The sequence below is a fragment of the Pseudomonas fulva NBRC 16637 = DSM 17717 genome, from assembly GCF_000730565.1.
In the GTDB taxonomy this organism is placed as follows: domain Bacteria; phylum Pseudomonadota; class Gammaproteobacteria; order Pseudomonadales; family Pseudomonadaceae; genus Aquipseudomonas; species Aquipseudomonas fulva.
In genome coordinates, this window is record NZ_BBIQ01000005.1 from 112006 (window position 1) to 225073 (window position 113068).

Consider the following 113068-nt stretch of genomic DNA (forward strand, 5'->3'; position numbering starts at 1 on the left):
TCTCGGTGTTCATCGCTACCCTGAGCACCCTGTTCGGCATTCTGCTGCCCATTGTCTTCGACCTGCCTGTACCGTCCGGCGCCGCGATCATTCTGGTCGCTGGCCTCTGCTTCGCCCTGGCCGCCCTGGCCCGCGCGCTCGTCCCACGTCTGCAAGGAAACCCGGCATGAACCTCAAACGCCTGTGTCTGGCCGTCGCCCTTACCAGCCTGCCGTCCCTGGCCTCGGCCACCCAGGTGCTGACCACCCTGCCGGTGACCCACAGCCTGGCCAACACCTTGCTCGAAGGCACTTCGGTTGAGCTCAAACGCGCTGCGCCGGCGAATTTGCCCGCCAGCCGCCAGCCGTCATATTTCAGTGGTCGTGGCGAAGCCAGCCTGCACAAGGCGGCCCAGCAGGCTGACGCTGTGATCGGCGTGCGTTCGATCTGGCGAGACGATCCGCTTTATCCGGTGGCGCGGCGCAGCAATATCCGCATCGTGGAAATCGACGCCGCTCGCCCCGTCGATGGTGCATTGCCAGGCATCGCCGTGACGGGGGCTGATGCCTACGCCGGCTACCCATGGCTCAGCCCCACCAACCTGGGCCGCATGGCCGATGTCGTGGCCAATGATCTGGAGCGGCTGTCACCTGCGGACAAGGCACGCATAAAAACCAACCTTGCCGGCTTCAAGCAGCAAGTGTTGGCGCTGGCCGCCGATAGCCAGACGCGTCTGGCCAAGGTGGAAAACCTGACCACCGTCAGCCTTTCGGAGCGGCTGGGTTACTTGGCCAGCGGATTGAACCTGGACCTGGTGGACCAGCCGCTGCCCACCGAGTGGGATGCCGCTGCGCTCAAAGCCTTGGCCGACAACCTCAAAAACCAGGACGTGGCCCTGGTCCTGGATCATCGGCAACCAGAGGCCGCCGTGGCGCAGGTCATCAAAGACAGCGGCGCGAAGCTGGTTGTCGTGCAGAGCGATACCGACGACACGCTGGCAGGCTTGAAGAGCAGCGTTGATCTGATCGTCGAGGCATTAGGCCAAGGCTGAAGGGGTAGCGCAGTACCTGTGTGGAGCATAAGGGCCGAATAAGAAGAGCAGACCCGCACTTACTCAACGACTCATACACTGCTCATAGCGCCCATCCACCCGCTCGGCAAACCAGGCAGTGGTCAGCTTGCGGGTGATCTTCGGGCTCTTGAGCTCGATGCCCGGCAGCACGGCCCGCGGCAATGCACGGCCGGCCCTGGCATCGGCCAGGGCAAACACCTCCCGGTACAGCCGAGTCTCTTCGAAATCCAGTTCGGTGCCCTGCTCCAGCTGACTGCGAATCTGCGGGTTGCGCAGGCCCAACTGCCGACCCAGCTGACGTGCTGCCCTTTCTGTGGTGCCGGGCATGATCGACCCAGGCGCAATCAGGTCACCGTCCAGCGCCAGATCTATCCCGGTGACCTGGCTGAGCGCCGCCTGAAACGCCGCATTACGGCTGGCGTACCAGCCAGCGTTGAAGTCAGCGAACCGATAGAGCTGACGCTCGTAGTTGGCGGGATAGCCCAATAGATGCGCAATCCCGAAATACAGGCCACCGCGGCGCGTGAACACTTCCTGGCGCACGCTACCCTCGCGTGCGTAGGGATAGGCTTGCGCGTGTTTCTCGGCAAAGTCGATGCTCACCTGCATCGGGCCGCCGGTATGTACCGGGTTGAGCCCCCCCAGCAAGGTACGGCCCAATGGCACCCGCGCGATCACCTCATCATACAGTTCGCTCAATTGCTTCTCGGTGCGCACTGCCTGCAAGCGCTGTGCGTAGGTCTTGCCATTGCCAGACGGGGTTTGCAGCGCGCCGTCGACCAGCATTCTAGGCACATGCACACGGGCAGCCCGCCGATTGATTTCCTCGCGCGCGATACGGCCCAGCTGGGGCACCTGGGGGTCGGCGTTGAAGGTGGACTCCTGCTCGGTCACAGCCAGTACCGCGCACAGGTTTCGCTTTGAAGGCTCGATACCTTGGGCCTGGAACGCCTTCTGGATATCAGCGGCCCAGCCGGCCCGGTCGCCAGCCTTGGCGGGCAACAACCGCATCAGCTCGGCGTGCACCTGCGCAGGGTCGGCTTGGGGTACGGACGCTCGGCGCCCCGTACACCCTTGCAATACGGCCAGGGCCAGAACGGCTGCGGCCAGCATGCGCCCGTTCAGAGGTGGGCTCCTGCCAACGGGCGCGCAGAGAGATCGATCAGCATGGTCTGTCCTGGAGGTTCAAAGCCCCTAGCCTCGCCGACCCTGGGCGAGACGTCAATCAACCCGTCAGGCGCAGCGGTTCCAGGGCGCTGGTCAATGCCGCCAGCACGCCTGGCTCGTGGTCATGGATGAAGAAGTGACCGCCAGGGAACACCTGCAGCGAAAACGAGCCCTGGGTTTCGTGCTGCCAGGCCCGTAGCTGCTCGTCGCTGGCCCGATCATCTTCGCCACCCAGTACGTGCAACGGGCAGCGAAGCGCGGGCCGCTGGCGATACGCGTAGGTCCCGCACAGCAGAAAGTCAGCGCGCAGGATCGGCAGTGTCAGGCTCATCAGTTCATCATTGGCAAGCACCTGCTCTGGCGTGCCTTGCAGCTCACGCAATTCATCGATCAGCTCGGTGTCGGACTTCGGCTCGCGCCAGTGCCTGCCGTCATAGTCTTCCCGGCGGGTAGGCGCAGCAGTGCCGCAGGCGAACAGCGCCAGCGGTGGCTGGCAACCAAGCGCCTGCAGTTCATGGGCCAGTTCGAAGGCCAGCAGCGCGCCCAGGCTGTGGCCGAGCAAGGCATAAGGCGTACTGGTCGTCAGGCGCTGCTCCTGGGCCAGCTGTCGGGCCAGCGCCTGCATGTCGGTGTGCAACGCCTCGGCCATGCGTGCGCCGCGGCCTGGCAATTCCACTGGCCTAACCTGCAACCACGCCGGTAGCGCGCGGCGCCACCGGCTGTACACCATCGCACTGGCCCCCGAATACGGCAGGCACAGGAGATTGATCACCGTCACTGTGCGCCAGCTTCAGCCATTTTCTGACGCAGGCTGAGCGGACGCATGTCGGTCCACACCTCATCGATGTAGGCCAGGCAGTCCTTTTTCAGCCCTGCTTTGCCCACCGCCCGCCAGCCCTCGGGGATCGCCTTGTATTCCGGCCAGATCGAATACTGTTCTTCGTGGTTGACCACGACCTGGAACTGGATGTCTTCACGGTCGAAAACTGAAGTCATGTTGCCTGCCTCCTTGAGTGGGATTGCCACTGCGCGCGCGGCGCAGGGGAACTTTCAAGTAGACGTGCAGGGTGTGGAAAAAATTAGGCGACCAGGCAATGCCGAGCCGGCCTGGGGATGTGGGGCCGGTTCGGTCAGGTGTCGCGCAACAGGTCGTGGGTGTCGAGCAGGCGGAAGGCAACCTGCGGATTTCGTTCGAGCCCCTTGCGTATGGCCGCCGGTATGGCCTGGCGCGTCTTGCGGCACAACCCAGGCTGATCGTCCAGCTCGATGACGATCCCGCGCATGGTGCGCACTTCATGATGGCCCGGTGCGATATGCAGCCGGATGCCCAGGTTGTCATATAGCCGACGTTGCAGACGATAGAGATCCTCGATGTCCTGAAGGTTCTCCAGGCGTTCGAGCAGGCGCTTTTCTTCCTGCCGGGTCAGCAGCAGGATGCGCCGAGCAGGCTCGCACTCGGTGGCCAGCTGATCGCGACCGCAGATGCACGCACCGGGCGGGCAAGGTTGGCGCAATGGTACAGAGTTGGTCATTGCCCAAGCATAGCCAGGATTGCGGCACCCGTGCTACGCCCGGTGGTGTCATGGCGCGACGCCCTCGACGATGATCACCTCGGCGCACGCCGCACCTTGGCGCAGGCCGCAGGCTTGCTGGTAAAGGTCGGATCGATAGCAGGCCACGGCCTGGTCATAGGAGTCGAACTCGATCACCACGCTGCGTTGGGGCGTAGGCCGCCCTTCCAAGGCCTCACTGCGCCCTCCCCTGGCCAGAAAGCGCCCACCGTAGGCCTGGAAGGCTGCCGGGGCACGCTGAGTGTACTGCTGGTATTGAACCGGGTCGGTCACATCCACATGGGCAATCCAATAGGCCTTCATCCGCTTGTCTCCTGCGTGGGGGCTTTTGTGTATGATGGTATACCATAAACAATAACTCTCAGCACGAGCACTCGACATGCCTTTCAACAGCATCGATGAAATTCTCCAGGATTATCGGCAAGGCAAGATGGTCTTGTTGGTGGACGACGAAGATCGTGAGAACGAAGGCGACCTGCTGATCGCCGCCGAATACTGCGACGCACAGGCCATCAACTTCATGGCCAAGCAAGCCCGTGGCCTGATCTGCCTGACGCTGACGGATGAGCACTGCCAGCGCCTGGGCCTGGAACAGATGGTTCCGGCCAATGGCAGCATGTTCAGCACCGCCTTCACCGTCTCGATCGAGGCCGCGACCGGCGTCACCACGGGCATCTCCGCCGCCGATCGCGCACGCACCGTGGCAGCTGCCATGGCCGCCGATGCGCGCCCGGAAGACCTGGTGCAGCCTGGGCATATTTTCCCGTTGCGCGCCCGCGAAGGCGGTGTTCTCACCCGCGCAGGGCACACCGAGGCCGGCTGTGACCTGGCTCGCCTGGCAGGCTTGAGCCCGGCGTCGGTCATCGTCGAGGTGCTCAACGACGACGGCACCATGGCCCGTCGGCCCGAGCTTGAAGCCTTCGCGGCCCGCCACGGCATCAAGATCGGCACCATTGCCGACCTCATCCACTACCGGCTGAGTACCGAGCAGACCGTCAAGCGCATCGGGGAGCGTGAGCTGCCCACGGTGCATGGCACCTTCCGCCTGGTCACCTATGAGGACCGTGTCGACGGCGGCGTGCACATGGCCATGGTCATGGGCCAACTGCGCCGTGAGACGCCTACGCTGGTGAGGGTGCACGTGATCGATCCGCTGCGCGACCTGGTCGGCGCCGAGTGGGCGGGCCCGGCCAACTGGACGTTGTGGGCGGCACTGCAGAAAGTGGCTGAGGAAGGCGCAGGCGTGGTCGTGATCCTGGCCAACCATGAGTCCTCCCAGGCGCTGCTCGAACGTGTGCCGCAATTGACCCAACCCCGGCGCCCCTACCGGCGCGGGCAGTCGAAGGTGTATTCGGAGGTCGGCACTGGTGCGCAAATACTTCAAGACTTGGGCGTGGGCAAGCTTCGTCATTTGGGTCCGCCCTTGAAGTATGCAGGCTTGGCGGGCTACGAGCTGGAAGTGGTGCAGAGCGTACCGTTCGAGCCAATGGCTGGCTGATCGCGCAGCCTGCATGGCCATCGACCAAATGATGGCCGGTAGCCTGCTGCTACTTGCGAAAAGTTTGGAATACCATAATATGACATTCCGTAGACCTTGAATTTGTCTACCGCTGCTCCCCGAATACTGTTGGCGGGCGCACCACAAGCCCTGCCTCGAATAACAAAAAGCAACGAGGGCGTAATCATGCTGTTGAGCAAACGTGTAACCGCAGTGCTGTCGGCCAGCCTCCTGACATTGGCCTGCCAGGCCACTCAGGCGGCTGAGAGCCTGAATTTCGTAAGCTGGGGCGGAACGACCCAGGATGCTCAGAAACAAGCGTGGGCAACCCCGTTCAGCAAGGCTACCGGCATCAAGGTGGTGCAAGACGGCCCGACCGACTACGGCAAGCTCAAGGCCATGGTCGAAAGCGGCAACGTGCAGTGGGACGTGGTCGACGTCGAGGCTGACTTTGCCCTGCGTGCTGCCAGCGAAGGCCTGCTCGAACCTCTGGACTTTTCCCAGATCCAGCGCGACAAGATTGACCCGCGCTTCGTTTCCGATCATGGCGTGGGTTCGTTCTTCTTCTCCTTCGTGCTCGGCTACAACGAAGGCAAGCTCGGTGCCAGCAAGCCAACCGACTGGACCGCGCTGTTCGACACCAAGACCTATCCCGGCAAGCGCGCCCTCTACAAATGGCCAAGCCCAGGTGTGCTGGAACTGGCGCTGCTGGCCGATGGCGTAGCACCGGACAAGCTCTACCCGCTGGACCTGGATCGCGCCTTCAAGAAGCTCGACACCATCAAGCAGGACATCGTCTGGTGGGGCGGCGGTGCGCAGTCGCAACAGCTGCTGGCCTCCGGTGAAGCCTCCCTCGGCCAGTTCTGGAATGGCCGCGTCTACGCCCTGCAACAAGACGGCGCGCCTGTAGGGGTGAGCTGGAAACAGAACCTGGTCATGGCCGATTTCCTGGTCGTACCCAAAGGCGCGAAGAACAAGGATGCGGCCATGAAGTTCCTGGCCAATGCCAGCAGCGCCGAAGGCCAGGCCGAGTTTGCAAACAAGACGGCCTACGCCCCGGTCAATACCGACAGCCTCGCCAAGCTGGACAAGGACCTGGCCCCGAACCTGCCGACTGCCTATGCGCGGGATCAGGTTACCCTGGACTTTGCCTACTGGGCCAAGAACGGCCAGGCCATTGCCGCCCGCTGGAATGAGTGGCTGGTCAAATGAAAGTCGCGATCAATGCCCTGCATAACGCCCAAGGTGCCCCTTCGGGCACCGGTGCTCCAGGGGCCGGGCCACGGCGCGCCTCCCTGAGCCAGCGCTGGAAGGGCAGCCGCAACCTGCTGCCAGCCCTGCTGTTCCTGGGCCTGTTTTTCTTCGCACCGTTGGTTGGCCTGTTACTGCGCGGCGTGCTCGAGCCCACGCCTGGCCTTGGCAACTATGAACAGCTGTTCGCCAACTCGGCCTATGCCCGGGTGTTGTTCAACACCTTTTCGGTGGCCGGGCTGGTAACGCTGATCAGCGTACTGCTGGGCTTTCCGCTGGCCTGGGCGATCACGCTGGTGCCCAAGGGCTGGGGCCGGTGGCTGCTGAACATCGTACTGCTGTCGATGTGGACCAGCTTGCTCGCACGCACTTACTCCTGGCTGGTGCTGCTTCAAAGCTCGGGGGTCATCAACAAAATGCTGATGGCCATGGGCATCATCGATAGCCCACTTGAGATGGTGCACAACCTCACAGGCGTGGTGATCGGCATGAGCTACATCATGATCCCGTTCATCGTGCTGCCGCTGCAGGCAACCATGCATGCCATCGACCCGATGGTGCTGCAGGCAGGCTCGGTGTGCGGTGCCAGCCCGTGGACCAATTTCTGGAAAGTGTTTCTGCCGCTGTGCCGGTCGGGGCTGTTCTCCGGGGCGTTGATGGTGTTCGTCATGTCGCTGGGGTACTACGTCACCCCGGCGCTACTGGGCGGGGCGCAGAACATGATGCTGCCTGAATTCATCATCCAGCAGGTGCAGTCGTTCCTCAATTGGGGCCTGGCCAGCGCGGCAGCCGCCTTGCTGGTGGTCATCACCCTGGTGCTGTTCTACCTGTACCTGAAGCTGCAGCCGGAATCCCCGGTTGGCACTGCGAGGTAAACCACATGCTCTTGTCTCCCAACGCCATGGGCCGGCCGCTTCGCACCGGCCTGTACTTGACCACCGGCGTGATTGCTGCCTTCCTGCTGCTGCCGGTGGTCTTCATCGTGCTACTGTCGTTCGGCTCATCCCAATGGCTGGTGTTTCCGCCGCCGGGCTGGACGTTCAAATGGTACGGGCAGTTTTTCTCCAACCCTGAGTGGATGGACGCGGCCCTGGCCAGCCTAAAGGTCGCCGTGCTCACCACCGTTGCGGCAGTGCTGCTGGGCCTGCCCACGGCCTTTGCCTTGGTACGGGGGCGCTTCCCGGGGCGCGAACTGCTGTACGGTTTGTTCACCATGCCCATGATCGTGCCCCTGGTGATCATCGCCGTGGCGGTATACGCCTTGTTCCTCAAGCTGGGCTACACCGGGACTTTGTTCGCCTTCGTGGTGAGCCACGTGATCGTCGCCCTGCCCTTCACCATCATCTCCATCATCAATTCCCTGAAGCTGTTTGACCAGTCAATCGAAGACGCCGCCGTCATCTGCGGCGCCTCGCGCCTGCAGGCCATCTTCAAGGTGACTTTCCCGGCCATCCGGCCTGGGATGATCGCCGGCGGGTTGTTCGCGTTTCTGGTGTCCTGGGACGAAGTGGTGCTGAGCGTGATGATGGCCAGCCCCGACCTGCAGACACTGCCGGTAAAGATGTGGACCACCCTGCGCCAGGACCTCAGCCCGGTAATCGCCGTGGCATCGACCTTGCTGATCGGTCTGTCGCTGCTTGTGATGTTCCTTGCCGCCGCCCTGCGCCGGCGTGCCGAAACCAACGCCTGAGCGCGCGGAGATTAACCCATGAGTGCAGTGATCCAAGACAACGCGCGTGGCAAGGCCCTGGTCAGCCTGCGCGGCCTGAACAAGCATTACGGCGACTTCACCGCCGTGGACAACCTGGACCTGGACATTCAGGAAGGCGAATTTCTGACCTTCCTGGGTTCCAGCGGCTCCGGCAAGTCCACCACCCTTTCGATGCTGGCTGGCTTCGAGACGCCCAGCAGCGGCCAGATACTCGTGGAGGGCCAATCGCTGGTCAACGTGCCGCCGCACAAGCGCGACATCGGCATGGTGTTCCAGCGCTATTCTCTGTTTCCGCACCTGAACGTGCGCGACAACATCGGCTTCCCCCTGGCCATTCGCAAGCTGGGTGCGGCTGAAACACGCAAGCGTGTCGATGCCATGCTCAAGCTGGTGCAACTGGAGCCCTTCGCGCACCGCAAGCCCTCGCAGATGTCTGGCGGGCAACAGCAACGCGTGGCCATCGCCAGGGCGCTGGTCTACGAGCCGCGCATCCTGCTGATGGACGAGCCGCTGGGTGCCCTGGACAAGAAGCTGCGTGAAGACCTGCAGGACGAATTACGCCAACTGCACCGGCGTCTTGGCATTACCATCGTCTACGTCACCCATGACCAGGAAGAGGCCATGCGCCTGTCCCAGCGCATCGCGATCTTCAGCCATGGCAAAATCGTGGGCCTTGGCAGTGGCTACGACTTGTATCAGAACCCGCCCAACGCGTTTGTCGCCTCGTTCCTGGGCAACTCCAACTTCCTGCGGATCAAGGCCAATGGCAACGGCGCCGGTAGCTTCGAAGGCCAGAGCGTGGCCATCCGCCTGACCCCAGGCCTGAGCCAGGACCAGGATGCCCTAATCATGGTGCGACCCGAGAAGGCCCTGACCCTGACTGCTCAGCAAGCTGCCGAGCAACCTCTGCCTGCGGGCTGGAATGAAGTCAGCGCCACGGTCGGCGAGGTGTTGTTCCTGGGTGAAAGCCAAACCTGTCATGTGGTCACAGCAGGCGGTACATCGTTGACGGTCAAGGCGCTTTCGGCGGCAGGCATGCCGATGCAGCCAGGCGACACCGTCAAGGTACGCTGGGCCGTGGCCGATGCGTGTATCTATACCCAATGGGCAGAAAGTGACCTGAGCAAATCGGCCGGCGCTCACTGAGCCGAGGAGCTGACGCCACGTATCAGGCCGTGCGCTAATGCCTGCGCACGGCCGCCTTGTCATCACACTATCACGTCACTGTCTTACGCTCAGGCCATTCCCACCGTAAAGGTCCAATCGGCATGGCCCGCCTGTTCGCCCTCCTGTTGACCATGCTACCGGTGATGGCCTGGGCCGAGTCCGTGCCTCTGCGCATCCAGGGCTCCAACACGCTTGGCAGCGCCCTGTTACCGGCATTGGTACTGGCGCAACTGCGTGCTGAGCTCGCCACCCAGGTGCAGGTTCACCGCGGTCAGTCTGACAATGAGTCAGTGATCACGGCGACCCGCGCCGACGGCGTAGCCGTTCGGGTCGACATCGCGGCACATGGTACGAACACGGGCTTTTCTGCCTTGGCTCGTAACGAGGCCGACCTGGTCGCCGCCTCACGTCCGATCAATGACAGCGAAGCGCGGCAATTGCAGGCATTTGGTGACCTGCAGGCCCCTGCCGCCGAACATGTGATCGGATTGGACGGTGTCGCCATCCTCGTCAATCCTGCCAACCCGTTGCATGAGTTGTCCCTGGATCAAATTGCGCAGGTTTTCAGCGGGCAGATACAGCGCTGGGAGCAACTGGGAGTGGCCGGTGGCGACATCCATCTGTACGCCAGGGACGAACGCTCCGGGACGTTCGAAACGTTCAAAGCACGGGTACTGGCGCCTGGGCAGGTCAACCTGGCGCGGACAGCCACGCGTTTCGAAGCCGGCGATCGTCTGGCCGCCCAGGTAGCGGGTGATCGCCAGGCAATCGGATTCTCCGGCCTTTCGACCACACACGGGACGAAGGTGCTGGCAGTGGCCGAAGGCACCGCTGCGGCGCAGCTGCCCGAACGCGCCTTGGTGGCCAGCGAGAACTACCCCCTGTCACGTCGCCTGTTCCTGTATCTGCCCACTCCCTCAAGCCCTCAAGCCACCGCATTGATCGACTTCATCCAGAGCCCTGCTGGGCAGGCCATCGTGGCCGAACAAGGCTTTGTGTCACAACAGGTCGTGGCCCAGCGGGTGGTGCCTGTTCCGGACATGCCCGCCCGGTATCGCGACCTCGTAGAGCACGCCCAGCGGCTGAGCGTGAATTTGCGCTTTCAACCGGGCAGTGCCGCCCTGGACAGCAAGGCCATCCAGGATGTGCAGCGGATCATCGATTACCTGAACCAGGCCAGCAAGCAGCAGCGCAAGGCTGTGCTGGTCGGCTTCGGCGACCCCAAGGACACACCGGGACGCGCGGCCCTGCTCTCGCGCCTGCGCGGCGAGGCGGTACGCCAGGCGCTGGCGCGCGGGGGTATCGAGGTGCTGGAGGTGGCGGGGTTAGGTGACCAGATGCCGGTGGCCGGTAACGAGCTGGAGCAAGGCCGATTGCGCAACCGTCGCGTCGAGGTCTGGGTCTATTGAGGCTTGCAGTACTGCACCAAGACCTGAGCCGTCAGCGCATCGAAAGCCCTTCGCAAAAAAATGTAACAGCTGCCCATTCGGCGTGCCCCACAAATGGATCTACGCTCAAGCTTAAGTGATACCGGGCCCCTCTGACGGTTGCCAGCCGCCATGTCGGATCACTGTTGCCACGCAACGTCGACCGACCAGGAGGGGCTCATGACAGCTCTGCACACCTTTCTCACCACACCTTTTCTTGGCACCAGCGCTTGGCTATGGCTGATCTTCGTCGCCATCGTCGTCGGCTTGCTGGTGCTCGACCTGGGCGTGCTGCATCGCCATGACCGTGAAATCGAAATGCGCGAAAGCCTGCTGCTGTATTCGGGCTATTTTGGCGTTGGCGTGCTGTTCGGCGTTGGGGTTTGGTACTACCTGGGCGCGCAGCCGGCGCTGGAGTTCTACACGGGGTTTCTTGTCGAGCAGTCGTTGTCGATGGACAATGTCTTCGTCATGGCGATGATCTTCAGCTACTTCGCCGTTCCCAGGCGGTACCAACACCGCGTGTTGTTCTGGGGCATTCTCGGTGTGGTGGTGTTGCGCGCCATCATGATCGGCGTAGGTGCGGCCCTGGTGCAGAACTTTGCCTGGGTACTTTATATCTTCGGCGCTTTCCTGCTTTTTACCGGCGTGAAGATGGCGCTGTCCAAGGAAGACAGCCAACCGGACCTGGCCAACAATCCGATTCTGAAGTTTGTGCGGCGGCACATGCGCGTGACCGATCAGATCCACGGCTCGAAGTTTTTCGTGCACATCACGCCCAGCGGGGGCAGCCATGCTGTGCGCCACGCTACGCCGCTGTTCCTTGCGCTGGTTTTGATTGAACTGGCCGACCTCGTCTTTGCGGTAGACAGTGTTCCGGCAATATTCGCCATTACTCAGGACCCTTTCATCGTCTACACATCCAATATCTTTGCCATCTTGGGCCTGCGTTCGCTTTACTTTGCCTTGTCGGCACTGATGCACCGTTTCGTGTACCTGAAATATGCGTTGGCGCTCGTGCTGATCTTCATCGGTTGCAAGATCTTCTACCACGGCTTGATTGGCAAGGTGCCCGCCCTCTTGTCGTTGGGTGTCACGTTCGGACTGCTGCTGGGCGGTGTGCTGGTGTCGCTGATAAAAACCCGTGGTCAGGGCAAGGCTGCGATTACTGAGTCGGATCAAGCGACTGGAACCACTGGGCATAAGGAGTATTGACCGCCAGGCGCCGGTTGAAGTCCGGGCTCCCGTCGGCCCACCAGACAGGGCCCCGCTCACCCAGCGCCACCTTTGCCGTCTGAACCTGGGCACGGGCGCGGGTTAACTGGTCGGGATCGTTGTCGGCTTTTGCGTCCTTTACAGCTCTGCGGGCGTCCATCAGGGCATGCACCCAGTGCTGACGCTCAGCCTCGGACAGGGAGGGGTCGGTACAGCGCCACAACCGCCCCCGGACAACGAAATAGCGGCCGTCCGGGGTCGTGGGGTAACGCTGGGCAGGCATTACTTGGCCAGCCAGTTTTCCACTTCATCTGCGCCGTGTTCTGCCTTCCATGCCTTGAGCTTGGTGTGATTGCCACCTTTGGTCTCGATGACTTCACCGGTGTGAGGGTTCTTGTACTGCTTGACTTGCCGAGCACGACGCGGCGCTTTCTGGGACGCAGCAGGCGCAGCGGGACGTTGACCGTTTTTCGGATCGAGCAGGTTGACGATGTCGCGCAAACTGTATTCGTACTTGGCCAGCAGATTTCGCAGTTTGGTTTCAAACTCGATTTCTTTCTGCAGCTCAGGGCTACCTTTCATGGCTTCCAGCTCTGCAAGTTGGGCAGCCAATTTCTGTTCCAGTTGTCGAAACTCTGCAAGACGAGACATGGGGACGTTTCCTTTTCAGTACGACGGGCAATAAAACTTCAGTAACTTGTTAGTGCAGTCGAACATACGCTTGGTTCAACCCGCTTGACTAACTAGACCGCATTACCGTCTGTCCGTCAAAGAAAATGTTAGTGCCCTGCAAGCGGTCTGTTGCGCACACCCAGCGGAGACTGAATCATGCCCAACCCGTTCCCCAGCCTTCTTGGCTTGTGTATCGCCAGCGCCCTGCTCGCCGGTTGCTCAGGTGCCAAAACCGCATCACCCGTACACACACCCGGCGCCCCAATAAAACCCGGGACGCAATGGCTTGAAAAAGGCGCGGCGCTGTTACAGTCCAAACCACCCATTGAGGCACTCAATGCCTACCTGGACGGCTTTCACTTCTATAACGGCCATCCGGATATTCAAATGGAAGCGCATCATTACTGTGCGATCCTCAACGAAGACGTCATTCAGTGCGTGATCTACGATGGCAGCACGGCCACGGCCAAGATCATGGGCGTGGAGTACATCATCGATCAGAAGTTGTTCGCCCGTTTACCCGACAAGGAAAAAGCCCTGTGGCACAGCCACGGTTACGAAGTGTCCTCCGGCCAGTTGGTGGCGCCCGGTATACCTGCGCCTGCCGAGCATGCCTTGATGAAACGCCTGGCCACCACCTACGGCAAGACGTGGCATACCTGGCATACCGACCAGGACAAGTCCCTGCCGATGGGCGTGCCCCAACTGATGATGGGCTTTACGGCAGACGGTCAGGCAGACCCTGCAATGGTCGAGCAGCGCAATCGTCGCCTGGGCATCGATACCACCCAGACGCGCAAGCAGCGCGCTGACATCGACATTCCGACGCCTGACACCGGCGCCGACAGTTGGCAGAAAGGCGTCGTCATTCAGTTGGATGACCCTACGGGCGCGCATCTGCACAAACCTGCCACCACTACGCCTGCCGATACCAACAGCCGTTCGGCCCGCTGAGCCTGGCGGGGTGACCACAGCAATCAGCGTTGGGCCGCTGAACCCGACGCAGGCAGGTGCTTGCCGATCTCGTACTTGCCGATCGCAGCCCGGTGTACTTCATCGGGCCCGTCGGCCAGGCGCAGCGTGCGCTGCATGGCGTACATGTAGGCCAACGGAAAGTCAGCGCTGACCCCCGCGCCACCGTGCAACTGGATCGCCCGATCGATCACGCGCAGCGCCACGTTCGGTGCTACCACCTTGATCTGGGCGATTTCGCTGCGGGCCACCTTGTTGCCCACCGTGTCCATCATGTAGGCCGCTTTGAGCGTGAGCAGTCGTGCCATGTCGATGTCCATGCGCGAATCGGCAATCTTGTCGACATTGCCGCCCAGGCGCGCCAGTGGCTGACCGAACGCAGTCCGGCCAACCGCGCGCTTGCACATCAGTTCAAGGGCCCGTTCGGCCATGCCAATGGATCGCATGCAATGGTGAATGCGCCCAGGCCCCAGTCGGCCCTGGGCGATCTCGAACCCCCTGCCTTCTCCAAGCAGCACGTTCTCCAATGGCACCCGCACATTTTCGAACACCACCTCGGCATGGCCATGGGGGGCGTCGTCGTAGCCAAACACCGGCAAAGGCCTGAGCACCCTCACACCGGGGGTATCCATCGGCACCAGAACCATCGAATGTTGTTGATGCCGCGGGCCGTTCGGGTTGGACAGGCCCATGAAGATCAACACCTTGCACCGTGGGTCACAGGCGCCGGAGGTCCACCACTTGCGGCCATTGATGACCCATTGGTCCCCTTCGCGCACTGCTGTGGCCGCCATATTGGTGGCATCTGAGGACGCCACATCGGGCTCGGTCATGGCGAATGCCGAGCGGATCTCGCCCCGCAGCAAAGGCTCCAGCCACTGCTGCTTCTGCGCGGCCGTGCCGTAGCGCACCAGCACTTCCATGTTTCCCGTGTCCGGTGCCGAGCAGTTGAACGGCTCCGGGCCCAGCAATGAACGGCCCATGATCTCTGCCAGTGGGGCGTACTCCAGGTTGGTCAGCCCTGCACCGTATTCGGATTCAGGCAGAAAAAGGTTCCACAAGCCCTCCTCGCGCGCTTTGGTCTTCAACGACTCCATGATGGCGGTAGGCTGCCAACGATCGCCTTCGGCCACCTGGCGGTCGAATACGGACTCGGCAGGATAGACGTAGGTATCCATGAATGCAGTCACGCGCTCGCGCAGCGCTTGCACCTTGGGCGAATAGGCGAAATCCATTGGCGGGTTCCTTCGGGTCGAATGACATGAAGCAAGCCTAGGGCAGGCATGGGTCATCCACCTAGTCTATTTTCGGCGTGTATTAACATTCATAACCGATATATGATCAGCCGATAATTCCAAGAACGAGCGGCGCTCATGAACCTCAGCAAGGTCGATCTCAACCTGTTCATCGTCTTCGATGCGATCTACACCGAAGCTAACCTCACCCGTGCCGGGCAGATCGTCGGCATCACCCAGCCTGCCGTGTCCAATGCATTGTCCAGGCTGCGGGAGACCTTCAACGATCCGCTGTTCGTGCGCACCGCCCAGGGCATGGTGCCGACACCCATGGCGCAAAACATCATCGGCTCGGTCCGCAGCGCCCTGGCGTTGCTGCGCACCTCAGTGCAGGAAAGCCGAACGTTCAATCCCCTGCAAGCGAGCAAGACCTTTCGCATCAGCATGACCGACCTGACCGAGGCCGTGATCCTGCCGCCGCTGTTCCAGCGTCTGCGTCGCCTGGCACCTGGGGTGCTGATCGAGAGTTTCCTGTGCAAGCGTCGAGAAACGACCAAGGAGCTCGCCGCGGGACGACTGGACTTCGCCATCGATGCCCCTCTCAACACCGACCCTCAAGTGCGGCACATCAAGTTGATGCAGGACCGCTACGTCTGCGCCCTGCGCCAAGGCCACCCGCAGGCCGACAAGGCATTGAGCCTGGACGCGTACCTTGGCATGACCCACATCCACATTTCCAGCCGCCGCAACGGGCTGGGTTACGTGGACCTTGCGCTGGGCAAGATGGGCGTACAGCGCAAGGTTGCCCTGCGCTCACAGCATTACCTGATGGCCTCGCAAGTCTTGCAGCAAACCGACATGGTGATGACCGTGCCAGAGCGTTTCGCCCGCCGTCATCAGCTGTGCTACAAGCCCCTGCCTGTGGAGGTGCCTGCGTTGGAGACGCACCTGTACTGGCATGAAAGCACTGATCAGGACCCCGCGAACCGCTGGATGCGCGAGCAGATCACAGAGTTGTGCGAGCGAGTAGTCAGCGAAGAGGAACGGTCTCTGAGCGGTGCGTGAGGTAAACCGTCTGAGGGTCGTGAAGGATGGGAACATTTTTTCCGTTATGCCTGAGCGGGAGAAAGCTTTTGCAAAATGGTCTTAAAAAGCCCTGATTTAGAGCAAAAGTCTCTTCACAGCGCAGTTAATCTTGTTCAGGCACCCTCGTTCTCTTGCCAATGGACCTGCTCATGACTGACGCCCCGCTCTACTTCGATTACGCTGCCACCACCCCGGTCGACGATCGAGTGATCGAGACCATGCTTGCGTGCCTGGGTCGGCATGCCCATTTCGGCAACCCGGCCTCGAGCGGGCATGTCTACGGCAAGGCAGCGCGTGATGCAGTCGAACTGGCCCGTGAGCAGGTGGCCGAACGCGTGGGGGCGTCGCCGGCGTCGCTGGTATGGACATCCGGGGCGACCGAGTCCAACAACCTGGCGCTCAAAGGGATCGCACAGGGACTGGGCCAGCCTGGGCATCTGCTTACCAGTCAGCTAGAGCACAAGGCCGTTCTGGACACAGCGGCCGAACTGGAGCGCCAGGGCTGGACAGTGACGCGACTGCAACCGGACCGATCAGGCCTGATCCATCCCGCCATGGTTCAGGACGCGCTGCGCGCCGACACGCGCCTGGTGTCGCTGATGGCGGTGAACAATGAACTGGGAACGGTGACCGACATCGCTGCCATCGGCGAGCGGGTGCGGGCGCACGGCGCCCTGTTGCACGTGGATGCCGCCCAGGCGGTTGGCAAGCTCGACATCGACCTGGCCGGCCTGCCCGTTGACCTGATGTCCTTCTCAGCCCACAAGGTGTATGGCCCCAAGGGCATCGGTGCGCTGTTCGTCGGCCCCCGGGCCCGCGCCGGCATGCGTGCGCAGCTGCATGGCGGTGGTCACGAGCAAGGCTTGCGCTCCGGCACCCTGGCGACGCATCAGATCGCGGGCATGGGCAGCGCGTTTGCCCTGGCGGGTCAACCGGGCGACGGCGAGTACCAGCGCCTGGCACAGTTGGCCACGCGCCTGCGCGAGGGTCTATTGGCACTGCCCGGCATTACGCTCAACGGCTGCGCAACCCAGCGCGTGCCGCACACCTTGAACCTGTGTATCGAGCAGGCGGGGTTCAACAACGCGGCGCTTGCCACGCAACTGGCGCTGTCGACCACCTCGGCCTGCAATTCGGCGAACAATGCGGCATCCCACGTCTTGCTGGCCCTGGGGCTGGACGAGCGCCGTGCCCGTAACAGCATTCGCCTGAGCATCGGCAGGTTCACCACAGAGGCAGAGGTAGACAAGGCCATTGCGGTAATGGCCTCGGCATTGAAGACGGCCAGCGCTGCACTGTGGTGAATCACGCCAGCCGGGCATGCCTTTACAGGAAGGTGAATACCTGGGAGGCCGGGAGCCGCGATTTGCTCAACCCGGCATTGAAGTCGGTTTCACTGCGATAGCCCAGGCTCAGCAGCACTACGCTGGTGAAGCCTTGTTCGCGCAACCCCAGCTCGGCATCCAGGCGCTGGCTATCGAAACCTTCGATGGGGGTAGCGTCCAGGCCCAAGGCAGCCGCGCCCAGCAAGGCGGTACCCAGGGCAAGATAGGTTTGCTTTTCCATCCAATGCTGCAGGTCCTTGCGCTCGTAACGGTGCAGGTCGGCGTAGTGGCGTCGGCTCTTGTCCTGAGCTGCCCTGGCCTGCTCATCCCGAAAACGCCCGTCGAGTGCTTCCTGGGCGAGCACTGCCTCCAGGTGCACCTGGGTCATGTCGGTACGCGCGCAGAAAACGATGACATGGGAGGCATCGCGCAATTTGGGCGAGTTGTAGGCGTAGTCGGTGTCGGTACTTGTGGTCAGGCGGGCTTTGGCAGTGTCGCTCTGGGCGACGACGAAATGCCAGGGCTGGGAATTCACCGACGATGGGCTGTAGCGCAATTGCTCAAGTAAGGCATCGACCGTGGCTTGGGGAATTTGACGCGATGCATCATAGGCTTTGGTGGTGTAGCGGCGCTTGGCCAGCGAGACGGTATCCATGGGCAATTCCGATCGTCGAGAGGAAAGAAGTGCCCATGGTATCTTTCCTGCCACAAATAAAAACCGGCACAATCGAGCAACACTTTCACCCACGGAGTGACAATGCTGCGCCTTGCCGACCTCGAACTGTTCGTACGCAGTAGCGCACTGGGCAGCTTCACCGCAGCTGCCCTAGAAGCGAACCTGTTACCCGGCCAGGTGGCAGCGGCCATCAAGCGGCTGGAGCGTGACCTGGACGTACGCTTGTTCGTTCGTACCACCCGCAGCCTGCGCCTGACTGCTGAGGGCGAGCGCTACCTGCCGACCGCCGTGAACGTGCTGGAAAGCCTACGCCGCGGGCATGACGATTTGCATGGCAATGCCACCGCCCTGCGCGGCACCTTGCAGGTTTCAGCGCCCTCGGACCTGGGCCGCAACATGCTGTTGCCATGGCTCAGCGCGTTTCGCCGGGAACACCCGGCCCTGCACCTGCGCTTCATGCTGTCCGACCAGATTGCCGACCTGAGCCGTGATCCGGTGGACGTCGCCGTGCGTTACGGCCTGAATCAGGACGCCAACTACATTGCCCTCCCCCTGGCCGACTGGAACCAGCGCGTGCTGGTCGCCTCGCCCGATTACCTGGCCCGCCACGGCCGACCCCAGACACCCGAAGCACTGCACACTCATGCCTGCTTGTTGTACATGCAGCACGGACGGGTGTACGACAAGTGGCAACTCGGCCAACGCACGGTGCACGTGCAAGGGCCACTGGTCAGTGATGATGCCGATGTGATTCGCCGCCTGGCGGTACTTGGCGAGGGAATCGTCTACAAGTCGTGGCTGGATGTCAGCGACGACCTGGCCTGTGGCAGACTGGAAATCGTCCTGCCTCAATGGCCGGGCGAGCCGACGCCGGTCACGCTGGTATGTCCGCACCGCAAGCAGCTCACGCCCGCCGTCACGCAACTGCACCAGTGGCTGCGCCAGCGGTTCGACGCACTGCAGCCGGCAGCCAGGCTCGGCAGTTGCACAAATCTTCCAGACACCTGGAACCGGGGGCATTAGGCTCGTGATACAGCCCCCGCATCAGCGTGCACACAGCGAGCTCCCATGAGTAACTGGATCGACCTCAAGCAGGACGCCGAGACCGGCATCGAGTCGATCCGCGCGCATTTCGTCGGTCATGCCTACGACCCCCATTGGCACGACAGCTACCTGGTCGGTGTGACCGAGCAAGGGGTCCAGCAATTCAATTGCCGTCGGGTCAGGCACCGCAGCGTGCCGGGTCAGGTCTTCATGCTTGAGCCTGGGGACCTGCACGATGGGCTTGCGCCCACTGAAGACGGTTTTACCTACTCTACGCTCTACCTGGAGCCGGACTGGCTGGAGCAGCAGTTGCGCCTGCTGTTCGAACACGCGCCCCGTGATGCCTTGCCCAGTTTCGCCGACACGCTGACTCAGGACCTGCAGCTCGCCCAAACCACCGCTTTTGCCTTCAATGCACTGCATGCAAACGAGCTACTCATCGTCAGGCAGTCGGCCACCGACGCCCTGCTCGCCTGCCTCACACGCCACCTGCACTGGCGCAAGCGGGTCGACCCGGACCCGCGCCTGCCGCTCACGGCGCAACGGGCCCGCGATTATCTGCATGACAACCTCGCACGGGATGTGGGCCTCCAGGAGCTGGCAACAGCCTGTGGTATCGACCGCTATCGCTTGACGAGAGCCTTCAAGGCGGCATTCGGGCTTGCCCCGCATGCGTACCTGATCCAGCTGCGTCTGGCCAGGGCCCGGCGTTTGCTCGCCAGCGGGGCCAGCCCTGCAGACGTAGCCGTCACCTTGGGCTTTGCCGATCAAAGCCACCTGGGCCGCTGGTTTCGGCGGGCCTATCGACTCACGCCGGCACACTACCGCAAACGCTGCTCAATCCTTCCAGACTGACGCGATGCAAACGGCGAGCATGGTGGCTGATCTCAAGGAGCCCCTGCACATGACGCATTCTTTCCTGCCATTTATGGCATTTGCCCTGGTTGCCAGCATCAGCCCGGGCCCGACCAATCTGCTCATCCTTGCCCAAGGTGCGCGTCACGGCCTGCGCAGCACACTGGTACCCATCCTGGCGGCCTGCCTGGCCGCTGCGGCCACCGTATTGCTGGTTGGCATGGGGCTGGGCCAATGGTTGATGCGTCACCCCCAAGCCCAGCATCTGATGATGTGGGGCGGGGTGTTGTGGTTGAGCTGGCTGGCCTGGCAACTGCTGCGCAGCGCCGGCGACACCGGCGCAGCAGCCCAGGTGCGGGCGTTTACGGCAGTGGACGCGGCAACGTTGCAGGTAATCAACCCCAAAGTGTGGCTGATGGCCGTGGCCGTGATCGGCGTGTTTGCCGCGCCCGGCCTGGCGGTGTGGCAACTGGCGCTGCTGTTTCTGGTGATCGCCCTGCCGTGCATGACGCTGTGGGCGGTGCTGGGCGCAGGCAGTGCGGCCTGGCTGCAAACGCCACGCCGCATGCGCTTATTCAACCGAGCCCTGGGCGGGCTGCTCTTGCTCTCAGCGTGGGCTGCGGTACTGAGCTGAGCAGCCTTGCTGGCCTGTAAGCCACACTCAATGCGTCAGCGCGTCGCGAAAGCGGCGGGTACTGCCGACTGCCAGCAACAAGCCGACCACTGCCACGCTGCCGCCGACCAGGCCGATATTGGCCACGCCCAGGTAGCTGCTGACGATACTGCCCAGCAACGCCCCCCCGCCGATGCCAATGTTGTAGATGCCGGAGAACAACGCCATGGCCACATCCGTGGCGTCGGAAGCCAGCTTCAACGTGCGTGACTGCAACGACAGGCTGAAGCTCAAGATCGCCACACCCCAGCACATGCTCAGCACAGCAAATGCATTGAAGCTGCCGGACAAGGGCAAGAGCAGCAGCAAGCAAACTGCCAGCATGCCGATCGAACCCACCAGAAAACCCTGGGGGAAACGGTCGCTGTAGCGGCTGAACAGGAACGAGCCGACCACGCCAGCGCCGCCAAACAACAGCAGGACCAACGTGGTGCGTTCACCGCTGATCTGCGCGACATGCAAGGCGAACGGCTCGATATAGCTGTAGGCGGTGAACTGCGCGGTGATCACCAGCGTCACCAGCAGGTAGGTGATGACCAGCGCAGGCCGCTTGAACAGTATCGGCAAGCTGCGCAACGACCCAGAGTTTTGGCTCGGCAACAACGGCAGCGATTTCATCAGGCACAGCATGGTCGCCAGCGCCACGCCGGCGATGCTCAGGAAGGTGACGCGCCATCCCAGCGCCTCGCCCACCACGCGCCCCAGGGGGATGCCGAGCACCATCGCCAGCGTCGTGCCGGTGGCCAACAGGCCCAGCGCCTTGGCCTGTTGCCCAGGCGGGGCGACGCGCACCGCCAGCGAGGCAGTGATCGCCCAGAACACGGCGTGCGCCAGGGCTATGCCGATGCGGCTGAGCAGCAGCATCGCAAAACTCTGCGACAGCCACGACAGCAGGTGGCTGACGATGAACACCAGAAACACGAACAGCAGCAGGCGCCGCCGCTCGATGTTGCGGGTCATCAGCATCATCGGCAGTGATGCCAGTGCCACGACCCAGGCGTAGATGGTCAGCATCAGCCCCACTTGCGCAGTGGTCATGTCGAAGCTGCGGCCAATGTCGCTGAGCAGCGCCACCGGCACGAACTCGGTGGTGTTGAAGATGAAGGCGGCCAACGCCAGGGCGATGACGCTCAGCCAGCTGCCGCCGCCTACAGTGGGTGGCAAATGGTCAGGTAGGGGTCCGTTCATGGCGTGAAACCGGTTCTCCACAGGCAAGGCAAGACCACGCACGTCCAGCCCCGGCAAGGAGCGGTATGAGCGTGTGTCTTATTAAAATTGGGGACGCAGGCATGGTACGCGTCATGCTTGGGCCTCACAACCGCCGTACCGAAGGAGTACCATGCGCAATCTCGGATACTGGCGCACATCAAGGAGTTCCACCCACTCATGGACAAGCAGCATCCCCAGCAGCAATGGCAGCAGGCCGTTATCACCTACGCCCAGGCCGTCAACGACTATGTCGCACAAGGCCGTGCGCACGGCTGGGACCAGCTCGAAGAACCCCGGCACCCTGCCACCGAGCACTTGCTGGACGCCTGGCGCGCCGCCTTGCGCACGGTCAATCAGCCGGCTGTCGAGGAGCACCAGCGCCAGGCGTTTCGCCAGGCCTGGCCGCCAGCCCATGCGCCCTTGTTGCCCCTGCTCGATACGCACGGCCAGGGTATCGCCACGTTACTGCTGCTCGACGACGGCAGCCTGCTCGCACGGATCGGCATGCCTCACGAGAAAGGCCAAGTGGTGCGTATCGATGGTTACAGCGTGACACCCATCATCGGCGTCGAACATTTCGGCCGGTGCCCGGCTCGGCGCTTCTTCGCCCTGGCCAATGCCGAGGGTGTGCGCGTGACCGATGGATGGGGCGGCCCACAGGTGCGGCGGCTGGCCTGGCCTACCGGTTTGGAGGGGTTGCCCAAGGGCTATCCGTTCGAGCCTTTCGACCTGCCCCCCGTTGCGACTGCCTTGATACCGTTCCCCGACGGGCAACAGGTGCTGCTGGTTAGCGACGAGGGCATTTTCGTGCTATCCGAGCAGGGCGCGAGCCGGCTGCTGCCACGCCAGGAGCAGGTCGAGCAGGCGCTGGCAGAGGGCACGGACCCCGATGACATCATCCTTGGCCTGAGCATGGCCCACGGCGCTGTTTCGCCTGACGGCAAGCGGGTCGTCGTGGGCGAGCAAGCCAACCGACACCAGGTGCTGGACCATCGGTTACGGCCTTTTGCCAGTATCGGGCCGGCCAGCGAATACCCGCACTACGCCCTGTTCAACCGCGCCGGGGACCAGTTGCTGCTCAATGCCTGTCACTTCTACAGCGGCGCGTCGCTGGCCGTCAGGGTGAGCGACCTGGAAGGCCTGGACACCGATTACTACAGCCAGGACCCCCGCACGCCGGTGGTGCAGGAAGGCGCCCGGGTCTATGCAGGCGTGGCGCGCCAGGACGAGTACATCGTCGGTGATGCCTATGGTTATCTAAGGGCGTTCGGGGAAGACGGTAGCGAACGCTGGCAGCACTATCTGGGTTCGACCATCAGCGCGATGGACATCAGCGAGGATGGTAGAACCCTCGTCGCTGCAAGCCATGCGGGGTTCATCTCGGTGATCGCGCTCGACAGTGGCCGACCCGATTGGCAGATCGGCACAGGCCCGCATGGTGAGGTCCGGCGCTGGCTGTTCTGGAAAGGTGGGGAGAAGCCGCTGGCCTGGTAGGGCCAGCAACAGGACCTGCACCGGTTGCCCCGGTGCAGGTCAATGGCTGATCAGGCCTTGAGGGTCGCCATGTCGATCACAAAGCGGTACTTCACGTCGCCTGCGATCATGCGCTCATACGCCTCGTTGATGTGGCGGATGTCCAGCATCTCGATGTCGCAGCGAATGTCGTGCTTGGCACAGAAGTCCAGCACCTCCTGGGTTTCTGCGATACCGCCGATCAACGAGCCGGCCAGCACGCGGCGCTTCATGACCAGGTTGGCAGCATGCAGCGCAGGCTCGATCGGTTCGATCAGCCCGACGAGGATGTGCACGCCGTCGAACGTCAGGGTTTCCAGGTAGGGATTGAGGTCGTGCTGGACAGGGATGGTGTCGAGCAGGAAGTCGAAGCGACCGGCAGCGGCTTTCATCTGCTCGGCGTCGGTGGACACGATCACATGGTCTGCTCCCTGGCGACGCGCCTCAGCGGCCTTGGCCTCGGACCGGGTGAACAGCGTGACTTCGGCACCCAGCGCCTTGGCTAGCTTGATGCCCATGTGCCCCAGGCCACCCATGCCAAGAATGCCCACCTTGTGGCCTGGGCCTACACCGTGGTGCTTGAGCGGTGAATAGGTGGTGATACCGGCGCACAGGATAGGAGCGGCGCTAGGCAGGTCCATGCCTTCGGGGATGCGTACCACGAAATGCTCGCTGACCACGATGCTGCTGGAGTAGCCACCCATGGTGTTGCTGCCATCGACGCGATCGGGCGTGGCGTAGGTCATGGTCGGGCCTTCGAGGCAGTATTGCTCGAGGTCCTTGGCGCAGGCCGCGCACTGACGGCAGGAATCCACCATGCAGCCGACACCGACCAGGTCACCGACCTTGTGGCCGGTGACCTGGGCGCCTACTGCCGTCACGCGGCCGACGATCTCGTGGCCGGGCATCAAGGGATAGACCGCAATGCCCCATTCGTTGCGGGCCTGGTGGATGTCCGAGTGGCACACCCCGCAATACAGGATGTCGATGGCCACGTCATCCGGGCGCGGGCTGCGGCGCTCGAAGGTCATGGGTGCCAGCGGGCTGGTGGGGGTTTGGGCGGCGTAACCGATAGCGGTATACATGGAGACCTCGCGGTTAAGTGAAACGGTTCATGTGAAGCATTTTGTTCCTAGAGAGGGACATTGCCCACCGCAGATTCTCCGGAAGCCTTGCCTGATTCTCCGAAGCTGCTGGTGAAGACCACGCGCGGCGGGCATAATTCGACTCCCCATGCTGTCCGATTCTCTGCCCCGGTGCTCCATGCAACTGACCCGTCACGTAGACGCCAATGCCCCGCTTTGCACGCTCATACGTCGCCTGGCACTACGCCCAGGGTTCGTGTCCACCCACCTGCCCCAGGTACAAGTGCTGAGCTGGGACCACTACGTGGCCAGCAGCCCGCAGATCTACGAGCCGAGCCTGATGATCCTGGCCCAGGGCAGCAAGCTGGCCCGCCTGGGGCCCCGCACGCTCGAGTACGGCGCCGGGCATTACCTAGTGCAGGCGCTGTCGGTCCCTTTCATGTGCGAGACCTTCGCCACGCCCGATGTGCCCTTGCTGGGCGTGGCAGTCGCGATCGACCGCGCCACGCTGAGCGAACTGGTGCAGAGCACCGGCCTTGCCACGGATGGCCCGGTACAGGCTCAGACGCCCCAGTCGATGACCTCGGCCGCCCTGGACGCGCCCATGCGCGAGCGGGTCGAGCGATTGCTGGAGTGCCTGCAAGACCCTGTGGACGCCAAGGTGCTGGGGCCGGCCCGGGTACGCGAAGTGCTGTACGCCGCTTTGCGTGGCCCACAGGCCGGGGTACTGAGAGCGTTGGTCGAGCAGCAGGGCCATTTCGCTCGCATTGGTGCTGCATTAGCCCACCTGCGCGAGCACTACAGCGAGCCCCTGAGCGTCGAGGCTCTGGCTGGGCGAGCGAACATGAGCGTCTCCACCTTCCACGAGCATTTCAAACGCTGCACGGACATGGCGCCTATGCAGTACCTCAAGCGCCTGAGGCTGCTGAAGGCACAGCAGATGCTGATCGGCGAAGGAATGGGCGTGGCACAGGTCGCCCATCGGGTGGGCTACCAGAGCACGTCGCAGTTCAGCCGCGAGTACAAACGCCAGTTCGAACGCAGCCCCGGCGAAGAATTGCCCTATCAGAGCCTACCGGTGTGAGCCCGGCGGGCTCAAGAATGCGCCCCCATCCCCTAGTGCCCAGCGCGCCAGTGCCTGGTAAGCGCCCTTTCGGGACTCGTAAAGTACACATTCCCGGGCGCTGACAAAGAACTCCGGTGGCGAGCTGGCTTCAGGGGGCTGCCCGTGAAACTCGCGAGACAGCGTCAAGTGCGGGCGAAAGCTGCGGTCTGCCACGGCGATCCCCAGGGGCAGCAGCGCCTGTTGCAGCCCATAGACCAGTTGAAGAAGCGCCGCAGGCGTATGCTGCGCCTCAAGCACCAAGGCACCGGCCTTCTGCCACACCTGCAAGCGATCGAGCACCAGCCTCGGCGCCTTGTCGGGCAGCACCAATTGGTCGACGGCAGCGCACACAGACGGCACCTGAGCCGCGTCGACATTGCCCAAGAAGGCCAGGGTGACATGGAAGTTGGCGGCTGGCACCGGCTTGCCGCTGCGCAGCGCCAGGCTGCGCCGCCACTGGGAGACATCGCGGCGCTGGGCATCACTGACCGGCAGGGCGAAAAACAGCCGCTTGAAGGGGCTGGCGCTGGAGCGTGTGTCCTGAACCATAAGATCTCCTGAAGGTGAAACCAGGGTCGCGGACTGTGCAACGCGACACCGAATCGGCCGGACAGTTTCGTAACAATCAGTACAAACTGCTGCGACGATTGTTTATGCTGGCGGGCTTATGCCATGCGCATGGCCATTTTTCGACAAGTAAACGTCCATGAAAATTGCACTCGTTCTGCTCTTCGTCTTCTCGATCGCCTACGTTCACCTGCGCGGTCGGGTACGTCACAAGCTGACTCGCCAGCTGGGTGACCATTCCAGTTTCCTGGCCCCGGTCAACAGTTTCCTTTACTTGTTCTCGAAACATCCAGCCAAGCCCTACCTGCCGGTTGAAGCCTTCCCCGAGCTACAACCGCTGCAGGAACACTGGCAGGAGATCCGTGAGGAAGCCCAGCGTTTACTCCAGGTGGGTGAAATCAAGAAGTCCGATAATTACGACGATGTTGGCTTCAACTCGTTCTTCAAAACCGGCTGGAAGCGGTTTTACCTCAAGTGGTACGGCGAGAGTCATCCGTCGGCCATGACCCTGTGCCCACGCACCACACAACTGCTGCAAGGCATCGGCACCGTCAAGGCCGCCATGTTCGCCACCCTGCCCCCTGGGGCCAAGCTGGTTCGGCACCGCGATCCCTATGCTGGCTCCTACCGCTATCACCTGGGCCTGGACACTCCCAACGACGACGGCTGCTACATCGACGTCGATGGCGAGAAATATTCGTGGCGCGATGGCCAGGGCGTGGTGTTCGACGAAACCTACATCCACTATGCGGCTAACACCACCGAGCACAATCGCATCATTCTGTTCTGCGATGTGGAGCGCCCCCTCAAGTACCGCTGGGCCACGGCGTTCAATCGCTGGTTCAGCCGCAACGTCATGGCCGCTGCCGCTGCACCCAACGATGCGGGGGACAAGACCGGCGCCATCAATCGCCTGTTCACCCGTATCTATCGCATCCGCGAACGGGGCAAGGCGCTGAAGAAGCGTAATCGCATGCGTTACTACCTCGAGAAATGGGCAGTGGTCGCCGCGTTGGTGCTGGTGTTCATCTACATCTGAGGCTGCACATGATCAATATCCGCCCCATGACGCCAGACGACTTCGAGCGCTTCTGGCCTACGCTACAGGCGGTGGTTCAGGCGCGGGAAACCTACGCCCTTGACCCCGACATGACTTTTGAGCAGGCCCGGCATCTGTGGCTCGAGCTGCCCCGGCACACACTGGTGGCCGAAGCCCAGGGCGAGCTCCTGGGCTCCTACTACCTCAAGGCCAATGCCGGCGGACCAGGCAGCCACGTGGGTAATTGCGGCTACATGGTGACCGAGCAGGCACGTGGCCGAGGCGTGGCGCGCCTGATGTGCGAGCACTCACAGAAGCTGGCTCGGCAGGAAGGCTTTCTGGCGCTGCAATTCAATTCGGTGGTTGCCAGCAACGAGGTGGCGATCGCCTTGTGGCACAAGCTGGGCTTCGAAACCGTCGGCCGCTTGCCCAAGGCCTATCGGCATGCGCATCTGGGGTTGGTGGATTGCCTTGTCATGTACAAATGGCTGGCTGATGAGCCAGTCACGGAAAAGCCTGCGCTGCTCATTGGGCGCAAGAACATCGAAGCGCGCGTAGCGCGTCGCAAGGGTCGGTAGGCAGTACAGGCGCAGGGGCGTTAGGGCCGGATGCGTGCAACGGCCCTGGGCGATACGAGCGAGGTGCGCATGCCAAGGACAGCCTTGCTCAGCGCATGAGTTATAAGATAACGTTGCGATCTTCGTTTTGATACGTGATGTCCATGCCCCCTGCAATCCTGCCAACGCCCCTCTCCCATCAACGCCTGCAGAGCATCGACGCCCTTCGCGGTTTCGTCATGCTGATCATGCTGCTGGACCACGTCCGCGAAACGTTTTTCATGCAGCATCAGGTCAGTGACCCGATGGCAGTGGAAACCACCGACCCGGCGTTGTTCGTCAGTCGCACCCTCGCCCACCTGTGCGCGCCCGTCTTCGTGCTGCTTACCGGCTTGTCTGCCTGGCTTTATGGCGAAAAGCGGCAGAGTCGCAGGGAAGTCTCGTCATTCCTGTTCAAGCGCGGGCTGTTTCTGGTAGTGCTGGAGCTCACCCTAGTGAACGTTGCCTGGACATTCCAGGTGCCGCCGACTGTGATCTACCTGCAAGTGATCTGGGCCATCGGTATCAGCATGATGGCGCTGTCAGCTTTGATATGGCTGCCCCGGGCTGGCCTGCTCGCTGTTGGGCTGGCCATCATCGCCGGGCACAACCTGCTTGACGGCGTACACTTCGACGCCACATCCCCTTGGCATGTGCCGTGGGCCATCGCGCATGACCGTACCTGGCTCGACATCAGCGCCACACTGCGTCTGCGCACATCCTACCCGGTACTGCCCTGGCTCGGCGTCATCGCCGTTGGCTACTGGCTGGGCCCTTGGTTGCACAGCGCCTGCACGCCGGCACTGCGTCAACGACGCCTGCTACAGGCTGGGTGCGGCGCACTCCTGGGCTTTGTCGCGCTACGCGTGATCAACGGCTATGGCGAAGCGCACTGGAGCATTCACCCTGCGCTGACGCAGACGCTGATGAGTTTCTTCAACATCACCAAGTACCCTCCATCACTGCTGTTCCTGATGTTGACCTTGGGCGTTGGGCTGCTGTTGCTGCGCGCATTCGAGCGCGCCGGGCACCCGCGCTGGATCGCAGTGCTGGCGATGTTTGGCGCAGCCCCGATGTTTTTCTATCTCCTGCACCTGTACGTGCTCAAACTGCTGTACCTGAGCGCAGTGGGCGTGTGGGGCGCCAACCAGGGCGCCTACTTCGGTTTCGAGACCATTGCCGCAGTCTGGCTGACGTCGGCCCTGCTACCGCTGATGCTCTACCCACCTGTGCGCTGGTTCGCCCGGTTGAAGGCGCGCAGGCGTGACTTGGCGTGGCTGAAGTATTTCTAGGCGCTAAATCAGCCCCTTAAAGCGTTTCACCCGGCGGCGCGATGGTCTACCATGCGTGCCCCCCGGTTTCCACCGCTCAAATCAATAGTGAATCCCGCGTTCGTCTTGCGCGAGCCACCGGGAACTGCCCAACAGGAGATCGTCCTGCATGCTGCCCCGTTTCGCCACCCTGCTCGCTGGCCTTGGCATTGCCGGCTTGGCTCAGGGTGCACCTACCGCGTATCCGCTGACGGTCGACAACTGCGGCAAACCCCAGGTGTTCGCCCAAGCCCCCCAACGCGTGGTGACGATTGGCCAGGCAGGCACCGAAATGCTGTATGCGCTGGGCTTGGCCCCCCGGCTGGCCGCGTCATCGCTTTGGTTCAATGACGTATTGCCCGATTACCAGGCGCAGGACGCCAAGGTCCCTCGGCTTGCCGACAACGAGCCCAGCTTCGAGGCGGTAGTGGGCAAGCGCCCGCAGCTGGTGACGGCCCAGTTCGAGTGGATGGTGGGGGACCAGGGTGCGGTGGGTACGCGCGAGCAATTCAATGAGCTGGGCATCGCCACCTATGTGCTGCCGTCGGATTGCGAAGGCAAGGACAACCGGGTGGGCGCCGACGGCACGCGGCTGCAAGCCTTCCAGGTCGAAAGCATCTACAAGAGTGTCAGTGAATTGGCCAGCGTCTTCGATGTGCAGGCTCGTGGCGCCGCCCTCAACGACGAGCTCAAGGGCCGCCTGGCCCATGCCCAGGCGCAGCTGGCAGGCGTTGACCTGTCCACTATCTCGGCGCTGTTCTGGTTCTCCAGCGCCGATCTGGCCACCGACCCGTACGTGGCAGGCCGCCAGGGCGTTGCGGACTTCATGTTGCGTGCCCTTGGCGTGCGCAACGTGGTGAGCTCCACCGAGGAGTGGCCAACCGTGAGCTGGGAGACATTGGCCAAGGCCAACCCGACCTGGCTGATCATTGCACGCATGGACCGCCGCCGTTTTCCGGCCGACGACTACCAGAAAAAACTCGATTTTCTGCGCAATGACCCTGTGACGCAGCACATGGACGCCGTCAAGCATGGGCGTATCATCGTGCTCGATGCCGAGGCGATGCAGGCGGGCATTCGTTTGTTCCGCGGCGTGCAGACGCTGGCCACGGCCTTCTCCACCGGCGTCGCAGCGCAGTGATCAAGCGTCTGGGGCTGACCTGCGCCGCACTGGCGGCCCTGCTGGGCGCGCTGTTGGCGGGCACTTCAATCGGTGAAAACCCGCTGTCATTGGGCCTGGTCGGCCAGGTACTGGCCAACCATGCTTGGCAGGCGGGCTACCCGGTCGACCCCATCGACGCCGGTGTCGTGTGGAACTACCGGCTGACCCGCAGCCTTGTCGCGGCGGCCTGCGGCGCAGGGCTGGCCACCTGCGGCGTGATCCTCCAGGCGTTGCTGCGCAATCCGCTGGCCGAGCCCTATCTGCTGGGCCTGTCGGCAGGCGCCTCAACAGGTGCAGTGCTGGTCGGGCTGCTGGGCCTGGGCAGCATGACGCTGAGCATGTCAGCCGGGGCTTTCATCGGTGCCCTGGCCGCCTTCGCACTGGTGCTGCTACTGGCGCGCGCCGCGAGCCCGGGCGGCATTGGCGCTCACATCATCCTGGCTGGGGTTGCCGGTTCACAGTTGTTCAATGCCGTGACGGCGCTTCTTATTACCAAGTCGGCCACGGCCGAACAGGCCCGCGGCATTCTGTTCTGGCTGCTGGGTAATCTCAGCGGCGTGCGCTGGCCTTCGGTCTGGCTGGCCGTACCCGTTGCCCTATTGGGCCTTCTGGTTTGCCTGTGGCAACGCCGAGCGCTGGACGCTTTCACCTTCGGCGCCGACTCGGCAGCCTCCTTGGGGGTTGCGGTACGGCGCACTCAACTGCTGCTGATCAGCTGTGCAGCCCTGGTGACCGCCGTCATGGTCTCGATCGTCGGCGCGATCGGTTTCGTGGGCCTGGTCATTCCCCATGCGCTACGCCTGCTGCTCGGGCCCGGTCATGACCGCCTGCTGCCGGCCAGTGCCCTGGGCGGGGCGCTGTTCTTGATCACCGCGGACATCCTGTCGAGGACGCTGATCGCCGGGCAGGTCATCCCCGTGGGGGTGGTCACGGCCCTGATCGGTGCGCCAGTGTTCGCAGTTATCCTGGTGGCCCGTAGGGGGCGCGCGTGACCGCCATGGCGCCCATGCAGCTCGCCCCAGTGGGCTGCCAGGGCATCAGCCTGCACCTGGGGGGCCGCCCGGTGCTCGACGGGATCGACCTGACGGTGCACGTCGGCGAGACCCTGGCCATCGTCGGGCCAAATGGCTCGGGAAAGTCGTCGCTGCTCAAGGTGCTGGCAGGCCTGCGTAAGCCGGCCACTGGCACCGTGCAACTGCTGGGCAAGTCGCTCTCGCGCCTGCCTCGCCGAGCGGTGGCAAGGTCATTGGCACTGGTCGAGCAGCATGCTGACACGCTCGATGCCATTCGAGTCTTCGACGCTGTGGCGTTGGGCCGTATCCCCTGGTTATCGGCCTTGGCGCCGTTCGGTGAGGACGACAAGGCCATCGTCGAGCATGCGCTGACTGATGTGGATGCACTGCATTTGCGCAGCCGCCTGTGGGGGTCGTTGTCCGGTGGCGAGCGCCAGCGCGTTCACATCGCTCGGGCCTTGGCGCAACGCCCCGCAGTGCTATTGCTGGACGAGCCGACCAACCACCTCGACATCCAGCATCAACTGGGCCTGTTGCAGCAGGTGCAAGCATTGCCGGTCACGACCTTGGTGGCCTTGCATGACCTCAATCAGGCATTGACCTGCGACCGTGTGGCGGTATTGAACAACGGGCGACTGGTCGCACTGGGCAAACCGCTGGATGTGCTCACGCCCGCTTGCTTGCTGAGTACCTTCGGCGTTCACGCACACGTGCTCACCGACCCGCTGGACGGCGCTCAGGTATTGCGCTTTCGCAGCGCGTGAGCGCCTGCGTATCACGCGCCACATCGTGAACATCGAGTAGGCCGACGGTAGTGCGTGTTGAATACGGGCGGCGACAGCGAGGCCGCCGCGCGCCCCTGTCAGCGGTCAGTGAACGGTATCGGCCGCCGTGCGGCACCATTGCGCCCGCTCCTGGCCAGTGAGCGAGCCAGACAGTTCGATGAACGTGGCTTCCAACTCCGGTTCGACGTGGCCGGCCACCTTGATGCGACTCAACAGGTATTGCCTGACCGTCCTGGGCCACCTGCCCTCTCGGTGCGCGGCATTGATGATGCAGGCGGCATCCTGGCGGGTGGCGCCACGCCAGATGTCCATCAGGCGGTTCTGGAAATCGTCGAACGACCAACCGTCTGTGCGAACCTCGAATTCATCCAGCAGTTTCAGTTTGTACAGGGCCATGTGCGGCATTGTCACTCTCCCTCTGCGGCTGTGAAAAGTCCGTGCACGAGGAAGCAAACCATCACCTGCCTTGTAAGAAAATGAACGCGTGGTCCATCACACCTGCGTCAATGTAGGACATGTCCGAGCGCCTAACGCAGCCGCAGGTCCATGTGGGTCGTCTGCCAGATCGGGTCGTCCTCAACGTCTAGCAGGGTGAAGCCCTGCCGCTCCCAGAAGCTGACGGCGCCCGGCAGAAATGGGTGGGTGTGCAGGTAAAAACGGTCGATTTCATCGATTGCCGCCTGTGCTTTCAAGGCCCCGAACAAGCGTGCCGCCACGCCAAGCCGGCGATAGGCAGGCAACACGAACAGGCGCACGACCTCGGCCACACGCTGGTCACCGTAGTCGAACTGCGCAAAGCGGTTGTCATAGGGCAGGTAGCCGATCACGCCCACCAGGTCTGCGCCCGCCCGTGCTTCGAGGAAGGCGCCGGCGCCTTGCAGATAGACATCATCAAACTGTGCAAGGTCGGGAGGTAAAGGCGCTTTGGCAAGCATCGGGAACAAGTCCCGTCGCGCGGCCTCGACAAAGGCCACGACCTCGTCACGGCTTTCGGGGGTCACGGGGCGCAGGGTAAGTTCAGGCATGGGGCAACCGTTGCAGTCAAAGGCCTGGTTCTACCGCAGCCAGCCCGGCAAGGCAAATGCAACGCTCGTCCCGGACGTGCGCGCACCCGTATAATCGCCCTACCCCACAGCCCATTCAGGCCAAGCCATGCCTCGCTTCCCGAAGTTGCTGCTCATGTTTGCGCTCACCGCCGCGGTCACGGCGTGCGACCAGAAACCCTCGCGAGAAGAACAGATCGTTGCCCAGTTGCCGCTGCAGGAGGCTTATGACCACAACATTCAGCGCATGGCCGTGCTCCTTGCGGGCAAGCACCCTGACGTGAGCCAGACCCGTATCGAACAGGTCCTGCGTCGGCACCTGACGGTTGACGACCAGCGTCAGGACCTGTTCCGCTTGTACAGCGAACAGAACTTCACCGATGCCGAATTCGCCAGTATCGTCGGCGCCTTGCAGGACCCCGCCAAGGCCCGCGCCTTGGAAAAGACACCGCAAGGCAAGCGGTTGAGTGAAAAACTCACGGCACTGATGCAGCAAACCGCCGCAGATGCCAAGGTACAGGCGGTGGCTGAACAGCGCATGCAGGACGTGGAGGCTGAACTCAAGGCGCTTGAAAAAAACGCCCCCTGAGTGACACTCGCGCTACGCGACTGCCAATGAGCATTCCTTGCCATTCGCCGCATTTGATGATTCCGAGGTCAGGATTGCCTAACACCAAGCATGGATTGCGACTGGACCTGCGCAGGCTCATTCTGGTGCTCTGCGCACTCACCGCACTGGTGATGCTGTGCGCCAGCTATTTTGCCAGCTACCGCGTCCAGCGGCAGTTGCTGATCAATCACGCACTGGAAGCGAACCGGGTGTACGCCACCAAGTTGGCCACCATCACCGAAACATTCATCGGTAACGCCTTGCAGCAACTGCAGTTCAGCGCAGGTGTACAAGGCCGACAATTGAGTGACGCCGTGGCCTTGCAGGTTGAAACAGACCGCGTGCTGGCGCAGAGCATGGCGTTCAATTCCACGTTCGTGATCGATGCCGACGGCACATTGTTGTCAGTTTCCCCTGCGCCGCTACGGCACCTGGTGGGCGGGCGCATGCGCTCCCCAGGCGTCGACGAAGCGCTGCACCTGCGGCGTGCGCTGGTCTCGACCCCGTACGTCTCTGCCGCCAACAACCTGGTGGTCACGCTTTCGCAGCCGATCATCGACAAGCAAGGCCGTTACCTGGGCTACGTAGGGGGCACCCTCTACCTGCGCGAACGCAATATCCTCAACAGCCTGCTGGGCGAGCATTTCTACAAGGACGGCTCATACCTCTATGTAGTCGACCACCAACGACGCCTGCTCTATCACCCTGATAACCAGCGCGTCGGTACTGTCGTGCAGGGCAATGCCTTGATCGATCAGTTGCCAACACTGCCCAGCGGCACCGTGGCGCTCACCAACAGCCAGAACGTCGAGATGCTCGCAGGCTTCGCCACCGTGCCCAGCGCCCGCTGGGGCGTGGTCGCCCAGCAACCACTGTCACGCACCGTGGCGCCGCTCAATACCCTGGTCCTCAATGTGATAGGTACATCAGCGCCACTGGCGCTGGTCGGCAGCCTGCTGCTCTGGTGGCTGGCATTGGTCATCGCTCGGCCGCTCTGGCAGCTCGCCGCAAGTGCACGGATGATGGACAGCGCCAACACGGCCGAAGACTTGCATCGGGTGCGTGCGTGGTATTTCGAGGCGGCTGAGCTCAAGCGAGCGTTGTTGTTCGGCCTGAACCTGCTGCACGAACGCATTGGCCGCCTGAACCGCGAAGCCCAGACCGACCCCCTGACAGGGCTGATCAATCGCCGCGGGCTGGAATTCAGCCTGTCGTTGCTGGAGGCCGAAGGGCGGCGCTTTTCAGCCATCGTCATGGACGTGGATCATTTCAAACGGATCAACGACGGCCACGGGCACGACACCGGCGATGCCGTGTTGCGACAACTGGCCCATTCGATGCGCCGTTGCTGCCGGGAAGGCGACTTGCTGTGCCGTACTGGCGGGGAGGAATTTCTGATGCTCTTGCCCGGTGCGGATCTAGCTGTGGCAGCCAGTGTGGCCGAGCGCCTGCGCGCGACCATCGGGGACACCCCGGTAGCGCCGGTGGGCGCCCTGACTGTATCGCTTGGGGTGGCGCACTGGGAGGGCACAGGCGATGCGGCCGGCACGTTGGCCGCGGCTGACAGAGCGCTGTATCTGGCCAAGCAAGGTGGGCGCAATCGCGTTGTCGTGGCCTAAAGCCCCGATCGCCGCGGTCGTTTCTGGCATCCGAAGGTCGTCCTCGACAAAGCGACTCGTAAGCGGGGCCGATCTACTGACAACCATAACTACTGATGGCGCGGCTCGACCGCACCACGCTCGTCATGGCTGCCAATGGAAAATCGGAGAGCACCCGCATGTCCGCACTTCACGAGGTATCCCCTGCCACCCTGCGCAGGGTGATCGCCGCTTCGGCCATCGGCAATTTCGTCGAATGGTTCGATTTCGCCGTTTACGGCTTTCTTGCAACACTCATCGCCAGCCAATTCTTCGCCAGTGGTGACCCGAGCGTCGCCCTGCTCAAGACCTTCGCCGTGTTCGCGGTGGCGTTCGCCCTGCGCCCACTGGGGGGTATCGTGTTCGGCGCCCTGGGAGACCGCCTGGGACGCAAACGTATCCTGTCGCTGACTATCTTGCTGATGGCAGGCTCGACCACCCTCATCGGCCTACTGCCCACGTATGCCAGCATCGGATTGGCAGCCCCCGTGCTCTTGACGCTCGCCCGCTGCCTGCAAGGTTTCTCGGCAGGCGGTGAATATGCTGGGGCCTGTGCTTACCTGATGGAGCATGCACCAAACGACAAGCGCGCGTTCTATGGCAGCTTCGTGCCGGTCTCGACGTTCTCGGCCTTTGCCTGCGCTGCCGTGATCGCCTACGGCCTGGAAGCAAGCCTGACCACAGAAGCCATGGCCACCTGGGGCTGGCGCGTACCCTTTCTGATCGCCGCACCACTGGGCTTGGTCGGTTTGTACCTGCGCTGGCGCATGGAAGAAACGCCAGCCTTCCGTGACGCACTGGCTCAGGGCAAGGAACATGAGCATTCGCCCCTCAAGCAGACCTTGCGCCACCATGGACGAGCGATACGCAACCTGGGCGCGTTCATCTCCCTTACTGCACTGTCGTTCTACATGTTCACCACCTACTTCGCCACCTACCTGCAATTGGTGGGCAACCTGACTCGCGCCCAGTCGCTGCTGGTGACCACTGTCGCGCTGCTGTTCGCCGCCGCTGGCTGCCCGGTTGCCGGCGCTGTGTCGGATCGGATCGGGCGGCGCAAGACCATTGGCTTCACCTGCTTGTGGGTGATGGTGTGCGTGTTCCCAGCCTACTGGCTGGCCAGCTCGGGGTCGATGTTCGGCGCCTTGCTCGGTGTCGTGCTGCTGGCGGTAGGCGCGTTGTCCAGCGGCGTGGTAACCGCCGCCCTGCTATCGGAAAGTTTCCCGACACGTACACGCTATACCGCGTCGGCCATCACCTACAACGTTGCCTATACCCTGTTCGGCGGCACCGCCCCACTGGTCGCGACCTGGCTGATCGGGCAGACAGGCAGCAGTCTGGCGCCAGCTTTCTATCTGGTCGTCATTGCCTTGATAGCGCTAGTGGGCGGGCTGGCGTTGCCGGAAACCTCGCGGATATCGCTGCACGATGACCCATCCCTGGCCCAAACTGGCAGCGCAGGACAATCCACGACCTGACCCGTGAGGGCTGCGCTGGCAGCCCTGCATGGCACCCGGTCTTCCATGAGAGGGCTCGACAAGAGGCTCAGTCTTCCAAGGGCTTGGGCGGTGAGGTGGGCTTGGCGGCCTTGCCCGGCTTGGTTTCCTTGGTCTTTTCCTGCACTGCGGACGCAACCGGCTCGGAAGCCTTGACCGCTTTTTCACTGGCAGGTAGATCGTCCACCGCCTTGATGATGGCCTGGGGATCGATGACCTCCCCAGTGTCATCATCCTTGAGCATGTGCCGCTCACCGTCCTTGCCAACGAGGATGACCTTGGTCCCCTTGCTCGCACCAAGCTTGAGCTCGCGGATCAGTGCCATGGTGGTCTGCTGCTCCAGGTTCTTGTCGTCCCGTTTCCCCATCATCTGGGCGACGCTGTACAGCACGACGTTGCGCTCCTTGAAGGCAGCCTGCGTAGCCGGATCCTCCATGGCCTTGGTCACGGCCCTGAGGGTAGGGTCGGCACTGCTGGGGGCGATGATGACCAATGGCCTTGCCTTGCCCAGCTCCTGGGCCAATGGCCCACTACTGTCGGCCGCAAAAGCCGGGCTCACGGCGGCGAGCAGGGCGGCGAGGGTCAATGACCGGACAAGCATGCGCATCTCCTTATTCTCTCGATCAAACAAAGACTACGGACCTTGGAGAAAGATCCGACGCAGGAGCCTAAACCAACCCAACCGGCAAGGCGCAACTCAAAAGTAACTGGAGGTGTCACCCTGCCATGTGGCGCCTTACATGGCTCGTGCATGCCTACGAGCATAGCTCAACACGCTCACCCTGCTCCGGCACGACGGCGCTCCTGTTCCTAGGGTTGAAGGGGCTCGGCCGCGCTGTCCAGCGCCTGACGCGTGATGTCCAGCAGAAGCGCCCGTTCGGCCGCCTGGCGTTGCTGCGAAATTTCTTCCGTCTGCTGTAACACCTGCTGTTCGCTCAGATCAGCAGCCTCTTGCACAGCCTCCAGCCGTGCATGAAAAGGTGCGTTCATCTCGTCGAAACGTTGTGCATGCAAGCGGCGCACGTGACTGCACCAGAATTCCCTGTCCAACAGGGAGTTGGCCAGTTGCTCGCTGGTTTCTGCTTGCAACACGCGCCTGGCTGCTCCTTCGATATGCGTCTCGGTGACCCCGGCCACCGCCCTGAATGACATGCCGCTGGTGAAAATGGGCAAGTCAAGGCGCTCGCGTAGCGCCAGGCGGTAAGCCAGCACCACCTCGATCTCGTCAGGATCGGCACCATCGGCCTGTCGCCAGCGCACGTCGTCCATGGCCACACGCTCGACTTCATCCAAACGCCACAGCTGCCGCCCTAGGTGCAACAGCACCTGCTCTCGTTCACCTTGCTGCGCTTGGACTTCGGCCTGCCAGACCCGCAGGCGCACTTCCAGATCGCTGAAACGCAATGCCACGCTGTCCTGACAGGTCAGTTGCTCAGCGTCGCTGAACATCGCCATCCTCAAGTCGCTCGAATCACGCATGGCCCCCAACAATGTCAGGACTCGGCCGGCAAGATAGCGCGCGCCTGTGCGGTGCTGAAAATCCGCTGTTTCCATCAGGCGTTCGAGCAGACCGAAGAACTCGCCGCTGCCCTCCATGGCCTGCAAGTGTTCCCAGCAGGTGCCCAGTTCCGTGCGCTGGGCCAGGCCGATCGCATCCATCCAGTTCAGCCGCACCAGTACCATCGCTCGATCACGGGCGCGGGTAGCCGCTGTGAGTAACGCTTGCTCCAGCCGTTCGCGCTCAACAGCCGACAGCGGATTACCGCCCAGGTGGACCTCCCCCTCCACCCACAGGCGCGATTCATAGAAGTCTTCAGGCAACGCCGTAAGCAGGTTGTCGCGCAAGTCGACCACCCGCAGCGAAGTGCTCTCGAGCAGTTGGTAAGGCAAGCTGCGCAGGCCGGCGCCTGCTATACGCAACTCGTGCAGGCATGTCAGCCCGCCCACCGAAAAGGGCCTGCCCAACGGGTTGCGTGAGAGGTCCAGGTAACGCAAATGGCTGCAGCTACCGAGAATGGTTGCCTGCCCCGCGTCCAGCACCACTTGGTTGTGCGCCAAGTTCAGCGTCCACAGATGTTCCATCTGCAAGAGCGCCTGGGGGATCCGAGAGATCTGGTTATCGGGAAGCTCGAGCGACCGGACACTGGTAAACGCACCCAGAAAGCTTTCAGGCAGGTAGCGGATGCTGGCGTCGCGCAGCGACAGCGAATACACATGATCAAACCGTATCTGGGGCGGCAGCTCCGGTAGACTTTCGGTGTGAATGCCGATCATGTCCCAACGATAGGCAAGAATCAGACTGTCGCCGTGCATGCCCTCATCGAGCACGTGCTGCCAGCAATTGCGCAAGGCTCTTCCCAGCGTCCGGCGACGTTGACGCTCGGCATGACTTGAGCCTTGCCTGGCCCACGTACGCAAATGCATGTTGAGCGTCCGGTACTGATCCTCCAGGCACTGCAGCCGCGCCTCGATGCCTCCTGCTGCCGAACGTGCATCAGTCAGCCACTCGTCGAGTTGATTATCGGTGTAGGTGGGGTACAGGAACCTCAGCCTTCGCAGATAGGGGTTGGGCCTGCGCCCGCCACGTCCACTGAGCACGTAACCCACGCGGCCGTCGGCCAAGCGGGTGGGCAATTGCCAGCGGCCGCGAGTCGCGATGCCCAGGAGCTCAGGCAGCGCTGCCCGGTGAACCTGGGCAAGCGCAGCGACTTCCTGGCGCAAACTTTCGGCGAAGGGCGCATGCAGCCCCATGGTTGTCAGTTGGGCCTGATCGTAGGCATTCACGATGACCTCGAACAGGTCCCCGGGAGGGCAGATTTCCTGCGAAAAGGCGTTTCTTACACTGAAGCCTTGGGTGTCATGGAACAGCTGTAGCTCGACATCCCCTTCTCCGGCGCTGGTCAGTTGCACGCCGTTGAACTGCGCACTCAACAGGCGCCACCGCACATTACCGATGCCTCCAACTCGATAGTCGAGCAATTTCAGGACCAGCTTGGCCAAGTCCGTATCCTGCGACGTCCGCAAGTACAGGCCTTCGAGGGCGCGCTGCACACGAATGTGCGAGCTGCGCTCACGGGCAGCTTCGGCCAGTTGCAATGGCACGCGACCCGTCCGACGCAGACGTTGCAGGTCGACACTGCTCGCATTGGCCAGCAGCGCCTGTGCCGCACTGGGGTACAAGCGTGGGAATACGCACTGCAAAGCCTGGATATCCTGACTGGAAGGAGACATTTGCTGATCAAGCAGGTGCTGCATGACCTCGTACCGTCGTGCATCGAGCTGCGCCGCCAGATCCGAAGAAGACAGGCCCTCGCCACCGGTCAGCTGCACAACCTGCGCAAGCAGCCTCTGATCTTCGATTACAACACCAGTGCGCAACTGCATCAGCAGGTTCTCGGTACGCTGAGCAAGATGCGCACGGCGGCTGGTATCGATCAGCGCTGGCAAGAGGTCGGCGCCGCGAAAATGCAAACCGCGTAGCTGGTCATCGTCGAGCGCGTGAATGGCCATGACCTGCTCGATTCGCGTGTCGTCAAGTTCAGCCATCGGCTCGCCCAGGCGCCTGAACAGGTAATGGCTGGTCGACCAATCCAGGGGAGACTCACTCCACAACCGCCACGCACCTGCACCGTTGTGCTGTAAAAGAGGACCTACACCCTCGCGCGGCACCAGTTGCCACTGCTCGTCCGTCGTGCGTTGCTGCACCGGGTAGGTGTGGCCGTCCATGCGGATCCATGCGCGGCTATCCTGGCGGCTGATCCCCTCATGATCTGCCACCGCTTCAACAGGTGGCGGGGAGCTTCGAAAGGGCGCCAGGTCCTCGGACCACAGGCGCGCGCCCCCATCCTCAACGTTGGACTGGACCAGACCATCTACCCACGTCGAGCGTTTCCACACCTTGGCCAAACCATAACCCGCTCCCGCGGTAACTCCAATCAATGCAACTTGAGCGGCCACATGGGTCATATGGTCCATAGCCTGCTCCGTCTCGCCTTCGTGCCAAGTGTCTACCCCGTGATACACCTCCTTCATCAACTCCCAGGCAGTCACGGCAAGCAATACCAGGCCCAACCCAGGTAGCCAGAAACTGGCCAGCCCCAGCAACGTCCAGCCCTCGACTGCCAGGCGTTTCTCATGCGCGCGCCCGATGGCCCGATCCAACGCGTTGACCGGAGGCGCCAGCGTTGCGGCATCGTCCATTACGTGTGCAACGCGGCTGCGGGCGAGGGTTTCGAACACAGGCTCCGACAAGGCGCTTGCTACCGGGTACAGGTCAGCTGTTGCCCAGATCGGTATGTCTTCATAGAAAGCCGACGCGAGCTGGCTGAAGAATCGTTGGCTATCACGACGTCGAATGAAACGCGCAAAAAACTGCTGATAGGCAGGCTGGCGCAAGCGTGCGTTGAGCACAGCGCGTTCAAAGCGTTCCAGATTATCGGCTGTGCTCCAGGCTCCAAACGGGTCACCTGGGATATACACCAGCACACGCTTGCTCGACGTGTAGAAAGGTGCCAACGATTCGTCCCGCACATCCAGCACCAGAATCTGCTGCAATGGGCAATCCATAATCTGCAAGCTTTTAGGAAGCACTCGATCGCCGTGCAGGCGTCCCAGCCTGCCGCTTTGCCACAAATCGACCAACAGTTCGAGCTCGCCGGGAGCGAACACGCCCTGGGCATCGGCCTTGAATGCATCAAGCACCATTTCGTGCCGGTTCAGCTCACCTAGTAACGCTTGCATGGAGGCCGACGCTAGATGGGCAGACAAATGTTGTTGATAGAGCCCACCCAGATCCAGTTCCCGGGTCAACTGGGCAAACCGAGCGGCGCTAAGCCTGGGCACCGAGTTACCTGCCGCGTCGAACACGCCAGCCATCGGCGGCAAGACCTGGGGCTGCGTCTGTTCAGCGGTAAAATTTCGCAAGACGGCTTCAAGCAGCGGTATCTGGTAGTAGTGGCGTTCGTACAAGGGCACCCGTATCGGGAAGTAAGTGGCGAGCGGTACCTCGTAAGCATTGCGAAACCACAACTGGTCCACGCCCTGGGTGATACCGAAACGAGCGCTCAGGGATTTTTCCAGCAGGGGCTTGGCGAATGCCTCGATACCTTCGATCAATCCCCACCGCGCGGCCAGACGCTGGCGGCATTTCAGGCTGCTGTTCAGCGCTTGCCCTGCCTGGGCAATGAATGCCTTATCGAGCTTTTTGAGCCAGGCCGGCAAGCGAGCAGCGATCAGGCCATCCTGGCAGGCCTGCTCCGCCAGCTGTTGATCAGTGAGTGCGGTGTCCATCAGTTGCTCCCGTGAAGTGATTTTGCACGGGAGGTTAGCGAGACGACAAACATACCTGCGGCGACGGGGTACTACCTCACGATCAAAACAGCAGCATCTGGTCATCGATCAACGTAGAAAAGCGATCACCCACAAAGGGAAGAATCGCATCGGCGACCGGCTGCAGCTGGCGTGACAGATAATGGTCATAGTCGATGGGGGCACGACGATTCTCCAACGGCTGGGGCCCGGCAGTGGTCATGAGGTAGCTGATCCAGCCTCCGCGCTGGTACTGGAGCGAGCGACCCAGTTCCCGGTTATAGTCATCGGCAAGCCGTGCGGCCCGCACATGCGGTGGCACGTTACGCTGATACTCCGCCAGCGGGCGGCGCAGGCGTTTGCGATATACAAGCGAAGCGTCGTGCTCTCCAGCGAGCATCTGGCCGACGTACTCGCGAACGAATTCGCGATAAGGCTCGCCGCGAAAAATGCGTCGGTAGAGCTGCTGTTGGAAGGTCCTGGCCAGCAGCGACCAATCGGTGCGTACCGATTCCAGCCCTTTGAAGACCATGTCTTCAGTGCCATCGGCACGCTGAACAAGGCCGGCATAGCGCTTTTTGCTGCCCTCCTCGGTGCCGCGTATGGTGGGCATGAGAAAACGCCGGTAATGGGTCTCGAACTGCAACTCAAGCGCACTCTCCAGGCCGAGCGTCTGGCGCAGGTGTTCGCGCCACCATTGATTCACCTCGCGCACCAGTGCATTGCCGATCTGCTCGGCCGCCGCCTCATCATGGCCGGTCTTGAGCCAGACGAATGTCGAATCCGTATCGCCGTAGATCACGTCATACCCGCGGGCTTCGACCAAGGCGCGGGTCTGGCGCATGATCTGGTGCCCGCGCAAGGTGATCGATGAGGCCAGTCGCGCATCGAAAAACCGGCAGCCACTTGAGCCCAACACCCCGTAGAAGGCATTCATGATGATTTTCAGCGCCTGGGACAATGGCGCATTGCGATCCTGCTTGGCGTGTTCCCTGGCGCGCCACACACGTTCGACGATCGCCGGCAGACAGTGACGTGTGCGTGAGAAACGCGCCCCTCTGAAGCCTTCGACCGCGTTTGTGTCATCTGGCTGTTGCAGCCCCTCGGCGAGGCCGACAGGGTCAATCAGGAATGTGCGGATGATCGAGGGGTACAAGCTCTTGTAGTCCAGCACCAGTACCGAATCGTACAGCCCAGGTCGTGAATCCATGACGAAACCGCCGGGACTGGCTTCGTCGGGGCGGCTGCCCAGGTTGGGCGCGACGTAGCCTTGGCGGTGCATGTGAGGCATGTACAAGTGGCAGAAGGCGGCCACCGAGCCACCGCTGCGGTCTGCCGCCAGGCCCGTGACCGACGCGCGCTCAAGCAGAAACTCCAGCAACCTGGTGTGGGCAAAGATGCGTGTGACCAGTTCACAGTCCTTCAGGTTGTAGCGCGCCAGCGCAGGCTTGTCCTCGGCGAACATGCGATTGATTTCATCCATGCGCTGGTAGGGCGTACTGATGGCCTTGCCGTCACCCAAGAGGGTTCGCGCGACATTTTCAAGACTGAACGATGGAAAACTCCACGTTGCCGAGCGCAGCGCTTCGACGCCGTCGATCACCAATCTGCCGGGCACATCGATGAAGACATGGCCACCACTACCTGACGCGCGCAGGGTCATGGCCGCACCCCCCCTGCCCAGGTGCATGGGTACTTGCAGCTGCTTGCCGTGTTCATGCAGCAGGCGCAGGTCGAACTGCACCACGTTCCAGCCGATGATCGCGTCCGGGTCGTGGCGCGCTATCCAGTGGTTCAGGCAGTGCAGCAACGCACTGCGATCGGCGCAGTAGTGCAGGTCGAAGTCAACTTCGCGAGGGTCACCGTTGGGTGGGCCGAGCATGTACACCTGGCGCTGCCCACAGCCTTCCAGGGCGATGCTGTACAACTCGCCCCGCTCGGTAGTTTCGATGTCCAGCGACACCAGGCGCAGCGATGGGCGGTAGCTGCCGTGCGGCTTGAGCTGGGCATCGCAGAGCACGCCCTGCTCATCCAGGCATCCAGCGAACTGCACGGGGGCCGTAATGAAACGCTCCATGAGGTAGCGCTCCGGTGGCCTGACATCGGCCTCGTAGACGTCGATACCTGCGGCGCGCAGCCGTTGTTCTACCTGAAGCAATTGCCGGTATTGACGGCAGTACAGGCCCATTACTGGGCGTTGATCGAATGTCTTCAATCCAAGCGGGCGCAGCTCTGCATCCGGCTCGTCGGCCAGCAACCGTTGCGCGTGCGCTTGTTGCGCCTGAGGGACGAACGCCACATTGATCTGGGGCGCCAGTCGCACTTGCCGGGGGCCCTGATCGGTAGCCAGCCACAGCTCCACGCACGTACCTGCCTGCGTGTCGTACCAGTGCCGGGTCAGGACGAAGCCCTGCTGCAAATCCACCGCCGCGCCCTCTGCGTTGTTGATGATGACGAATGTAACGGGTCGCTCCAGGCGCACCTGGCCTTGCCTGCGAGACGACATGATTGCGCCGGCAACCAAGCCCCAGCGTCTAACCTCCACCGTCGGTGGACGGGTCGCGCTTACCCTGTGCGGTGTAGTGAATTCAGCTGTACAGGTAGTTGATGTCCTTGAGCACCAGTGGAGGCACTTGACCGAGAAGAAAATCTCGCAACTTTTGCATCTGACGGGCCTTGGGGCTGTTTTTCAGCCAAGTCATGTAGTAGCCATCCCCAGTTGCCACGGCTTGCTTGAAAGGTGTCACCAGGCGCCCGGCTGCCAGATCGGCACTGGCCAACACCAGATCGACCACGGAGATGCCCAGGCCCTGCTGAGCGGCGGAGATACCTTGATCGAGCGTGTCGAACACCTGTCCTTGGTCGATGCTGACATCAAGGGCCTCCATCCGCGCCAGCCAGCGCCGCCAGTCGCGCCGATCCGGCGAGGGATGCAGCAGTTCGCAACGGTTCAGGTCCGACAGCACAGGCTGCGCCTGCTCCATGTAGTCAGGGTGGCACACCGGTATGAGCCACTCGTCGAACAGCCGGCAACTCTCCACATCGGCAGCGAACCGACCGTTGGCCAGCAAGATGGCGCAGTCGTAGGGTTCGGAATAGAAATCGACGCTGTCGATGTCCATCCACACGCTCGACAGCTGCACCGAACAGGTGTCTTCGTGTTTCTTGAAGCCATCCAGTGCCCTTAGCAACCAACGCACGGTGAGCGTTGAAGGCGCCTTCAGACGCAGGCCGTAGCGGTCCTGGCGCAGAAGCGAGCAAGCGTTCTCAATGATCTTGAAGCCGACCTTGAGCTCTTGAGAGAGCAAGCGCCCATGCTCGGTCAGGCTCAGTTTGGGCCCGCGCCGCTCGAACAAATCGCAGCCGAACATGCCCTCCAGGGTCTTGATATGGTGACTGACTGCGCCTTGGGTCAGTGCGAGCTCTTCCGCCGCCTTGGTGAATGAACCATAGCGGGACGCAACCTCGAACGCACGCAGTGCATGCAAGGCCTGAATCCTTTCCGACATTGACGCCTCCTGAGTATTAGCAAGACTAATAGTAGCTCATAATTTCACGCGTTTTACAACCTGTCGACAGTGCTAGAAAATGCAGTGAAAAAACATACATAACCTAAATCCTGCCTGAATCTGCGTGGATCGTTCATCATTTGAAGCTCGGGGAAACCATGTTTACGGGATATGGACATTGCTACCGCCTGGATGCGTTTGAGCAGGCCCTCGAACATGAGTGCATCGAAACACACTGGACAATCGCTACCCTGCAACACTTTCGCCAGACCCTTGCCAATCCGGAATTCCCCTGCCTGTTCGGGCGCAAGGCAGTCAATGCGCAGACGTGCTATGTCCTTTTCGCCCGCGCCGAACAGCTGGCGGATGACATCGCTCAAGGGCTGACCAGCTATGTCCGGTTGATGGATCCGGTTGCGCCCAAGCTACGTATCGGCCACCCGTTGGTGATATTTCTCGAAACGGTGACCGACATGCCGCTTGCCCAACAGCAGGCGCTTGCCTGGAAGGTGCTGCAAGGCGTTCATGCTCGGGATCCGAATCCCTGGCCCCAGACAGTGCCAGCCGACCCCGCCGACAGCGGCTGGTCGTTCTGCTTTGCCGGCATGGCGCTGTTCATCAACATGAATTTCCCGGGCCACGAGCAGATGAAAAGCCGCAACCTGGGCAAGCACATCACATTCGTCATCAACCCCCGAGAGAACTTCGACGAAGTGGCCAATGTCGCCACCCAGAGCGGCCAGCGCATCCGCGAGCGCATTCGTCAACGGGTCGGCCACTACAACGACGGGTTAGTACCTGAAAGCCTCGGTTTCTTCGGTGAAGCGGATAATTTCGAGTGGATGCAGTACCAGTTGCAGGAAACCGGTTCGTTGAACCCGGCGCGCTGCCCTTTCCATGCCAGGACCGCCGTGTCTGCCACCCCCGACAACATCATCGAGAAATGACGTGAATACCGCCCTGACTGCCACCTACGCCCTTACCGTCCTGCTGCTGATCGCCACTCCAGGTCCGGTCGTGGCATTGATCGTCAACACCGCAGCCGCTTCGGGCTCACGCAAGGCCATTTTCACGGCCCTGGGCACCAACTGGGCCTCACTGGTACTGATCGGAGCAGCGGCCTGGATCATTCTTACCAGCGCAGCCATTGACAGGGCATGGCTTGGCGCCATGAGCCTGCTGGGTTGCCTGTTCATCGGCTACATCGCCGTGGGCACGCTCAGGGAAGCGCTCAAGGCGCCGCATCCCAACCACGAGCCCGATATGGCCAAGCCCGCGGGCCGCGGGGGTCTTTGGCAAGGCTTCATGGTGGGCATCTCCAACCCTAAGGACATCATTTTCTTCATCGCCTTCTTCCCGCAGTTCATCCAGATTACCGAGTCGTTCGGCAAGAGCATGGTCGTGCTTTCTCTGCTATGGATCGTTATCGACTTCGCCGTGCTGAGTCTTTACATCTTTGCCATCGGCAAGATTGCCTCAGCACGCAGCCATCGATTCATCAGCCTTGCGTCTGGCGTGGCATTGCTGTTGATCGCCATCGGCGGGCTTTTGTACAACCTCAGGGAGCTAACCGCCTAGCACCTTGCCTGACGCGGTGCCTTGCCAGGAGACCAGATGTCTACAGCCAGTCGCCAAGGGCTTTCGCCTTTGCAGCTTGAGTACCAACAGCTGCTTGCCAAGGCCACCCAGTGCGCCACTCAACGCGTTCGGGTGCACGAAACCGGGTTCAGCTCGGCCGTCGTCAACACCGACGCCCTGGGCCTGCGCTACAGCTACTGCAACGGCCGGCGGTTTTCGGTGGCTGAACGCAACGGCACTACGCGTCTCAACCTGCTGGTCGGGGGGTCGGTGGCCATGGGCATCGGCGCCAGTTCGGATGAACACACGGTCGCCTCGCAGCTCTCGGTGCTGACCGGAGAAATCTGGTTGAGCCTGGCCGGGTGCGGGCTGGATGCGAGCCAGGAGCTGCTGCTGTTCCTTACCCACGAGCACCGCCTGGCGCCGCTGGGACATGTGGTCATACTCAGCGGGCTCAACAGCTTGGCGCACGAAGCGCTTTGGGACATCACTGCCTGCTCACCTGAACCTCAACAGAGCAATGACTGGCAAACGTCCGTGGCCGGCTCAGAGGAAGTCCAGGCAGCATCACAGCCTGGCCTGACCCTCTGGCAGCGGTTGACCAAGGTGCTGGCACCGCCGGCCGCCGCGCCTCGACCTCATCAGTCTATCGAAGCACTGTCCCCGGCAGAAAAACGCATGACCCAGGCAGCCGACCATATCGCTCGCGCAGTGCAGCAATGGGATCGGCTATTAGGCAGCGCCCATACCACCCTCACTTTCATCCTTCAGCCCCTGGTGCACTGGTGTCGCGAGAGTCTGCCAGCGGGTGAGCAGGCCATGCTGAGCGCGCTCCAGCAAACGCCGGGAAGCACCGACCGCTTGCTCGAAGGCGTTTTCGATCGCAGGGTACACGCGGCATTCTTTCGCCGCATTCGTGAACAGGCCGCGCCGGTGCCCTGCTACGACATGAACTGCATGCTCGACAGCTCCCCAGCCTTCGGTTCGGACCTGTTCATTGATCGCCTGCACCTCAACGATTTGGGACAGACTGCGTTGGCTAAAGTGATAACGGCCAAGCTCGGACTTGCCCAGGAAAAACCGCAGCGCGCAAGCACACTGTAAGCGTGTCTGACTGACAATCGTCGGGTGGTCTTTCGGACCGGCCTGTTGCATGGCTAGAATAGCCTGTCGTTCCGATTGCCTGAGGCGTACGCTTGACTGTCATGAATAGAGAAGCCGTCCATCCTTGCCTGGCAACTTGCGAGGCAAGCCTGTGAGTCGCTTGCCACAAATGGCACTGGTACTGGCCGCCCTGGCACCTGCGGCGGGGCATGCACTGGAAGTGTCCATCGACCCCCATGCCGATCTGCTCTACCGCCAGGCATTGCCCCTTCTGGAACAGGCCGATACCCAGGAGGATGAAAGCGTCTTGCGAACGGCCCTGGGTAGCGACCCAGAGCTGCGTCGTCAGGGGCAGGCCATGGCACACACCTTGCCGACTGCGGTGGCACTGCTCAAGAAGTCGGTCGCACTCGGTCACCCAGTCGCGCAGTACCGTCTGGCGCTCTATTACATGACTTACTTGCCCGCCGCGCAAATACCCGACGCTGCCTGCCCTTTGCTCCAGGCAAGCCTCGACCAGGGGTTTGCGCCGGCTGCGCCTGCCATCGCCACCTGGTGCCCACCTTACAACGCCAGTGCCCAGTACCGCGCCGCTTTGGAGGCCGTACCCAGCATGGCAACCCTCTATGCGCCTTACTACCCCCAGCCTGCCACCCGCATGGCCTGCAGCCGCAGTCAACCCCAGGGCCTTGAGATGCTGTGGGGACGTCAGCGCGATTACCAGGCTGAGGTCTACCGCCTGCTGGGTGATCTCGATCCGCAACACCGCCACTCATTGCTGCAAAAAGCCGTAGAGACCAACGGCTGTGTCACGGCGCAGCAGCATTTGACCAGCCGGCCCTGACCCACCCGCCGCGGGTCTGGGCGCGGCGCACCAAGCGGGTGACAAGAGAGCAAGAACGTTCAAGCCATCGCCTGTGATGGCTTGGCATGCTGGCCTGCCTTGTCCAGATGCCCATACCTATGCCGTCCATCGCACGCCACGCCTTCCTGCAGGGCGCCATCGCCATCCTGCCGTTGTCGCTTGCTGTCGCACCCTGGGGCCTGCTGGCCGGGTCCATGGCCATCGCAGCCAACCTCAGCGCCTGGGAAGGCCAAGGGCTCTCGGCGATCGTCTTTGCCGGCGCCGCGCAACTGGTGGCCATCGGCATGCTCAAAAGCGGTGCCAGCCTGGCCTCCATACTCCTGACGACCTTGTTACTCACTTCACAGCACCTGCTTTACGGGTTGTCGATGCGCCCAGCGCTCTCCCCTTTGCCATTGCGCTGGCGCCTGGGCCTTGGATTTCTGCTGACCGATGAGTTCTTTGCCTTGACCAGTCGGCACGACCACCAGCATTTCAATCGCTGGTATGCCTTGGGCATAGGCTTCACATTCTACGTTGCATGGAATCTGTTCACCTGGGCCGGAATCGTGCTGGGGAAAAGCATTCCACACCTTGATCAGCTAGGCCTGGACTTCTCAATCGTCGCCACGTTCGTCGCCCTGATCACGCCCCTGGTACGTAATCTGCCTACCCTGGCTTGTGTCGCCGTTTCACTGGGCGCCTCAGTACTGTTCAGCCACTGGCATTGGGAAACGGCCTTGGTCAGCGCTGGCCTGCTTGGGATGGGCACCGGTTTCGCGTGCCAGAAGCTTGGGAGGGTTGTGTGATGACCTGGCTGCTTATCATCGGCATGGGCGTAGTGGTCTTCCTCAATCGCTATGCTTTTCTCGAACCGCGCTTACCGTTGCGGCTGAGCGCCAATGCGCGTCAATTTTTGGGTTTTGCGGTGCCGGGCATGCTCACGGCCATCTGCGGGCCTATCATCTTCATGCCGGCGCATACGCTCAACCTGCAACCGCTGAACCCTTACCTGTTGGGGGCGGTGGTGGCCGCCGCACTGGTGAGGTTGACCCGCAACGTGATGCTGAGCATGCTGTTGAGCATGTTGATTTTCTTCGTCCTGCGAAGTGTCCTCTCATGAACGCCACGACCTGTGAGCAAACGCACCTATGGCAGGCACCGGCGCTGGGCGATGTGGAAATGCTGCACGCCCGGTATGTGCAACAGCGGTTCGCACCCCATGTGCATGAAGGCTATGTGTTCACGGTCATCGAGTCCGGTGCCCAGCGCTTCTGGCACCGAGGCAGCGAGCACCTTGCCCCCGTTGGCAGCATGGTCCTGATCAACCCGGACGAACTGCACACCGGTGCCAAGGCCCACGAAGCCGGGTGGCGCTATCGCGGGTTCTACCCTGAACATGAGCGCGTAAACCGGCGTGCTCGATGAACTGGAACTTGGCCATGCGGGGATGCCGCGCTTTCGCGATAGCGTGATCCACGACCCTGGCCTTGCCAGCGCCTTCAGCCAACTGCATCAACTGTCCGAGAGCAGCGCCAGCGCACTGCATCAACAAACCGTATGGCGCCAGGCGGTATTGGCGCTGGTTCAACGCCACGGTCGCCTGGCCGAACTGTCTGCCCCAGGTCAAGAGCCTCGCGCTGTTGTACGTGCCCGGGAGTTGCTGGAAGCCCACTTGGCCGACCCGCCGTCGCTGGAGTTGCTGGCGGCTGCCGTCAACCTGTCGCCGTTTCACTTCGCACGGGTGTTTCGCCAGGCCACGGGCATGCCCCCTCACGCCTGGCTCAAACAGCGACGTCTTGTAAGGGCCAGGGAACTGCTCAAGCAGGGGCAGCCGCCTGCGGCAGTGGCGTTCAGCCTGGGTTTTGCCGATCAGAGCCACTTGAACAGGCAGTTCAAGCAAGCCTATGGCATCACCCCGGGGGCCTATCGGTTAGCCTGTTTCGCCGCTTGAGTGCGTCAACGCGGCGCAGTCGGTTGGCCGTGGCGCTGCTACACTTAAAAGGCTGAAAGGAGGAGCCGTCATGTCTGAAAGAGAGATCACCACCCTTCTGTCACTGATGAATCAGCGGCAAGCGTGCCTAAGCACCGCCTGCAAGGAGATCGCAGACTGGATCGACCGACAGGGCGACCTGCCGGCGGCCGGTAAGATAAGGGCGAGCCTGAAGGCCCTGGAAGCTGACGAAGCACGTGTGCGCCGAGCACTGACGTCATTGACGCTGGACAGGCCACTGCCGAAATTTCGCAGTTGACCTTGCTGGGGCCGCAAAGCAGCCCCATTGAGTGTTACGGGTGGTCCATGTGCATATGATCATGCTCACCTGGCGCCTGGGCAGTGAGCGCACGTACCTGAGCTTGCACGGCGACTGACTCGGTAGTGCCATCAGCGGCTTGCACCGTCAGGGTCAGCGGGACCTGCTGGCCTTCCTTTACCTGATCGTTCAAGCCCATCAACATTACGTGCAAGCCATTGGGGTCCAGGGTGACGGGCTTGCCGGCCGGCAGCGGAACCGCCTTGACCTCACGCATGCCCATGACGTCCCCGTTCATGGTCATTTCATGTACTTGGACGGTCTTGGCCACAGGCGAGGCGACACTGACCAGCTTGCTGTCGCCACTGGCGGTAATGGTCATGAATGCGCCGGTCGACTGCTGGTGAGGCACGCTGGCGCGCACCCACGCTTCGCTGACGGTGGTCTGGGCCAGTACCGGCCCAGTGATGCCCAGCAGGACCAAGGCCGCCAGGCCGCGCTTAACGGATTGCAATGACATTCAGCAGATCTCCATCAGGGTAACCAGGTCTTCGGCACATTCCTTGGCTGTCAGGGAATGCCCGAGGCTCAGCCGCAGGGTGCCACGGGTGTCGTAGACGTAGCTGGTGGACGAATGGGAAATGGTATAGGTGTCGCCGGCCGGGACCTTTTCGTAGAACACCTTGAACTCCCTGGCCACGGCGTCGATTTCTTCAGGCGTGCCGGTAAGCGCGGTGAAGGTCGGGTCGAACGCCTTGACGTAGGCATCGAGCACTTCCGGCGTATCGCGCTCTGGATCGAGCGTGATGAATACCACCTGGAACAGATCACGGTCACGGCCGCGCAGCAGTTTGCGAATTTGAGCAGCTCGCGCCAGGGTGGTCGGACAGATGGCCGGGCACTGGGTGAAGCCGAAGAAGACCATCGGCATGCTGCCATAGAAGCTTGACAGGGTACGGACGTTGCCTTGTGGATCCCGCAGCGAGAACTTTCGCCCAAGGATTTCATTGCTCATGTTCTTGCCGTACTTGAACTCAAGCCCACGCGCCGGACTGCAACCTGCCAGCAGGCCAAGTCCAAGAACGCCCATGCCGGCGACGACTGAACGCCGGGTCAGAAGATCATTCATGAAACCATCCTTTACAGGGAAGGTGCCGACCCTCGGGACGGGCCGGCCAGAAAACCGGCGCATTCTGGCATGCCCCCCATGTCCCTTCTACCCACCGGCGGCGATTACCTCTCCAGGCCGCTGAATACAGGCAGCGGCCAATTGTCGCAGAGGTTGCAAACGTAACAGTTTGTTGCTAGCGCAAAGCGGCACGTCGGCTTACAGGGCCCACGCCAAGTCCGATTCCAGCTCGGCGCAACCCGGAAGCCCTACTAGTAGTAGGCGTTTTCTTTCTGGCTATGGTCAGTCACGTCACGCACGCCCTTGAGCTCGGGGATACGCTCTAGAAGCGTGCGCTCGATGCCTTCCTTGAGGGTAACGTCTGCCTGACCGCAACCCTGGCAGCCACCGCCAAATTGCAGTACTGCAATGCCCTCGTCGACCACATCCACCAGGCTGACCTGACCGCCATGGCTAGCTAGGCCAGGGTTGATTTCGGTCTGCAGATAGTAGTTGATGCGTTCGTTGATCGGGCTGTCTTCATTGACCATGGGCACCTTGGCGTTAGGCGCCTTGATGGTCAACTGGCCACCCATGCGGTCGGTGGCGTAGTCCACCAGCGCGTCTTCCAGGAACGGCACGCTGACCGCATCGAGGTAAGCGGTGAAGCTCTTGAGGCCCACAGCAGTGTCATCAGGCTTCTCTTCGCCCGGCTTGCAGTAGGCGATGCACGTCTCGGCGTACTGGGTACCCGGCTGGGTGATGAAGATACGAATGCCGATACCGGGCGTGTTCTGCTTGGACAGCAGATCGGCCAGGTAGTCATGGGCGGCGTCGGTAATGGTTATAGCGCTCATGTAGGTTCCTCACAGACTTGCGCGTCAGTGTACGCCAACGCAGCCCTCTAACAAAGTCCTAGTATTTGACTCGGGAAAGCACATACGGCTGCGCCTGCGCGCTCGGTGCCTGCATCCAGGCCTGCATGCAGCGGTACAGCCCGCGCTCGATCCACTGGTAACTGAGCCACGACAGGGTGGCGATGCAAGGCACGCAGAGGGCGAATGTCAGGTACGGGTCCAGCCCCAGTTGCTGACTGGCAAACCAGCCCAGGTGCAGGACCAGCACATGGATCAGGTACACCGAATACGAGCAGTCGCCCAGCGCCTTGAGGATGCGATTACCCTTGAACAGTGGCTCCATGGCGATGAAGGCGAGGACAACCATTGCACTTGGCAGGCCCCAATGCAGCAGCCTTTGGGACGCGTCGAGCTGATAGATGGCCAACGCGGCTACGGCCAGGAGCCCCATCGGGACCCAAATACCCTGACGGACCAGGCCACGGCGGTAAAGCACACCTATACCAATGCCCAGCAGAAACTCATAGACGATGTCGTTGTTGTAGAAGTGACTGACCACGCCCAGGCGCCCCAGGATTTCACTCACCCCTACCAACAGGCCGGCGACCACCAGTAAATGCAGGCGCCGGCTTACGAGAAACGCCATCCCGAACAGCAGGTAGAACATCATCTCGAAGTTCAGGGTCCAGCCAACGTTCAAGGTAGGGTACATACCGTAACCACCTGGGTTTTCTGCTGGTATGAAAAAGAGTGAACGCAGCAGGTGTTGCCAGGTGAATACCTGATGCGGCATCCATTGACTGAAGGCGAGCAGCATCAAGGCCATCAACGCCGAGTAGAACCAGTAGGCTGGCACGATACGCAGCACGCGGTTGAGCACAAACTGATGCGGGACAACCTGCTTGTCGCAGGTCGAAAGGTAGATGACCAACCCACTGATGACGAAGAAGATATCCACGCCCACCGCACCCCGGTCAGTGAACAATTGGCCGACGGGGCCGGAGGCGTGAAAGTCGAAGAAAACCTGCATGAAGTGGTGGCAGACGACCACCCAGGCGGCGAAAGCACGAAGTGCCTGAAGCGAATACAGCATGAAGTACCCTGCGTTTGCCGGTGCATTCAGGCACCGGCTGCAGCGCAGCTGCCGGTGCCACTCATGGGTTGGGACCGCAGGAGGGCGCGAAAGGTCAGCGCGCCCCGATCAGAGGTTTTCGTAGCGATTCATGTCCAGCACGCCCGTTTCCACGGGGTCGGTTTCCTGAATGAACGCGCTCAGGTCATGGAAGTAACGCCAGAATTGCGGATGGGTACGGCGTATGCCCCACCGCTCTACGATGCGCTCGAAACGAGCGGTATCATCCTTGGCCTGACTCATCAGATCGACGAAAACCGGTACTTCGGCGGCTGGCACGTTGAACATGAAGTTGGGGTAGCTGGTCATGACCCCGGGCTGCAAGGTCAGGGTATCGAGGCCTGGCTGGTAACGATAAGCCTCGCCCAGCAGGAATGCCACGTTGCTGTGCGCCCGGTTGCGCATCAAGGTGTAGACCTGCCGCTGCCCACCCTGCCCTTCGATGCGCAGCAGTGTCGCCTCAGGCAACTGATTGATCACTTTCAACCCGGCTGCAGGACGCGAGACCAGCCGGCTGAGCGACTGCTCTGCGTTGCGAAACTCTTCACTCATCTGCGGGCGCGAGCAATACGCCCCCTGGCAGCGGTTGATCGGATCGGGTGAGGCATTGATGCTGGCGGTACGCGCGATCAACTGCATACCGAAATCGCGCTTGGGATCGCGTGGGCTCAAGGCAAGGCCGCTCGGCGTATCGGCGTCGATGTTTTCATAGTCGAGCCACATCTTTATCTTGCCGCTGTCCTGATACCAGTCGCTCAGGATGTCTTGGCGCGCCTCAGCCGGCATCAGGCGCAGGAAATTGACCTCGGCGCCGTTGCGGATCAGGTCGAAGTACAGGCGCGTCTGCAACTGGTGCGACAGGTTGCCGAAGACGTCGAAGTTGACCGCCAGCTGGTAGTAGGTGCGCTCCAGCAAGGGGTAGTCGAACAACCACATCGTCAGGGGTACGTCCCCTACCAGGCCCTTGGTCACTGTCGCGCTGTCGAAGTGACGGAAGATGCTCAGCAACGCGTTGTCGTTGCCCGTCCACAATGTCGACCAGCCCGGGGCCGGCATATCGGCGTAGGCCTCACGGCGCAGTTTCTCGTACTCGTTGCGCTTGTCGCGATAGGCGCGCCACAACGCAAGCACACTGCCCACGTCATCGTTCTGACCTGGCATGGCGAGCAAGGGCGTGGCCTTGCCACGGTAACGGGCATCGGTGACGTAGCGATCGAAAGCCGGCTCCTGGAACAGCGCCCAGAAGTTGTCGCGGATCACGTCCGTGGCAATCTGCCCACGGCAGACCGGTCCGCGTATGAAGGTGCGCACGAAGTACTCGGCGTTGTCGAGCATGAACTGGTAGCGCGCCACCGCCGGGATCGCCTCGAACGTTTCGAAGGGATTGGCGCGGTGCCGAGGGCCGTAGCCTGGCAGCGTGGTCACCTGCCAATCGCCGGCGTAGAAGAGCTGCTTGACCCGCTTGAGTTTTTGCGGCCCGAGGGGGTAAGTGATGTGAGTCTTGTGCACGATCACACCCTGCACGGGAATCAGGCGATAGAAGAACGCTGTGCCGGGCGGATCATTGGGCCTGCGCGTGGCAATGATGTCGGCAGGCTGCCCGCTGGGCGTGCGCGAGCGTACCCATTGGAAAAAGTGCCCCTGCTCACCCCCGGTAAAATGAATGTGGGCCAGGAACAGGTGCTCGTACAGCCAGCGCCCCACCAGTGCTTCTGAAGCCCCTGGACGATTGAGCAGCGCTTCCCATTCGGCGATCTGACGGGCTTCGCTGGCACTGGGCTTGATCGCCTGGTACTCGACGGGCGCACCCGCCGCCAGCCAGCCACGCAGTGTCGCGTATTCCTGGTCGGTCAGGCCGGTCACGGCCAGCGGCATGCCCTCCTTGGGATGCACACCGGCATAAGCATCGAACTCATGGGGCAACGGGCACATGTTGTTGCGGTTCAGGCCAAGTGCAATCTCATCCGGTACCTTGGCATTTGGGGTGAGCGGCGTCTTGTGCCCCAGTTCGAGCATGCGTGCCATCAGCGCGGCCTGGCCGCTTTGATTGTCGAGCACCGAATAGAAGCCTTTCTTGCGCCACTCGGCCTCGCTATGGGCGTCATAGAACAATCGCGTGGGCGCTACGGCCTTGCTGCGCTCGCCCTGATAGACGGGCACCTTGCTGGCACCGCGCACGGCACCTTCGGCGCCCTCGAGCTTGAGCTGGCAGGCGGCGTCGTTGCAGGCGTGGCAGGCGACGCACTTCTCGGTGAAGATCGGCTGGACATCGCGGGTATAGGAAATGGTTGGAGCTGGTTGAAGACCTTGCCCGAGCACCGCGCCACTGATCAACAGGGCAGTGAGGCCGGCAAGCATACGATGCACCATGTGCGGGATGTCCTGATTATGTGCAGCCAAGGCAATGAAAAATTGGCAATGCTTGTATTAATAGCTGGGATGAAGGGTTGGCAACATGAACATATTTCATGAAAACCGGGCACACCCCTAAAAACCGTGCAGCTTTGTTATGATTCAGCACTTTCTGATTTCCGCCCGACCAGGTAGTTCATATGTCCGACCGCAGCGCTCGTCTTCACGCACTTCAACAAGCACTTAAAGAGCGCATCCTGATTCTCGATGGCGGCATGGGCACTATGATCCAGAGCTACCGGTTGGAGGAAGCCGACTATCGTGGCACGCGCTTCGCCGATTGGCCAAGCGACGTCAAAGGCAACAATGACCTGCTGCTGCTCAGCCGCCCCGATATCATCGCCGCCATCGAGATGGCCTACCTGGACGCGGGCGCCGATATCCTCGAGACCAACACCTTCAATGCCACCCAGATCTCCCAGGCCGACTATGGCATGGAATCGCTGGTGTATGAATTGAACGTGCAAGGCGCGCGCATCGCCCGCCAAGTGGCCGATGCCAAGACGCTGGAAACCCCTGACAAACCGCGCTTCGTGGCGGGCGTGCTCGGCCCGACCAGCCGGACCTGCTCGATCTCCCCCGATGTGAACGACCCCGGCTATCGCAACGTCACGTTCGACGCGCTGGTGGAAAACTACATCGAGGCTACCCGCGGGCTGATCGAGGGTGGTGCCGACCTGATCCTGATCGAAACCATCTTCGACACTCTCAATGCCAAGGCCGCTATCTTCGCCGTGCAGCAGGTGTTCGAAGATGATGGAATCGAGCTGCCGATCATGATTTCCGGCACCATCACCGATGCCTCCGGCCGCACGCTGTCCGGACAGACCACCGAAGCCTTCTGGAACTCGGTCCGGCATGCCAAGCCGATATCCGTGGGCCTGAACTGCGCATTGGGCGCCAAGGACTTGCGTCCTTACCTGGAAGAGTTGTCGAGCAAGGCCGACACCCACGTTTCGGCACACCCCAATGCGGGCTTGCCCAATGCGTTCGGTGAGTACGACGAAACCCCGGCGGAAATGGCGGCAGTGGTCGAGGAGTTCGCCGCCAGTGGCTTCCTGAACATCATTGGCGGTTGCTGCGGCACCACCCCTGGGCACATCCAGGCCATCGCCGAGGCGGTGGCCAAGTACCCACCACGGCCAATCCCGGAGATCGCCAAGGCATGCCGCCTCTCGGGCTTGGAGCCCTTTACCATCGATCGCCAGTCGTTGTTCGTCAACGTCGGTGAGCGCACCAATATCACCGGCTCGGCCAGGTTCGCGCGACTGATTCGCGAGGAAAACTACACCGAGGCCCTGGAAGTGGCGCTGCAACAAGTAGAGGCTGGCGCCCAGGTCATCGACATCAACATGGACGAAGGGATGCTCGACTCCCAGGCGGCCATGGTCCGTTTCCTCAACCTGATCGCCGGTGAGCCGGATATCTCGCGCGTGCCGATCATGATCGACTCTTCGAAGTGGGAGGTGATCGAGGCCGGCCTCAAGTGCATCCAGGGCAAAGGCATCGTCAACTCCATTTCCATGAAGGAAGGCGTTGAGCAGTTCAAGCACCACGCCCGCTTGTGCAAGCGCTATGGCGCCGCCGTGGTGGTCATGGCCTTCGACGAAGTCGGCCAGGCCGATACCGCCGCGCGCAAGCAGGAAATCTGCAAGCGCAGCTACGATATCCTGGTCAACGAGGTTGGCTTCCCTGCCGAGGACATCATCTTCGACCCGAACATCTTCGCTGTCGCCACCGGCATCGAGGAACACAACAACTATGCAGTCGACTTCATCGAGGCCTGCGCCTATATCCGCGACCACCTGCCCCACGCCCTGACCTCGGGCGGGGTGTCCAACGTGTCGTTCTCGTTCCGGGGCAACAACCCGGTGCGCGAGGCGATTCACTCGGTGTTCCTGTACCACGCCATCGCCAACGGCCTGACCATGGGCATCGTCAATGCCGGTCAATTGGAAATCTACGACGAGATCCCGGCGCAGTTGCGGGAAAAGGTCGAGGATGTAGTACTCAACCGCACGCCCCAGGGCACCGATGCGCTGCTGGCCATTGCCGACGACTACAAGGGCGGCGGTGCCACGCGGGAAGTCGAGAACGAGCAATGGCGCTCGCTGCCGGTGGAAAAGCGCCTGGAGCATGCGCTGGTCAAAGGCATCACGGCGTTCATCGTCGAGGACACCGAGGCGTGCCGCCAGCAATGTGCACGGCCGATCGAGGTCATCGAAGGCCCCTTGATGAACGGCATGAACGTGGTCGGCGACTTGTTCGGCGCAGGCAAGATGTTCCTGCCCCAGGTGGTCAAGTCGGCCCGGGTGATGAAGCAGGCCGTTGCGCACCTGATCCCGTTCATCGAGGCCGAGAAAGGCGACAAGCCCGAGGCCAAGGGCAAGATTCTAATGGCGACGGTCAAGGGCGATGTGCACGACATCGGCAAGAACATCGTCGGCGTGGTGCTGGGCTGCAACGGCTACGACATCGTTGACCTGGGGGTGATGGTGCCCGCCGAGAAGATCCTGCAGACGGCACGTGACGAGAAATGCGACATCATCGGCCTGTCGGGCCTGATCACACCGTCGCTGGACGAGATGGTGCATGTGGCGCGCGAGATGCAGCGCCAGGGCTTCGAGCTGCCGTTGATGATTGGCGGCGCTACCACTTCCAAGGCTCACACGGCCGTGAAGATCGAGCCCAAGTACAGCAATGACGCCGTGATCTACGTGACCGATGCGTCCCGCGCCGTGGGTGTGGCGACTCAATTGTTGTCCAAGGAGCTCAAGTCAGGTTTCGTCGAACGCACACGCCAGGACTACGAAGAGGTACGCGCGCGCACGGCCAACCGCAGCGCCCGGACCGAGCGTCTCACCTATGCCCAGGCAGTGGCAGCCAAACCCCAGTACGACTGGGCCGGCTACCAGCCAGCGGTACCCTCTTTCATGGGTACCAAGGTCCTGCATGACATCGACCTGCGCACCCTGGCCCAATATATCGACTGGACGCCGTTCTTCATTTCCTGGGACCTGGCAGGCAAGTTCCCGCGAATTCTCACTGACGAAGTCGTTGGCGAGGCGGCGACCGCCCTGTACGCGGACGCCCGCGAGATGCTCGACAAACTCATCGACGAAAAACTCATCAGTGCTCGCGCGGTGTTTGGCTTCTGGCCTGCCAACCAAGTGGCCGATGACGACATCGAGGTGTACGGTGAAGACGGCGCTGCGCTGGCGACCTTGCACCACCTGCGCCAGCAGACCATCAAGCCCGACGGCAAGCCCAACTGGTCGCTGGCCGACTTCGTGGCGCCCAAGGCCAGCGGTGTGACCGACTACGTCGGCGGGTTCATCACCACGGCGGGTATCGGTGCCGAAGAAGTCGCCAAGGCCTATCAGGACAAAGGCGACGACTACAGCTCGATCATGGTCAAGGCCCTGGCCGATCGCCTGGCCGAGGCCTGCGCCGAATGGCTGCATGAGCAGGTGCGCAAAGACTACTGGGGGTATGCCCGGGAGGAGCAGCTGGACAACGAGGCGCTGATCAAGGAGCAGTACCGTGGCATCCGTCCGGCGCCGGGCTACCCGGCCTGCCCCGACCACACTGAGAAAGAGACCCTGTTCCGCCTGCTCGACGGCAGTGCCATCGGCGAAACGGGCCCAAGTGGCGTCTTCCTGACCGAGCATTACGCGATGTTCCCGGCCGCGGCTGTCAGCGGCTGGTACTTCGCCCACCCGCAGGCGCAGTACTTTGCGGTGGGCAAGGTCGACAAGGATCAGATCGAGAGCTACAGCACCCGCAAAGATCAACCCGTGAGTGTCAGCGAGCGTTGGCTGGCGCCGAACCTGGGGTATGACAGCTAAGGCTTAACTGGGTCCGTCCAGCTGTTCCCGAGAGGGGCAGCTGGAAATACGGCGCGTGGGTGCCACTGCGCCGTGTAATCGGTAAGCAGGATTACGGGTGAGTGCCCCAATACACCGCCGTGATGACGACCAGCGCGACCAGGCACAGGATTGCCCAGGTATCGACGCTATGGCCGGGCTTGCGCAACTTCGTTGGGTTGGTCATGGCATTGCCTCTTCTAGTGATTATGGGAATGCACCGCACAATCGGCAGTTAAGACCAGCAAAGACCTTTGCTCAAGCAGGGTTTCTCAGTATTCGACCGGTGACGTGAGAAACGGATACTGATAGCCAGCCGTGCGCCCTATGGCGCTGTACGCTTTGAAGTCCACGCCGTAGTCGGCCAGCTCCAGTCGTTTGAGCCATTGCCCGGCCTTGGCCTGGTCGATGCTCTGCAACACAGGCAGGCTGTAGTCGCGCAGGCCATCGCGGCCAAACGGCAGGCCGTGGGCATCGTCATTGAGCATGACCATGGCCCAGCCCCCAAGGCTGAAATGCCCGCCCATCAGGACACTCAAGCGTCCGTCCAGACGCGCACGCAATGCCTCACCCGAGCTGTTCACCGCACTGAACATCACATCCTTGCCTGGCTTGAGCCCCGCCTCCTCGAACGCCTGCATGGCCCCAAAGGCCATCTCGTCATTGGCCGACCATACAAGCCGTGTTTGCGGGTAACGTTCGAGCAGAAACCGCGCCTGCTCGTAGGCGCGCTGCCGGCTCCACCCGCCGTATACCACCTGGCGCAAGCGCACCTGGGGGAAGTCGGCCAAGGCGCGGCGCATGCCGTCTTCCCGGCGCTGCGAGGCAGGCGTAGTTTTCACGCCTGAAAACGCGACCAGATCCACTGGACCGCTTGCGGCAGGCAATTGCGCGATCATCTCGCGCAACATCTGGAACCCGGCTTGTTCGTCATTGGTGGTCAGAGACCCCAACGGCTGAGCGAATTTGTCAGGTCGGGCGCTCACAGCCCGTGCCTGGCTGGGCGTCAAGCCGTTGTTGACCAGCAGCAGCTTGACCCCCGCCCCTTGCGAGAGGCGCATGATCTCGGGGGCGATGTACTGTTCGTTCACCAGTACCAGGTAATCTGGTCGCCTGGGCCCATCGAGGGCCGCCCGGGCCTGACTCAGGGCGAGATCGGTCCGGCGCTCGCCATATTCCACACGCAAGTCCATGCCCAGTTCATCGGCAGCGGACTGCATGAATCGGCTGTAGCTGGCCCAGAACGTCTCGCCCGGCGAGCCCGGGTTGAGGAAAACCACCGACACCGGCTGCGCACCTGCGGTCAATGGCAGGGCGAAGCACAGGCATAGGCAGTGGCACAGGGCCTTGAGCATAGGCTGAGGTCTCTGAAGCAAACCCAGGATTATACCCACCGGGTCAGGACAAGCGCATAAATGGCAGTCAGTCTCACATAGTTCGTTTGGTTCTTTTCATATGCAAAAACATCACTTTTGCGCATAAATACAACCTGCTATGGTGCCCCGGCTCCGAACCGGAGTGCGCGGCCGTGCGCGCGAATAGCTGCATGCCTGAGACAGGACTTTTATGTACGTATATGACGAATACGATCAGCGGATCATCGAGGACCGCGTCAAGCAGTTCCGTGATCAGACCCGCCGTTACCTGGCCGGTGAGCTGAGCGAGGAAGAATTCCGCCCGCTGCGCCTGCAGAACGGCCTATACATTCAGCGATTCGCGCCGATGCTGCGTGTCGCCGTTCCTTATGGCCAACTCAATGCCCGACAGGTGCGTACCCTGGCCAAGATCGCCCGCGATTACGACAAGGGCTATGCGCACATTTCCACCCGCCAGAACGTTCAGTTCAACTGGCCGGCCCTGGAAGACATTCCCGACATCCTGGCCGAGTTGGCGACCGTGCAGATGCACGCCATCCAGACCAGCGGCAACTGCCTGCGCAACACCACCACCGATCAGTTCGCAGGCGTCGCCGCCGATGAAGTCATCGACCCGCGCCCCTGGTGCGAGATCGTCCGTCAGTGGACCACGTTCCACCCGGAATTCGCCTTCTTGCCGCGCAAATTCAAGATCGCCATCAACGGTTCGAAACAGGACCGCGCCGCCATCGAAGTGCACGACATCGGTCTTGAGCCGGTGCGCAACGACGCTGGCGAGCTGGGCTTCCGCGTTTTGGTCGGAGGCGGGCTGGGTCGCACGCCGGTGGTCGGTTCGTTCATCAATGAATTCCTGCCCTGGCAGGACCTGATCAGCTACCTGGACGCCATCCTGCGCGTCTACAATCGCTACGGTCGCCGGGACAACAAGTACAAGGCGCGGATCAAGATCCTGGTCAAGGCCCTGACACCTGAAGTCTTCGCCGAAAAGGTCGAGGCCGAAATGGTCCACCTGCGTGGCGGCAGCAGCACGCTGACCGAGGCGGAAGTGCAGCGCGTGTCGCGTCACTTCGTCGACCCCCAATACCTGGCGCTGGACGATGTCGACTACAGCGCCCTGGATAGCGAACACCCAGGCTTCGCGCGCTGGCGCTCACGCAACACCCGTGCCCACAAGCGCCCTGGTTACGTGGCCGTGACCCTGTCGCTCAAGCCCACCGGCGTTGCTCCAGGTGACCTCACCGACAAGCAGCTCGACGCCGTGGCCGACCTGGCAGAACGCTACAGCTTCGGCTTCCTGCGCACCTCCCACGAGCAGAACATCATCCTGGCCGACGTGGAGCAACGCCAGCTGCATGCCCTGTGGCTGGAGCTGCGCGAGAGCGGATTCGCCACCCCGAATATCGGCCTGCTGACCGATATCATCTGCTGCCCAGGCGGTGACTACTGCTCCCTGGCCAACGCCAAATCGATCCCCATCGCCGAATCCATCCAGCGCCGTTTCGACGACCTGGACTACCTGTTCGACATCGGTGAGATCGACCTGAACATCTCCGGGTGCATGAACGCGTGCGGGCACCACCACGTGGGTCATATCGGCATTCTGGGCGTGGACAAGAAGGGCGAAGAGTTCTACCAGGTATCGCTGGGCGGTAACGCCGCGCGCGACGCCAGCCTCGGCAAGATCCTGGGCCCCTCGTTCGCCCAGGACGACATGGCTGATGTGATCGAGAAGCTGATCGCCGTCTACGTCGAACAACGCACCGAAGAAGAGCGTTTCATCGACACGTACCAACGCATCGGCATCGACCCCTTCAAGGAACGCGTGTATGCAGCGAATCATTAAGCACAACCAGATCGTCGACGAAACCTGGCACCTGCTGCCCAAGGAAACCTCGTTCGACGAACTGACCAACTGCGACGACTACATCGTGCCCTTGCAGATGTGGCGCGACCATGCCCATGCCCTGAAAGCCCGCGACGGTGGTCTGGGCATCTGGCTGGACAGCGATCAGGAGGCCGAGGAAATTGGCGAGGACGTCCAGCACTTCCAGGTCATCGCCCTGAACTTCCCTGCCTTCACGGACGGGCGCAGCTACTCCAATGCCCGCCTGCTGCGCGACCGCTACGGCTACAAGGGTGAGTTGCGCGCCATTGGTGACGTGCTGCGCGACCAGCTGTTCTTCATGGCCCGCTGTGGGTTCGATGCATTCGCCATCCGCGCCGACAAGGACCCTGAAGACGCCCTGCAGGGCCTGAAGGACTTCTCGGTCACCTATCAGGGTGCCACGGACCAGCCGCTGCCCTTGTTCCGCCGGCGCTGAGCCATTTGTTCGTCACGACCGTGCACCAGACACGGTTGTGGCGGGCAGTGCCCAAACCCGATCACACCGGGTCTGCGTACACATCGACATTGTTGTCGCCGACGCAATTGTGAAGTCTGCCCGGTGATGATTCTCGCTTTGCCCCTGGCACGCTACGCTTTTCGGACACATTCATGCCGAGGAGTCGAGCAATGTCCCGTCCACCCCTGCCACCCTTCACCCGCGCCAGCGCCATCGAGAAAGTCCGCCTGGCCGAAGACGGCTGGAACAGCCGCGATGCTGCCAAGGTGTCGCTGGCCTATACCCCTGATACCGTGTGGCGCAATCGCGCCGAGTTTCCCCGCGGGCGAGCCGAGGTTGAGGCTTTCCTGACCCGCAAATGGAATCGCGAGCTTGAATACCGACTGATCAAGGAGCTTTGGGCCTTCACCGACAACCGTATTGCCGTGCGCTATGCCTACGAGTACCGTGACGACAGCGGGCAATGGCACCGGGCCTATGGCAACGAGAACTGGGAGTTCGCCCCGGACGGGCTGATGCACTATCGGCACGCGAGCATCAACGAGCACCCTATCGCAGAAAGCGAGCGCAAGTTCCATTGGCCGCTAGGTCGACGGCCTGACGATCATCCTGGCCTGAGCCAGTTGGGGCTCTGAACCAAGGCCAGGCGCACGGGGGCGCGACGACGCCTGCAAGCGGTGTACAGTATTGGCACAACAACACCGCCAAGGAGCCCGCCCCATGACCGTGACGCTGTCACCGCTGCATATCGATTGCGACTTCGATTCTGGCAACATCGAAGTCATCGACGCCAGCAATCCTGCCCAGGTCCGCCTCGCCATCCGGCCGGATACCCACAGTGGCCACTACCAGTGGTTTCACTTTCGCGCCAGCGGACTGACGCCTGGGCAGAACCATCGGTTCAGCCTCGACAACGCCGCTGGCTCTTCCTACAAGAACGCCTGGAGTGGCTACAACGCCGTGGCCTCCTACGACCAGCAGACCTGGTTTCGGGTGCCGAGCCAATTCGATGGCAGTGCACTGAGCTTCGAGATCACGGCGCAGCAAGCGCAGGTCTGGTTCGCCTACTTCGAGCCCTATCCCCGTGCACGCCACAATCAATTGATCGAACGGGCGCTCGCCCTCCCGGGCTTCACATTGCTGGCCAGCGGTCGCAGCGTCCAGGGTCGCGATATTCCATTACTGCGCGCAGGCGACGGCGCGGCGGGCAAGCGCAAAGTGTGGTTCATCGCCCAACAGCATCCCGGTGAGCACATGGCCGAATGGTTCATGGAGGGGCTGATCGACCGCGTGCAAGCGGGTGACGCCACTGTCCAGCAACTGCTGGAGCGCGCTGATCTGTACCTGATTCCCAACATGAACCCTGATGGTGCCTTCCTGGGCCATTTGCGCACCAATTACGCCGGCAAGGACCTGAACCGCGCCTGGCAGGACGCCAATGTCGAGCTCACTCCGGAAGTGTTCTTTGCCCAGGCGCAGATGAAGCAGCATGGCGTGGACGCCTTCATCGACGTGCACGGGGATGAAGAAATCCCCCATGTGTTCACTGCCGCATGCGAGGGCAACCCAGGTTACACCGCCCGCCTCGCCCACCTGGAGGAAACCTTTCGCAGCACACTGATGAACCTGACGGCAGACTTCCAGACCACCCACGGGTACACCCGCGACGCGCCTGGCCAGGCCAACACGACATTGGCATGCAATGCCGTGGGGATGGCTCACGACTGCTTGTCGCTGACCCTGGAGATGCCTTTCAAGGACCACGACGATGCCCCCGACCCGCACACGGGCTGGTCAGGCCTGCGCTCCAAGGCGTTGGCGAGCGCCGTATTGGATACGCTCGCCGCGATGGTAGACGACCTGCGCTGAGCCTGCCTTGTCCCTCAGAACTGTACGTCCAGTACGACGCTGTCCGAGTAGCTGGCCGCCGGCGGCGTAGGCTGATCGGTATAGACCCGGGCGCTGTAGTTGAATACCTGGCTGCCAGTGCCAGTGCCAACGCCTGGGTTGACGTCGGCGTCGGCACTGGCCCGCCTGGCGCTGCCGGTAGCGCCCCAGCGAACGGTACCTGCGCCTTTGTAGATGTCGTACGCCAGGTAGTTGTTGGCGGCCGACTTCATGCGCCGCCGTCCGCTCAGCACGTTCTGCCCATCACTGAGCCCGACACTGTAGGCACTGCCTTTGGTGCAGGAGACGCTCAGGCTCTGGCTGACCGTTGCGAAGGCGCTGACCACAGGCGCAGACCCGAAGTTGATATTCGGCGTAACGATCTGGCAATCATTGGTCACCGTCAGGCTGACGGTCAGGTACTGGGTGCCTGATCCGGTATCCCTCCCGATGCACAACCCGCCCAGCGAAAGCCCTTCGCAATAGTTCCAGGTCCAATCCAGCCGGAGGGTTTCCTGATAGAGACCTGCCGCCACGTTACTCCCGATCTGGGTACGAAGGTACAACGGCACAGTCTTGGGTGTACCGTTGAGCAAACCCAGCAGATCGAGGATGCCCGTGCGTCCATATTCGAAAGCAACTCCTCGGCTGATGGGGAAGTTGGTGGTGGCGTCGGCGTAGAGCGTGTACGGGATGACATCTCCCGTGGGGCCTAGCAGCCCACCCGTGGTCGGCTGTACCGTCAGCTTGAATGAGTCAGTGTTGCTGAGCACGCTCAACACCGTGCCATTGCACTGCAGGCCGGCGTTGGTTGTGGACGCCGTCTGCACGGCTGTGCGTACCTGCGTCGAATTGAGGGCACCGAACAAGGCTGGCGCGGTGGCCACCGACGCGCATTTGGCCTGGGCAGGCTCTGCGCAGAATACTAGAAACCCTGCGCAGAGCCATGCCTGGTGACGGTTCACTTGCACACCAACGGCCCGATTAACGGGATCGAACCTGTGCTTTCTGGCATGACGAAATCGACCTCACACTGCCCTCCCCCCGCCAGTTCGACCTGCACGCGATTAGTGGGCTGTAAATTTTCCAGGTAGACCAGCCCGTCCCAGCCCACCACGGCTTGCGCGCCGCTTTGCACGTGCCTGACGCGGCTCCCCAGGCCCAGCGGTCGCTGATCGCCATCCACCAGTTCCAGGCTGGCTGCTCGCACCTGCTTGAGTTCGAAGTCGAGCAGGTAACCGCTGCCGCGGCGCACGGCAACGCGCTGCTCCACCTGCGGTGCCAGAATGTCAGGCGGCAAATCCATCGGGTCTATTTCATATTTGCCCCGGTAGTAGGCACTGCTATAGGGCACAAGCAGGTGCCCACGTTTGTCGGTGCGGCCTACCGGCTGGTTTTCGTAGCGCACGGGCACATCAGCGTAACCGGAGGTGCTGACCACGACGAACGCATCATCGATGCGGTTGGCCGCGAACAGGCCGGCGTCCATCCACACGATCGAGCCGCTGGCATCGGCCCAACGGGTCATTTCTCCACTGCTGCCGTAGACACCCGCCTGCAGCTGGACCGATTGCAGGCGCCAGGTGGCATCGGCCTGGCGGTAAGCCCTGCGATCGCTGCCGGTGGCATACCCGAGGTTGTAGCCCACCCCGGTGCCCACTGGAACGGCCCGGCTGTAATTGACCCGCTGTTGGTGCTGGCCCTCTTTGTTGCGTTCGATGCCCAAGGCCAGGGTGCCGGTCATGTCGAACGGAATCACCAGCTGCGCCTGCATCGCCCACTGGCGATCACCGACCTCTCGGTTAGCAGAAAGGTAAACGCTGCTGTTGCCCCATAGCGGTCTGCTGTAACTGAGGTTGATCAAACGCGTGCGGGTGCCGTCCCCTGCACGCACATCAAAATAACCTGCGCCTAGATTCCCGTACTGGTTGAGGTTCAGACTCAGCGTCACCTGCTCACTGCTCCTGCTAAGTTGCATGTCGCGCCGATCGATGCGCGTCAGGTCGGCGTAATCGCCATGGCGTTGCAGGCGCTGGTAGCTGAACCCCAGGCGTTGACTGTTGTATTGATAACCCAGGGCGGTTTGCTGACCTTGGCTACCTTCGAAACGGCTTTGAGCAAGCGCAGCATTGAGCACCCCGAACTGCCCTAAGCGCACGTTCGCCCCCAGGCCGCCGAGCATCAGGGACTCGGCCGTTTGCGCATGGGCCTCCAGCGTGAAGGTGTCGCTCAGACCGTGGCGCAGGCTGGCCGAAGCCACGCCTGGGCCGTAACCGAAGTCGCGCACCCCGTAGTCTCGCCTGAGGCTGCCGGCTGCCACCGCGTAGTCAGTCAGACCTTTTTGCAACAGGTTGCTGGTCACGTAGAACGGCAGGGTCGTGGAGACTTGCCGGCCCAGGGTGTCGGTGGTAACCACCACTGCCTCGCCAGCACCGTTGATGAAAGGGACGTTGGTCAGGGTGTAGGGGCCGGGTTGCAATTCGGTGGTGCTGGTTCGATAACCATTGATGAAAAGCTCAAGGGACGTTGGCACGGCCGCTTCGCCTGCAAAGGCGGGCAACGGGTAGGTCACAAGATCTGGCCGGGCGGCAAAGTCCCTGGACAGCTGCAGCCCACCCACGCGCACCGAGCTGCTCCAGGGCAAGGCGGCAGTGATCAGGTCGCCGGCCTCGAAGGTCAGCAACCGTTGCTCGTCGGTGAAGCGCCAGGTGGTGTCGTAACGCAGGAACCCATCACCCGTGCCACTGCGTGTCACACCGTTGAACGAATGCCGCCACTGGCCCGTGCTGGAGACGGTGCCCCAACTGTCGAACACGCGCAGCTCATTCCAGGCGGCTAGGTAGGTGCCGCTGTCGTCGGTATCGTTCAGGTACAGGTCATAATTGAACACGGCACCGAAGCTGCTGCGCGCATCGGTAGGCGGGTAAAGCGTGCGCTCACCGACTTGCTGATCCGGCAACCAGCCTGGGGGCACATCCAGCAGCAGTTGCTGATTCTGGCTGTCATATTCGGCATGCATCCCCGCAACGGCGTCCAGCGCCACGTCGCCCAAGGGGTCGCCGGGCAGCGCAAGGCCTGCTGCACGCAGCACCTCACTGTCTATGTAAAGGCGCCCGGCTCTTTGTTGCACCGGCACCAATTCAGCCTTAGGCATCTGGTTCACCGTGAGGTCCAGGTACAAGGTGGCATCGGCAACCGCCGACAGCTCCGTGGGGGGCGGCGGCAGGTCGTCCGCCAGCACCAGGGTTGAGCCGGCCAGGGCCAGCCCCAGACACCCCAGGCGCTTCGTCGCGAACCTCTTCACGCATCGGTCCTGACCATTGTCGGGCCCTCCCTGGCCCCGTGACTTGCCTGTGACTTACCGGCCCTGGCTGATGACGGTCGCCTCACCCTGGCCGTTGACCCGCCCCTTGAGTATCCCCCCGGCACCCACGGTCAGCGGCGCCGGCCAGCGCATGCTGGCCCCAGGCAATACATAGCCCAGCAGTCCTTCTGCAACAGGCTTGGCCTGGTTGCCTTGCTGCACCACCACATCGGTCAAGCGTGCATGCACAGGGCCAGTGTTTCGCAACTCGATATACGGCTTGCCCTGAACCATGACCGGCTGCCAGGTCAGCTGCGGCTTGCCTACCCCCTGCTCGTTGCGCTCGCCGTTCGGGTCCGGGCGACCCCAGAGGCCCTCCCCGTAAACGAATAGCGGCACCGAGTAGCGCATTTGCAGGCGAATCGCGGCCGTGGTGCCGGCCTCGGCCTTGTCCACTGGCACTGCTGGCGGAATCTCATCGATGATGATGCGGTAGGCCTGTTCCTGGCCGGCGGGTGCCGCACCGGTGCGGGTCAGGCGAATGAGTTGCTTCTGACCGGGTGCGACAGTGGCGACCGGAGGGCTGCCGATGATTTCACGTTGCGCGCTGAACTGCTCCTCGAAGCGGCCTTGACGCCAGGCAAACACCCGCACTTGAAGGCTTGCCGCCACTGTGCCGCGATTCTCCAGCCACAGCGCCCCAGCCTTCTGCCCCGCTTCCAATACAGGGTCGATGGGCCAGATCAGTACGGACGTGGCGGCCAACGCCGGCTGGCCACCCACACTGCACAGCAGTAACAAGGCCTGGATCCATTTGCTGCGTGCTCTCATGTAGCCCTCCCTGGGACGGTATGTTGGCGAATCGACCGGTCACCAGGTCAATGTCACCTGGACTACGTCGGTATAGGTGCCGGCAGGCACCGTTCCGGGTAGTTGAAGCCTTCCGTAGACAGGCAACCTTACAGCTGCAGGGTCGGCATAACTCACGTTCACGTTCTGCCCAATGCCGATGCCCTGCGCCAATGCAGCATCCTGGTACAACTGGTAGGGCACTACCTGCGTGCCTCCCGTACGCTTGAGGTTTCGCATGCCTGCGTTGGCGTTCTGGCCAGCATCCAGGCTCATGCTCAACACGACCCCAGGCGTGCATTGCAGCGACACGCTCGAACCGTCCAATGCCGTACTCAACACGGCCGTGGACAAGGCCGACTGCGTACCGTAGTTCAGGGTGCCGTACTGCGTGGCGCCCCCTGTGACCAGACAACCGGCGACAACCTGCGCGTTCACCGCAAAGGTACTGGTGGTGGCTGCACCCAGCGGGCCAGCCAGCATCAGCAGACAGCCGGCAACGCTCCCTGTACGCCAGACGCGCATGTCTCAGAACGTCAGCTCGACGGCGACGGTGTCGGTATAGACACCCGCAGGCAACCCGGCCTTGCCACGCGCTTGCCCATAGAGATTGACGGTTTGCGCTACCCCGGTGCTGGTCGGCAATGTGATCGTGCCGTCGATGGCCAGCAACTGCGTGCGCCCCGCATCGGTATAGAAGTCATAGGGAACGAAATTGCCGGCGCCGTCTGCCAGAGCACGGGTGCCACCGGTGGACTGGCCATCGTGGGCGCCTGCGCGTACCCGAATGGCGGGCACCGTGCCCGCGGAACACAGCACGCTCAGTGCCCCGCCGCTGCCGCCGAGTACCTGCGCGTTGGCCGTACCGAACAAGGCATCCTGAGTACCGAAGTTGAGGCTGCCGAAATTCAGGCCTGAGGTGCCAGAACTGCCGTTGACCTGACAAGCCGCAATCAGGGTCAGTGTCGAGTTGATGGTACCTGTGACGGTGGCTGCCGGCGCCTGGGACGCCAGCGCCATGCCCAGCCCGGCGAGGATACAGCGTGAGAGGTGGGTTCGCATCGATATCTCCTTGATGGGTTACCAGTCCAGGGTCACTCTGAGGGTGTCGCGATAAAGGCCAGCGGGTAGCGCACGAGGCTGTGCGACCAGCACGCCGTAAATGGGAATAGGCATTTGCCGAGTGCTGTTGATGACAAAGGGCCGAGCCTGGCCGACCGGGTAGTGGCTGCGGCCCGCTGGATCGACAGCCAGTTGGTACGGGATCAGTTCGCGCCCATTGCTCAGGCGACGTATTCCGTCATCGCCGTTCATGCCAGCGTTGATACTCACCTTGAATGCACGCACCTCAGGCGTACAACTGATCTGCAAGCGGCCTTGGGTGCCAACGTCATCTACCCGGCTGCGAACAGGTTCTTCCCAGTTGGGGCCGCGGGCACCGAAATCCATCAATCCAGGGTTGGCCAGTGTCGCAGGTTGCGTTTCATCACTACTGATCTGGCAAGCAGCACTGATGATCAGTTGCGCCTGGATGAAGCCGGTGGTGGTGCCATGCGCCGCGCCGCCCGGTATGAGCAACGGGCCGAGCGTCAGCAGCAGCATTGATGATCGGTTCACAGCTTCACATCCTTGTGCATGGGTTTACCTACCAGGTGACCGTCACTTTGAGCAGATCGGTGTACCGCCCTGCCGCAGGGGACCAGGCCAGCTTGTCCAGCCTCGCGTACAACGGCAGGTCGACCTGGCCGCTGCCAGGGACCCGCGATGACTGTGGCTCATCGACCATCAACGGCTGGCGTCCGGCGGCATCCCGGTACAGCCGGTAGGGAATGGGTCTGGCACCGGAGCCTGAGATAGCCAGGAACCGCACGGCCCCGCTCCCACCATGCTGGCCGGCGTCCACACGTACCTGGTAAGGCGTGTCTGGATTACACGCCAGGCGGGGTACAGAGGGCCCCAACAGCGTCCCACTTCGAGGGGCCTGCGGCCCATCCAATCGTGACACTGCGCCAAAGTCGATGCGCCCGAGTGCTTGTGCACCCGCCTCCCGGGCAGGGTTGACGAGCATGCAACCGCGCTCTACCAACACCCTCACTTCGACCAGAAAATCTGCCGCCAGAGCACTGCCCAGCGGCAGCAGGCCCAAGAGCGCGGCAAACGCGTGCTTGTTCACGTCAGCGTCCCTGTCATTCACACTGTTTTCAAGATTAGCAGCGGGCTTACCCTCAAACCGTTCGACACGCCTGTTTTTTGGTATTAGCAAAAAAGCACTAACGGCTGTGGCAATACCTGAAAGTGCTTGGCAGCTTACATGCGAGATGCGTTTTGACCGCCAAAGCAAGGCAGGCCTAGCGATATTCTGATAGGGTGTATCGCCACCATCCTGCCCCAGACCCATGCGGCATGCAGGTCCCAAACGACAGGAGCGTTTTCTTCGATGACTACCGACCAAACACTTGCCCAGGCGATCGAACGCTGCGCTCAGGAGCCCATTCAAGTGCCGGGTAGCATCCAGCCTCACGGGTTTGTCCTGGTGCTCGATCCCGAGCATCTGCACATCCTGCAGGTCAGTGAAAACATCGTGCAGTGGCTGGGCAGGCCTGCCGAAACATTGCTCGGTTGCAGCTTCGACGAGATCGTCCAGGCTGGCTTCGACATGCGCCAGCACCTGGCGCGGCTGCCCAAAGACGAAGCCTTTCCATTCCATATCGGTGATGTGCGCTTGCACGACAGGGCACCTTACCGAGAGGAGCTTCATCTGCTGGCACACAGGCATGACGGTGTGCTGATCGTCGAGCTCGAGCCACCCAGAGTCCCCGAGGACCTGACTGCCCAGGGTGATTACTACCCGTTGGTGCGCGCCTTCGTCAGCAGCCTGCACCTAGCGGGTAGCCTGGAGGAATTGCTGCAGCAGACCGTGGTTCAGCTCAAGCGTGTGACCGGCTTCGGACGGGTCAAGGCCTATCGCTTCGACGCCCATGGCAACGGTGAGGTCCTGGCCGAGGTTGCCGACCCGGGTTATCCCAGCTTCCTGGGCCTGTGCTTCCCTGCCTCGGATATACCGCGTCAGGCGCGTGAGCTCTATCGGGTCAACCGCATCCGCGTCATCGAAGATGCCAATTATCAGTCGTCACCCTTGTTACCGCCGCTCAACCCAGTCACTGGCAACCCGCTGGACATGAGCTTCACAAGCCTGCGTAGCGTATCGCCCGTGCACCTGCAATACATGCGCAACATGGATACGCTGGCATCGATGTCCTTGTCCATCGTGGTGGATGGCCAGCTGTGGGGGCTCATTTCGTGCCATCATGCACAACCCAGACCAGTGGCTCTGCGCACGCGTACCGCCTGCGAGCTGCTGGCCAGCGTACTGTCGTTGCAGATCGAATCCCGTGAAGCCCACGCCAGCACCCGTCAGTTACTGGAACTTCGCCAGTACATCGTGCGGATGATTTCGTCCATGGCCGACCATGACAGTGTCAGCGAAGGCCTGCGCGCCTTGCCCGATGTACTCATGGCCTTTGCAGGCGCCCAAGGCGCTGCGATCATTTCAGCCGAGTACTGCGAGCGGGTCGGCATCACCCCGCCAGAGGCGCAGGTCAACGCGCTGGTACATTGGCTGGCCCGCCAAGGTGAGGATGTATTCCAGACGGATAATGTACGCCGTGACGTCAGCGAGCTGCCCGAACTGGCCGAGCATGCCGGCGGCGTGCTGGCAGTGGCCATCTCTAAAATTCACTCGCACTACCTGCTGTGGTTCCGGCCTGAGCAGGTGCGCACCGTCCAATGGGCTGGGCAGCCCACCAAGGAAGTCGCACCGCTAGGCAACCTCGCACCTCGCCATAGTTTCGAACGCTGGCAGGAGCAACTGCATGGCTATTGCGCACCGTGGGACCCGCTGGTCATCGATGGCGTCATGGAGTTGCGTACTGCGGTCTTGGGTATCGTGCTGCGCAAGGCTGAAGAGCTGGCGCAGATGGCCAACGAATTGCGCCGCTCCAACAAGGAGCTCGAGGCCTTCTCGTACAGTGTTTCCCACGACCTGCGTGCGCCCCTGCGCCACATCGCGGGCTATACGGAGTTGCTCGGCGAAATGGAAGGCGCCGGTCTGAGTGAACGTGGCAAGCGGTTCTTGCAACACATCGGCGAGGCTGCTCATTTTGCCGGCAACCTGGTCGACAATTTGCTACATTTCTCGCAAATGGGTCGCTCTGCCCTGCGGATGTCGGACGTGGACCTCAACGCGCTGGTCGAAGCCATTCGCGCCGAACTGGCACCCGACTACGCCGGGCGTGAGATCATCTGGGACGTCGCGCAGCTGCCCCGCGCCTACGGTGACCCGGCATTCATCAACCTGGCATTGAACAACCTGGTGGCCAACGCCATCAAATACACCCGTGGACGTACACCTGCCCGTATCGAGATCACCGCAGTGCAGCATCCAACCGAGACCGAGGTCTGTGTCCGGGATAATGGCGTGGGCTTCGACATGGCCTATGCCAACAAGCTGTTCGGCGTCTTCCAGCGTTTGCATCGCATGGAGGATTTCGAAGGTACGGGCATCGGCCTGGCCAGTGTTCGCCGCATCATTGAAAGGCACGATGGCCGTGTCTGGGCCGAAGGCCAGATCGACAAAGGCGCCAGTTTTCATTTCACATTACCGCGCCCATCCGCGACGCACTGAGGCACCGCACTTACCATGCTAAAACCCATCCTGCTGGTCGAGGACAACCCTCGAGACCTGGAGCTGACGCTCCTGGCCCTGGAACGTAGCCAGTTGGCCAACGAAGTCATCGTGCTGCGTGACGGCGCAGATGCCCTGGATTACCTGTTGCGCCGCGAGGCCTACGCTGACCGCGACGACGGCAACCCTGCCGTGATCTTGCTCGACCTCAAGCTGCCGAAAGTCGATGGGCTGGAAGTACTCAAGGCGCTGCGTGCCTCCCCGGAGCTGCGCAGTATTCCGACCGTGATGCTGACTTCGTCCCGCGAAGAACCCGACCTGCTGCGCGCGTACGAACTGGGCGTCAACGCCTACGTGGTCAAACCCGTCGAGTTCAAGGAATTCGTTGCCGCCATTTCCGACCTGGGCATCTTTTGGGCAGTACTCAACGAGCCACCACCCGGCTCGTTGCGCTTGAACCGTCGCGGCAACTGAGGCCTGCACCACGATGCAGTCTACCCCGCTGAACCTACTGATGGTCGAAGACAGCTCGATGGACGCCGAGCTCACCCTGATGCGCCTCGAGCGTAGCGGGCTGCGCATCCAGTCTCACCTGGTCTTCGATCACAACGGCGTCGAGCATGCCCTTCGCGAAGGGCGCTATGACCTGATTCTGTGTGATTGCGTACTGCCGGGCTCATCGGGCACCGAAGTGCTTTCGATCGCCCAGCGCCTGGCCCCTGATGTGCCCTTCATTTTCCTCTCCGGTATCTACGGAGAGGAACATGCGGTAGAGATGATCCGCCTGGGCGCCACCGATTACGTGCTCAAGAAAAACCTGCCGCTGCTGCCCAAAGCCGTGCGCCGTGCTCTCACCGAGGTGCAGGAGCGCCAGCGCAGACGCCGTGCCGAGGAGGCCTTGGCTGAGGTAGAAGCCCGCGCGCGCATCGCTATCACCGCTGCGGGCATGGGGACCTGGGACTTGAGACCTCAGGAGGGGTTGCTGGCGTGGGATGAACGCTGCAAGGCGTTGTTTGGCCTGCCGCTGGACACCGAGATGAGCCTGGAGGTGTTCTACGCTGGCATCTATCCAGACGACGTCGAGATGGTTCGCAAAGCTGTCAACCTGGCCATGCTTCCGGACAGTGGCGGCAACTATCGCATGGAATTTCGCATCGTGCCGCCCGATGGCCAGGAGCCCCGGTGGGTGCTGAGCAGTGGCCAGAGCCAGTTCGTCGACGGCAAGTGCGTACGTTTTTCAGGCGTTCTTCAGGATGTTCACACCCAGCGCGTGGCCACTCAGGCATTGCGCCAACTCAATGAAATGCTCGGCGAGCGTGTCGAGCGACGTACCCGTGAGCGCGATCGTGCCTGGGAGCTCTCCCAGGACCTGCTGGCCGTGCTCAACCACGACTTGACACCGGTGGCGCTCAACCCGGCCTGGGAAGCCAGCCTGGGCCTTTCGCGGGAACGCCTGAGCCAGTCTTCGTTGCTGCACCTGTTGCCGGAGCCGGATCAGGAACTGCTGCTGACCGAACTGGCGTCGCTGGCCCATGGACGCACCAGTGCCCGTTTCGTGGGCCGGATTCTCCACGCAGGCGGCCAGCAGCGCTGGCTGTCATGGGTCGTGGTACCCGAAGACACCCTGCTCTACGTAGTCGCGCGGGACATTACCAGCGAACGTGAAACTGCAATGGGCTTGGCTGAAGCCAACGCCCGTCTGCGTGAACAAATCAGCGAGCGTGAGCGTATCGAGGCCGCCCTGCAACAGATGCAGCGTCTGGAGGCGGTGGGCCAGCTTACCGCGGGCGTGGCCCACGACTTCAACAACTTGCTGACCGTGATCCTGACCGGGGCGAGCTTTCTGGAGCGCGACCTGGTAAAGGCCGATGTCGAGAAGGCACGAACCCGGCTTACCCATATCAGGGAAGCGGGTGAACGCGGAGCCAAGCTGACCTCGCAGTTGCTGGCATTTTCCAGGCGCCAACGGCTCGAACCCGTGCCGCTGAACCTGAATCGCACGCTTGATGGCCTCGAAGAACTGCTACGCCGCACCCTGGGCGGCAATGTCTCCGTACGCCTGGATCTGGACAAATCGCTCTGGCAGGCGCTTACAGACCCGACCCAGACCGAGATGATCATCCTGAACCTTGCGATCAACGCCCGCGATGCCATGCCGGAGGGTGGGCAATTGACCCTGTCCACGCGCAATACGCGCATTGACGACTTGCCACGCCGCCCGGAAGATCCGGACCCCGGCGAGTACGTCATGATGAGCATCCGTGACACGGGGTGCGGCATGAGCGAAGAGGTACTGGCCAAGGTCTTTGAACCGTTCTTCACCACCAAGGATATCGGCAAGGGCTCTGGCCTGGGCCTGGCGCAGGTCTTCGGGTTTGCCAAGCAGTCGGGCGGCGGTGTGCGCATTGATACCGCACCGGGCAGCGGTACCGAAGTGGCCGTCTATTTGCCTGCGGTGAAGGACCAGGTCGCGAGCGAACCGGAACCGCTGCCATTGACCCATACCATCACCGAAAGCGGTTACAACCGTAACGTGCTGCTGGTGGATGACGACCATCTGGTGCGCGACATGCTGGGCGATGTCCTGCGCCAATATGGGTATCAGGTTCGCCAGGCACACAGTGGGGAGCAGGCACTGGCACTGCTGGACGATGATATCGACTTGCTTCTTACCGATTTCGCCATGCCTGAGTTCAATGGCGCTCAGCTGGCCATGGCGGCGAGAGAGCGCTACCCCAAGCTGCGCGTGGTGTTCCTGACGGGTTATGCAGAGCTCCAAGGGCTGGACCTGCCCGACAGCCTGGTCATTCAAAAGCCAGTACAAGCTGACGAACTCGCCAGGGCACTGAACGAGATGCTGGGTACAGCGACCTGACGCAGAGCACCATGGTCCGCCCCGCGCGGCTTTTGAGAGGAGGCGCATGACACGATGCGCCTCTCGATCAAAGGCCACCCGCCAAAAAATCCCGAATCGCAGAAACGACGAATTCAGCGCTGGTAGCCCATGCACTGAAAAAGAAATGTAGAAAAATGGCAGGGGCGGCTGGATTCGAACCAACGCATGGCAGGATCAAAACCTGCTGCCTTACCGCTTGGCGACGCCCCTGTATCGGATGCAGCTGAAGCTGCTCTGAAGATTCCAAGTAACTGACAACGCGTTGTTGTCTTGGAATGCGCGGCACTTTATCAACAATGTTTGGGTTTGGGAAGCCCTCTGATAAAAAAATTACCAAAAAACAGCGAGTTAGTCTTCAGCAGCGGTTGAGCGCTACCGTTCGTCGCATTCCTGCCCCTTCTCGTCAACGCAATCGCAAACCTTCATTCCAATGGTTATCGCCACTGTCATGCCCCAAGGAGGATGCCATGCCCGTATCACACGATTTGTACCAAGACCTGCACTACCCTCGTGAAATCGTTCAGCAACGTCGCCAGACCGATAAGGACCTGGACCGTTTGCTCGACGAATACGTCGACATCGATAACCAGGTGCTGGCCGCCGAATCCATCTCGGCAGGCAATTTCGAGGACGACGACCTTCGTCGCCTCAAGGAGCGCCGGTTGGCCGTGAAATACATGATCGAGAGTCAGCTGCAACTCAAAGCATGAGCTGCCCGTAGGCTGTGACCTATCGCAGCAAGCGATCAGTCGATGTCACTTTCTCGATTGGTCACACAGCCCAGGCTGGTGCAAGATCCTCGCTACCGTCTGTTACAAGGAAACGAGCCATTGCCCGCCTGGTTACCTGCCCCGCTGCGCCACCTTGGCAAGCGCCTTCGTCATCGTGCAGTGGCGCCGAGCAACGATTTGGCTGCCGCCTTCGATGACAAGGCGCGTCGATGCGGCTTCACGCTTAGCGAGAGCCAACGTCAGGCCATCATCTGCCTGTCCCAGCAGGTTGAACGGCACAGGACGGGGCAAGCGACGGGCGTGTACCTATATGGCCCGGTCGGTCGGGGTAAAAGCTGGTTACTCGACAGCTTTTTTCAATGGGTGCCCAACCCATCGAAACTGCGCTGGCACTTCCACGACTTCTTTGCCCGCCTGCATCACGGCGTGCACCGCCACCAAGCGACGGGCAATGCCATTGGCATCACGCTCGACGAGTTGACCGAACAAAACGACATCCTGTGCTTCGACGAATTTCATGTGCATGACATTGGTGATGCCATGCTACTGACTCGATTGTTCGAGGCCCTGTTCGCACGGGGCACGTTGCTGGTGCTCACCAGCAACTACGCACCTGAGGGGCTGTTGCCCAATCCGCTTTACCATCAGCGGTTCCAGCCTGTGATCGACCTGATCAACCGTTGCATGGTCATCAAGGAAGTCGGCGGTGAAACGGATTTTCGCAGCCTGCCGGTCAACCGGGCGCTGCAACGTTTCACGCAGGGCCGTTATGTCTGGCCCGGGACCGGTGCGCAGCGCCAGTCCCTGCACATGCCGAAGGGCCACGGCGATACCCTCATGGTCAATAATCGCCCACTACGCGTGCAGGGCGCTGAGGGTGACCAGATCAGGTTCACCTTCGAAGACCTGTGCGAGCAGCCCACAGCCGTGATCGATTATCTGGCATTGGCTCGGCAATATTCGCACTGGATCATCGAGGGCCTGGACGGTTTGGAGGCGTGTTCGCTTGCTGCCCAGCAGCGTTTCGTAAACGTGGTGGACGTGCTCTACGACCAGGATCGGCAACTGACCCTCATTGGCTCGCGCCCGCTGGCGGAAAGTCTCGAGGGATCGCTGCCAGACCTGATGCGCACCCGCAGTCGCCTTGGCCAGCTACAGCAAATGGGCCCCGCAGGCGCCGAAGGCTGAGCAGGGTCGGATTTGCCTTCTCAGCTTGCCCGCGCAAGCCCTGACAGCACCGCTTCGATTTCTTGGAGCACTGCCGGATCGTCCACTGTAGAAGGCGGCGTGTACGCTTGGCCATCGGCGATCTTGCGCAGCACCGCGCGAAGAATCTTGCCAGATCGGGTCTTGGGCAGACGCTTGACCAATCGGACTTGATTGAAGCAGGCCAAGGCGCCAATCTCCTCGCGGACGCTGGCCACGAGATCGACCAGCAGCTGCGATTCAACGATGCCGGCGCCGTCCTTGAGCACCACCAATGCCAATGGCACCTGCCCTTTGATGTCATCGTGAACGCCGATCACTGCACACTCGGCGACAGCAGCATGACGCGCGACTAGATCCTCCATCTCACCTGTAGAAAGACGATGCCCGGAAACGTTGATCACATCGTCCGTGCGACCCATGATGTAGACGAACCCGTCTTCATCGAGATACCCGCCGTCACCTGTGTGATAGTAGCCAGGGTACGTGCTCAAGTAGGCCTGGACATAGCGCGAGTGATCGCCCCACAACGTCTGGCTGCAGCCTGGCGGCAACGGCAGGGCGATGACGATTGCGCCCTGGTGATTGGGGCCGGCCAGATGCCCTTCGTCATCCAGCACCTGCACGTGGTACCCAGGCACCGCACGATTGCTCGACCCTGCTCTTGCCGCGCTCCCCTCGAGCCCCACGCAGGGCGCAGTCACCGGCCAGCCGGTCTCGGTCTGCCACCAGTGATCATGCACCGGCTTGCCGCTTACCCGTTCCAGCCATTGATGGGTACTGGAATCGAGTTTTTCGCCTGCCAGGAACAACTGGCGCAGTGAACTCAGGTCATGCTTGCGCAGCAGTTCGGCGTCAGGGTCCTCCTTGCGGATGGCACGCATGGCTGTGGGCGCACAGAACAGCGCATTGACCTTGTACTGCTCCACTACGCGCCAGTAGGCAGAAGCATCCGGCGTGCGGATGGGCTTGCCTTCGTAGAAGACGCTCGTGCAGCCGCACATCAGCGGCCCATACACGATCAACGAGTGCCCCACCACCCAGCCCACGTCGGAGATACCCCACCAGACATCGCCTGGCTGCATGCCGTAGACGGTGCGCATGGCATAGAGCAGCGCAACGGCATTACCGCCATTCTCGCGAACGATGCCTTTGGGTTTACCGGTGGTTCCTGAGGTGTACATGATGTACAGCGGGTCTGCCGCATCCAGCTCCACAGGCGCCACTGGCTGAGCATCGACGACAGCCTGAGCCCAATCCAGGTCTCGGCCTGCCTGCAACGGCGCTTGCGCATGGGGCCGTTGCCAGACCAACACGTTGCGCGGGCGGTGCTGGGCCAGTTCCAGAGCGCGATCGACCAACGGCTTGTACTCGATGACGCGCTCGAACTCCAGCCCACAGGAAGCGGTTAGCAGCAACACCGGGCGCGCATCATCGATACGCAATGCCAGCTCATTGGCCGCAAACCCGCCGAATACCACCGAGTGAACAGCACCGATGCGCGCGCAAGCCAACATGGCCATGGCGGCCTGGGGCACCATCGGCATGTAGATGATGACGCCATCGCCTTTTTGTACCCCAAGCTGGCGCAGCAGGCCGGCCAGTCGCGCGACTTCTTCGCGAAGCTGAAGGTAGGAGAGCGTCTGCTGGGTGCCGGTCACCGGGGAATCGTAAATCAGCGCCAACTGATCTCCCCGACCCTGCTCGATCTGGTGATCCAGAGCCAGGTAACAACTGTTCAATCGTGCGTCAGGAAACCACCGGTGAGTGCCATCGGCATTGTTCTCGAGAACCACGGTGGGTGCGCGGTACCACGCCACCGAGCGCGCCTGCTCTGCCCAGAAGGCGGCGGGGTCGGTAATGGATTGGGCGTAACTGTGCTGATAGCTCATGGTGAGTTGACCCGATGTTGTTGTTCTTGAAGGGCGAACGCTGAGTATGGATGTCCTGCACCCAGGCGCCAGGCGCGATATGGCCTAACTGACCTGCATTTTTGCAGCGTGGGCAAAAGCCATTCAATGCGGCGATAAACTCACTAGAATAGCGACCAGTTTTTACGGTGAGCACCTCAATGGACATCGATCAGGCCCGCACTTTTCTGGAGGTCGTGCGCAGTGGCAGCCTGGTGGCGGCTGCAGAGCGCCTGTGCGTGTCGCAGACAGCAGTCACCGCCAGGTTGCAGCGGCTCGAGCAGCAACTGGGCTGCACCCTGTTCACAAGAAGCCGGACTGGCGCCCGCTTGACCAGCCACGGCGAAGCCTTCGTCGGGTATGCCAACCAGCTGGTGCAGACTTGGGAGGCAGCACGACGCGACCTGCCCCTGCCACCGGGCTATCAGCAGGTGCTGCACCTTGGCGGCGAGGTGAGCCTTGGCAACCCGATGATGCTCGACTGGGTCACTGCGCTGTACCAGGAGCTTCCTGGCCAGAGCATCCACAGCGAAGTGAGCGATGGCGAATCATTGCTGCGCAAGGTGGAGATGGGCGTACTTGACGCCGCGCTGGTGTACCAGCCGATCTACGGGCCGGGCTTGCAGGTGGAGCAGCTGATGGAAGAAAAGCTGGTGCGGATCCGGCGGGTCGAGCGGCCGGAGCCGTACATCTACATCGACTGGGGTGAGGCGTTCCGCCGGCAACATGACGCCGCCCTGCCCGACTGCGCCCGCGCCGCACTGCGCTTTAACCTGGGGCCGCTTGCCTTGCAGTTCATCCTCGACAAGGGCGGGAGCGGCTATTTTCGCACGCGAGTGGTGCAGGCTTACCTGGACAGTGGCGTCTTCGAGCGCGTACCGCACGCGCCGGAATTTACCTACCCCACTTTTCTGGTCTACGCCCGCGAGCGTGACAGCGACGCGTTGCAACAGGCCCTTGGCATCCTGCGCCGGCTTATCGCAGCCGAGGCCAGCGACTGGTCACAACGCTGGGATCCGACGCTCTGAGGCATTGGCGCTGCTGAGCAACTGGCGCTTGAGCCCGGCGATCAGGTCGGTCTGGGTGACCACCCCTACCAGCACGTCGCCGTCGAGCACCGGCAGGCAGTGCAGCCCCTGCTCGCACAGCAGCGGCAGCAGGCGCTCCAACGGGTGTTGGCTGCTGACACTGACGACCCGGCGGCTCATCACCTGCGCCATGCGCACGGGCTTGCGCCCGAACAGCCCCCGCCAGCTCAAACGCGCCTGCTGCATCGCCGGGCCTACCAGGTCGCTCAGGCTGACGATCCCCACCAATGCGCCGTCCTGCACCACCGGCAGGGTCTTGACATGATGGCTGTCGAGCAGCTTCCAGGCTTGCTGCAAGGTGGTGTCAGGGCTGACGAACTGTACGTCCTTCGACATCACCGACGCCGCCGTGATGCCCCCTAGGCTGCGCTGCAGGGCGTGCTGCTCGGTGGCGAGGATGATGCGCTCCAACTCGTCACGGGTTACGTCGACGAACTCGCCCAACTCTTCCAACGCCTGATCCAGATCTTCACTGCGGATGCCAACGCGCTCACTTGGCAGCGGGTCGTGAGTGTGGTGCAAATCCTTACGCGGTGCAGCGCCTTTGGGGTAGCGCACACCGGTCAAGCGGTTATAGACGATGGCCACCGCGACGAGAATCAGCGCGTTGAGCAGTACCGGCTCCAGCAGATGGTCACCCAGGGCGGTCAGCCCTGGGTCGGCCAGAACCGCACTGACCGCCACTGCGCCACCGGGCGGGTGCAGGCAGCGCAGCAAGCACATCACCAGGATGGACAGACCCAGGGCCGCGGCAGCGACCCAAAGCCCGGGACCAAAACCGCCCCGCATTGCCAAGCCAACGATGCCGGCCAAGGCATAGCTGCCAAGCACTGGCCAAGGCTGTGCCAGGGGGCCTGAATGAACGGCGAACACCAGCACCGCCGAGGCTGCCAACGGCCCGAGCAGGTGCAAGGCGATATCCGGGCCATAAGCCAGGCTCGTGAGCCAGCCTGCCAGGAACAGGCCGACCAATGCGCCGACACCGGCACGCAGCCATTGGGTGGGAGGGATGTTCATGGGAGCGGGTAATAGCCACTGCAGAAGACGTTCGGTACGCGAGGCAGGCATGTCGTTTCGGGTTCTGTATAGGTCTGGACGAAAAAGGAACCGTAAGCCTTGGCCAGTGGTGCGCGGTATTGACAGTTGTCTTGGACGCCGGCGAGCGAAGGCTACGAGGAGCGATTCTGCCGAGCGACGTCGATTTGGGCTAATTCAAAAAAATGTGGCAGTGGTGCATTTTTTTTGCAGTACAGCTGTTTGCCTGCTGGGAAGGGGGAACCGGGCCGCGCTGTGGGACTCAGCGCTGGTCACAGGCTACGGCGCGGCAATTGGATATCCACACGCAATCCGCCCATCGGGCTTTCTAGCAGTTGCAGCTGCCCACCCCAGGCCTGGACGATGTCACGCACGATGCCCAGCCCCAGACCATGCCCATCGACTTCCTCGTCAAGGCGAGAGCCCCGTTCGAGCACTTGCACACGTTGCTGATAGGGGATGCCAGGGCCATCGTCGTCGACCCACAGCTGGTAATGGTCCTCGGAGGTTGCGATGCCCAGGTGTACCTCACTGTCCGCCCATTTGCAGGCGTTATCCAGCAGGTTGCCCAGCAGTTCCAGCATGTCTTCGCGATCCCAGGGCAGCAGCAGGCCAGATGGCACGGCATGGCTCAGCACCAGGCCCTCGCCATGGATCATGCCCAAGGTGCTCAGCAACCCTGGCAACTCCTCATCACAGGCAAATTGCGCACCTGGCAACGCATCGCCTGCCAGGCGTGCGCGGTTGAGCTCGCGGGCCAGGCGCTGCTCGATCTGCTGCAACTGCTCGCGCATCTGTGCACGGACCTCAGGCAAGCCCTGCAGGCGCTCGTTGGACGCCAGGCTAAGCAGTACCGCCAGGGGTGTTTTCAGGGCATGGCCCAGGTTGCCCAGTGCATTGCGCGAGCGTCGCAGGCTGTCTTCGGTATGGCTGAGCAAATGGTTGATCTGGCCAACCAACGGCACCAGCTCACTGGGTACTTGGGCATCGAGTTGGGAGCGCTGACCCTGCTGCAACTGGGCGATTTGCTGTCGAGCCCGCTCCAGTGGGCGCAGCGAGCGGGTGACGGTCATGCGCTGAAGCACCAGCACCAGGGCCAGCGCGACCAGGCCCATGCCCAGCCCAATTTGCTGAAGGCGCCGGAAGCCTTGGCGGACAGGCGAGTAATCTTGGGCGACACTGATGGATATATCCTGCCCCAGGCGCCGGTAATCAGCACGCAGCGTCAGCAACTCCTGCCCCTCAGGACCAAGCTCGTGCCGGTCCGACAGACCAGGGGCCGACGGTTTGGGCAGGTTCATGTCCCACAAGGAGCGTGAACGCCAAGTGCCTTGGGCAAAGTCGATGCGAAAGTAGTAGCCAGAAAACGGCCGCTGGTAAGCCGCCGAGATGCGTTGCTCGTCGAGCTGCATGCCTGCAGGCCCGCGCACCAGTGCTACCAGCAGGTTCTCGCTTTCGTTGCGCAGGCCGTTTTCCAGGTAGCGTTGCAACCCGGCTTCGAACAGCCATAGCGTCAGCTGCGCCAGTACCACCCCGACTACCACCAGCACGGCAATCAGGCCCAGGCTGAGCCGCGCCTGGATCGACTTCACGCAGCGCTCCCGGCGTATAGGTAGCCCTGGCCGCGCCGTGTCTCGATCACCGTACGGCCAAGCTTGCGGCGCAAGTGGTTGACGTGAACCTCGAGCACGTTGGAGTCGCGCTCGGTCTCGCCATCGTAGAGGTGCTCAGCCAGGTGGCTTTTGGACAAGATCTGCTGGGGATGCAACATGAAATAGCGCAACAGGCGAAATTCTGCAGCCGTGAGCTGAATATCGACGCCCTCGCGACTCACGCATTGGCGACGCTCGTCCAGATGCAAGCCGGCAGCTTCGAGCTTTGGCTGGTTGGCAAGCCCACGCGCGCGGCGCAGCAGCGCCTGAATGCGTAATTGCAATTCTTCGGGGTGAAAAGGTTTGCTGAGGTAATCGTCGGCGCCGGTCTTCAGGCCTTCGATGCGCTCGGCCCAGGAACCACGTGCCGTCAGGATGAGTACGGGTGTCAGTAGACCGCCTGCACGCCACTGCGCCAGGACTTCGAGGCCAGGCAACCCTGGCAGACCAAGGTCCAGGATGATCAGGTCGTACGGTTCGCACTGGCCCTGATAGACCGCATCACGGCCATCGGCCAGCCAGTCGACGGCGTACCCCTGACGCTGCAGCGCCGTGGTGAGTTCGTCTGCCAACGGGACGTTATCCTCGACAAGCAACAAGCGCATTCAGTCATCTTCCTCATCTTTGAGCAGGGCGCCAGTAGCAGCATCGAGCTTGATTTCCCGTACTACGCCGTCAACCGTCAGCAACTCGACCTCGTACTCATAGCGGTCGTCGTCTTCTTCAAGCTCTGCCTCCAGCAAACGCGCGCCTGGGTGACGGGCCATGGCCGTCTCCAGCAGGTGTTCTAGCGGTAGAATCACGCCCTTCTGGCGCAAAGCCAGTGCCTCATCCTGGTCCAGGTCACGGGCAGCGGCCAGCGAGCACGCGGCCAGCAGGGCGAGGGCCAGATAGCGCGCTGCCCGTGGTGGTGGGTTCATCAGTTGTCTCGCTCATCCTTCAGCAGTTCACCGGTCTTGGCATCGAAGGCCACGTCCCACTCCACATTCTGGGGATCGCGCAGTTCGACCTTGTACACGTAGCGGCCGTATTCGTCTTCAAGTTCCGAGTCCTTGACGGTGGAACCCGGGTGCTTGGCAATCGCGGCCTTCTTGAGTTCATCCAGGGACTTGATGGTCTTGTCGTTGACCAGTTTGACCACTTCGTCAGGCTGCACATCCTTGGCGAATGCAGCAGTGGCACCCAACGACAGGGCAGCGGCGGTGAACAGTGCAGTCAAGGTTTTCATCGTTCGTTTCTCCATAATGCTGTACACGTTGTCTACGCAATCAACATTAACCAGCAGTCCTTAACTCAACCTGAAAACAGCTGGCCGCATGATAGCGCAGCCGGCAGACACCCGGACACACCTCGAACTGCTGCATCACTCTATAATGCTGCGCCCGTCGCCGCAGAGGACCACCATGAGCGCCATACACGTCAAGTACCCCGCCCTTACCCTGAAGGCTGGCTATCGCGCCTTGCGCCAAATCAGAGAGCGCGGGCTGCAGGCTGTCGACGTCGGCGTGCTCCCAGGTGCAGCAGGGGGGCCGAAACCGTTGGGCATTCAGGGCCTGGACCTGGCGCTGTTCGGCCAGTTCCTGCCATCGGCCCCTCGCCCGCGCGCGCTGATCGGCGCATCGATTGGCGCCTGGCGCTTTGCAAGCGCCTGCCTTGACGACCCGGTTGCCGGGTTGCGGCGGCTAGGGGTGCTCTATACCGAGCAGGATTTTGCAAAAGGCGTCACCCCGGCCCAGATCACGCGCAGTTGCCAACGCATGCTCGATGACCTGTTGCAGGGTCGTGACGGCCAGGTGCTGGCGAACCCGGCGTACCGGTTGAACATCCTGGTCGTCAAAAGCCATGGCCAGCTCGCTCACGATCATCGCGGCCGACTGGGTATGGGCCTTGGCTCGGTGATCGCCAGCAACCTGCTGGGCAGATCTCGCCTGGCCCGACATTTCGAGCGCGTGATTCTGCACGACAGCCGCAGCCAGCCACCGCTTGATGCCCTGACGGATTTCCCGACGCGCTGCCTGCCGCTGGACCTGGCTAACCTGCGTCATGCCCTGCTTGCCTCGGGTTCGATCCCCATGGTCATGGAGGGAGTACGGGACATACCTGGAGCCGGCTCCGGTATGTACCGCGATGGCGGGCTGCTGGACTACCACCTTGACCTGCCCTACGGGGGCGATGACCTGGTGGTCTACCCGCACTTCACCGACAAGGTCGTCCCTGGCTGGTTCGACAAGGCCCTGCCGTGGCGCAAGGGCGATGCCAGGCGCCTGCAGAACGTACTGCTGCTGGCGCCCTCGCCGGCCTACCTGGCAACCCTGCCTCACGGGAAGCTGCCCGATCGAAACGACTTCAAGCGCTTCATGGGCGATGCACCGGCGCGCAAGCGCTACTGGTACAAGGCCATCGATGAAAGCCAACGCCTGGGCGATGAGTTTCTGGAATTGGTCGCCACCGGGCGGCTGCATGAACGACTGCAAGCCTTGTGATGGGCATGCTGGTAAACTGCGCGCATTATTGATTCAGACAGAGTTTGACTGCGTGGAAATCTTCAAAGAATTTACGTTCGAATCCGCCCACCGCCTTCCCCATGTGCCCGAAGGCCATAAATGCGGGCGTCTACATGGGCATTCGTTCAAGGTCGGCCTTCATCTGACGGGTCCACTCGATCCGCATACCGGCTGGATTCGCGACTTCGCCGAAATTAAGGCGGTGTTCAAACCCATCTACGAGCAGCTCGACCATAACTACCTGAACGACATCCCTGGCCTGGAAAACCCCACCAGCGAAGTCATTGCCAAATGGATCTGGGATCAGGTCAAACCGTTGCTGCCAGAACTGTCCAAGGTGCGTATCCACGAGACGTGCACCAGTGGTTGCGAATACAGCGGGGACTGAGCCCGTAGGCAGGCTCGTCAAGCGCTGACGCTCACGCCCACAACGCCTTGCCTGGTCCGGCGTCCTGGGGACCCAGCAGCGAACCTGCCCCGATCCAACTCCACCCGATCAGCAGCGGGCAGCCGTCTCCAGCACATGAATCGTTAGCGAACCGTGCTGCCCTTGCTGGCCCGTGATCAACCGACGGCCATGCTGGGGCCACAGCAACGTCGCAGGTCTGCCGCTCAAGTGCTGCAACTGCACATTGAGGACAGATGTACCTTCGTCCAAGGTTTTGGGATCAAGTCCTTCGAGCTTCCAGAGAAAGTCTGGGAGCGCTCGCTGGCTGGTCCAGCGCTTGGCCAGGCTTGTCGTCCAACCGCGCTGCTCTCTTAGGGTAAAGTCGAGGCGCCTGCCGTGACTGTCGAGCGGCCATAGCTCATAGACATGGCTGTTCCCATCGCTGTAGGCGGCAAACCAAAAGTGGTCGCATGCCATGCGAAATTCGGCGATGTTCCAGCGATTCCCAAAGAAATCATTCGTCTCGACCACTAGCCCAGCTCTGGGAGACCACTCGCTGCCTTCGTCGAACCTTGCCGTTACCAGGCCTCCTGCGGTTGATTCACCGTCAGGCCGCCACCAGGCACGTCCAATGAAGCTGTATTGAGGCTGAAATCTGTACCTGGCACGCGCCTTTTCCAGCGCCGTTCCCCAAGCCCACTCGCGAGCCTGATGACCATAGTCGAGAATCTCCAGTGCTATCCGGCCAGGCTCGCCGCGTACGGTATTGATGAGCGATGCGTCTGCTTCTTTATAGCGCCTTACGCGATGCCCTTGGGCATTCTCCAGAATCAGGTTGCACATTCGCGCACCGCGCTTGATACCGGCGTAGTTCATCGCCTGCACCGACCATAAATGGGTGGGATTGGAAAGACGCGGCTGCCCGGCGCTTGGCTCATTCTCGCGTTTGACCGCAACGTACCCCGACACCGTAGAGGGATTGTTGTAGAGGATACGGTTTAACGGCCGCCACCCGCTGTCGTAAGGCCGGATTTCGTAGCACAACTTCGCCCCATCCTCCCCTGAGGCAGCAACGTAGGCACCGAACCAGAACAGCTCGCCATACCGGTGGCCGTCCTTGGTGTAGTCCTCTGGCGCCAGTTGCAGTGGCCCCTTTCCCTCGGGCTCAGCTCGCCAGTAGTTATACCAATGATCGTTGTGGATACCGGCCCCGCCGACGTGAAGCCACATAGGGGCAAGCTTGTCCTGGTAGTCCCACCATCGATCCGGCTGAATCAGCTCGTCGGTCAACTGCCACCAGCAGCGGGCAAGAAACGAGAGTTCAGGATGATAAATGTAGTCGGTCATGATGGCTCACTCTTGGGTCGCAATGTGAGCTAAACGCTAAGCAACGCCGGCCGCGCATTGCAGAAGGAAGCGCTCTACATCAAGAATGTCGAATCGATCGACCTGAGTTCACCCCCCGCTGGCACTGACCGAGGTCCCCCTTGAATCGCAAGCTCGACGCTAGTGGAGGGCCAAACAGCGAAGTAGAGGAGAAGACGACTACTCCAACGCGCTGTTGAGAAACGATGGCGCGATGTAGCGCTGGTAATGCGCCTCTGACAACAGAAAGAACTCACGATCAATCGCATCGCGCAGTTGCGGCAGTTCCCAGTCGCGGAACTCGGGCAGCAAGGCCATGCCGTAGGCCTCCAAATCCCGAATCATGCGCGCGCCCCTGGCAATGAGCTGGTAGGCCCAGCAGTACTCGGACTGCTGCTCGACATACCGTATGGCACGCTGCTCCAGTTGCTGGCGCAGCACGCCTTTGTCGAACACCTCAAGCTTGGCCATCATCACCTGAACCAGCAGTTGCTCCAGGCGTAACCAAACCGCGCGTTTCTGCGCATCGTCGTAGCCATTCCAGTGGATGACCTCATGGTGGAATCGCTTGCATCCCCGGCATACGGTGTCCCCATAAACCGTGGAACACAGGCCGACGCAGGGCGTTTTGATGGACTTGTTGGACATGAAATACAACGGCTTGAAGGTGGAGTACGCGGCCATGTTAGCCCTTTGTCTAACCAGGGTCACCCGCTAAAGTCATCATCGCCGCCTTACCTTCCAGCGATTTATACCGTAGAATCATCCGGCCTTTTCGAAGGCAACAATGTCCGTTGGAAGCTGTTTTCAAAGCGTCACGAGCACAGTTGATCCGGCAGAACGACGTTGGTCCGGGCCTGCATCCCCGCAGGCCCGAGCCAGCCCTCATCAGATACTCGTTCTGCAGGCGTAAAACTTTGAAAGCAGCTTCCGCAAGGATTTCTTGCGACCCTGGCCAGGCGGCCCAAGAAGCCATGACGGCGCATGGGTGCAAGGAATGCCGGATGAGCGTCCCGGACCCCTTAAAGGGGCCACTGATGAGGGAAATAACTGTGCTTGAAGCCTACCGCAAACACATCGAAGAGCGCGCCGCGCTGGGTATCGTGCCCCAGCCGCTGAACGCCGAACAAACTGCAGGCCTGGTCGAGTTGCTGAAAAACCCGCCGGCCGGCGAAGAAGCCTTCCTCGTAGACCTGCTCACCAACCGCGTACCGCCTGGCGTCGATGAGGCGGCCTATGTCAAGGCTGCTTTCCTTTCGGCTCTCGCCAAGGGCGAAGCCACTTCGCCGCTGATCGATCGCAAGCACGCCACCGAACTGCTGGGCACCATGCAGGGCGGCTACAACATCGAGACGCTGGTTGTGCTGCTGGATGACGCCGAGCTGGGCGCCGTCGCGGCCGAGCAGCTCAAGCACACCCTGCTGATGTTCGATGCCTTCCATGACGTGGCTGAAAAAGCCAAGGCCGGCAATGCTCATGCCAAGGCCGTGCTGGAATCCTGGGCCGCCGGCGAGTGGTTCACCTCGCGCCCGGCCATCGCCGAGAAATACACCCTGACCGTGTTCAAGGTGCCTGGCGAAACCAACACCGACGACCTGTCCCCTGCCCCAGATGCCTGGTCGCGCCCTGACATCCCGCTGCACGCCCTGGCCATGCTGAAAATGGCCCGCGACGGCATCGAGCCTCAGCAACCAGGCTCGGTGGGCCCGCTGGCTCAGATCGAAGCAGTCAGGGCCAAGGGCTACCCGGTCGCCTACGTGGGTGACGTGGTGGGTACCGGTTCTTCGCGCAAATCCGCCACCAACTCGGTGCTGTGGTTCTTCGGCGACGATATCCCGTACGTGCCAAACAAGCGTGCTGGCGGTTTCTGCTTCGGCACCAAGATCGCCCCGATCTTCTACAACACCATGGAAGACGCCGGCGCCCTGCCGATCGAGTTCGACTGCACCGACCTGGCCATGGGCGACGTGATCGACGTCTACCCGTTCAAAGGTGAAGTACGCCGTCACGAAAGCGATGAGCTGGTAACCACGTTCGCGCTCAAGACCGAAGTGCTGCTCGACGAAGTGCGTGCCGGTGGCCGTATCCCTCTGATCGTCGGCCGCGGCCTGACCGAAAAAGCCCGTGCCGAGCTTGGCCAGGGCCCATCGGACCTGTTCAAGAAACAAGAGCAGCCTGCCGACACCGGCAAGGGCTTCACTCTGGCGCAGAAGATGGTCGGCCGTGCGTGTGGCCTGCCGGAAGGCCAGGGCGTTCGCCCAGGCGCTTACTGCGAGCCGAAGATGACCACCGTGGGTTCCCAGGACACCACTGGCCCCATGACCCGTGACGAACTCAAGGATCTGGCTTGCCTGGGCTTCTCCGCCGACCTGGTGATGCAGTCGTTCTGCCACACCGCGGCCTATCCGAAGCCAATCGACGTCACCACCCACCATACCCTGCCAGACTTCATCCGCACCCGTGGCGGCGTGTCGTTGCGCCCAGGGGACGGCATCATCCACAGCTGGCTGAACCGCATGCTGATGCCCGATACCGTGGGTACCGGTGGCGACTCGCACACCCGCTTCCCGATCGGCATCTCCTTCCCTGCAGGCTCCGGCCTGGTAGCCTTCGCTGCCGCCACCGGCGTCATGCCGCTGGACATGCCAGAGTCGATCCTGGTGCGCTTCAAAGGCAAGCTGCAACCTGGCATCACCCTGCGTGACCTGGTGCACGCCATCCCTTACTACGCCATCCAGCAAGGCCTGCTGACCGTCGAGAAGAAGGGCAAGAAAAACGCCTTCTCCGGTCGCATCCTTGAAATCGAAGGCCTGGACGAACTGACCGTCGAGCAGGCCTTCGAGCTCTCGGACGCTTCGGCTGAACGTTCGGCTGCCGGTTGCACCATCAAGCTGCCGGAAAAAGCCATTGCCGAGTACCTGAAGTCCAACATCACCCTGCTGCGCTGGATGATCGGCGAAGGCTACGGCGATGCACGCACCCTGGAGCGTCGCGCCCAGGCCATGGAAGCCTGGCTGGCCAACCCTGAACTGCTGTCGGCCGACGCCGATGCCGAATACGCCGAAATCATCGAAATCGACCTGGCCGACGTCAAGGAGCCTGTGCTCTGCGCCCCGAACGACCCGGACGATGCTCGCCTGCTGTCCTCGGTACAGGGTGAGAAGATCGACGAAGTCTTCATCGGCTCGTGCATGACCAACATTGGCCACTTCCGCGCCGCTGGCAAGCTGCTGGAAAAGGTCAAGGGCGGTATTCCGACCCGTCTGTGGCTGGCCCCGCCGACCAAGATGGATGCACACCAGCTGACCGAAGAAGGCTACTACGGCATTTACGGCAAAGCCGGTGCGCGGATGGAAATGCCGGGCTGCTCCCTGTGCATGGGTAACCAGGCGCGAGTTCAGACCGGTTCGACCGTGGTGTCGACCTCGACCCGTAACTTCCCGAACCGCCTGGGCGACGCCACCAACGTGTACCTGGCATCGGCCGAGCTGGCTGCGGTGGCTTCGATCATCGGCAAGCTGCCGACCGTCGAAGAGTACATGCAGTACGCCAAGGACATCGACAGCATGTCTGCCGACGTCTACCGCTACCTGAGCTTCGACCAGATCGCCGAGTTCCGCGAAGCGGCCGCCAACGCCAAGATCCCAGTGGTCCAGGCGTAAGCCAGGCAGCCATCGACTGGCTGCATGAAAAAAGCCCCGGCAGTGATGCCGGGGCTTTTTTTTGCCATTTCAAACGGTCGGGCACCTGCTAAAGACCTGCAGACGCCTTCGTGAACGTGACCAGGCGGCGGCGAGCACGCCTGTCAGAAGCTATCATCAGGAACGCGCACCCAGCCTTCCATCAACACGCGAGCGCTACGACTCATGATGGCCTTGGTCACCGACCACTGCCCATTGATCAGGCGTGCTTCTGCACCAACCCGCAGGGTGCCCGATGGATGCCCGAAGCGTACTGCACTGCGCTCACCGCCGCCTGCAGCCAGGTTTACCAGTGTCCCCGGGATGGCCGCCGCCGTGCCGATCGCGACTGCAGCAGTGCCCATCATCGCGTGATGCAGCTTGCCCATGGACATGGCGCGCACCAGCAAGTCGATATCTTCCGCCCTGACCTGCTTGCCACTTGAGGCGAGATAGGCATGTGCCGGCGCCACGAATGCTACCTTGGGGGTATGCTGGCGGGCGGCAGCCTGCTCTACATGCTCGATCAGCCCCATGCGCAGCGCACCATGGGCCCGTATCGTCTCAAACCGCTCCAGGGCAGCCGGATCTCCATTGATGGCATCCTGCAACTCCATACCGCTGTAGCCAAGGTCGGCTGCATTGAGAAACACCGTTGGGATACCGGCATTGATCAACGTAGCCTTGAAGGTGCCAACCCCTGGCACCTCCAGATCGTCCACCAGGTTACCGGTAGGGAACATCGCCCCGCCTTCTCCATCGTCGTCGGCAGCCGGATCAAGAAACTCCAGCTGCACTTCGGCGGCCGGGAACGTCACGCCATCAAGCTCGAAGTCGCCGGTCTCCTGCACCTGACCGTTGTCCATCGGCACATGAGCCACGATGGTCTTGCCGATGTTGGCCTGCCAGATACGCACCGTGGCGACACCGGTGCCGGCTAACTGCGTGGGGTCTACCAGGCCACTGCCGATGGCGAACGCACCTACTGCCGCGGAAAGGTTGCCGCAATTGCCACTCCAGTCCACGAAAGGCTTATCGATACTGACCTGGCCGAACAGGTAGTCCACATCATGATCAGGCCGCTCGCTGGCGGACAGGATCACGACCTTGCTGGTGCTGGACGTTGCCCCGCCCATGCCGTCGATCTGCTTGCCATAGGGGTCGGGGCTGCCGATTACCCGCAGCAGCAAGGCATCGCGTGCCGGACCTGGCGTTTGCGCTTGTTCCGGCAGATCTTGCAAACGGAAGAACACGCCTTTGCTGGTGCCGCCACGGATGTAAGTGGCCGGAATCTTGATTTGAGGTGCATGTGCCATTAATTGAAGCCTCTTGGATGGGCCCGAGCCAGGGGGGGCGCCTAGGGCCGCAATGCGGCCACGTCGCGTTAAACGGTCGCTTCGAGGAAGTCCTGGGCAAAACGTTGCAACACACCGCCCGCTTCGTAGATCGACACCTCTTCGGCCGTATCCAGGCGACAGGTCACCGGTACGTCAAAACGCTCTCCGTTGCGACGGGTAACCACCAGGGTCAGGGTGGCGCGCGGTGTACGGGTGCCGATCACGTCATAGGTTTCGCTGCCATCCAGGCCCAGTACCTTACGGTCTGTACCTGGCATGAATTCGAGGGGCAAGACGCCCATACCCACCAGGTTCGTGCGGTGGATGCGCTCAAACCCCTCGGCGACGATGGCCTCCACGCCTGCCAGACGAACCCCTTTGGCAGCCCAGTCGCGTGAAGAGCCCTGACCGTAATCGGCACCGGCCACGATGATCAGCGGCTGCTTACGCTGCATGTAGGTCTCGATCGCTTCCCACATGCGCATGACTCGGCCTTCGGGCTCAAGGCGTGCCAGCGAGCCCTGCCTTACACTGCCATCTTCGTTGCGCACCATCTCGTTGAACAGCTTGGGGTTGGCGAAGGTGGCGCGCTGAGCCGTGAGGTGATCTCCACGGTGGGTGGCATAGGAATTGAAGTCTTCTTCAGGCAAGCCCATTTTGGCCAGGTACTCTCCCGCTGCGCTGTCGAGCATGATGGCATTGGAGGGCGACAGGTGATCGGTGGTGATGTTGTCCGGCAGTAACGCCAGTGGGCGCATGCCACGCAAGGTGCGCTCCCCAGCCAAGGCGCCTTCCCAGTAGGGTGGGCGACGGATGTAGGTGCTCATGGGACGCCAGTCGTACAGCGGCGCGACCTTGGGCCCGTGGTCCTGCTCCACGGCGAACATGGGAATGTAGACCTTGCGGAACTGTTCGGGCTTGACCGCAGCGCGAACCATCGCATCGATTTCGTCATCGCTGGGCCAGATATCCTTGAGGCGGATTTCCCGCCCATCCGATGCCACACCCAGCACATCCTTCTCGATATCGAAACGGATCGTACCCGCGATGGCGTAGGCCACGACCAAGGGTGGGGACGCCAGAAATGCCTGTTTGGCATACGGGTGAATACGGCCATCGAAGTTTCGGTTACCAGACAGCACCGCGGTGGTGTACAGGTCCCGGTCGATGATTTCCTGCTGGATGGTCGGGTCGAGGGCGCCGGACATGCCATTGCAGGTGGTGCAAGCAAAAGCGACGATGCCGAAGCCCAACGCTTCGAGCTCCGCCTCCAGGCCCGCCTCTTCCAAGTACAGCTGTACAGCCCTGGATCCAGGAGCAAGCGATGACTTGACCCAAGGCTTGCGCGCCAGCCCCAGCCTGTTGGCATTGCGTGCCAGCAACCCGGCGGCAATCACGTTGCGCGGGTTGCTGGTGTTGGTGCAGCTGGTGATGGCTGCAATGATCACCGCCCCGTCCGGCATCTGCCCGGGTACCTGCTCCCAGGCACCCGCAATCCCCTTGACGGCCAGCTCGCTGGTGGCCACCCGGGCATGGGGGTTTGAGGGGCCCGCCATGGTGCGCACTACGCTGGAGAGATCGAAGTCCAGAGTGCGCTCGTAGACTGCGTCGGCAAAGCTGTCGGCCCATAGACCCGTGGCCTTGGCGTAGGTCTCTACCAGTGCGACCTGCTGTTCCTCGCGGCCCGTCAGACGCAGGTAGTCGATGGTCTGTTGATCGATGGCGAACATGGCCGCCGTGGCGCCATATTCTGGAGCCATGTTGGAGATGGTGGCGCGATCGCCGAGCGTCAGAGCACGGGCGCCTTCTCCATGGAATTCGAGGTAGGCGCCGACCACCTTCTGCTTGCGCAGAAATTCGGTCAGGGCCAATACCAAGTCGGTTGCCGTCAGGTTGGGCGCCAGCTTGCCGGTGAGCTGGACGCCGATGATTTCCGGCAGACGCATCCAGGAGGCGCGCCCGAGCATGACGTTCTCGGCCTCAAGCCCTCCCACGCCGATGGCAATCACGCCCAATGCGTCCACATGAGGGGTGTGGCTGTCGGTGCCGACACAGGTGTCCGGGTAGGCCACGCCGTGATCGTTGTGTACCACGGGCGACATCTTCTCCAGGTTGATCTGGTGCATGATGCCGTTGCCAGGCGGGATGACATCGACGTTCTTGAACGCTTTCTTAGTCCAGTTGATGAAATGGAAGCGGTCTTCGTTGCGGCGATCCTCGATGGCCCTGTTGCGTTCGAACGCCTGGGGATCATAGCCGCCACATTCGACGGCCAGTGAGTGATCGACGATCAGCTGTACGGGCACCACCGGGTTGACCTGGGCAGGGTCACCGCCCTTGTCGGCGATGGCATCGCGCAAGCCGGCCAGGTCGACCAGCGCGGTCTGACCCAGGATGTCATGGCAGACGACCCGGGCCGGATACCAAGGGAAATCCAGGTCGCGCTTGCGCTCTATCAGCTGGGCCAACGACGCCTGGAGCGTACCGGGGCTGCAGCGGCGCACCAGGTTCTCGGCCAGCACGCGCGAGGTATAGGGCAAGCCCTGATAGGCGCCGGGTTTGATGGCCTCGACGGCAGCGCGGGCATCGAAATAATCCAGGTCGGTGCCTGGCAAGGCTTTGCGGTAGGCAGTATTCATATCGTTATCAGGCTCGGTCACGGATGGCGTTCAAGGGTGCGCGTGCGGGCAGACATGCTGGGCCACCCCGCGAGGCCAACAAGACCTGCGCGGGGTGGGCGCCCATCAGCGCTGCTCGATCGGCACGAACTGACGCTGTTCGACGCCGGTGTATTCGGCGCTCGGACGGATGATGCGATTGTTCTCACGTTGCTCGAACACATGCGCTGCCCAGCCGGTAAGCCGCGAGCAGACGAAAATAGGGGTGAACAGCTTGGTCGGTATGCCCATGAAGTGATACGCCGAGGCATGGTAGAAGTCGGCGTTGGGGAACAAGCGCTTCTGCTCCCACATGGTCTTGTCGATGGCTTCGGACACCGGGTACAGCACCGTGTCGCCCACTTCATCGGCAAGGCGCTTGGACCAGCCTTTGATCACCTCGTTACGCGGGTCGGACTCTTTGTAGATGGCATGGCCAAACCCCATGATCTTGTCCTTGCGCTCGAGCATGTGCAGCAACTCGGTCGACGCTTGCTGCGGGCTCTGGAAGCGCTCGATCAGCTCCATGGCCGCCTCGTTGGCACCGCCGTGCAGCGGGCCGCGCAGCGAGCCGATGGCGGCGGTGACGCAGGAGTACAGGTCCGAGAGGGTCGAGGCGCACACCCGGGCGGTGAACGTGGAGGCATTGAACTCGTGCTCGGCGTAGAGAATGAGCGATACGTTCATCACCTTCACATGCAGCTCGCTGGGCGGCTTGCCATGGAGCAACTGCAGGAAGTGGCCGCCCAAGGTGTCTTGGTCGCTGACGCAGTCGATGCGCACGCCGTGATGGCTGAAGCGGTACCAGTAACACATGATCGCCGGGAAGACGGCCAGGAGCCGGTCGGTCTTGTCGCGCTGGGCATCGAAGGTGAGCTCGGGCTCGAGGGTTCCGAGCACGGAGCAGCCCGTGCGCATCACGTCCATCGGGTGAGCGTCGCGCGGGATGCGCTCCAGTACTTCTTTCAACGCCTGCGGCAGGTCGCGCAGGCCTTTGAGCTTGTGCTTGTAGTCGGCAAGCTCGGCTTGGCAGGGCAGCTCGCCATACAACAACAGGTAAGCCACCTCCTCGAATTCGGCATGGGCGGCCAGGTCACGGACATCATAGCCCCGATAGGTCAGCCCAGCGCCGGCCTGACCGACCGTCGACAGGGCCGTCTGCCCGGCAACCTGACCGCGCAGGCCTGCGCCGCTGAGTACTTTTGCTTCGGCCATGGTGCTTCTCCTTTCTTGAACTTGTTATGGAATGCTGGCTGGCTAACCCTTACTTACCCCTGAACCTGGGCGCTGCAGCGCGCTCAGCTGGCAGGTCAGCCTTTTTTCTGTGCAAACAATGCATCGAGATGCTGCTCGAAAGCGTGGTACCCAATGGCCTCGTAAAGCTCCATGCGTGTCTGCATGGTATCGATGACGTTCTTCTGCGTGCCGTCGCGGCGCAGGGCCGCGTAGACGTTTTCGGCAGCCTTGTTCATGGCGCGGAACGCCGACAGTGGATACAGCACCAGCGACACATCGACCGAGCCCAGTTCTTCGGTGGTGTACAAAGGGGTGGCACCGAACTCGGTGATGTTGGCCAGGATGGGAGCCTTGACCCGGTCGGCGAAGGTCTTGTACATCGCAAGTTCGGTGATGGCTTCGGGGAAAATCATGTCCGCACCGGCCTCGACACAGGCGGCCGCCCGATCCAGCGCCGCATTGAGCCCCTCGACCGCCAACGCATCGGTACGGGCCATGATCACGAAGCTGTCATCGGTGCGGGCATCGACCGCCGCCTTGATACGATCGACCATCTCCTGCTGGGTGACGATTTCCTTGTTCGGACGGTGGCCACAACGTTTGGCGCCTACCTGATCCTCGATGTGAATGGCTGCGGCGCCAAACTTGCTCATGGCGCGCACGGTACGGGCAACGTTGAAGGCCGAGGCGCCGAAACCGGTGTCCACGTCCACCAGCAACGGCAGGTCGCACACATCGGTGATGCGCCTGACGTCGGTCAGCACGTCGTCCAGGCCACTGATGCCCAGGTCAGGCAAGCCCAGCGAGCCTGCCGCCACACCGCCGCCGGACAGGTAAATGGCCTTGAAGCCGGCACGCTTGGCCAGCAAGGCGTGGTTGGCATTGATGGCGCCAACGACTTGCAGCGGGCGCTCGGCGGCCACTGCATCGCGAAAACGCTGGCCTGGGGTGCTCTTGACGGTCATTTTTCACCTCGTGTGCTGGGGGTGTGGTCGCCTTGGTAATGGCGCTCGATGTTGCGTTTGGACGCAGCGATGTGACGGCGCATCAACAGCTCGGCCAACTCGCCGTCACCCTCGGCGATCGCGTCCAGGATGCGGTGGTGCTCGGCGAAAGCTTGGCGTGGCCGATTGGGTGTGGCCGAGAACTGGATACGGTACATGCGCACCAGTTGGTACAGCTCGCCGCAGAGCATCTTGACCAAGGTCTGGTTGCCACTGCCCTGGATGATGCGATAGTGAAAATCGTAGTCACCCTCCTGCTGGTAGTAGCCTACGCCCGCCTGAAAGGCAGCATCGCGCTCATGGGTTTCCAGCACCTGGCGCAGCTCGTCGATCTCGGCCCTGCCCATGCGCTCGGCCGCCAGGCGGCAGGCCATGCCTTCGAGCGACTCGCGGATTTCATAGAGTTCGATGAGTTCGGCGTGGCTCAGTGAAACCACGCGTGCGCCCACATGGGGCACACGAACCAGCAGGCGCTGGCCCTCGAGGCGGTGAATGGCTTCACGCAGCGGGCCTCGGCTGATGCCATAGGTGCGGGCAAGCTCCGGCTCGGAAATCTTGCTCCCTGGGGCTATGTCACCCCGCACAATGGCCGCTTGAATTCGCCTGAACACATGCTCGGACAGGGTTTCCGATTCCTCGTTGCCAGTAGCGTCACTGGGTGAAAGCACCTGCATATTGTTGACACCATGCCTAAATAATTGTCATCAATCTAGCTTAACGACATGCTCTGGTCAAAACATTATCCCTGATTGTCGACAATAACCATTCCGAGAAACTAGCTTCCGATCAGGGTGTCAGATCGCGCACCGCTGGCGTCAATACGTCGGCGTGATAGAATGCCGCGCCTTCGATGGAGTATGGATAGCCCGTCTGCCCCGCCAGCATGGTGCCGGCAGATCAACGAGGAAGCTTGTGCAGCCGTTGCCAGTCGCCTTACCCCGAACCTTGCACAATACCGCGCCAGGACTATGAAACTGACACCCTTTGCTTTGCTGATTAGCCTCCTCCTGTTGCCGGCCCTGAGCCAGGCAGCCGGCAAGACCGTGTACGGTCTGAACGAATATGCTCGCCTTGGCGACCTCGACCTCGAAGTGGCGGCCAAGCTCGACACCGGGGCCAAGACTGCCTCGCTCAGCGCCCGCGACATCAAGCGTTTCAAGCGCAATGGTGAAAGCTGGGTGCGTTTCTATCTGGCCATTGACGCTGCCCATTCCCATCCCATCGAACGCCCGCTGGCGCGCGTTAGCAAGATCAAGCGCAGGGCTGGCGACTACGACGCCGAATCGGGCAAGGCCTACACCGCGCGCCCCGTCATCGAGCTGGACATCTGCATGGGCCAGGCCACGCGCACCATCGAAGTCAACCTCACCGATCGCAGCGCTTTCCAGTTCCCATTGTTGATCGGCTCGGAGGCCTTGAAGCATTTCGACGCCCTGGTCGACCCAAGCCTTAAATATGCGGCCGGCAAACCTGCCTGTGCCACCGACGCTCCCAAAGCAGAGTAATTCCGATGCGCTCTCTTACCCTCCATCTGAAAGTCCTGATCACCGTCCTGGTGTTGCTGGGCGTAGCGGTCACGGCTTATCAGATCTTCGTACTTGGCATCCCGGTGACCGAGGATGAAACGGACGATCTGTGGAACATCGATGCCAAGATCGAATTTGTGGCCAGCACCAAGGACCCGGTAAAGGTCCAGATGTTCGTGCCGCCCCTGAATCGGGATTATGTGAGCCTCAACGAAAGCTTCATCTCCAACAACTATGGTGTGAGCGTCAACCGCGCCGATGGCAACCGCAAGGTCACCTGGTCCGCTCGGCGCGCCAGCGGCAATCAGACCCTGTACTACCGGCTGGTGCTGACCAAGCGCTACAGCACTGAGAAAGCCAAGGTCAAGGGCCCGACTTTCCGCGACAGCCTTGCAGTAGAAGGCCCTGAGAAAATCGCCGCCGAAGCTTTGATGGCACCGATTCGTCAGCATTCGGCTGATGTCGAGACGTTCGTCAGCGAAACCATCAAGCGCGTCAACAACCTCAACGACGACAACGTCAAGCTGCTGCTGGCAGGCGATACCTCGCCGATGAAGAAAGCGCAGGTCATTGACCTGCTGCTGTCCATCGCTCACGTGCCGATGGAGAAGGTGCACACGATCCGCCTGGTGGCCGACACCCCACAAACCCCGGAACTGTGGTTGCGCAGCTTCAACGGCAATGACTGGCTGTATTTCAACCCCGAAACCGGTGAGCAAGGCCTGCCCAACGATCGGCTGCTGTGGTGGACCGGGGATGACAACCTGATCACGGTCGATGGCGGCAAGCGGGCCAACGTAACCTTCAGCATGAACAACAGCGAGATGAACGCCATCCGCCTGGCCAAGCTGACGGACGAGAACACCGACGCCGACTTCCTCGAATACTCCCTGTACGGGCTGCCACTGCAGACCCAGCAGACCTTCATGATCATGGTCATGATCCCCATCGGCGTGCTGGTGATTCTGGTGCTGCGCAACCTGATCGGCATCCAGACCCTGGGCACTTTCACACCGGTCCTGATCGCCCTGGCCTTCCGCGAAACACAGCTGGGCTTCGGGATCGTGCTGTTCACCGTCATCACCGCGCTTGGGCTATCGCTGCGCTCCTACCTCGAACACCTGAAGCTGCAGATGCTGCCCCGCCTTTCGGTGGTGCTGACATTCGTCGTGGTGTTGATCGCCGCCATCAGCCTGTTCAGCCACAAACTGGGCCTTGAGCGCGGCTTGTCGGTTGCGCTGTTCCCGATGGTGATCCTGACCATGACCATCGAACGCCTGTCGATCACCTGGGAAGAACGCGGCGGCGGTCATGCCATGAAAGTGGCCATCGGCACCTTGTTCGCCGCGTCTCTGGCTCACTTGCTGATGATGGTGCCGGAGCTGGTCTACTTCGTGTTCACCTTCCCGGCCGTACTGTTGATCCTGGTGGGCTTCATGCTGGCAATGGGTCGCTACCGCGGCTACCGCCTGACCGAGCTGGTCCGCTTCAAGGCATTCCTGAAGAAGGCGGACGCCTGATGTTCGGCCTGATCAAGACGTGGAAAGCCCTGGAGGCCCGGGGCATCATGGGTATCAATCGGCGCAATGCAGACTATGTACTCAAGTACAACAAGCGCCACCTGTACCCGATCGTCGACGACAAGATCATCACCAAAGAGCGCGCGCTGGCAGCCGGCATCCACGTGCCGGAAATGTACGGTGTCATCGAGACTGAAAAGCAGATCGAGAAGCTCGACGAGATCATCGGCGGGCGCAGCGACTTCGTGATCAAGCCAGCTCAGGGTGCCGGGGGTGATGGCATCATGGTCATCGCCGACCGTTTCGAAGACCGCTATCGGACGGTGTCCGGCAAGATCATCAGCCATGAAGAAATCGAGCACCAGATTTCCAGCATCCTCACCGGGCTTTACTCGCTCGGCGGCCATCGCGACCGCGCCCTGATCGAGTACAGGGTCACCCCGGACCAGATCTTCAAGAGCATCAGCTATGAAGGCGTGCCGGACATCCGCATCATCGTCCTGATGGGCTACCCGGTCATGGCCATGCTGCGCTTGCCCACGCGCCAGTCCGGCGGCAAGGCCAACCTGCACCAAGGCGCCATCGGCGTAGGCGTGGACCTGGCCACGGGTGTGACGCTGCGAGGTACCTGGCTGAACAACATCATCAGCAAGCACCCCGATACCACCAACGCAGTGGACGGCGTGCAGCTGCCGACTTGGGACGGGTTCATGAAGCTGGCAGCCGGCTGCTATGAGCTGTGCGGCCTGGGCTACATTGGCGTGGACATGGTGCTGGATCAGGAGAAAGGCCCACTGATCCTCGAGCTCAACGCGCGTCCAGGGCTGAACATCCAGATCGCCAACGATTGCGGCCTGACGCAACGCACCCATGCAATTGAGGCGCACCTTGAGGCACTGGCCAAAGAGGGTGTGACCGAAGACGCCGAGCAACGCGTGCGCGTGGCCCAAGGGCTATTCGGCCACAGGCCCGGCCACTGAGAAGGGGGCTGACCACCAGCCCCGGCAAGATGGAGATGGCGAATGTCGCCCTGACGCTAGGCGCAATGCCTGCGCCGGACTACAATCGCTGTCCTCGCTTTTACATCGCCGTCCCTACTGATGCCGACCTGTACGTTGTACGCCCTGCCCTACCAGCCCGACCCGGCTGCCTACTTTTCCTGCCTGCGTGATGCGCCGGGTGCCATTTTGCTCGACAGCGCTCGCCCCGGCGCAGAGCGCGGCCGCTTCGACCTGATAAGCGCGTGGCCCGTGCAGCACCTGCAGGTGCTGGCGGACGAACCGGGGCGCGCCTTCCTGCAACGGTTGCGCGATGCGCTGGCTGCCTTGGGACCTGCACAGCTGCCACCAGAGAGCGAGCTGCCGTTTGCCGGTGGGTTGATCGGTTACCTGAGCTACGATTTTGGTCGTCGGCTTGAACACCTGCCGACCCAAGCGGTGGACGACCTCGGCCTGCCGGATGCCCAACTGGGCGTGTACGCGTGGGCGCTGGCGACCGATCACGCGACCCGTACTAGCCAACTGGTGTTCCATCCAAGCCTGGGCAGTGAAGAGCGTGAGCGACTGGTGCACCTGTTCGAGGAATGCGAGCCTACGGCCAATGGGGCTTTCAAGCTGCTCGCGCCGATGACCGGTGACCTTGCGCCCGAGCAGTACCATGCAGCCTTCGAGCAGGTTCAACGCTACATCCAGGCAGGTGACTGCTACCAGATCAACCTGACCCAACGGTTTCGCGCTGCTTGCCAAGGCGATCCCTGGCGAGCTTATCAAGCGCTTCGCCAGGCGTGCCCAACACCGTTTTCCGGGTTCCAGCAATTGGCAGATGGCAGCGCCTTGTTGAGCTTCTCGCCTGAGCGTTTCATCCGCGTCAGCAAGGGGCATGTGGAAACCCGTCCGATCAAGGGCACCCGTGCGCGGGGCCTGGATGCTGCCGAGGACGCGCGCAATGCCGAGCAGCTACGGCAAAGCCCCAAGGACCGGTCGGAAAACCTGATGATCGTGGACTTGTTGCGCAATGACCTGGGCCGTACGTGCGAGATTGGCTCTGTCAAAGTGCCTGAGTTGTTCAGCCTGGAAACCTACCCCAATGTGCACCACCTGGTCAGCAGCGTGACGGGGACGCTGGCGGCTGACAAGGACGCACTGGACCTGATCGGCGACAGCTTCCCTGGTGGCTCGATCACCGGCGCGCCCAAGATCCGCGCGATGCAAATCATTGATGAGCTTGAACCCACTCGCAGAGCGCTCTACTGCGGATCGCTGCTGTATGTCGATGTCCGCGGCGAGATGGACAGCTCTATCGCCATCCGCAGCCTGTTGATCAAGGACGGCCAGGTCAGTTGCTGGGGCGGTGGCGCCGTGGTGGCCGACTCTGAATGGCAGGCCGAGTACGAGGAGTCGATTGCCAAGGTGCGGGTGCTGATGCAGACCTTGCAGGCGATCTAAGGCGGTTTTACCCCGTCAACCGCTGGACGCACCTCGGCGCGCCCGCAACCAGGGTAGGTTTTTTGTTACCATTGCCTCACTACGAGCGCCCAGCGCCACAGCCAAGATGGAAACCGCCTGATGAGCCAACCTTTCGACGTCGCTGCCCTGGCAGCGGCTTACGCGGACAAATCCCCACAGGACATTCTAAAGCTCGCCTTTGAGCATTTCGGCGACGACCTGTGGATCTCCTTCAGTGGTGCCGAAGATGTGGTGCTGGTGGACATGGCCTGGAAGCTGAACAAGCAGGTCAAGGTCTTCAGCCTCGACACCGGACGGTTGCATCCAGAGACCTATCGCTTCATCGAGCAGGTGCGCGAGCATTATAACTTGCCCATCGAAATCCTGAGCCCCGACCGCAGCAAGCTCGACCCTTTCGTCAAAGACAAAGGCCTGTTCAGCTTCTACCGTGACGGTCACGGCGAGTGCTGCGGCATACGCAAGATCGAGCCCCTGCGCCGCAAGCTTGCGACCGTCAGCGCCTGGGCGACGGGGCAGCGCCGTGACCAGAGCCCAGGGACGCGCAGCCAGGTGGCAGCCCTTGAGGTCGACACAGGCTTCTCCACCCCGGAGCGCACGCTCTACAAGTTCAACCCCCTCGCGCAGATGACCAGCGAAGAAGTATGGGGCTATATCCGCATGCTTGAGCTGCCCTACAACAGCCTGCATGAGCGCGGTTTCATCAGCATCGGTTGCGAGCCCTGCACGCGCCCTGTGCTACCCAATCAGCACGAGCGCGAAGGTCGCTGGTGGTGGGAGGAATCGACCCAGAAGGAATGCGGCTTGCACGCCGGCAATCTGATTACCAAGGCTTGAAACGCGGGCGGCATCAGTAAAAAGGGCCGCTTGACGGCCCTGGCATCCAAGCATCAGTGCACCGGTAGCTCGACACCTTCGAACAGGGCCTCAAGCTCCTGCTTGTTGTGACACTGAATGGCCTTGGCCATCACTTCACGGGTCAGGTGCGGCGCAAACTTCTCGATGAAGTCGCACATGAACCCACGCAGGAACGTGCCACGCCGGAAGCCGATCTTGGTGATACTGGCCTCGAACAGTTCGCTGGCGTCCAGGGCCACCAGATCACCGTCCAGCTTGGCGTCGACCGCCATGCCCGCAACGATACCCACGCCCAGACCGAGACGGACATACGTCTTGATCACGTCCGCGTCCGCCGCCGTGAACACCACCTTGGGCGTCAAGCCACGGTTGCTGAAGGCTTCATCCAGCTTGGAGCGCCCGGTAAAGCCGAACACATAGGTAACGATGGGGTACTCGGCCACCGCTTCAAGGGTCAGCTTGGGCAGCTTCGCCAATGGGTGGCCCTGTGGAACTACCACGCAACGGTTCCACTTGTAGCACGGCATCATGATCAGGTCGCCGAACAGCTCGAGCGCTTCTGTGGCGATGGCGAAATCCACCGTACCGTCGGCGGCCATCTCGGCGATCTGCATCGGGGAGCCCTGATGCATGTGCAGGGACACTTCCGGGTACTGCTTGATGAAGCCACTGATCACCGGAGGCAAGGCGTAGCGAGCCTGGGTATGAGTAGTGGCGATGGAGAGCGTGCCCTTCTTCTCGTTGGAGAACTCCTGGGCGATCTGCTTGATACTTTCGACCTTGCGCAGGATCTCGCCAGCGGTGTTGATGATGCGCTCTCCAGCCGGGGTGACACGCGTCAGATGCTTGCCGCTGCGAGCAAATACCTCGACGCCCAGTTCGTCTTCGAGCAGGCGAATCTGCTTGCTGATCCCCGGCTGCGAGGTATACAGGCTTTGCGCTGTCGCGGAGACGTTGAGGTCATGGTGCGCTACTTCCCAGATGTAGCGCAGTTGTTGAAGCTTCATAGGTTTCCCTCAGTTCAGCATGGGTCAGCGGCAGCGGGCAGCGACGATATATAACTATATTAGTGGTAATCGCAATAAATCTAGAACTATTTTGTTACACAGCTTGGAATATGCCTACAGCGTAATTCAGGCCTTCCTACGACCTAAATGCTGTGCCAAAGGGACCATGTAGACCGGCACCGGCGAAAGCTGTAGCAGTCTGACCGCGGTCCTACCCAAGGGCACGTCCACGCCGGCCCCGGCGCTGTGGCTGCCGAAGACAAGCAAGTCGACGCTCAGACGCTGCGCCTGATCCAGGATCACTTGCGCAGGGTCGCCCTGGCGTACGCGTACCGCCTTGAGCACTGCCAGATCGGCTTGCTCCCCCAGCTCTTCTCGAAAATTTTCCAGTACACGCTGCTCGATGTTGGCCATTACCGTGCCTACGCCCTGGCTGTGCAGCTGATCAAGGGTGTGTTCATCCAGGTAACTTTGCAGGAGGGATTCAGCAAACTGGCCCATCGGTTCGACCGCATGAATCACGTACAACTCGGCACCGAATGTGCGCGCCAACGCAAGCGCATGCTGCATCACGAATGGCGCATAGACGCCGAGGTCTGTGGCGTACAGCAGAGAGCGGATCATTCGACCTCCTCGACTGCCATGGCGGCAGGGCAAGCTTGAGCTTAGCAGCGCATCAGCGCCTCGCTTGCCAAGGCTGATGCATGACTGCGCCTAGCGCATGGTCCCTTCACTGCGTTTACCGAGGTACGTCAGCGACTGGTACAACATCTCCATGCGGGGCAAATGGCAACCTGCCGCCTGGACGCGGGCCAGAGGTGCTGCATAGATGGCTTCTATTTCGAGCGGCCGATGGTGAACATGGTCGTGGTACATGCTGGGCCAGTAATCCGGCATGCGCTCGGTCATGCTCAGCAGCTGCTGGGCGTAGCCTGCGGGCATGGCATGACCACAAGTGGCGGCGCCCCCTATCACCTCCTCCATCAAGGCTTGCACCAGCGTGCGAGCATGGCTGTCGCCCAGCAGCTGGGCCGTGCTGGCATCGAGCAGCACTGACAAGCCGTTGAATGGGACGTTCCAGACCAGCTTCTGCCACCGTGCGCCAGCCAGATCAGGCATGCCGACGGCATTCACCCCCGCAGCCTGGAACAATGAAACCCCCTGCTCCACCAGGCGGCGTCCGCCATCGCTACTGGGGCCGCTGTGGTAACCCAGGTTCACGGTGCCTAACGCCTGATGGCGAATCACGCCGGGCGCCTGGCGGTCGGCGCAGACGAAGCACAACCCGCCAAGCAAGTGCATGTCAGCACGAAGCAACGGGCGCAGTTGCGCTTCGACATCCAGTCCGTTCTGCAGCAGGACCACGTTCGCATCCGGTGCAGCGGCCTGCACGATCAGCGGTGCCAGTTGAGGGTTGCCAGTGGCTTTGGCACCTATCAATAGCCAATCGCACGGCGGCATTTGCGCGGCGTCGGCGTAGCAATTCACGTTGCCATGCAGCTGCCCATGGACAGCACTGTGTACGGTCAGCCCATGCTGACGGACCGCTTCGTACTCGCTTCTGAGCAAAAAGTGCACATTGAAGCCGGCCTTTGCCAGCAACAGCCCGTAAAAGCCGCCTATGGCGCCACTGCCGATGATGCCAATCCGGGGGTTGCGCGCGCGCATGCGGTTCTCCTTCTCATGTCAGGCTGTTTTCACACCGGTCAAGCACCTTCGCGCAGGTCAATGTTCGCTGTCCACCCCGCCGCCCGGAAAAACCCCGTCTGCGCGGGGCAATGCCCATTGTGGCGCAAACGCTAACGCGCTAAGGTTCGGCTCCCCGCTGCGATTATTCTTGCTGCTGGGCCGCACGGGGATAGCTGGCGGCCGGCACCCGTGACCTGACGAGTAACACGATGGCTGATTTACCGATCGATGACTTGAACGTTGCATCCAACGAGACGCTGATCACCCCCGACCAGCTCAAGAAGGAAATTCCCCTTAGCGCCCAGGCCCTGCAGACCGTGACTGCTGGCCGTGACGTGGTGCGCAATATTCTCGATGGCAAGGATCACCGCCTGTTCGTCGTGGTCGGCCCTTGCTCCATCCACGACATCAAGGCCGCGCATGAGTACGCAGAGCGCCTTAAGGCCCTGGCCGAAGAAGTGTCGGACACGTTGTACCTGGTCATGCGTGTGTATTTCGAGAAGCCGCGTACCACTGTGGGCTGGAAAGGCCTGATCAACGACCCCTATCTGGACGACTCCTTCAAGATTCAGGATGGCTTGCACATCGGTCGCAAGCTGCTGCTCGACCTCGCCGAAATGGGGCTACCCACAGCCACTGAGGCACTGGACCCGATTTCCCCTCAGTACCTGCAGGACCTGATCAGCTGGTCAGCCATCGGTGCACGTACCACCGAGTCGCAGACCCATCGCGAAATGGCCTCTGGCCTGTCGTCGGCTGTCGGCTTCAAGAACGGTACCGACGGTGGCTTGACCGTCGCCATCAACGCCCTGCAGTCGGTGTCCAAGCCGCACAGGTTCCTTGGGATCAACCAGGAAGGTGGCGTTTCCATCGTGACCACCAAGGGCAACCCCTACGGGCATGTCGTGCTTCGCGGCGGCAACGGTAAACCCAATTACGACTCGGTCAGTGTCGCCCTGTGCGAACAGGACCTGGCCAAGGCCAAGATCAAGGCCAACATCATGGTCGACTGCAGCCATGCCAACTCCAACAAGGATCCGGCATTGCAACCGCTGGTGATGGAAAACGTAGCGAACCAGATTCTGGAGGGCAACCAATCGATTATCGGGTTGATGGTCGAGAGCCATCTGAACTGGGGCTGCCAGTCCATTCCCAAGGACTTGTCGCAGTTGCAGTACGGCGTCTCCGTGACGGACGCCTGCATCGACTGGTCAGCGACTGAGAAGACGTTGCGCAGCATGCGCACGAAGTTGAAGGACGTACTGCCTCAGCGCAATCGCGCCTGAGACCTCAAGGGGCCATCCAGGCCCCGTTGCCCGAAGCAGTGGTCACACCTTGCTGGCGTGACGCTGCTGACGCTCCATGTAACGTTCCACGTACGAGCACGAGGGTATCACCGTGTAGCCCATCTGCTCGGCATACTGCAGCGCGCGCTCGGTCAGGGCAGCGGCGATCCCACGTCCACGCAAGGCGTTGGGTACGAACGTGCGGTAGATGTCCAGCGTCTGCTTACCCAAGTCCATGTAGGTGAGGTAGGCACGATGACCGTCCACGTTGGTCTCGAACTGATGACCCGCCTGGTCATGGTGGATGGTCAGCGCTTCGCTCATCACTACTCCTTGCGGGCCTTTCCGGCAGACCCTTAGCCTGATCGATGGTCAATACCCGGCACACTTGGCACATGCATCATCTATTGCGCGTTGGACCGCTGGACGTCTGCGTTCGTTCGGGCTTTCTGTAAACCCACATACTAGGCGCATACCCGTGGATTGCTCAAGTGAAGCGCTTTGAATGAATGCAAGCTACCAACCGCTTACGCTGTTAAGTGTGACGTTAGCTTTGCCGACAAATGATGTACGACTAAGACGCACAAAGACAGTAGAAGTCACCCTTAGTTCAACACGAAAGTTGCCGTTAGTGTCGTGTTGCACCGCTGCCTCGGGGCTGGGAGCCACTGGCCAGTGTGGGCGCAGACACTGCGCACTGTTTTTTTTTGCAGTTCTTGCGTTCAGTCAGTTTACTTACTACAAGTAATGGGTACTATGTACGCCGGCCAGTTTCTCTTTTCTGAGAGATGGCTCATTAATAGAAAGTCCTTGAAGGGGAACACGATGAACAACGTTCTGAAATTCTCTGCTCTGGCTCTGGCCGCAGTTCTGGCTACCGGTTGCAGCAGCGTCTCCAAAGAAACCGAAGCTCGCCTGACTGCAACCGAAGACGCAGCAGCCCGCGCACAAGCTCGTGCCGATGAAGCCTACCGCAAGGCTGACGACGCACTGGCAGCCGCTCAGAAAGCTCAGCAGACCGCTGACGAAGCCAATGAGCGCGCACTGCGCATGCTGGACAAAGCCAGCCGCAAATAATAGTCCTTCGGGGCTGTTATCAAGCCGACCCCCTTGGGGGTCGGCTTTTTTTTGGTTTCGAAATCGCACGTTGGCGCGATGCGCCGCCCAAGACGCCTGGTGCGCCTTGGCAACGCCGTTCGCACAGCGGGTTACTGCATCTCCTCTGGAAGCGTCGAGACCATGGGTGTGGCGCCCTGATTGTCGACGGGCACGGCAATCTCCACCGGCATACCGTCTTCAGCAGCCACGACATCGCGGACCATGTCCCAGTTCATGCGCAGGTTATTGGCCAGGTCTTCGCGCTTGAGCAACGCGTTGATGACCGCCGTATGCTTGTCGACCACCGACGGATTGCCCTGATCATCCAGCGGCGTATGGGCTTCGAGGTATACCTTGCCCCCGCTCGACCCGAACTTGTACGGTTCGTTGATGATGCGAACCGGCGTACCCACTGGCACCATGCCCGACAGTTCCAGCACATTGTTGTTGAGCATGCGGAAGCAGCCATGGCTGGTACGCATGCCAATCCCGAATTTCTTGTTTGAGCCGTGGATCAGATAACCTGGTACGCCCAGGGTGAACTTGAAGGGCCCGAGCGGGTTGTCCGGGCCGGCCGGAACCACGGCAGGCAAGATGTCGCCATCGGCCGCATGTTCGGCCCGAATCGACGCCGGCGGCGTCCAGGTAGGGTTTGGCGTCTTGGCGATGATCTTGGTATTGGCAATTGGCGAGCCCCAGCCTTCGCGACCGATCCCCAGCGGGAAGGTGTGCACGACATTCTCGCCCTTGGGGTAATAATACAAGCGGTATTCGGCAAGGTTGATGACGATACCTTCGCGAGGGCCCGGTGGCAGGATGTAGCGCGTGGGCAAGATGATTTCGGTGCCGGCGCCAGGCAGCCAGGGATCGACGCCCGGGTTGGCGGCGATCATCTCCAGATAGCCCAGATCATTGGCCGTACCGATATCGGCGAATGTATCCTCGTACTTGGCCTTGATCACATGCACCTGACCGACGATGTCGTCCCCAGGTGGCGGCAGTGGCAACTCCAGTGCGACAGTGGGCCCCGCTACCAGCAAGGCGGCCAGGGACAGGCTACGAGTGACGGCGGGAAAGCGCGGCAACATCCGGTAAATCCTTTGGAAGGTGGGACGAAAGCCATGATTGTACACCCCCGCCCCAAGCAGCGGGAGGCACCCGGAGCCCGACACGGTTACAGATGATGAAAGGTGCGCGCCTAGACTGCCTGCAGCTGGGGCCAGATCGGCCGCATGCCCCGCCGTTGCGCGTCCAGAATGGCACGGCACAGCTCGCACAGTCGGGTATCGCGATAGATGGTGCGTGGTACGCCGGACCAGCGAGGGTGCGCGGGCAATAAACCCCCGCACAATGTTCTATCTACCGGCACGCCGAGTTCGAGCTGCCGCGCGACCAGGTGAACGCGACTTTCCTGGCAGGCGAACAGGTCAAGCTGTTCGTCGGGCTCGATCAATTGGTAGGCGAAAAGGGACCAGGCAGGGCGCGGCATCGGGGGTACTCGGAACGGGGGGCGCAACATTAGCCCAAACCCGCCCCCGTTTAAAGCGTCAGAGCAACGGTTTAAGCACCGGCCAGGCATTTTCCAGCAGCCGCTGCTGGGCGCCCTGGGCGGGATGGATGCCGTCGGCCTGCATCAACTCAGGAACGCCCCCTACCCCTTCCAGGAAAAACGGCACCAGGGCCACCTGCTTGTCCTTGGCCAGCTCCTCGTACACCTTGGCAAACGCCGTGGTATAGCGAACACCATAGTTGGGAGG

General features: G+C 61.8%; 105 protein-coding genes, 1 tRNA gene and 1 pseudogene (2 of these 107 running past the window's edge). 55 read left to right on the top strand and 52 right to left on the bottom strand.

What is annotated here, in order from left to right:
* Both PFU01S_RS07320 and PFU01S_RS07325 read left to right on the top strand, forming a co-directional pair.
* Nucleotides 1-170, top strand: partial view of a metal ABC transporter permease gene (locus tag PFU01S_RS07320; RefSeq protein ID WP_027914694.1) — the 3' portion only. It extends 730 nt beyond the left edge of the window; the window shows 170 of its 900 coding nt (coding positions 731-900); the start codon falls outside the window, past its left edge; it ends in the stop codon at nt 168-170.
* Entirely contained in the window at nt 167-1030 is an 864-nt protein-coding gene (locus tag PFU01S_RS07325) for a metal ABC transporter solute-binding protein, Zn/Mn family (protein ID WP_028686980.1), read from the top strand. The genes PFU01S_RS07320 and PFU01S_RS07325 overlap by 4 nt, the downstream gene beginning before the upstream one ends.
* Before the next feature lie 63 nt (nt 1031-1093).
* Here the strand turns inward: PFU01S_RS07325 and PFU01S_RS07330 are convergent, their stop codons facing one another.
* From PFU01S_RS07330 to PFU01S_RS07350, 5 genes are all read right to left on the bottom strand, one after another.
* Nucleotides 1094-2164, bottom strand: coding sequence for a DUF1615 domain-containing protein (locus tag PFU01S_RS07330; RefSeq protein ID WP_165919251.1), 1071 nt, complete (start codon nt 2162-2164; stop codon nt 1094-1096).
* Nucleotides 2165-2276: 112 nt separating this feature from the next.
* The gene (locus PFU01S_RS07335; protein WP_028686978.1) at nt 2277-2996 is read right to left on the bottom strand and encodes a thioesterase II family protein; all 720 of its coding nucleotides are present in this window, start codon (nt 2994-2996) and stop codon (nt 2277-2279) included.
* Nucleotides 2993-3214: an MbtH family protein gene (locus PFU01S_RS07340; RefSeq protein WP_028686977.1), complete on the bottom strand. Its 222-nt coding sequence runs from the start codon at nt 3212-3214 to the stop codon at nt 2993-2995. The genes PFU01S_RS07335 and PFU01S_RS07340 overlap by 4 nt, the downstream gene beginning before the upstream one ends.
* Before the next feature lie 134 nt (nt 3215-3348).
* Nucleotides 3349-3750: a hypothetical protein gene (locus PFU01S_RS07345; RefSeq protein WP_027914689.1), complete on the bottom strand. Its 402-nt coding sequence runs from the start codon at nt 3748-3750 to the stop codon at nt 3349-3351.
* A 48-nt stretch (nt 3751-3798) separates the two neighbouring features.
* The gene (locus tag PFU01S_RS07350; protein WP_027914688.1) at nt 3799-4092 is read right to left on the bottom strand and encodes a DUF1330 domain-containing protein; all 294 of its coding nucleotides are present in this window, start codon (nt 4090-4092) and stop codon (nt 3799-3801) included.
* A 76-nt stretch (nt 4093-4168) separates the two neighbouring features.
* On the opposite strand from PFU01S_RS07350, the gene ribBA reads away from it, so the two are divergent.
* The 7 genes from ribBA (at nt 4169) to PFU01S_RS07385 (ending at nt 12058) form a co-directional block, all read left to right on the top strand.
* Nucleotides 4169-5287, top strand: coding sequence for a bifunctional 3,4-dihydroxy-2-butanone-4-phosphate synthase/GTP cyclohydrolase II (ribBA, locus tag PFU01S_RS07355; protein ID WP_028686976.1), 1119 nt, complete (start codon nt 4169-4171; stop codon nt 5285-5287).
* 186 nt (nt 5288-5473) lie between these two features.
* Nucleotides 5474-6499 carry an ABC transporter substrate-binding protein gene (locus tag PFU01S_RS07360; RefSeq protein ID WP_028686975.1) on the top strand — a complete coding sequence of 342 codons (1026 nt, stop codon included), beginning with the start codon at nt 5474-5476 and terminating at the stop codon, nt 6497-6499.
* On the top strand, nt 6496-7413 hold the full coding sequence (locus tag PFU01S_RS07365; protein ID WP_027914685.1) for an ABC transporter permease: 918 nt from the start codon (nt 6496-6498) through the stop codon (nt 7411-7413). Before PFU01S_RS07360 ends, PFU01S_RS07365 begins: the two co-directional genes overlap by 4 nt.
* Nucleotides 7414-7418: 5 nt before the next feature.
* The gene (locus PFU01S_RS07370; RefSeq protein WP_023536057.1) at nt 7419-8228 is read left to right on the top strand and encodes an ABC transporter permease; all 810 of its coding nucleotides are present in this window, start codon (nt 7419-7421) and stop codon (nt 8226-8228) included.
* A gap of 18 nt (nt 8229-8246) precedes the next feature.
* The gene (locus tag PFU01S_RS07375) at nt 8247-9395 is read left to right on the top strand and encodes an ABC transporter ATP-binding protein (protein WP_028686974.1); all 1149 of its coding nucleotides are present in this window, start codon (nt 8247-8249) and stop codon (nt 9393-9395) included.
* Nucleotides 9396-9517: 122 nt separating this feature from the next.
* Nucleotides 9518-10825, top strand: coding sequence for a substrate-binding domain-containing protein (locus PFU01S_RS07380; protein WP_028686973.1), 1308 nt, complete (start codon nt 9518-9520; stop codon nt 10823-10825).
* Nucleotides 10826-11023: 198 nt separating this feature from the next.
* Nucleotides 11024-12058, top strand: coding sequence for a TerC family protein (locus PFU01S_RS07385; RefSeq protein WP_028686972.1), 1035 nt, complete (start codon nt 11024-11026; stop codon nt 12056-12058).
* On the opposite strand, the gene PFU01S_RS21695 is transcribed toward PFU01S_RS07385, so the two are convergent.
* Both PFU01S_RS21695 and PFU01S_RS07390 read right to left on the bottom strand, forming a co-directional pair.
* A complete protein-coding gene (locus PFU01S_RS21695) occupies nt 12009-12341 on the bottom strand; it encodes an amidohydrolase family protein (protein ID WP_081783935.1) in 333 nt (110 codons plus the stop codon). The genes PFU01S_RS07385 and PFU01S_RS21695 overlap by 50 nt on opposite strands.
* Nucleotides 12341-12709 (bottom strand): histone-like nucleoid-structuring protein, MvaT/MvaU family, encoded by a 369-nt coding sequence (locus PFU01S_RS07390; protein ID WP_023536121.1) that lies wholly within the window; start codon nt 12707-12709, stop codon nt 12341-12343. Before PFU01S_RS07390 ends, PFU01S_RS21695 begins: the two co-directional genes overlap by 1 nt.
* A gap of 177 nt (nt 12710-12886) precedes the next feature.
* Here PFU01S_RS07390 and PFU01S_RS07395 point away from each other — a divergent pair, with 177 nt between their 5' ends.
* A complete protein-coding gene (locus PFU01S_RS07395) occupies nt 12887-13684 on the top strand; it encodes an OBAP family protein (protein ID WP_033695034.1) in 798 nt (265 codons plus the stop codon).
* A 23-nt stretch (nt 13685-13707) separates the two neighbouring features.
* Here the strand turns inward: PFU01S_RS07395 and PFU01S_RS07400 are convergent, their stop codons facing one another.
* A complete protein-coding gene (locus tag PFU01S_RS07400) occupies nt 13708-14937 on the bottom strand; it encodes an acyl-CoA dehydrogenase (RefSeq protein ID WP_027914679.1) in 1230 nt (409 codons plus the stop codon).
* A gap of 138 nt (nt 14938-15075) precedes the next feature.
* On the opposite strand from PFU01S_RS07400, the gene PFU01S_RS07405 reads away from it, so the two are divergent.
* Complete coding sequence (locus tag PFU01S_RS07405; protein WP_027914678.1) at nt 15076-16002, top strand: LysR family transcriptional regulator; 927 nt, start codon at nt 15076-15078, stop codon at nt 16000-16002.
* Between the two features lie 170 nt (nt 16003-16172).
* Nucleotides 16173-17327: a cysteine desulfurase family protein gene (locus PFU01S_RS07410; RefSeq protein ID WP_027914677.1), complete on the top strand. Its 1155-nt coding sequence runs from the start codon at nt 16173-16175 to the stop codon at nt 17325-17327.
* 22 nt (nt 17328-17349) lie between these two features.
* Here PFU01S_RS07410 and nfsB read toward each other — a convergent pair whose 3' ends face one another.
* Nucleotides 17350-18003 carry an oxygen-insensitive NAD(P)H nitroreductase gene (gene nfsB / locus PFU01S_RS07415; protein WP_028686971.1) on the bottom strand — a complete coding sequence of 218 codons (654 nt, stop codon included), beginning with the start codon at nt 18001-18003 and terminating at the stop codon, nt 17350-17352.
* Nucleotides 18004-18105: 102 nt separating this feature from the next.
* Here nfsB and PFU01S_RS07420 point away from each other — a divergent pair, with 102 nt between their 5' ends.
* The 3 genes from PFU01S_RS07420 to PFU01S_RS07430 are packed head-to-tail and all read left to right on the top strand — an operon-like array spanning nt 18106 to nt 20557.
* Nucleotides 18106-19047 (top strand): LysR family transcriptional regulator, encoded by a 942-nt coding sequence (locus PFU01S_RS07420; RefSeq protein ID WP_028686970.1) that lies wholly within the window; start codon nt 18106-18108, stop codon nt 19045-19047.
* Nucleotides 19048-19092: 45 nt separating this feature from the next.
* A complete protein-coding gene (locus tag PFU01S_RS07425; RefSeq protein WP_028686969.1) occupies nt 19093-19923 on the top strand; it encodes an AraC family transcriptional regulator in 831 nt (276 codons plus the stop codon).
* Nucleotides 19924-19972: 49 nt separating this feature from the next.
* Nucleotides 19973-20557 carry a LysE family translocator gene (locus tag PFU01S_RS07430; RefSeq protein ID WP_028686968.1) on the top strand — a complete coding sequence of 195 codons (585 nt, stop codon included), beginning with the start codon at nt 19973-19975 and terminating at the stop codon, nt 20555-20557.
* 27 nt (nt 20558-20584) lie between these two features.
* Here the strand turns inward: PFU01S_RS07430 and PFU01S_RS07435 are convergent, their stop codons facing one another.
* Nucleotides 20585-21784 (bottom strand): sugar transporter, encoded by a 1200-nt coding sequence (locus tag PFU01S_RS07435; protein ID WP_028686967.1) that lies wholly within the window; start codon nt 21782-21784, stop codon nt 20585-20587.
* 198 nt (nt 21785-21982) lie between these two features.
* On the opposite strand from PFU01S_RS07435, the gene PFU01S_RS07440 reads away from it, so the two are divergent.
* Nucleotides 21983-23299 carry a hypothetical protein gene (locus tag PFU01S_RS07440; protein ID WP_028686966.1) on the top strand — a complete coding sequence of 439 codons (1317 nt, stop codon included), beginning with the start codon at nt 21983-21985 and terminating at the stop codon, nt 23297-23299.
* A 50-nt stretch (nt 23300-23349) separates the two neighbouring features.
* On the opposite strand, the gene calA is transcribed toward PFU01S_RS07440, so the two are convergent.
* Nucleotides 23350-24402 (bottom strand): vanillin reductase, encoded by a 1053-nt coding sequence (gene calA, locus PFU01S_RS07445; protein ID WP_027914670.1) that lies wholly within the window; start codon nt 24400-24402, stop codon nt 23350-23352.
* Nucleotides 24403-24580: 178 nt separating this feature from the next.
* On the opposite strand from calA, the gene PFU01S_RS07450 reads away from it, so the two are divergent.
* Nucleotides 24581-25486, top strand: a complete 906-nt coding sequence (locus PFU01S_RS07450) for an AraC family transcriptional regulator (RefSeq protein WP_027914669.1) — start codon at nt 24581-24583, stop codon at nt 25484-25486.
* On the opposite strand, the gene thpR is transcribed toward PFU01S_RS07450, so the two are convergent.
* Nucleotides 25475-26056, bottom strand: coding sequence for an RNA 2',3'-cyclic phosphodiesterase (gene thpR, locus PFU01S_RS07455; protein WP_042139309.1), 582 nt, complete (start codon nt 26054-26056; stop codon nt 25475-25477). The genes PFU01S_RS07450 and thpR overlap by 12 nt on opposite strands.
* Before the next feature lie 157 nt (nt 26057-26213).
* Between thpR and lpxO the strand changes: the two genes are divergently transcribed.
* The 6 genes from lpxO (at nt 26214) to PFU01S_RS07485 (ending at nt 31958) form a co-directional block, all read left to right on the top strand.
* Complete coding sequence (gene lpxO / locus PFU01S_RS07460) at nt 26214-27113, top strand: lipid A hydroxylase LpxO (protein ID WP_027914668.1); 900 nt, start codon at nt 26214-26216, stop codon at nt 27111-27113.
* A gap of 8 nt (nt 27114-27121) precedes the next feature.
* Nucleotides 27122-27691, top strand: coding sequence for a GNAT family N-acetyltransferase (locus PFU01S_RS07465; RefSeq protein WP_027914667.1), 570 nt, complete (start codon nt 27122-27124; stop codon nt 27689-27691).
* A gap of 143 nt (nt 27692-27834) precedes the next feature.
* Nucleotides 27835-29001 carry an acetyltransferase domain-containing protein gene (locus PFU01S_RS07470; RefSeq protein ID WP_042139336.1) on the top strand — a complete coding sequence of 389 codons (1167 nt, stop codon included), beginning with the start codon at nt 27835-27837 and terminating at the stop codon, nt 28999-29001.
* A gap of 148 nt (nt 29002-29149) precedes the next feature.
* Nucleotides 29150-30160, top strand: a complete 1011-nt coding sequence (locus PFU01S_RS07475; protein ID WP_027914665.1) for an ABC transporter substrate-binding protein — start codon at nt 29150-29152, stop codon at nt 30158-30160.
* The gene (locus PFU01S_RS07480; RefSeq protein ID WP_028686965.1) at nt 30157-31173 is read left to right on the top strand and encodes a FecCD family ABC transporter permease; all 1017 of its coding nucleotides are present in this window, start codon (nt 30157-30159) and stop codon (nt 31171-31173) included. The genes PFU01S_RS07475 and PFU01S_RS07480 overlap by 4 nt, the downstream gene beginning before the upstream one ends.
* A 5-nt stretch (nt 31174-31178) precedes the next feature.
* On the top strand, nt 31179-31958 hold the full coding sequence (locus tag PFU01S_RS07485) for an ABC transporter ATP-binding protein (RefSeq protein WP_033736756.1): 780 nt from the start codon (nt 31179-31181) through the stop codon (nt 31956-31958).
* A 105-nt stretch (nt 31959-32063) separates the two neighbouring features.
* Here PFU01S_RS07485 and PFU01S_RS07490 read toward each other — a convergent pair whose 3' ends face one another.
* Together PFU01S_RS07490 and PFU01S_RS07495 are read right to left on the bottom strand one after the other, a co-directional pair.
* Nucleotides 32064-32384, bottom strand: coding sequence for a hypothetical protein (locus PFU01S_RS07490; RefSeq protein ID WP_027914663.1), 321 nt, complete (start codon nt 32382-32384; stop codon nt 32064-32066).
* A 122-nt stretch (nt 32385-32506) separates the two neighbouring features.
* Nucleotides 32507-33004: a GNAT family N-acetyltransferase gene (locus PFU01S_RS07495; protein ID WP_027914662.1), complete on the bottom strand. Its 498-nt coding sequence runs from the start codon at nt 33002-33004 to the stop codon at nt 32507-32509.
* A gap of 127 nt (nt 33005-33131) precedes the next feature.
* Between PFU01S_RS07495 and PFU01S_RS07500 the strand changes: the two genes are divergently transcribed.
* From PFU01S_RS07500 to PFU01S_RS07510, 3 genes are all read left to right on the top strand, one after another.
* A complete protein-coding gene (locus PFU01S_RS07500) occupies nt 33132-33611 on the top strand; it encodes a hypothetical protein (protein ID WP_027914661.1) in 480 nt (159 codons plus the stop codon).
* 74 nt (nt 33612-33685) lie between these two features.
* Nucleotides 33686-35251 carry a sensor domain-containing diguanylate cyclase gene (locus PFU01S_RS07505; protein ID WP_027914660.1) on the top strand — a complete coding sequence of 522 codons (1566 nt, stop codon included), beginning with the start codon at nt 33686-33688 and terminating at the stop codon, nt 35249-35251.
* Between the two features lie 158 nt (nt 35252-35409).
* Nucleotides 35410-36747: an MFS transporter gene (locus PFU01S_RS07510; protein ID WP_028686964.1), complete on the top strand. Its 1338-nt coding sequence runs from the start codon at nt 35410-35412 to the stop codon at nt 36745-36747.
* 67 nt (nt 36748-36814) lie between these two features.
* Here the strand turns inward: PFU01S_RS07510 and PFU01S_RS07515 are convergent, their stop codons facing one another.
* From PFU01S_RS07515 to PFU01S_RS07530, 4 genes are all read right to left on the bottom strand, one after another.
* Nucleotides 36815-37366 (bottom strand): DUF4174 domain-containing protein, encoded by a 552-nt coding sequence (locus PFU01S_RS07515; protein ID WP_028686963.1) that lies wholly within the window; start codon nt 37364-37366, stop codon nt 36815-36817.
* 209 nt (nt 37367-37575) lie between these two features.
* Nucleotides 37576-42054: an NEL-type E3 ubiquitin ligase domain-containing protein gene (locus PFU01S_RS07520; RefSeq protein WP_028686962.1), complete on the bottom strand. Its 4479-nt coding sequence runs from the start codon at nt 42052-42054 to the stop codon at nt 37576-37578.
* A gap of 82 nt (nt 42055-42136) precedes the next feature.
* On the bottom strand, nt 42137-44497 hold the full coding sequence (locus PFU01S_RS07525; protein WP_028686961.1) for a DNA polymerase II: 2361 nt from the start codon (nt 44495-44497) through the stop codon (nt 42137-42139).
* A 163-nt stretch (nt 44498-44660) separates the two neighbouring features.
* On the bottom strand, nt 44661-45581 hold the full coding sequence (locus tag PFU01S_RS07530) for a LysR substrate-binding domain-containing protein (protein ID WP_027914655.1): 921 nt from the start codon (nt 45579-45581) through the stop codon (nt 44661-44663).
* A 158-nt stretch (nt 45582-45739) separates the two neighbouring features.
* On the opposite strand from PFU01S_RS07530, the gene PFU01S_RS07535 reads away from it, so the two are divergent.
* From PFU01S_RS07535 to PFU01S_RS07570, 8 genes and pseudogenes are all read left to right on the top strand, one after another.
* Nucleotides 45740-46528 carry a YqcI/YcgG family protein gene (locus PFU01S_RS07535; protein WP_033736753.1) on the top strand — a complete coding sequence of 263 codons (789 nt, stop codon included), beginning with the start codon at nt 45740-45742 and terminating at the stop codon, nt 46526-46528.
* 1 nt (nt 46529) lies between these two features.
* A complete protein-coding gene (locus PFU01S_RS07540) occupies nt 46530-47159 on the top strand; it encodes a LysE family translocator (RefSeq protein ID WP_028686959.1) in 630 nt (209 codons plus the stop codon).
* Between the two features lie 36 nt (nt 47160-47195).
* A complete protein-coding gene (locus PFU01S_RS07545; RefSeq protein ID WP_027914652.1) occupies nt 47196-48263 on the top strand; it encodes an SGNH/GDSL hydrolase family protein in 1068 nt (355 codons plus the stop codon).
* A 169-nt stretch (nt 48264-48432) separates the two neighbouring features.
* Entirely contained in the window at nt 48433-49107 is a 675-nt protein-coding gene (locus PFU01S_RS07550; protein ID WP_219858017.1) for an SEL1-like repeat protein, read from the top strand.
* Nucleotides 49108-49226: 119 nt separating this feature from the next.
* Nucleotides 49227-49916 (top strand): AzlC family ABC transporter permease, encoded by a 690-nt coding sequence (locus PFU01S_RS07555; protein ID WP_027914650.1) that lies wholly within the window; start codon nt 49227-49229, stop codon nt 49914-49916.
* The gene (locus PFU01S_RS07560) at nt 49916-50230 is read left to right on the top strand and encodes an AzlD domain-containing protein (protein ID WP_028686958.1); all 315 of its coding nucleotides are present in this window, start codon (nt 49916-49918) and stop codon (nt 50228-50230) included. The genes PFU01S_RS07555 and PFU01S_RS07560 overlap by 1 nt, the downstream gene beginning before the upstream one ends.
* Nucleotides 50227-51061: pseudogene (locus PFU01S_RS07565) on the top strand (AraC family transcriptional regulator). Before PFU01S_RS07560 ends, PFU01S_RS07565 begins: the two are co-directional and overlap by 4 nt.
* Before the next feature lie 70 nt (nt 51062-51131).
* Nucleotides 51132-51359 carry a hypothetical protein gene (locus PFU01S_RS07570; RefSeq protein WP_027914647.1) on the top strand — a complete coding sequence of 76 codons (228 nt, stop codon included), beginning with the start codon at nt 51132-51134 and terminating at the stop codon, nt 51357-51359.
* 34 nt (nt 51360-51393) lie between these two features.
* Here the strand turns inward: PFU01S_RS07570 and PFU01S_RS07575 are convergent, their stop codons facing one another.
* The 5 genes from PFU01S_RS07575 to PFU01S_RS07595 form a co-directional block, all read right to left on the bottom strand.
* Nucleotides 51394-51879 (bottom strand): copper chaperone PCu(A)C, encoded by a 486-nt coding sequence (locus PFU01S_RS07575; protein WP_027914646.1) that lies wholly within the window; start codon nt 51877-51879, stop codon nt 51394-51396.
* Complete coding sequence (locus PFU01S_RS07580) at nt 51880-52488, bottom strand: SCO family protein (RefSeq protein ID WP_027914645.1); 609 nt, start codon at nt 52486-52488, stop codon at nt 51880-51882.
* 251 nt (nt 52489-52739) lie between these two features.
* Nucleotides 52740-53324, bottom strand: a complete 585-nt coding sequence (gene nfuA, locus PFU01S_RS07585; protein WP_023536208.1) for a Fe-S biogenesis protein NfuA — start codon at nt 53322-53324, stop codon at nt 52740-52742.
* 58 nt (nt 53325-53382) lie between these two features.
* The gene (locus PFU01S_RS07590; protein WP_027914644.1) at nt 53383-54417 is read right to left on the bottom strand and encodes an acyltransferase family protein; all 1035 of its coding nucleotides are present in this window, start codon (nt 54415-54417) and stop codon (nt 53383-53385) included.
* Nucleotides 54418-54525: 108 nt separating this feature from the next.
* Nucleotides 54526-56826, bottom strand: coding sequence for a fatty acid cis/trans isomerase (locus tag PFU01S_RS07595; protein ID WP_028686957.1), 2301 nt, complete (start codon nt 56824-56826; stop codon nt 54526-54528).
* A 182-nt stretch (nt 56827-57008) separates the two neighbouring features.
* On the opposite strand from PFU01S_RS07595, the gene metH reads away from it, so the two are divergent.
* Nucleotides 57009-60716 (top strand): methionine synthase, encoded by a 3708-nt coding sequence (gene metH / locus PFU01S_RS07600; RefSeq protein ID WP_028686956.1) that lies wholly within the window; start codon nt 57009-57011, stop codon nt 60714-60716.
* 290 nt (nt 60717-61006) lie between these two features.
* Here metH and PFU01S_RS07605 read toward each other — a convergent pair whose 3' ends face one another.
* A complete protein-coding gene (locus tag PFU01S_RS07605; protein WP_028686955.1) occupies nt 61007-62089 on the bottom strand; it encodes an ABC transporter substrate-binding protein in 1083 nt (360 codons plus the stop codon).
* 211 nt (nt 62090-62300) lie between these two features.
* Between PFU01S_RS07605 and PFU01S_RS07610 the strand changes: the two genes are divergently transcribed.
* From PFU01S_RS07610 to PFU01S_RS07625, 4 genes are all read left to right on the top strand, one after another.
* Complete coding sequence (locus PFU01S_RS07610) at nt 62301-63953, top strand: nitrite/sulfite reductase (protein WP_027914640.1); 1653 nt, start codon at nt 62301-62303, stop codon at nt 63951-63953.
* Nucleotides 63937-64431 (top strand): DUF934 domain-containing protein, encoded by a 495-nt coding sequence (locus PFU01S_RS07615; RefSeq protein ID WP_027914639.1) that lies wholly within the window; start codon nt 63937-63939, stop codon nt 64429-64431. Before PFU01S_RS07610 ends, PFU01S_RS07615 begins: the two co-directional genes overlap by 17 nt.
* A gap of 191 nt (nt 64432-64622) precedes the next feature.
* The gene (locus PFU01S_RS07620) at nt 64623-65087 is read left to right on the top strand and encodes a nuclear transport factor 2 family protein (protein WP_028686954.1); all 465 of its coding nucleotides are present in this window, start codon (nt 64623-64625) and stop codon (nt 65085-65087) included.
* Between the two features lie 85 nt (nt 65088-65172).
* Nucleotides 65173-66321, top strand: coding sequence for a M14 family metallopeptidase (locus tag PFU01S_RS07625; RefSeq protein WP_028686953.1), 1149 nt, complete (start codon nt 65173-65175; stop codon nt 66319-66321).
* Nucleotides 66322-66335: 14 nt separating this feature from the next.
* Here the strand turns inward: PFU01S_RS07625 and PFU01S_RS07630 are convergent, their stop codons facing one another.
* From PFU01S_RS07630 to PFU01S_RS07660, 7 genes are all read right to left on the bottom strand, one after another.
* Entirely contained in the window at nt 66336-67304 is a 969-nt protein-coding gene (locus PFU01S_RS07630; protein WP_027914636.1) for a Csu type fimbrial protein, read from the bottom strand.
* Nucleotides 67301-69598, bottom strand: coding sequence for a fimbria/pilus outer membrane usher protein (locus PFU01S_RS07635; protein ID WP_154665191.1), 2298 nt, complete (start codon nt 69596-69598; stop codon nt 67301-67303). The genes PFU01S_RS07630 and PFU01S_RS07635 overlap by 4 nt, the downstream gene beginning before the upstream one ends.
* 99 nt (nt 69599-69697) lie before the next feature.
* Nucleotides 69698-70474 carry a fimbrial biogenesis chaperone gene (locus tag PFU01S_RS07640; RefSeq protein WP_028686951.1) on the bottom strand — a complete coding sequence of 259 codons (777 nt, stop codon included), beginning with the start codon at nt 70472-70474 and terminating at the stop codon, nt 69698-69700.
* 39 nt (nt 70475-70513) lie between these two features.
* Nucleotides 70514-71017, bottom strand: coding sequence for a Csu type fimbrial protein (locus tag PFU01S_RS07645; protein ID WP_028686950.1), 504 nt, complete (start codon nt 71015-71017; stop codon nt 70514-70516).
* 3 nt (nt 71018-71020) lie between these two features.
* Complete coding sequence (locus PFU01S_RS07650) at nt 71021-71554, bottom strand: Csu type fimbrial protein (protein ID WP_023536078.1); 534 nt, start codon at nt 71552-71554, stop codon at nt 71021-71023.
* Between the two features lie 18 nt (nt 71555-71572).
* Complete coding sequence (locus PFU01S_RS07655; RefSeq protein ID WP_027914632.1) at nt 71573-72109, bottom strand: Csu type fimbrial protein; 537 nt, start codon at nt 72107-72109, stop codon at nt 71573-71575.
* Between the two features lie 28 nt (nt 72110-72137).
* A complete protein-coding gene (locus PFU01S_RS07660; protein WP_033736750.1) occupies nt 72138-72665 on the bottom strand; it encodes a Csu type fimbrial protein in 528 nt (175 codons plus the stop codon).
* A 264-nt stretch (nt 72666-72929) separates the two neighbouring features.
* Here PFU01S_RS07660 and PFU01S_RS07665 point away from each other — a divergent pair, with 264 nt between their 5' ends.
* From PFU01S_RS07665 to PFU01S_RS07675, 3 genes are read left to right on the top strand one after another with little or no spacing between them, the layout of a single operon-like run.
* On the top strand, nt 72930-75176 hold the full coding sequence (locus PFU01S_RS07665; protein WP_028686948.1) for an ATP-binding protein: 2247 nt from the start codon (nt 72930-72932) through the stop codon (nt 75174-75176).
* Between the two features lie 15 nt (nt 75177-75191).
* Entirely contained in the window at nt 75192-75650 is a 459-nt protein-coding gene (locus tag PFU01S_RS07670) for a response regulator (protein WP_027914629.1), read from the top strand.
* A 13-nt stretch (nt 75651-75663) separates the two neighbouring features.
* Complete coding sequence (locus tag PFU01S_RS07675) at nt 75664-78051, top strand: hybrid sensor histidine kinase/response regulator (RefSeq protein ID WP_027914628.1); 2388 nt, start codon at nt 75664-75666, stop codon at nt 78049-78051.
* A gap of 156 nt (nt 78052-78207) precedes the next feature.
* On the opposite strand, the gene PFU01S_RS07680 is transcribed toward PFU01S_RS07675, so the two are convergent.
* Nucleotides 78208-78282, bottom strand: a tRNA-Gln gene (locus PFU01S_RS07680).
* 257 nt (nt 78283-78539) lie between these two features.
* Between PFU01S_RS07680 and PFU01S_RS07685 the strand changes: the two genes are divergently transcribed.
* Entirely contained in the window at nt 78540-78782 is a 243-nt protein-coding gene (locus PFU01S_RS07685; protein ID WP_027914627.1) for a hypothetical protein, read from the top strand.
* Nucleotides 78783-78902: 120 nt separating this feature from the next.
* Nucleotides 78903-79991 (top strand): cell division protein ZapE, encoded by a 1089-nt coding sequence (zapE, locus tag PFU01S_RS07690; RefSeq protein ID WP_028686947.1) that lies wholly within the window; start codon nt 78903-78905, stop codon nt 79989-79991.
* A gap of 20 nt (nt 79992-80011) precedes the next feature.
* Here the strand turns inward: zapE and PFU01S_RS07695 are convergent, their stop codons facing one another.
* The gene (locus tag PFU01S_RS07695) at nt 80012-81901 is read right to left on the bottom strand and encodes a propionyl-CoA synthetase (protein WP_028686946.1); all 1890 of its coding nucleotides are present in this window, start codon (nt 81899-81901) and stop codon (nt 80012-80014) included.
* A gap of 179 nt (nt 81902-82080) precedes the next feature.
* Here PFU01S_RS07695 and PFU01S_RS07700 point away from each other — a divergent pair, with 179 nt between their 5' ends.
* Complete coding sequence (locus PFU01S_RS07700; RefSeq protein ID WP_028686945.1) at nt 82081-82947, top strand: LysR family transcriptional regulator; 867 nt, start codon at nt 82081-82083, stop codon at nt 82945-82947.
* Here PFU01S_RS07700 and PFU01S_RS07705 read toward each other — a convergent pair.
* From PFU01S_RS07705 to PFU01S_RS07725, 5 genes are all read right to left on the bottom strand, one after another.
* Entirely contained in the window at nt 82921-84075 is a 1155-nt protein-coding gene (locus PFU01S_RS07705) for an HPP family protein (protein WP_028686944.1), read from the bottom strand. The two genes, PFU01S_RS07700 and PFU01S_RS07705, sit on opposite strands and share 27 nt — an antisense overlap.
* A 239-nt stretch (nt 84076-84314) precedes the next feature.
* Entirely contained in the window at nt 84315-85634 is a 1320-nt protein-coding gene (locus PFU01S_RS07710) for a sensor histidine kinase (RefSeq protein ID WP_028686943.1), read from the bottom strand.
* Nucleotides 85631-86299, bottom strand: a complete 669-nt coding sequence (locus PFU01S_RS07715) for a response regulator transcription factor (protein WP_027914621.1) — start codon at nt 86297-86299, stop codon at nt 85631-85633. The genes PFU01S_RS07710 and PFU01S_RS07715 overlap by 4 nt, the downstream gene beginning before the upstream one ends.
* Nucleotides 86300-86614, bottom strand: a complete 315-nt coding sequence (locus tag PFU01S_RS07720) for a PepSY domain-containing protein (RefSeq protein ID WP_027914620.1) — start codon at nt 86612-86614, stop codon at nt 86300-86302.
* A complete protein-coding gene (locus PFU01S_RS07725; RefSeq protein WP_027914619.1) occupies nt 86614-86922 on the bottom strand; it encodes a PepSY domain-containing protein in 309 nt (102 codons plus the stop codon). Before PFU01S_RS07725 ends, PFU01S_RS07720 begins: the two co-directional genes overlap by 1 nt.
* A 175-nt stretch (nt 86923-87097) precedes the next feature.
* Here PFU01S_RS07725 and PFU01S_RS07730 point away from each other — a divergent pair, with 175 nt between their 5' ends.
* Both PFU01S_RS07730 and queD read left to right on the top strand, forming a co-directional pair.
* Nucleotides 87098-88177: a patatin-like phospholipase domain-containing protein gene (locus PFU01S_RS07730; RefSeq protein ID WP_028686942.1), complete on the top strand. Its 1080-nt coding sequence runs from the start codon at nt 87098-87100 to the stop codon at nt 88175-88177.
* A 52-nt stretch (nt 88178-88229) separates the two neighbouring features.
* Entirely contained in the window at nt 88230-88586 is a 357-nt protein-coding gene (gene queD / locus PFU01S_RS07735) for a 6-carboxytetrahydropterin synthase QueD (protein ID WP_033695042.1), read from the top strand.
* Between the two features lie 108 nt (nt 88587-88694).
* Here queD and PFU01S_RS07740 read toward each other — a convergent pair whose 3' ends face one another.
* On the bottom strand, nt 88695-89933 hold the full coding sequence (locus tag PFU01S_RS07740) for a hypothetical protein (protein WP_028686941.1): 1239 nt from the start codon (nt 89931-89933) through the stop codon (nt 88695-88697).
* Between the two features lie 198 nt (nt 89934-90131).
* Nucleotides 90132-90599 carry a DUF1289 domain-containing protein gene (locus tag PFU01S_RS07745; RefSeq protein WP_023536066.1) on the bottom strand — a complete coding sequence of 156 codons (468 nt, stop codon included), beginning with the start codon at nt 90597-90599 and terminating at the stop codon, nt 90132-90134.
* 404 nt (nt 90600-91003) lie between these two features.
* Between PFU01S_RS07745 and acnB the strand changes: the two genes are divergently transcribed.
* Nucleotides 91004-93613 (top strand): bifunctional aconitate hydratase 2/2-methylisocitrate dehydratase, encoded by a 2610-nt coding sequence (acnB, locus tag PFU01S_RS07750; protein ID WP_028686940.1) that lies wholly within the window; start codon nt 91004-91006, stop codon nt 93611-93613.
* Between the two features lie 143 nt (nt 93614-93756).
* On the opposite strand, the gene prpF is transcribed toward acnB, so the two are convergent.
* The 5 genes from prpF to PFU01S_RS07775 form a co-directional block, all read right to left on the bottom strand.
* Nucleotides 93757-94947, bottom strand: a complete 1191-nt coding sequence (gene prpF / locus PFU01S_RS07755) for a 2-methylaconitate cis-trans isomerase PrpF (protein ID WP_028686939.1) — start codon at nt 94945-94947, stop codon at nt 93757-93759.
* A gap of 68 nt (nt 94948-95015) precedes the next feature.
* Entirely contained in the window at nt 95016-97607 is a 2592-nt protein-coding gene (gene acnD / locus PFU01S_RS07760; RefSeq protein WP_027914612.1) for a Fe/S-dependent 2-methylisocitrate dehydratase AcnD, read from the bottom strand.
* Nucleotides 97608-97712: 105 nt separating this feature from the next.
* Nucleotides 97713-98840, bottom strand: coding sequence for a bifunctional 2-methylcitrate synthase/citrate synthase (gene prpC, locus PFU01S_RS07765; RefSeq protein WP_027914611.1), 1128 nt, complete (start codon nt 98838-98840; stop codon nt 97713-97715).
* Between the two features lie 95 nt (nt 98841-98935).
* A complete protein-coding gene (gene prpB, locus PFU01S_RS07770) occupies nt 98936-99826 on the bottom strand; it encodes a methylisocitrate lyase (protein ID WP_028686938.1) in 891 nt (296 codons plus the stop codon).
* Nucleotides 99823-100539 (bottom strand): GntR family transcriptional regulator, encoded by a 717-nt coding sequence (locus PFU01S_RS07775; RefSeq protein WP_028686937.1) that lies wholly within the window; start codon nt 100537-100539, stop codon nt 99823-99825. The genes prpB and PFU01S_RS07775 overlap by 4 nt, the downstream gene beginning before the upstream one ends.
* Nucleotides 100540-100833: 294 nt before the next feature.
* Between PFU01S_RS07775 and rloA the strand changes: the two genes are divergently transcribed.
* The 5 genes from rloA to PFU01S_RS07800 all read left to right on the top strand — a co-directional run bounded on the left by rloA (nt 100834) and on the right by PFU01S_RS07800 (nt 106210).
* Complete coding sequence (rloA, locus tag PFU01S_RS07780; RefSeq protein WP_027914608.1) at nt 100834-101370, top strand: retropepsin-like aspartic peptidase RloA; 537 nt, start codon at nt 100834-100836, stop codon at nt 101368-101370.
* 5 nt (nt 101371-101375) lie between these two features.
* Entirely contained in the window at nt 101376-102911 is a 1536-nt protein-coding gene (gene rloB, locus PFU01S_RS07785; RefSeq protein WP_027914607.1) for an osmotic stress tolerance membrane protein RloB, read from the top strand.
* Entirely contained in the window at nt 102911-103891 is a 981-nt protein-coding gene (locus PFU01S_RS07790; protein WP_023536214.1) for an alpha-L-glutamate ligase-like protein, read from the top strand. The genes rloB and PFU01S_RS07790 overlap by 1 nt, the downstream gene beginning before the upstream one ends.
* Before the next feature lie 120 nt (nt 103892-104011).
* Nucleotides 104012-105355: an aminodeoxychorismate synthase component I gene (pabB, locus tag PFU01S_RS07795; RefSeq protein WP_028686936.1), complete on the top strand. Its 1344-nt coding sequence runs from the start codon at nt 104012-104014 to the stop codon at nt 105353-105355.
* 120 nt (nt 105356-105475) lie between these two features.
* The gene (locus tag PFU01S_RS07800; protein WP_027914605.1) at nt 105476-106210 is read left to right on the top strand and encodes a phosphoadenylyl-sulfate reductase; all 735 of its coding nucleotides are present in this window, start codon (nt 105476-105478) and stop codon (nt 106208-106210) included.
* A gap of 53 nt (nt 106211-106263) precedes the next feature.
* On the opposite strand, the gene cysB is transcribed toward PFU01S_RS07800, so the two are convergent.
* From cysB to PFU01S_RS07815, 3 genes are all read right to left on the bottom strand, one after another.
* Nucleotides 106264-107238: an HTH-type transcriptional regulator CysB gene (gene cysB / locus PFU01S_RS07805; RefSeq protein WP_023536044.1), complete on the bottom strand. Its 975-nt coding sequence runs from the start codon at nt 107236-107238 to the stop codon at nt 106264-106266.
* Between the two features lie 126 nt (nt 107239-107364).
* Entirely contained in the window at nt 107365-107862 is a 498-nt protein-coding gene (locus tag PFU01S_RS07810) for a universal stress protein (RefSeq protein WP_027914604.1), read from the bottom strand.
* Between the two features lie 90 nt (nt 107863-107952).
* On the bottom strand, nt 107953-108906 hold the full coding sequence (locus PFU01S_RS07815; RefSeq protein WP_027914603.1) for a putative 2-dehydropantoate 2-reductase: 954 nt from the start codon (nt 108904-108906) through the stop codon (nt 107953-107955).
* Nucleotides 108907-109136: 230 nt separating this feature from the next.
* Between PFU01S_RS07815 and PFU01S_RS07820 the strand changes: the two genes are divergently transcribed.
* Nucleotides 109137-110213 (top strand): 3-deoxy-7-phosphoheptulonate synthase, encoded by a 1077-nt coding sequence (locus PFU01S_RS07820; protein WP_027914602.1) that lies wholly within the window; start codon nt 109137-109139, stop codon nt 110211-110213.
* A 42-nt stretch (nt 110214-110255) separates the two neighbouring features.
* Here the strand turns inward: PFU01S_RS07820 and PFU01S_RS07825 are convergent, their stop codons facing one another.
* The gene (locus PFU01S_RS07825; RefSeq protein WP_023536046.1) at nt 110256-110537 is read right to left on the bottom strand and encodes a GNAT family N-acetyltransferase; all 282 of its coding nucleotides are present in this window, start codon (nt 110535-110537) and stop codon (nt 110256-110258) included.
* 501 nt (nt 110538-111038) lie between these two features.
* Here PFU01S_RS07825 and oprI point away from each other — a divergent pair.
* Complete coding sequence (oprI, locus tag PFU01S_RS07830) at nt 111039-111290, top strand: outer membrane lipoprotei OprI (RefSeq protein WP_003259780.1); 252 nt, start codon at nt 111039-111041, stop codon at nt 111288-111290.
* A gap of 131 nt (nt 111291-111421) precedes the next feature.
* Here oprI and PFU01S_RS07835 read toward each other — a convergent pair whose 3' ends face one another.
* The 3 genes from PFU01S_RS07835 to PFU01S_RS07845 all read right to left on the bottom strand — a co-directional run.
* The gene (locus tag PFU01S_RS07835) at nt 111422-112399 is read right to left on the bottom strand and encodes a L,D-transpeptidase family protein (protein ID WP_028686935.1); all 978 of its coding nucleotides are present in this window, start codon (nt 112397-112399) and stop codon (nt 111422-111424) included.
* 110 nt (nt 112400-112509) lie between these two features.
* Entirely contained in the window at nt 112510-112800 is a 291-nt protein-coding gene (locus tag PFU01S_RS07840; protein ID WP_027914600.1) for a hypothetical protein, read from the bottom strand.
* A gap of 58 nt (nt 112801-112858) precedes the next feature.
* A protein-coding gene (locus PFU01S_RS07845) for an arylesterase (protein ID WP_027914599.1) crosses the window boundary here: on the bottom strand, nt 112859-113068 show its final stretch. 396 nt of this gene lie beyond the right edge of the window; only the last 210 of its 606 coding nucleotides appear in the window; the start codon falls outside the window, past its right edge; its stop codon occupies nt 112859-112861.

What these genes read in the sequence shown, in the direction of transcription:
- PFU01S_RS07325 (WP_028686980.1), top strand. Translation starts at nt 167, where the DNA reads ATGAACCTCAAACGCCTGTGTCTGGCCGTCGCCCTTACCAGCCTGCCG.
- PFU01S_RS07330 (WP_165919251.1), bottom strand. Translation starts at nt 2,164, where the DNA reads ATGCTGGCCGCAGCCGTTCTGGCCCTGGCCGTATTGCAAGGGTGTACG.
- PFU01S_RS07340 (WP_028686977.1), bottom strand. Translation starts at nt 3,214, where the DNA reads ATGACTTCAGTTTTCGACCGTGAAGACATCCAGTTCCAGGTCGTGGTC.
- PFU01S_RS07345 (WP_027914689.1), bottom strand. Translation starts at nt 3,750, where the DNA reads ATGACCAACTCTGTACCATTGCGCCAACCTTGCCCGCCCGGTGCGTGC.
- PFU01S_RS07350 (WP_027914688.1), bottom strand. Translation starts at nt 4,092, where the DNA reads ATGAAGGCCTATTGGATTGCCCATGTGGATGTGACCGACCCGGTTCAA.
- ribBA (WP_028686976.1), top strand. Translation starts at nt 4,169, where the DNA reads ATGCCTTTCAACAGCATCGATGAAATTCTCCAGGATTATCGGCAAGGC.
- PFU01S_RS07360 (WP_028686975.1), top strand. Translation starts at nt 5,474, where the DNA reads ATGCTGTTGAGCAAACGTGTAACCGCAGTGCTGTCGGCCAGCCTCCTG.
- PFU01S_RS07365 (WP_027914685.1), top strand. Translation starts at nt 6,496, where the DNA reads ATGAAAGTCGCGATCAATGCCCTGCATAACGCCCAAGGTGCCCCTTCG.
- PFU01S_RS07370 (WP_023536057.1), top strand. Translation starts at nt 7,419, where the DNA reads ATGCTCTTGTCTCCCAACGCCATGGGCCGGCCGCTTCGCACCGGCCTG.
- PFU01S_RS07375 (WP_028686974.1), top strand. Translation starts at nt 8,247, where the DNA reads ATGAGTGCAGTGATCCAAGACAACGCGCGTGGCAAGGCCCTGGTCAGC.
- PFU01S_RS07380 (WP_028686973.1), top strand. Translation starts at nt 9,518, where the DNA reads ATGGCCCGCCTGTTCGCCCTCCTGTTGACCATGCTACCGGTGATGGCC.
- PFU01S_RS07385 (WP_028686972.1), top strand. Translation starts at nt 11,024, where the DNA reads ATGACAGCTCTGCACACCTTTCTCACCACACCTTTTCTTGGCACCAGC.
- PFU01S_RS21695 (WP_081783935.1), bottom strand. Translation starts at nt 12,341, where the DNA reads ATGCCTGCCCAGCGTTACCCCACGACCCCGGACGGCCGCTATTTCGTT.
- PFU01S_RS07390 (WP_023536121.1), bottom strand. Translation starts at nt 12,709, where the DNA reads ATGTCTCGTCTTGCAGAGTTTCGACAACTGGAACAGAAATTGGCTGCC.
- PFU01S_RS07395 (WP_033695034.1), top strand. Translation starts at nt 12,887, where the DNA reads ATGCCCAACCCGTTCCCCAGCCTTCTTGGCTTGTGTATCGCCAGCGCC.
- PFU01S_RS07400 (WP_027914679.1), bottom strand. Translation starts at nt 14,937, where the DNA reads ATGGATTTCGCCTATTCGCCCAAGGTGCAAGCGCTGCGCGAGCGCGTG.
- PFU01S_RS07405 (WP_027914678.1), top strand. Translation starts at nt 15,076, where the DNA reads ATGAACCTCAGCAAGGTCGATCTCAACCTGTTCATCGTCTTCGATGCG.
- PFU01S_RS07410 (WP_027914677.1), top strand. Translation starts at nt 16,173, where the DNA reads ATGACTGACGCCCCGCTCTACTTCGATTACGCTGCCACCACCCCGGTC.
- nfsB (WP_028686971.1), bottom strand. Translation starts at nt 18,003, where the DNA reads ATGGATACCGTCTCGCTGGCCAAGCGCCGCTACACCACCAAAGCCTAT.
- PFU01S_RS07420 (WP_028686970.1), top strand. Translation starts at nt 18,106, where the DNA reads ATGCTGCGCCTTGCCGACCTCGAACTGTTCGTACGCAGTAGCGCACTG.
- PFU01S_RS07425 (WP_028686969.1), top strand. Translation starts at nt 19,093, where the DNA reads ATGAGTAACTGGATCGACCTCAAGCAGGACGCCGAGACCGGCATCGAG.
- PFU01S_RS07430 (WP_028686968.1), top strand. Translation starts at nt 19,973, where the DNA reads ATGACGCATTCTTTCCTGCCATTTATGGCATTTGCCCTGGTTGCCAGC.
- PFU01S_RS07435 (WP_028686967.1), bottom strand. Translation starts at nt 21,784, where the DNA reads ATGAACGGACCCCTACCTGACCATTTGCCACCCACTGTAGGCGGCGGC.
- PFU01S_RS07440 (WP_028686966.1), top strand. Translation starts at nt 21,983, where the DNA reads ATGGACAAGCAGCATCCCCAGCAGCAATGGCAGCAGGCCGTTATCACC.
- calA (WP_027914670.1), bottom strand. Translation starts at nt 24,402, where the DNA reads ATGTATACCGCTATCGGTTACGCCGCCCAAACCCCCACCAGCCCGCTG.
- PFU01S_RS07450 (WP_027914669.1), top strand. Translation starts at nt 24,581, where the DNA reads ATGCAACTGACCCGTCACGTAGACGCCAATGCCCCGCTTTGCACGCTC.
- thpR (WP_042139309.1), bottom strand. Translation starts at nt 26,056, where the DNA reads ATGGTTCAGGACACACGCTCCAGCGCCAGCCCCTTCAAGCGGCTGTTT.
- lpxO (WP_027914668.1), top strand. Translation starts at nt 26,214, where the DNA reads ATGAAAATTGCACTCGTTCTGCTCTTCGTCTTCTCGATCGCCTACGTT.
- PFU01S_RS07465 (WP_027914667.1), top strand. Translation starts at nt 27,122, where the DNA reads ATGATCAATATCCGCCCCATGACGCCAGACGACTTCGAGCGCTTCTGG.
- PFU01S_RS07470 (WP_042139336.1), top strand. Translation starts at nt 27,835, where the DNA reads ATGCCCCCTGCAATCCTGCCAACGCCCCTCTCCCATCAACGCCTGCAG.
- PFU01S_RS07475 (WP_027914665.1), top strand. Translation starts at nt 29,150, where the DNA reads ATGCTGCCCCGTTTCGCCACCCTGCTCGCTGGCCTTGGCATTGCCGGC.
- PFU01S_RS07485 (WP_033736756.1), top strand. Translation starts at nt 31,179, where the DNA reads ATGGCGCCCATGCAGCTCGCCCCAGTGGGCTGCCAGGGCATCAGCCTG.
- PFU01S_RS07490 (WP_027914663.1), bottom strand. Translation starts at nt 32,384, where the DNA reads ATGCCGCACATGGCCCTGTACAAACTGAAACTGCTGGATGAATTCGAG.
- PFU01S_RS07495 (WP_027914662.1), bottom strand. Translation starts at nt 33,004, where the DNA reads ATGCCTGAACTTACCCTGCGCCCCGTGACCCCCGAAAGCCGTGACGAG.
- PFU01S_RS07500 (WP_027914661.1), top strand. Translation starts at nt 33,132, where the DNA reads ATGCCTCGCTTCCCGAAGTTGCTGCTCATGTTTGCGCTCACCGCCGCG.
- PFU01S_RS07510 (WP_028686964.1), top strand. Translation starts at nt 35,410, where the DNA reads ATGTCCGCACTTCACGAGGTATCCCCTGCCACCCTGCGCAGGGTGATC.
- PFU01S_RS07515 (WP_028686963.1), bottom strand. Translation starts at nt 37,366, where the DNA reads ATGCTTGTCCGGTCATTGACCCTCGCCGCCCTGCTCGCCGCCGTGAGC.
- PFU01S_RS07520 (WP_028686962.1), bottom strand. Translation starts at nt 42,054, where the DNA reads ATGGACACCGCACTCACTGATCAACAGCTGGCGGAGCAGGCCTGCCAG.
- PFU01S_RS07530 (WP_027914655.1), bottom strand. Translation starts at nt 45,581, where the DNA reads ATGTCGGAAAGGATTCAGGCCTTGCATGCACTGCGTGCGTTCGAGGTT.
- PFU01S_RS07535 (WP_033736753.1), top strand. Translation starts at nt 45,740, where the DNA reads ATGTTTACGGGATATGGACATTGCTACCGCCTGGATGCGTTTGAGCAG.
- PFU01S_RS07545 (WP_027914652.1), top strand. Translation starts at nt 47,196, where the DNA reads ATGTCTACAGCCAGTCGCCAAGGGCTTTCGCCTTTGCAGCTTGAGTAC.
- PFU01S_RS07550 (WP_219858017.1), top strand. Translation starts at nt 48,433, where the DNA reads ATGGCACTGGTACTGGCCGCCCTGGCACCTGCGGCGGGGCATGCACTG.
- PFU01S_RS07555 (WP_027914650.1), top strand. Translation starts at nt 49,227, where the DNA reads ATGCCGTCCATCGCACGCCACGCCTTCCTGCAGGGCGCCATCGCCATC.
- PFU01S_RS07560 (WP_028686958.1), top strand. Translation starts at nt 49,916, where the DNA reads ATGACCTGGCTGCTTATCATCGGCATGGGCGTAGTGGTCTTCCTCAAT.
- PFU01S_RS07570 (WP_027914647.1), top strand. Translation starts at nt 51,132, where the DNA reads ATGTCTGAAAGAGAGATCACCACCCTTCTGTCACTGATGAATCAGCGG.
- PFU01S_RS07575 (WP_027914646.1), bottom strand. Translation starts at nt 51,879, where the DNA reads ATGTCATTGCAATCCGTTAAGCGCGGCCTGGCGGCCTTGGTCCTGCTG.
- PFU01S_RS07580 (WP_027914645.1), bottom strand. Translation starts at nt 52,488, where the DNA reads ATGAATGATCTTCTGACCCGGCGTTCAGTCGTCGCCGGCATGGGCGTT.
- nfuA (WP_023536208.1), bottom strand. Translation starts at nt 53,324, where the DNA reads ATGAGCGCTATAACCATTACCGACGCCGCCCATGACTACCTGGCCGAT.
- PFU01S_RS07590 (WP_027914644.1), bottom strand. Translation starts at nt 54,417, where the DNA reads ATGCTGTATTCGCTTCAGGCACTTCGTGCTTTCGCCGCCTGGGTGGTC.
- PFU01S_RS07595 (WP_028686957.1), bottom strand. Translation starts at nt 56,826, where the DNA reads ATGGTGCATCGTATGCTTGCCGGCCTCACTGCCCTGTTGATCAGTGGC.
- metH (WP_028686956.1), top strand. Translation starts at nt 57,009, where the DNA reads ATGTCCGACCGCAGCGCTCGTCTTCACGCACTTCAACAAGCACTTAAA.
- PFU01S_RS07605 (WP_028686955.1), bottom strand. Translation starts at nt 62,089, where the DNA reads ATGCTCAAGGCCCTGTGCCACTGCCTATGCCTGTGCTTCGCCCTGCCA.
- PFU01S_RS07610 (WP_027914640.1), top strand. Translation starts at nt 62,301, where the DNA reads ATGTACGTATATGACGAATACGATCAGCGGATCATCGAGGACCGCGTC.
- PFU01S_RS07615 (WP_027914639.1), top strand. Translation starts at nt 63,937, where the DNA reads ATGCAGCGAATCATTAAGCACAACCAGATCGTCGACGAAACCTGGCAC.
- PFU01S_RS07620 (WP_028686954.1), top strand. Translation starts at nt 64,623, where the DNA reads ATGTCCCGTCCACCCCTGCCACCCTTCACCCGCGCCAGCGCCATCGAG.
- PFU01S_RS07625 (WP_028686953.1), top strand. Translation starts at nt 65,173, where the DNA reads ATGACCGTGACGCTGTCACCGCTGCATATCGATTGCGACTTCGATTCT.
- PFU01S_RS07640 (WP_028686951.1), bottom strand. Translation starts at nt 70,474, where the DNA reads ATGAGAGCACGCAGCAAATGGATCCAGGCCTTGTTACTGCTGTGCAGT.
- PFU01S_RS07645 (WP_028686950.1), bottom strand. Translation starts at nt 71,017, where the DNA reads ATGCGCGTCTGGCGTACAGGGAGCGTTGCCGGCTGTCTGCTGATGCTG.
- PFU01S_RS07650 (WP_023536078.1), bottom strand. Translation starts at nt 71,554, where the DNA reads ATGCGAACCCACCTCTCACGCTGTATCCTCGCCGGGCTGGGCATGGCG.
- PFU01S_RS07665 (WP_028686948.1), top strand. Translation starts at nt 72,930, where the DNA reads ATGACTACCGACCAAACACTTGCCCAGGCGATCGAACGCTGCGCTCAG.
- PFU01S_RS07670 (WP_027914629.1), top strand. Translation starts at nt 75,192, where the DNA reads ATGCTAAAACCCATCCTGCTGGTCGAGGACAACCCTCGAGACCTGGAG.
- PFU01S_RS07675 (WP_027914628.1), top strand. Translation starts at nt 75,664, where the DNA reads ATGCAGTCTACCCCGCTGAACCTACTGATGGTCGAAGACAGCTCGATG.
- PFU01S_RS07685 (WP_027914627.1), top strand. Translation starts at nt 78,540, where the DNA reads ATGCCCGTATCACACGATTTGTACCAAGACCTGCACTACCCTCGTGAA.
- PFU01S_RS07695 (WP_028686946.1), bottom strand. Translation starts at nt 81,901, where the DNA reads ATGAGCTATCAGCACAGTTACGCCCAATCCATTACCGACCCCGCCGCC.
- PFU01S_RS07700 (WP_028686945.1), top strand. Translation starts at nt 82,081, where the DNA reads ATGGACATCGATCAGGCCCGCACTTTTCTGGAGGTCGTGCGCAGTGGC.
- PFU01S_RS07705 (WP_028686944.1), bottom strand. Translation starts at nt 84,075, where the DNA reads ATGCCTGCCTCGCGTACCGAACGTCTTCTGCAGTGGCTATTACCCGCT.
- PFU01S_RS07715 (WP_027914621.1), bottom strand. Translation starts at nt 86,299, where the DNA reads ATGCGCTTGTTGCTTGTCGAGGATAACGTCCCGTTGGCAGACGAACTC.
- PFU01S_RS07720 (WP_027914620.1), bottom strand. Translation starts at nt 86,614, where the DNA reads ATGAACCCACCACCACGGGCAGCGCGCTATCTGGCCCTCGCCCTGCTG.
- PFU01S_RS07725 (WP_027914619.1), bottom strand. Translation starts at nt 86,922, where the DNA reads ATGAAAACCTTGACTGCACTGTTCACCGCCGCTGCCCTGTCGTTGGGT.
- PFU01S_RS07730 (WP_028686942.1), top strand. Translation starts at nt 87,098, where the DNA reads ATGAGCGCCATACACGTCAAGTACCCCGCCCTTACCCTGAAGGCTGGC.
- PFU01S_RS07740 (WP_028686941.1), bottom strand. Translation starts at nt 89,933, where the DNA reads ATGACCGACTACATTTATCATCCTGAACTCTCGTTTCTTGCCCGCTGC.
- PFU01S_RS07745 (WP_023536066.1), bottom strand. Translation starts at nt 90,599, where the DNA reads ATGTCCAACAAGTCCATCAAAACGCCCTGCGTCGGCCTGTGTTCCACG.
- prpF (WP_028686939.1), bottom strand. Translation starts at nt 94,947, where the DNA reads ATGGCACATGCACCTCAAATCAAGATTCCGGCCACTTACATCCGTGGC.
- acnD (WP_027914612.1), bottom strand. Translation starts at nt 97,607, where the DNA reads ATGAATACTGCCTACCGCAAAGCCTTGCCAGGCACCGACCTGGATTAT.
- prpC (WP_027914611.1), bottom strand. Translation starts at nt 98,840, where the DNA reads ATGGCCGAAGCAAAAGTACTCAGCGGCGCAGGCCTGCGCGGTCAGGTT.
- prpB (WP_028686938.1), bottom strand. Translation starts at nt 99,826, where the DNA reads ATGACCGTCAAGAGCACCCCAGGCCAGCGTTTTCGCGATGCAGTGGCC.
- PFU01S_RS07775 (WP_028686937.1), bottom strand. Translation starts at nt 100,539, where the DNA reads ATGCAGGTGCTTTCACCCAGTGACGCTACTGGCAACGAGGAATCGGAA.
- rloA (WP_027914608.1), top strand. Translation starts at nt 100,834, where the DNA reads ATGAAACTGACACCCTTTGCTTTGCTGATTAGCCTCCTCCTGTTGCCG.
- rloB (WP_027914607.1), top strand. Translation starts at nt 101,376, where the DNA reads ATGCGCTCTCTTACCCTCCATCTGAAAGTCCTGATCACCGTCCTGGTG.
- PFU01S_RS07790 (WP_023536214.1), top strand. Translation starts at nt 102,911, where the DNA reads ATGTTCGGCCTGATCAAGACGTGGAAAGCCCTGGAGGCCCGGGGCATC.
- pabB (WP_028686936.1), top strand. Translation starts at nt 104,012, where the DNA reads ATGCCGACCTGTACGTTGTACGCCCTGCCCTACCAGCCCGACCCGGCT.
- PFU01S_RS07800 (WP_027914605.1), top strand. Translation starts at nt 105,476, where the DNA reads ATGAGCCAACCTTTCGACGTCGCTGCCCTGGCAGCGGCTTACGCGGAC.
- cysB (WP_023536044.1), bottom strand. Translation starts at nt 107,238, where the DNA reads ATGAAGCTTCAACAACTGCGCTACATCTGGGAAGTAGCGCACCATGAC.
- PFU01S_RS07810 (WP_027914604.1), bottom strand. Translation starts at nt 107,862, where the DNA reads ATGATCCGCTCTCTGCTGTACGCCACAGACCTCGGCGTCTATGCGCCA.
- PFU01S_RS07815 (WP_027914603.1), bottom strand. Translation starts at nt 108,906, where the DNA reads ATGCGCGCGCGCAACCCCCGGATTGGCATCATCGGCAGTGGCGCCATA.
- PFU01S_RS07820 (WP_027914602.1), top strand. Translation starts at nt 109,137, where the DNA reads ATGGCTGATTTACCGATCGATGACTTGAACGTTGCATCCAACGAGACG.
- PFU01S_RS07825 (WP_023536046.1), bottom strand. Translation starts at nt 110,537, where the DNA reads ATGAGCGAAGCGCTGACCATCCACCATGACCAGGCGGGTCATCAGTTC.
- oprI (WP_003259780.1), top strand. Translation starts at nt 111,039, where the DNA reads ATGAACAACGTTCTGAAATTCTCTGCTCTGGCTCTGGCCGCAGTTCTG.
- PFU01S_RS07835 (WP_028686935.1), bottom strand. Translation starts at nt 112,399, where the DNA reads ATGTTGCCGCGCTTTCCCGCCGTCACTCGTAGCCTGTCCCTGGCCGCC.
- PFU01S_RS07840 (WP_027914600.1), bottom strand. Translation starts at nt 112,800, where the DNA reads ATGCCGCGCCCTGCCTGGTCCCTTTTCGCCTACCAATTGATCGAGCCC.